This window comes from Vibrio sp. 1731, assembly GCF_033339955.1.
Taxonomy (GTDB): Bacteria; Pseudomonadota; Gammaproteobacteria; order Enterobacterales; family Vibrionaceae; genus Vibrio; species Vibrio alginolyticus.
In genome coordinates this window covers 57,672-173,014 of record NZ_JAWOVO010000006.1, presented here as the reverse complement: position 1 = coordinate 173,014, position 115,343 = coordinate 57,672, and the positions used below count along the sequence as shown (strand labels likewise).

Sequence of the window (115,343 nt, the reverse complement as noted above, 5' to 3'; positions counted from 1 at the left end):
AAATTGTGTCGTTAAACTTTCCGAGCTCTGGGCGAATGTCTGTATATTTTGAATCCAATAGGCAACCGTTCCGCCATCGACTGCAACTGGCCCATAAAAAACGGGACCATATACGAAATGATGCAACCCCGTTGGTATCATGATTCGCTCTAAAAACGTAAATAGCCATACCCCTAACGATCCAGCAGAAACCAAAAATGATTGCAGATTGTTAATACCATGCTGAATACTTGGCCAAGTCAAACAAGTTAGAATTGCCATCACGACCATAATGGGGAAACTAATGATCACAACCAATGGCGTTCCGCCAAATACAGCCGCCCAATCCGGTAGCTTTTTATCAAAGAATCGGTTGTGAACCCAAACAGAGAGACTTGCAATTAAAATGGCACCTAGTAAGTTGGTATCAAGCGTTAGAATGCCACCAACTTCAGTCAAACCTCGCTCACCTTCCGTATAGTTCACGCCCAGTTCTGGTCCCCAAAATTGAAGGATTCCACCAATAACGTAGTTAAACGTAATGTAGGAAACGAGTGTTGCAAGTACAGCGCGACCAGATGCTTTTTTAGCTAAAGCGATAGGTAACCCAACGGCAAAAATAAGTGCCATATTTTTAAATACAGCGAGAGATGCCTGTAAAATGATCGTCGAGACTTTAACCCAAGCACTCCCCTCTAGTGCCCAAGGAAACACTTCTTGATTTAACAGCACAACAGAGAAACCCAATAACATGCCCGCTGCTGGAAATAATAGAACGGGAACAAACATCGCGGCTCCGAACCTTTGAATAATGTCTTTCATATAAACCTCTTGTTTCATTCACGGAGCCTACAAGTAGGCCCCGAACGTCCAGTTGTTATTGAAAAAATTGAGGAAGGTAGGCTTTATTTTCTTCTAGTAATTGTTTTGTTATTTCTTTAGCTTTTGGCACATTAACCACGGTACGGTTAAGTGTGAGTGCATTAATCAGCTTTTGCTGACTTCCTTCGTACCAAGCATCCACAACTAATTTCTCGTAACCAAGTTGGCTCTCAATCATGGCTTTTTGGAAGGTTGGGATTTTTCCTACAGTAAAAGCTTTCGGTCCATCACTAGTTAGCGCAGCTGGAACTTCTACCATGGCGTCATTTTGTAAATTTGTAATAGCACCATTATTCGGTACGATGACGAGATATACATCGCTCAAATTGTAGGCTAGCGAAGCCGCGACTCTCACCATGTATCGACCATGGATATCGGCATGCAGTGTTTCGTGCTTCGTGGTGCCCGCTTCAATTATTCTTGCGTTCAATTCGAACACTCGTTTCTCACGGCCGTTAATTACCTGCCTTGCGCGAGTATTATTGATATCCTCTTTCGCCACCATTTTTTCAGGGTACAAATAGTATTGAAGATACGTATTCGGCAAAAACTCTGGATTATCAGCAAGCATTGTTCTCATGTTTTTGAATGTGGCTTGCCACGATGGGTCATCCGCTATTTCCGCATCAACCGCACTGATCCCTTCTTTTAGGATGATATTTTTAATTTTGTCCGTTAAGTTTTCACCCTGTTTGTTACGAATTTTGGTAAACCAGCCATAGTGATTAAGCCCAAAATATTCAGGAACGAAGTCCCAAATTTCACATCCTAACAATTGCGCATAGCTGACCATAATCGCTGCTGGCATATCACAGATATTTAGAATTCGCTTATCATGCGGAAATTCACGATTTAAAGCTTCAGCGACAATTGCCGCCGGGTTGGTGTAATTAAGAATCCACGCATCTGGACACGTTTGTCGGATCTCATTCACTAGCTGGATCATGTCGCCGATAGAGCGAAGTCCATATGCCATTCCTCCCGCGCCACATGTCTCTTGCCCAACACAAGAGTTGGATAGCGGGATTTGTTCATCGCGCTCGCGCATGGCCAACCCACCAGTGCGGATCTGGATAAAGAAAAAGTCCGAATCTGCGAATGCGACAGATTTATCCGTTGTATAAACAAACTCTTCAACTTCTGGATAGTGTTCTCGCAATAGAATTTCAGTAGCTAATGCATTCGATTCTTGGCGTTTCTCATCTATGTCGTAAAACACGACTTTTGCGAGTGGAAAGTTATCTTTTTCGGCAATAAGGCTGTTCATCATACCAAGTGTGTATGTACTGCCAGCACCAACAATCGTTAATTTTTGACGTTTCATTTCGCTACCTCAAATGTTTATCCTGAAAATGTACAAAATAAGTATTAATACTTTTATGATACATTTAAAGTGTAAGCACAAAGATACGAGATAAAAATCACACAAAGATCCTAAGGAAAAGTATTAACTACATCTCAGATCACATTCTTGCTATCATGATCCAAGACTTAGCGAGGTATTATGAAACCCAAATACATAGACATTGCGGAACGATTAGAAAAAAAGATCAAAGATGGGGAACTACAACCTAAATCGATGCTTCCAAAAGAGAGTGATTTGCAAGAAGAGTTTTCCGTAAGCCGCGTAACCATCAGAAAAAGCTTACAAATTCTGGTCGACAATAATTTAATTAGTCGGACAAGAGGTAGTGGAACTTATGTAAACGATCTAAAAGCCCAACATGATGCCTTACATTTGCTGGGTTTTATCGAGGAAGTCAGTAAACAGGGGAAAACGCCTAGCTCTCAAGTCATAAAGTTCGAACTTAAAAAGCCGAATGAGCAGGTTGCTAAGCAGTTAAATCTCTCGCCCAATGATGATACATATGAAATACATAGACTCAGATGTATTAATGATGAGCCTGAAATTTACGAAGTCACTCATATGCCAGCAATGTTATTTCCAGACTTGAGCATAGCCATAATGAATGGTTCTAAATATGAGTACATTGAAAATAGCAAAAGATTGAAAATTGCGAAAAGCTGTCAGTCTGTCAAACCGTATTTGTTAGATGCAGAGACGGCCTCATACCTGAATGAAACAGAAGCTTCCCCTATTCTAAAAGTTGAGTCCACTGGTTACCTAGAAGATGGTCGTGCATTTGAATATACCGTCAATTACTTCCGACTTCATCAATACAGCTTCGAGTTTATTTCAACTAGGGCGTAGTACTATTCGACGCTAATGGTTAATCATTACGCCAAATCTTATATCCGACCTCTCGCATTGCTCTGCCGAGCAGGTGGGAGGCGACTGGCGCAGTGAGAACGATAAACAACATCGTACCGATAACCCGAGAGATCACGGTAACTTCAGGGAGTGAGAAAGCGACCGCTAATAACAAGCAGCTCACTCCGACAGTTCCAGCTTTGGTCGCTGCATGCATTCGGGTATACAAATCAGGAAGCCTCAGGACACCTAGACTTGCAACCAAGGTCAACAATGTTCCTAAGCATAAAAATAGTCCAATCAACACGTCCATTATTCTTTCTCCTTTCTTTTAACGATCAAACGTGCAAATGCGATCGTGCCGAGAAATGCGACCAAACCTAATGTAATGGCGATGTCTAACAGAGCGTCCTCACCGCTGTCTAAGGTGTAAACCGTAATAAATCCGATAGTGATAAATGAAATCAGATCTAACGCCACAACTCGATCAGCTAGCGTTGGTCCTAGAATTAAACGAGCAAAAGCCATAACAAAGCTGAGTAGTAGCCCAGAATAGGCAAAAGTGACCGTTATTTGCAGCCAACTATCCACGCGTCACCTCCAAAATTCGATGCTCTAACCCATCTTTAATTCCGCGAATAACCTCTTCATGTTCAGGTGCAAACATGGCATGAACGATAAGATACTTTTTATCAGCCGTAACATCCAAACTAAGCGTGCCCGGTGTTAAAGAAACCATGTTCGCCAGTAATGTGATTTCTAGATCAGAATCGACCTCCAGAGGGACATAAACGATATCAGGCTGACTCAAATGAGTAGGTGTCACAACGTCCCACACCACTTTCGCAACCGATATAACCATTTCATAAGCGAAGTACATCAATAACTTCAATGCAGATGCAAAACGTTGAAAATAGCTCGTTTTCAATCCAAATGGTTGACTCAACCTTAAAGCAAAAAAACCGACCGTAAATCCGACAACAAAATTCAGACTCGAATAGCTGCCGTTAAGCATCATCCACGCTAACGCTAAGAAAAAATTGAGGAATAGATAGATCATGCATTTCCTCCTAACACCACTCTGATGTATTCAGTCGGATTTAACAGTTGTTCTGCAGCTTGAACGGAAAATTGATAAAAAGGCTCCGTCACTAAGCCAATGATTAGCGTCAACGTTGTCAATACAATAATTGGAACGCAGTACAACCAATGTACTTTGGCCTGCAGAGTCTGTTCTGGCTTCTCTCTAAATGGCTTTTTCCAAAATGCCTCACTCCAAATTTTCGTCATCGAGTAGACGGTAAGCAACCCCACCAATAACGCGGTACCTGCTAACCAGTAATATTCAGCCTGTATGCTCGACTTGATGACCAATAGCTTTCCCCAGAAACCCGATAGCGGTGGAAAACCGGCCAGAGAAAACGCAGGGACAAGAAACAAGAACGCCAACCAAGGCATAGCTTTGTATACCCCACCCAAATGTTCAAGTTGACTAGAGCCATATTTGCGCTCGATGAATCCACCTATTAAGAACAAATTCGCTTTTACAATGATGTGATGAACAATGTAGAAAATGGCACCGGCTAAAGCTAAGGGAGTGTAAATAGCCAACCCCATGAGCATATAGCCTATTTGGCTAATAATATGAAAAGAAAGAATTTTCTTAATGTCGAATTGGCTAGCCGCTCCTAAAACGCCCGTTAACATGGTTAGCCCTGCGACCCAAATTAACGTCGGTTGCCAACCACTCTCGGCGAGCGGAAATACCAAGGTAAAGACTCTTATCAACGCGTATACACCGACTTTAGTAAGCAACGCGGCAAACAGTGCCACCACACCGCTTGGTAACGTGTGATAAGAAGCTGGCAACCAAGCAAATAAAGGAAAGAGTGCCGCTTTAATAGAAAAGGCAAACAAAAATAGCGCGGACAGCATCATGTTGATGCTCAATTCATTTTCCCCTACTTTGGTGTAGAGATCGGCCAAGTTCAAGGTGCCCGTTGCGCCATACAATAAACCGATAGCAAGCAAAAATACCAGCGTCGAAATCAGGTTCAACATCACGTACTTTACTGCACCATCAACTTGAGTTTTCGTTGCATCTAACACCATTAAACCAAATGATGAAATGAGCATGACCTCAAACCAAACATACAGATTAAAAATATCTCCAGTCAGGAAAGCGCCATAAACGCCAGCAAGCAACACGTGCATTAGCGCATGGTAATTGCTATAGGAGGGCTTTCGGTGAAGGTCCGCCATCGCGTAGAAAACACATATCGCACCAATCACCGCCGTTATCATCACCATAGCAACGCTGAGGTAATCTGCGACAAACACGATACCAAATGGCGCACTCCACTGACCAAAAGCAACGGCTTGAATACCATTACTTATGATGTTTTCTGTGAGAAAGCCCGCAACGAAAAGGTTCGAAATCGCACTTACACCGCTCAACCACTCAACACTTTTTGTTGAGCGACGGACGAAGAAGATAGTCAACGCCGTACTCAGCGAGAGAACAACCGGTAACGTAAGCAAAATCGAACTCATTGACCCTCCTCAGAACGTTGCATTTCATCGACGTTTGCAGTTCCAGTGTCTTTATAAGCTCGATAGAACAGCATTAAAGCAAAAATAAGTAGTCCAAAACCGATGACTATCGCAGTTAAGATAAGCGCTTGAGGTAAAGGATTTGCCGCGCTATCTGGTGGTAAAAGAGCATTATCGCCAATCAATGGCGGCTCTCCGGGCGTCAGCCTTCCAGCGGTAAAAATAGCAAGGTTAACCGCACTACTGAGTAACATGATGCCGAACAAAAGGCGCAAGATATGCTTTTCAAGCATTAAATAAACACCTGCTGCGACAAATACTCCAACGACAACACTCCAGACTATTTCCATCACTCTAGCTCCTCATTAATACGAAGCAGCATACCCATCACGCCACCTATAACGGCAAGGTAAACACCAACATCAAAAACCAATGGCGTCCCTAGTGGTATCACGTCTTTCCACCACAGTCCGGTCAAAAACGGTTTATCAAACGCAAAGCTCAAAGCACCAGAAACTAAGCTCAATGCGATGCCAGATAACGCAATGAGAAACGGTTTGAAATACAACCTAGAACGAACGTATTTCGGTGATTCCGCGAACATGAGAAGTGATAAACCAATAACGGCAATCAACGCACCAATAAAGCCACCACCCGGTTCGTTATGACCACGTAACAACAGATACACTGAAAATACGAGCATGAGTGCCGAAACAATGTGTGCCGTGGTTGCAAAAATTAATGATTGGATACGATTTTGCTTTTTCGCTCTTGTCTTAAGCAAACTCACTGCAGCAATCCCTGCAATAACAACGACAACAACTTCTCCCAATGTATCAAATGCGCGAAAGTCGACCAGAATAACGTTAACAATGTTTCGCCCATGTCCACCCGGGACACTGTTTTCTGCAAAGAAATCTGACACCGAAGAGTCCATCGGCTGAGACGTGATTCCTAACAAAAGTAAAGTAACCGAAACACCTATCACACCTGCTATGCAAATATTCGCTACTTTACGTTTTATTGAATGCTTAGGCACGGTGGTTAGACGTGGCATATGACGCATTAACAATGCAAGAAAGACCACCATTAATGTTTCCACTAACAGTAAAGTCTTCGCAACGTCCGGGGCGCTATAAATCATAAAAACAAGCGTGGTCATGAAGCCAATCATACCAAGCGCAGAAATCGCAAGAAGTCTTGCGTGGGACAACGTACATACGAGCGCAGCACCAATCAACAATAAGGCAATACCAATCTCATAGAAAGTGACACTTGAAAGTTCGCCAACCAAAGGCAGAGGAATAAGCGCTACCTGACTCAGTAACGCAACGGCAAGTACCGTGAAAAATAATAGGACATAGCGACTCAATTTCTTTTGCTGTAACCGCGCCGTTTGCCACTTCGCCACTGTCATCATGCCATCTAATAGTCGTTCAAAAATATTCTCCGCTTTGGGGACGAATAGATGTAGCCGCTGAAAAAATGCAGACACAGTAGGATAAACACGGTACACCACATACCCCAACGCTAGCGTAATAACGCTTAACACTAACGGTACATTCACGCCATGCCATAGTGATGTCTCTTTAAGAGTTGCTGTGGGCAGAATGTCAGTAGAGCCCGGAAAAATAATATTGCGATCTAACCAATTCAAACCGAATAACGGAACTAGGAGGCTGCCAACTGCCAAGAGCAAAGGCGAGATCCACATGGCTTTTTTTGTCTCAACTGGCTTAGTTTCAATCGGCACGAGATCACGGCGAGCAAAGAATGGTCTCGCAATAAGCATAATGGTTAGCGCGACCATCAGTATATTCACGATTAAAAGTACAAAGGCGATCCAGTTATTGAGCTCTACTGCGGACTTGTACATGTATTCTTTGCTCAAAAAGCCTAACAACGGCGGGAACCCCGCTTTAGACAATGCAGCCAAACTCCCCGCAACCATGCTGATGACGAGAACTGACTTCAGGCCGTACAATTGATCAATATCTCGTGTTCCTGTCGCTTTGTCGATATTACCCACCACCATAAACAGCGCAGCTTTATAGAAAGAGTGAGCGAGAATAAACATCAATACTGCACTAACGGCCAAATCTGTGCCCATACCTAGTAATAATGTTAATTTACCCAAAGCAACATTCGTGCTGTAGGCTAGCATCAGCTTCAAGTCAGTTTGTTTTAATGCGACAAATGTGCACCAAATGGCCGTGATACTCCCAGTGATGACTAAAGCATAAAACCAGATCTCGCTGTGGGCATAAACTGGCGATAAACGTGCTAATAGGTAAATGCCTGCCTTTACCATTGTTGCCGAGTGTAAATACGCACTGACCGGAGTGGGAGCTGCCATCGCGTTAGGTAGCCAAAAATGAAACGGGAATTGCGCAGATTTAGTAAATGCACCGAGTAGTATGAGCACTAGAGATGGGATAAACCATTCATGCTGCGCAATAGTGTCTGCCTGCTCGATAATGGTATTTAGCTCATAACTCCCTGCCATTGCTCCCAGCAAGATAAGACCAGCTAGCAACGCTAGTCCACCAGCACCGGTAACAATCAGCGACTGCAAGGCGTTTTTCCGAGACGTTTTATTTTCGTGATTAAACCCGATCAGTAAATAAGAAGTGATGGTGGTGAGTTCCCAGAAAACAAATAACAACAGAATGTTATCGCTCATCACAATCCCTAGCATGGCAAGCATGAATAGGGTTAGATACAAATGAAAGGAAAACCGGCTATCACTTTCTCGTAAATAAGCCAAAGCGTAGATTTGAATCAGTGCGCCAATCCCACTGATCAGTCCCGCAAAAAGAAATGAAAGACCATCTAATCTAAAGCTAAGGTTGATATCGAGGCTTGGTATCCATTCCGCATTCCAGCTCACGCCTGCAGGAGTATAGATATAGAAGAGAAAAGAGAAGATTAAAACTGGCAGCGCAGGGAAAATCAGTAAGACCAACTGATTATCTAGGTTTTTCGGCAGGTTTTCTTTACCCGTTATGTTATTCAACATCGCAGCCCATTCGTTATTATAAGAAGGTACGCCCTATTCGGCGCAAATGACAAACTCCACTGTATTGTTTTAACCCAAGCGCTTCAAAAACGATCATGAAACCAAGGGAAAAGTAGCAAACAGTAATCACTGAGTGCTACTTAGAGGAACGCCGATACAAACCGCTATTTGCTGTCTGCTACGGCATAAGAACGTAGGTCACTACTTACGTGTTCTTGGCTGAATGTATATGGATTATCGTCATCAGCTAACTCGAATGCATCGTAGGTGCAGTCACCGATATCATTTCTCGGACAAACATAAACATTCGAACGTTCTATCATTTCTGTGTGGCATTTCGGGCATAGGTTTTTCATGTCACTCTCCTCTGATAACTTATTGATACATTGATAATTCCATGTTCTAGAGATCCATCTCCCTCCTTTACCTAAAACATCACTTAAACCCAACTTTGTTACACCCCAATTACTGAATCGGTGAGACAAAGCCATCGGGCTTAAGAGCGACCAAACTACAGTTAATCGATTGCAAAATATTTTCAGCCGTATTACCAATGACATAGCCAGATATACCAGTTCTCGCTAAGGTTCCCATTACCAGCACGTCTACCTCAATACTCTCTACGTAATCTGGAATCTTTTCGTCGGGTTTTCCATGCAGGTGGTGAATCACAATTTCACCTGTAATCCCAGACTCCTCCAACAGCTGTTGCAGAGCTTGTTTATGATCGGCTTTTGCTTTGTCGAGTTCATGTTTCAACTCAGCATCATCGACTTGAATCCAAGCGTTACCATTAAGGTAGTTTTCTAAGTAATACTCCCAGCAAGAAATCACGTGTAAACGACTATCGCAGGTGTCGGCTATCGAACGCGATAATTCGAGTAAACGCACGGCTAATGAGTGCTGTTCATCGCTTGCCGTTAATGGGTCGATAGCCACAGCAACACGGCGCTTATCTCTTGGCTTATCAATTGGTCGGTGCAACCAAAGCGGACAAGGGCATTTTCGTAACAGAGTCATATCAATAGCTTTGAAACCCTCAGCACCTTCACCGAGCGGTTCAGCTTCTTTGATGATGAGATCTTTGTTATCAGCTAATGCTTCTTGAATAATACAGACAGCGGGCTTTTCACTGCTTTTCACAGTAAGAGGAAATGCGAGATCCTCTTCAGAGAGTCCCAGCTTCTGTCTGTATTCGTGAATACTTTGTTTGAGGGAGTCTTGCAGCGATTGCTCATAACTTTGCTGATACTGGATCATGTCTGTTGGGAAATCAGGACACGCTATTAGCCCTGAGACAGGCACTTTGTTGCTAGATGCAATCCTCATCGCTTGTTCGAGGGCGTCACTATGGCCTGGCAATCCTTGTGTTGCAAAAAGTATGTTTGCGAATCGTTTCATACACACCTCCTTGTTTGGTTAAATATTAACCATCCACAAAGTATAATACCTAACGGATAATTGTAACGGCTTGTGACGTTGATGAAATCAATTCTCATTAAGAGACGGATATTGCTTCATTTTGTTTTACGTCACACTCTCCTTTCTTCACAACTATCGCCTTCGACCTAAATAAATTCCGCTACCTAAAATTGAGACCAAATAAAAACCCAAATTACTCAAAGTTTTTTCTCACCTTGAGTAACTTGGGTATAAGCAATAACACACTTAGTGTCCGGATTTAAATGGATGACCTAAATTTTCACGCAACTTAGTTTAAAGATGCCATCTCAATCACGAATCGATATGCAAAGTTTTACGGCTTTAGTGACCTAAAATCGCCGTAACTCAATGTTAAGGTTGTTGTTTTGTCGGTGCCAAAGCAATTTCACGAACACATACACCTTGCGGTTGCTGATAAGCAAACAGCACTGCTCGTGCAATGTCGTCTGCTGCCAACACGCCGCCCATATCCACCTTCCAAGCGTCATAGCCATCTTTAATATCTTGAGACGTTGTATGTGAAAGTAATTCCGTTTCCACTGCACCAGGTGCAATCGTCGTAACGCGAACATTCGATGACGCAACTTCTTCACGTACGTTTTCAGAAATAGCATGAACCGCAAATTTGGTACCGCAATAAGCAGCATGATCAGGGAATGTTTTCTTGCCCGCGATAGAGCTGATGTTAATGATCGTACCACTGTTACGTGCTTTCATCGGTGCTAGGACGGACTGCATGCCATTGAGTAAGCCAATTACGTTCACATCAAACATGCGCTTCCACTCCGATGCTTCCTGAGTATCTATCTGACCTAGAAGCATAACGCCTGCGTTATTTACAAGTGCATCTACCGGACCATACAACGCTTCAGCTTTCTCAATTGCAGCCTCAAAAGAAGCTTTGTCGGTCACATCTACCTTTTCACAAAGCGTATTTGGTAAGTTTAATGCTTCCAAACGTTCTACACGTCTTGCTAACAAAAGAAGAGCATGGCCCTGTTCACTGAAGTGACGTGCAATCGCTTCACCAATGCCTGAACTGGCGCCTGTAATAACAATTAACTTTTTCATTTTGAATCCTTAATCGAACGGTTTACATCAGTGGCGGTAAGTTTAAGAAAACTTTGTTTGTTGATATATACCGACCTAGTTGAAACACTGTTGTTATACTGCAACAATACTTTTTTAATTATGAAGAAGTCATCATGCAAACACACATCAACCTTGCGGATATTCGCTCTTTCGTCCTAATCGCTCAACTAGGAAACTTCACGAAAGCAGCAGAGCAACTTGGCGTTTCTCGCTCACACGTTTCACGTCAAATAACAAATCTGGAGCAACAGATTGGTGTCACTTTGCTACAAAGGACCACTCGAACACTGAACCTCACCGAAGCAGGCAAGGTTCTGTATAAACAGTGTGAAACTGCCCTTCACAATATTGATCAAGCTGTTATGGCAGTGGTTGATGATGTAGAAGACTTAAGAGGTGACATTCGTATCAACTGTGTGGGGGGCTATTTAGGAGAAGACGTTGTCGCAGATATCGTTGCTCAGTTTCTAATCCAACACCCACAAGTGAGCATTAACTTAGATTTTAGCAGCCATCGTGTCGATTTAATCGCAGATGAATTCGATATCGCTTTTCGAATGGGAAAGTTAGACGACTCCAACTTTATCGCTCGCAAACTGATCGATGTGGAAATGGGGACATACGCAAGCCCAAACTATTTAGAAACATATGGCTATCCTTCGCATCCAAAGGACTTAGAAAAACACGTTTGTTTGACAGGTAGTGTGACACGGTGGGCATTTGAGAACACGAATACAAAGCAGTCAACGGAACACCAGATACGTGGACAGTTACGATGTAAGAGTGGCAGAGTAATGATAAAAGCAGCCTTGGCGGGAAATGGCATCATCCGTGTGCCAGCACTTTATTGTCAACAAGAACTCCAGACAGGCAAGCTAAAAGAAGTGTTTACCAATTGGAGCATTCCGAGTGTGGAATTTTCACTCCTTTATCATCACGACCGACATCAACCAAAACGCATCCGAGCCTTTGTTGATTTTACTACGCAATACTTTCGCAAACTGCAGAGTAAAGACAAGTAACCTGCACGTTGGTACCTGTCTATGTATGTTTTATAGGCTGAGCCTGCGAACCTGGGGTTTGTTCTAGAAAGAGTGTGAGCATTTTGACGCTTAAGGCTTGGTTTTCATAAACGTCAGAGGTGTTTGTCCAGTTTGCTTTTTGAAAAATGCAATAAAAGCACTGTCTGACGAAAACTCCAGCCAATCGGCAGCTGCGCTGACTGGCATGCCCGTTGATAACAATTCAACTGCCTTTAAAAGCCTCCACTGTTGCCGCCAATCTTGATAATTCATTCCCGTTTCCGACTTAAATAATCGTGTTACCGTCTTGGTGCTTGCCCCAACTTTGCTTGCAAGAGCAGTAAGCGAAGGAGCTAGAAATGAAGGTTCAACCAACTCTCGACGAAACGTTGTTAAGCGCCGATGCGATGGCAAAGGCAACTGAAACGAATAACGTTTCGCAGCATAAAACTCCTCCCAAAAAAGCGCCGTCGTATTTACCATCTCGCTGCTAGGCTTATCCCACTCCCAAAATGACATTTTATCAATAAGAGCTTGGAGTAAATTATTCACTTCTATCATCGTGATCTTACTCGGACAGGCAAACTCCTCACAATCAAAATACAAAGATCGGTACGCCACCACATTCGTCATTAGTGCGCGATGCGGCGTATCAGGTGGGATCCAAACCGCCTTTGTCGGTGGCAAAATACAAATCGAGTCTTCCAGAGCAAAACTCATACAACCTTGAGGTGCGTACAATAACTGCCCTTTCTTGTGCATATGCATACCTGAGTCGTGCTTGCCAATATCCGCAGCAATTCCCACTACACAATTAGAAATTTTGTCTGCATCAAATTGTGTTTTTTCGTTAATAAGCGCCATTTTGTCCGAATGTTGATGTATTTGGTTTTTATGTTGTTATTAGATCAATCATAGCCTCATTTATACTGCCCGCCAACTTCATTAACGATGGGTAACAATATGAATACTAAGCCCTCTTTATGGCTCATGCTGGTTATGTTGATGTTTCCGCAAATTGTAGAAACTATTTATAGCCCAGCGCTGAGCTCAATCGCTCTTTCATTTGATGTAAACCACGCACAAGCAGCCCAAACATTGTCGATTTACTTCCTAGCTTTTGCCATTGGCGTTGTAGTTTGGGGAGTTCTCGCAGATAAACTGGGAAGAAGGCCCACCATGCTTATTGGGCTCTTTATCTATGGCTGCGCATCTTTACTCGCAACTCAAACCGAAAGCTTTGCTGTTGTCATGACCGCGCGAGCCCTAAGCGCATTTGGTATCGCGGTAGGATCCGTTGTCACACAGACCATGCTTCGTGACGCGTTTGACGGCCAAGAACTGAGTAAAGTCTTCAGCTTAGTGGGGATGGGCATATCAATCAGCCCGGTAGTTGGCATGCTATTAGGTGGGCAGCTTACAGCGTTCGGTGGATACCGTTATGTGTTTTTTGCCTTGTTTTTAATCGCGTTAGTATTACTCGCTTATAACGTTATTAAGCTTCCTGAAACACAGAAGGAACAGACACCAGTGCGGTTGCATCAACTTAGCTTGAAAATGCTAAGAGACACTCGAATTTGGTGCTCAGGATTACTGGTTGCTTTGTATAACATTGCTCTATTTTCTTATTACCAGCTTGGCGCATTTACTTTCTCAGCACTTGGGTATAACTCCGAACAATTTGGATACAGTGGCATGGTACTGGGGTTAGGCACTCTGCTTGGAAGTTATTTAAACAAATCCCTAGTGTCCAAAAATGTTCGAAAAAGCCAGCTACTTTGGTTCTCAGCAATATTGATTAGCGTTGGATCAGTCGGTGTGTTGATTCTGAACCAATCAATCTGGTTTGTTGCTCCAATGGTGTTAGTCGTCATGTCTTATGGGATTGCGATACCCAACATACTCAGTGATGCACTCGTTAATTATAAACAACAGGTTGGCAGCGCAGGCGCTTTATTTGGGCTCATGTACTACATCATGATCGGGACGGGATTAGCGATGGCTGGAACAGTACAAAACTTAGGTGTCGTTCTATTATCATGTAGCTGTTTAGCGATTTTATTAGCGTTTTCTAAAAGGCAAGTTCATACCAACTTGTGACCAGATACTACGCATTGCTTGCCTAATCTTCCGAAGATTGGTCTACATCTTTTCTAACGGTTAACTAAAACGTAAATAAAAAGCGCCTGTCGGCGCTTTAATTATCCATAGATCTTATTGCCATGTTGGCTCGCCAAACTCTTCACAACGTTGCTTGTCGTAATTTTCAATGCGCCCGCGTTTACCTACAAACTGAACCTGAACAACCATTCCAGCTTCAACATATTCACTGAAATAATCGCAAGAAACACGAAAACTAGTATCGCGTATCACAATTGGTACCCATTCATAGCCGCCGCTGCGTGGTAAGTAAGACTTGAAGGTAATGACCCCGTCATCTGAAACGTTGATTTCTTCATCATATTCATTCAACTTATAAAAACGTTGTCCATCAAACTCTGCCTTTGCTTTTTCAATTATTTCCTTCGTTGCTGTCGATTGCATCGGCGTATTTGACACCAGTTGACACCCAACAATAGATGTCAATACGGACAAAGCCAAAGCGAGTTTAGTTATTTTATTCATTTACCTAACCACTGTTGAATTATTCAACACTTACCACTTTAAAAGGAGGGAGACCATACTTTATTTTAAAGAAAATAAAAAGCGCCTTTCGGCGCTATTAATTATACATCCCTTACCCAAACGTCTTTGACGTCTTTCTTAAGAAGGTCAATCACACTCTGGTGAATAAAAACTAATCCAAAGTCTTCTTCTAGTTTAAATATTAATCGTTCTTCTAAGGGAATATTTTCTAATTTAGAGAAATCAAACTCCGTTGACTCGATGTCTAACCAGTTTAACTTGCCGTATTGTTTTTCTTTGTCCGTCAATTTATAAGTTTGATGGATGTAAGGCATTCGATAATCTTCGTAAACTTTAATTTGATCATCTGTTGGTTGGCTTGGAGAACAATCGACACGAGCGTCTAACCACTCTACTCCGTGTACGACCAGTTTCTCCACTTTTGACGCAATATCGCTGATGATAAATAACTTTGGAGAAAAGGTCATTTCAAGCAGTAAATCAGGCTCAATTGGCACTATTGGCTTAGGGCTTTGCTGGAATGGGAAGTCAGTCAAAGATTGTTTAGATAAAACTATGTAGTTAGTCATTATTATATTTACCTACTTACACTAGACTCGGGGCGTCTCTTCGGATGTATCAAATGAAAAGGCAACGATACTAGTGTTTATTTTACCCTCCTCATCTAAACGGACAAGCGCTTCAAACAACTCGATTGAGAAGAACGTTTTTGTCATTCCGACAGGTTTAAAAACATGCCTCTTGCTATCCGGAAGTTCCTTGATCTTTTCATCAGATAAGTAAAAACGAGTAGTTACGTCAGTCACTTTTATGCTTTTATCATAATCAACGACATCTACTAAGTTATCTACTGCTATTATGTAGCGCTCAGTTAACACTCCGTCTCCGGAACAGGTTAATTTTGCGGGATAAACTTCAACACCGTATGGGTCGAAACTCATAATTAGTTCAGCAATAGGCTTAGTGACATTAAAAGCACCGCCTCTGATTAAATCTAACGCTTCCATTTCATAGATATCATCATCTTTCCACACAATCTCACTTATACAAGAAGTGGGAGTGAAATCATTATCATCATAGAAAGACGACCGACTATCAACGGCTGTAAATAATGATTCACCCTCGTTAAAGTCTTCATTTATGTATGCTATTTCCATCTCAAACCTATAATTTACTAGCAACCTTTAGATAATTGAACTTAAGGGCTTTCTTATAAAAAAGTCCACTCCATATTTCTTCTATCTCCGGCCAAGTTGTATTTTTGTGTGTTCTTTGCTGACAATCTGAGCTTCTACAACCATTTCCTTTTGGAGAAAAGTCACCTCCTGTATTGTGAAGCAATATCGTAAATTCACTTATCATGTCACAAATTCTTTCCGAAAGATCATTCAGTTCTTTTCGATATACAGGAGGTGGCATTTCACAGTGTAGCTTTTCCAACGTCTCTAGCAATTCTTGCTTTACAAACTTATGATAGGCTTTAGAAGGATATGCTTTAATCTTATTTTTGTCTTTGTTCAGCATACTAGCCCTCTTCATTGGATTCCCTCCATTTAACATCGAGGTAGGCTCTGCATTAGAGTACACTTGTTCATCACTCTTAAGATTAAGTTTACTTACTGTATTTCTACCCGTATGACCGCTAGAATGCCAAGGCAATCGATACTTGCACGCAACCTTTTTAGCCGTACCTTTGTCACTGCTGGGAAGTATTACTATATTGTCTAAACTGTTCCAACTGTATTCTTTGTTTCGCATCTGTTCTGTTCGCTGAGTTGATAGCTTTTCGAACAAATTAAAGCTAATCAGATGATGTCCAGTAAGAGGACAATCACATTTTTCAGCTAATATATGATTGGCCTTTAGTAATGCTTCACCAGAAACATGTCGAGAAAAACCGTTATTGCTCATACTCATTTTTTCCTTCCTGGAAGGACACATTTTTTCTTATGTCGTTTATCGGCGATTGCCCGCTTACACACTCTACAACGAACTGTTTTAGTCCCTTTATCCTCATTTGCCTTCGCAGAACTCTTTCCTGACTGTGCAGACTCGCCAGTATTATGTTTTACTTTTGCTGGGTAAGTTTTCTCACTCTTACCTAAAATTCGAGCAAAAAGGTCATCAAACTCGCCCATCGCTTCTTTAAGCTTATCCGGTACCATCTTATCGATGATTTTTACCTCATCCGCTAACTTCAAGAAATACGTACCGAGCTCATCTGCACCCATTCTGTTTGCGTGTGAAGCCAACTCAGTTGCCACTTCAATGCAAGGTTTTAGAACATCGCTAACAATCTGGCTGGTCTGTTTTGCATAATCCATCCAATCTAACGTGCGTAGGAATTTTTCTGGATCGCCTTTACCCATGCCTCTTAAAACAGCAAGCAAAGTATCTTTTGATGTTCCTTTACCGCCTTTTAACGCAACTTTACAAGTGCCTTTGACTGCACTACCAAATGTCGGGACACAACCGATAAGCGTTAATGAAAGAGCTAGCCAGTTTTCCGACTTTTCACGTTCTTCCTCATTCAACAACGTCATAATGTTCGCTGATAAATCGCGGACATCTGCTGCTTGATCGACAACAGGGATCATGGTCAGGGCCGTATTGGCAATAATCTGTTCTACGGAGGCATCATCGTTAAAGTCACCAAGAATGACGCCCCAAACCCAGCTTGCAGCACCAGACATTCTCTTCCACGCATTCTCCCAGAAACCGACTTCTCCACGCTTAGCTTCTTCAATAATTAGCTGCGCGTTTGCACTTGGATCAAAGTTCGGGTTGGTCTTGGTTGGGACATTTGGCATAAAATCACGGCTGTCCTCGCCGTACTCTATAGCAAACTCCCCCGGAGCAACGCCACCAACAGATGCTTTACCGTTGTCGTCGAGAGTTCCTTCAAACACCGCGCCAGATTGATCTGTGAGAGTGTATGTTGCGCCTTGAACGGGTTCACCGTCTGAGTATGAGAGATACAAATCAACCGTATACGTCCCTTCCTGCTCTTCACTCACAGAAACCGATGGGTTTTGTGCGCCGCCAAGACACACAGTGTTGGCTTTGTTCATGGTCATTTGATCGGACAGGCGACATACGCCCTTACCTTCAAACTTAACCGTTGGTGAAGCTGAAATGAATTTTGCTTCGGCTTCTATCGTGCCTGAGGCAACGCCTTTTCTGTCACCGCCCGCATCGCCAGTACTTTTTGAGAACGTACTGCCCTTGATAGCGACACTGTTACCGCCATCCATAGAGACCGTCGTAGTCCCACCTGCAAGGTCTGCTGATTTAGCATTGTTGCCATAAGGGATAGGAACGACTGGCTTGCCGACCTTAGTTAAACAAACATCTGGGAGCGTTGCATTCGCTTCACCACCTGAGCCTTTATGAACTATCGAAAGTCCATTCGCACCAACTGTTACGCCCATAACCAATCCATTTGAATTTTATTGATTGAATGATAAAAGAGATCGCAAGCTGCAATCTCTCTAAATAACTAGTGAATTTCACTAAAAGACCAGTGATATTCACAATAAGCCCTAAAACTGGCAGAAGATCTCATTTTAGACCTCTGTTTATCTATACATTTCAAGCAGTTGCTGAAATTTTAAGTCTATGACGATGTAGGTTGCCGCATACATAAGCGCAAACGTCATCGCACTAAGACTCAAGGTCAGCTTGGGTGAAATTACCCTTTTTAACGGCTTCTTTAGGTATTTAGCTTTAAGGTTGATTAAAGAAACTTTTTCTTGTTCTGCTAGGCGGTCATCTCGCACTAATCGATAAATGGTGCTGCCAATTTCCGCTAACTTTTCGTTACCACGCTCTTCACGGCCATACTTGCCTTGGAAACCAAGTTGAAGCAGTAAATAGAGAAACTCTATAACGTGACGGTATTTACGAGGGTCGGCTTTTAAGCGATCGAGAATAACGAAAAACTTGTCACCACCAGATGTTTCGTTATGGAATTCAGACAGTAAGCTGTTCTGGCTCCAGTGACTATTTGCTCCCCATTCTTGCCGACAAACAGATTCATCAATCGCCGCACACAAGCAGTAACGAATAACAAGAACCGAAGCACGATCGAGCTCCATTTCATTAAGTTTTCGTTCACCTTTTCGAATCTCACGTGCCACTTGTTCACGAAATGGCATCGGGTCATCAAGCCAAGGGATCGAAGACATACAAGACAGACTGGCGATCAACCATGAGAACTGGTCCACTAGCGGGTTAATACCCATGTTATCGATAGATAGATCTTGTACTGCTATGTTTCTCGACAAGTCAGGCGCTGGCATTACCTCCATTGGTTTGCCAGGCTCTGGTTGGAATAAGACTACGGTGACGTCGGTTTCTGCGTAACTCATAGACGAACGGCCCAAAGTTGCAATGATAAGTTAGCGAAATCGCCCGCAACGTGAATCGCAATCGCAGCAGTGTTCTTCAATGCCATCCACTCTTCGCCCGTTTTATCGAGCTCGAAATAGGTGTAGCCAGCGTGATACGGCAGCGCGCGTGGCACAACTGGCATTGGTTTGATCTCAATCCCAGGCAGTTGAAGGTTAATCAAGTCACGTATGTTATCGATAGAACCGATCTTCGTTTGGCTGACAAACTGGGTATGCAGAACATCCAAGGTCACGTCGGCTTTAACTGCGAGGATAAAGGTTGTCGTATCAATGATCTTATTGTCAGGGATTGCTGCCGTTCTGATGCCATAGTTCTGATCTTTTAAGGTCAGTGGAATTGCTCTTTGCTCAGACATCACGCTCAATGTCATTTTCGCACTGTCTAGGACGCGAGAAAGACAGCTAGTAAGATCACCATGATTGTACTTCGTAAACTCAATAGGTCGGCGTGTCGTTGAGCACAGCGTCGAAAGCTCACCCTCTGCCTGAAGAAGAATTCGATACAAAGACTCAGGATGCACAGCTTCTGTGCTGGCGAAATGCCAAAATAAGGGTTCGTATCGGTTGAGCGCTTGCAATAGCATAAAGTCAGAAACCGATGATACGCCTTGTTGATCCACCCCCCCTAATCGCTGGACTATCGATTCCGCGCGATGCTTCAACATAGAAGCAAACTCGGTCGCAAATTTACTCAGTACTGTCGACGCATGAATATCGATACAGGTAGGAATGAAACTATCATCTAAGATCACGCTGCCATCAGGCTTCACTTCTGAGATCTTTAAGATCGGAATAGACGTGTAAGCACTCTTATCTTCATGATCGTACATTAAGCAAAAGTTAAGCTTACCGACGACGATATTTGCCATGTCTTCCGAATCATAACAAGCGTCAACCGCTTCTTGAGATTCCATCGTATAGCGCGCACCGTCTTTTTTGGTACCAAATAACTCAGAACGTTCCGATGGTAACGGACAGCACAAATAAACGACTTTATCGGCAATCGAAGGATCTACATCTTTCACTTCAGGCAGCTCAGCAAGCAACGGAAGCTCAAATGGTGTCCGGTCTTGTAAAATACCTTCAGCACGAGTAATACCGATTTTACCCAGTGCTAGTAACTGAGAGTTGATTTCTAAACGTTTAACTCCCCAATGCAAAGGCGATGCATTGGCACTCAGTAGGCTCGATAGTTTACTTTGCGAACGATCGAGTTGTTGAAAATGCTGCGGCTTCATGAACATTCCATCTTGCCAAACAACTGGATTGTATAAAGACATGTTTCTATCCCTTAAAAGTAAACCTGTTCAATGCCGCGAGTGTTATCAGAAATTAACTCACTGCCCTCTAACTTGAGCTTGATGTAGTACTCGCTCTTCTCTTCAATAACTTCCACTTTTCGCCATGACGAACCATCAATATCACGAAAAGCCACTGAAAAACCGACGGCACGAGTGTCAGGGTCTAGAGTTAGCATTTCATGAACTTTTCCACCTGGCTGTATTTGATATTCGTAACGTTTGATGTACTCATCACCCAACGACGCTTTATCGCTCTCAAACAAGGCAAAGAAATCTAAGCTTCGGAACAATACTGGCGAACTTAATTCGTGAAGACGAAGAATAACTGGAGATGACTGGCCCCCATTTCTCACATTGAGTACAGGTGATGCCTCAATAACCAATTCAATCGACGAAGTTTCTGGTGTGATACCCGTGGACTCTTTAAATTGATCCCACATGGAACAACCGGACAACATGGCAAATCCGAGTAATACAGCGATACTACGCATGGTTTCCCTTAATCACTTTGTTATAGTTTTTCTTAATCAGCCCTTTTAAGGATGTTTCATTAAGCAGGCGACGATTATTAGTGTAGAAATCTAGGTATTCGGCCCACAGCTTTGACTTAGTTGAGAACAAAGACTGGCTAGCGACCCTGTTAGCAAATGCTACGGGATCGTTCGTTTCAGACTGTTCTAAAACGAGCTCATTCAGTGCTTTGTTAAGCATCACTTGGTGGTCGTTCAGCTCATCGAGCATTTGTTCAACCAGTTCATTTGGAGCCAGTAATTGCTGACTATTCAAAGTGAGCATTAGCTCTGCAATGTTCGAGTTAGCCTCACTCGCACTCTGCTCATCTTTTAACGATTCCACTTCGTGCAACTCTTTCTGTAGGTTATCAATACATAAACGCAAGCAAGTGCCCATTTGCTTGAATAACTGCGCCTCGTTTGTCATCAACTCTGGATTTCGAATACCCAAACCATCAAAAAACGCTTGCGCTATATCTTGAGAGCAAACGGCCGCATCAGTATCGACTTGTGCTTTCGTCGTGGTGTTTATCGCATGATGCTCCGTAAGTATTTGAAGTTGCTGATTAGTGTTAGGAGAAGGCGTAAAAGATTGGGTCATCTCTTCCCATTTTGACCCTGTATTAGCCTGCTCTACGACCATCTCAGTTACATTAGGCGTACGATGTTGTCTTTGAATCGCGCTATCTGGGGCTACTGTGCCAGGTTGCATCACCTCAGCTGAGGCAATATCGGCTCTATGTGGCTTACCGCTTTCTGGCGCTAATGCGTCATTGACTGATGCGTTACTCTTGGTTTCCGCAGCCATCCAGTCTTCAGGGATTAGGCTTGGTTGATCAAATTCGGAATATATACTGAAACTGTCATCGACCACCTGACGCGTGCTTTCCACGGTTCTAGGTTGTTCAGATTCTGTACGCTCATTATCACGAATTAAGTAATCGTCATCTCGCTGCATCGAAAAGTTAAGGTGAGCAACAGGATCATGACAATCAATGTCATCCTGTTTAGTCTCCATAAACAAATCTTCTAAGGCACCGACTTTTTCTTCCTCTTCGACAACCGCATCTCCTAGACTAACCAGAGGATCGCTAGATACTCGCTCAGGAGCAATATCAGCGGCGATGTCTAGTGTTGAGGTAACGTGCTCAAGAGAAACACCAATCTCATATTGCCCTAAAGAAATGATGTCGCCATCAACTATCGCAACGGGTTGATTTTTTAGTATTTTATTCCCATTTACCATTGTGCCATTAGTTGATACGTCACTTATATAGTAGGTATCTCCATACACGCTGAGCAAACAATGAGTGCCCGATATAAAGCGGTTGTGATCGGCTAAAGACACGCTACAGCTTGGGGAACGACCTATCGAACCACCACTTTCAGGCATTTCAATATGCTTTGCACCGGTGTATTCCTCTGGACACTTTGAGATAAATAAAACTAGCTGATTTGAGTACATTTACGAACCTCAAAAGAGCAAAGAAACTGATAGTTCAAGCCCACCAATTCCATCATTTACAACCGGAAGGATATAAGAGGCCTGCGGGATAATTTGTATATGGGCGTCAGGATTACTGCCTAACTTTATAGCAGTACCAAGGGTCACAACCGCACCTAACTCAAACTGGTCGATGTCTTCAACACTCTCATAACGATAGCCCTCTTGGTCTACTTGCCAGCGATTAGAATATTGCGAGTAACCGACAGACAAGCCCGCACCAACATATGGCGTGAAAACCCTCCAAGAAGTCAACGCATATTGAGGAACAACACGAAGTTCATAGTTCGTCGCTTCTTGATATAAGCCGTTTGCTGGCGCTTCAATATCTTCTGCTAGATAGTTTAGCCCTAACCACCAACGCCAACGGTTATTGTTTTCATCAATAGGACGAGTATGAACCAAGCCGAACCTAAGCGTATCCTGCTCACCACTTTTACCTTCATCGTATTTAATGCTATCGATAGTCAAGATACTGGTAGAGAGTCCATATCGCTCCCCTTTTGCCATTGCAACAGAAGAAAATAGACACATGGCTGAAATCAGCCCAATTTGACTTGGTTTTAGCATTTCGTCCCTCTAGGAAAACCGATATTCTACTTAGAGGCGAAAGATATCAATTATATTCTCTTTTTCAATAAGCCTAAAAAAACACCTATAATTTAATACATTTCAACTATCAGGTTGGTTGTTTTACCTACAAACAAAAACTAAAGAACCGACTACAGATTAAGTGACGAGACAGTAAATCTTTCTATTTAAATAGAAGTCACAGAATTTGATTGCTAATTGAACAAACCGTAATCTCCGATAACAATTTAGTTACTTTTTAATCAACGTTCTCATCTTCATATATAAGTTTCTTCTTATAAATATACTTAACTATTGATATTAATATTATGAACAAAGATCACACTAAAAGTAATTTAATTTCTTTTAATGAATTTTTATTATCTAATCCGCTTATTTTGTCTATAGAATTGCGGCAGATGTGCACTGCTTATAATTTAATATAACAGTAGTGAAATCCTATATAACTTAATACTTCTATATGATCAGTTGGAACTTTCTTTATGTTTTTTACCGACTTCGCTCGAAGACCAATCGATGAAAATAACCCAAGCGGCTCTAATCCTAATGGTTCTGAGGATTTTGACGAAATTAAACGTCAAATAAACAACCTGAATAAAGTCACAGGGAGAGTCTCGTGGAAAACGGTTCAAACACTCTCAAAAAAGATCTTGAGTACCCAAGCGAAAGACCTACGTTGTTGCTGTTACTTTACCGTTGCGTCAACCTATAACGACGGCTTAAGAGGCCTTGTTGAAGGGTTAAACTCAATACTTGATGTGTGTGTCGTATATTGGTTCAACGCGTATCCAGAGCATTCAAAGTCAAAGGCACGAATGAGCGCTATTGAATGGATGGTAGAGCATACTGAAAAACGAATTAATAAGCATCGGGCGTTACCAGAAGAGCTTCCATTGATAGAGGCAGCACATCAATTATGCTTGAGGATTGAGGAAGAGCTTCGTCTTCATTACGGTATTGAAGCGCCGTCATTAGGTCGCATTCGCCGTATTTTGAATCAATGGATTGAGCAGATAAAAGAACAACAGATTGCGGCTGAGTTACGCGAGAAAAAACAAGCCAACACTAGCGCTCCTGCAGCAACGCAGAAGGCACCTGAAATTAAAGTGAATGTGTCTCCCTCTCCGGCACCGGTGTCATTACCCAACCTAAATAGCCAAGAGAAAGCATCACCGGCAAAGTCTGGTCGATTTATGATCTACTTCGTTATTGGTTTGATTGTTACTGCGATATGTTCACATTTCATGTACGAGCAACAACGTTATCGAACATTGGAACAAAAAATTAATCAAGCTTCACTTAATGAACTTGTAAATTTGGTCGCCTCGTTAGATTACGAAAATAAAAAATATGCTCAGTCATTGAAAACGCAGGCCATTAATCGTGTCGATATTATGATGAATAACTGGTTTTTAGACTCGGCAAAAGTAAGTAACGTCAGCGAGCTCGATAGCTTGACCAATGAATTAATCGCAATCTATCCGGATTCGTCTTCTGCACAGCAACTACGTCAGAACTTTTTGACACAGAGCGCCCATTTAGAAGACCAGTTTATGGATGTTTATAAGCGATTCTCAGACGCAAGAACGGTGTTTGCCAACGTAGCTAGACAGAATGTAGATAAGAACTCTGAAAAGGCGTACGAATACAGTAACTCGTTATTCCCGCTTTTAGGTCGTATTGAATACGCTGAAAAGTATTCACAGCAAAAGGAAATTGACCGCGCAACCCTTTTACTGAACATCTACCTATATAAATTGAGTCAGCTACAAGCTGAAAAAACTGACAATAAATAACAATACAATTAAAGAAGTTTTAGGCTTATGTTCAAACAAAAACTGTTTAGAAATCCAGTGGTGATTTCTACCATATTGATGTTTTTAGTGGCTGCAATTATCACCACTATTTATCTGCTTTTTCTTGACGAAATCGATCAAATTTATCTTTGGCTGACCCTTGGTGCTATCGCCATTGTTTACGTCATTTTTCAATTCACATTATGGTTGAAGAAAAAGAACAACGCTAAAGCTCAACATTTGGAAACCGAGGAAGAAGCACTTTCTATGGTTATCCAGCCTCTTCTTGCTAACTCAGGCAAGAAACCAATTTACCTGATGCTTGGTAATAAAGGGTCAGGGCGACGTCAATTTTTATTTAATTCTAGTGCAATTAAACCGATGGATCGCACTAGAACCGCTAAGAATGACTTTTTTGAATGGTACGAATCTGACAGCGCTGTATACATCAAACCAGACCAACGCTTAGTGTTCCAGGAAGTATCAAGCAGTGATGCTTCTTTATGGAATACGTTCATTGAAGAAGTTATTCATCATCGACCTAGAAAGCCATTTTCTGGGTGTCTATTCTTCATCGATTTCGAGTTCATGATCGTCTCTGAGCCAGAACAAAAAGAGTACACCATTTCGTCGTTATTGGCGCGCTTGAGTACCATCAACTCTAAAACGTCTTCAGCATTGCCAATCTATTTGATTATGTCAAAGCTAGACAAGTTAGATGGCTTTAAAGAATACATGCACTTTAGCTCTCTCAAGACACGTGTTGAGTTCCTCTCTATCCCACTAAAAGAAGCCAAGGGTGTATTTGCAGAGTACTACCGCGATAGCTATCGAAATCTAGTGAGAGTGCTTGAAAGTAATGCGCTAGATGCATCCGCTAATTCAACGGACATTGATGAGAAACAAGCAATACTCGCTTTCCCTAAGCAGTTTGAGCTATGTCAGTCTGAAGTCAGCTATGTGCTTGAGCGTCTATGTGATGTTAACAACGGTGTCTATTCACTAGACATCCGTGAGATTTTCTTTAGTTCGAGTCTGCAAGGCGGTCGCAAGTACAATTTGCTTGCAAAAAGTTGTAGTAATTACTTCAACTTACCTATTATCGCGTCAGAGCATACACAGTTAACAGAAACGCCTTATTTCTCTCGCTTTCTGATTGATTCACAAATATTGCCGGAAAGCGACTTTGCGGGCGAAAACAAGACGTATCTTCGTCTAATTCAGAGACAAAGCCGTTTGGCAATACTCGGCTCTATTATCCTGCTTACTGGGGGCAGTTACTTCTTTTTCACGACATTAGACAGTAACTTACACGTGATGAATCAACTCTTGAGTATCGATGACAAATCGCAAGTGGAGCAAGATGCAAGATTCAATGAGCTTTTAGCGAAGGCGACGAAAGCAATAGAGCCTTCTTATGGGGCGTGGCTTAAAGGTTCTAAGGCTTTGGATGAAGAGATATTACCACTCAACATTAGCCGTTTGGATCAAAGCACTCGCATCGCTTACGAAGCATTACTTAAGGACGTTGCTCAACAGTTGATACCTCTCATTGAGAAAGGTTACCGTCTACAACTGACACAAAATCAAAACACTTTTACACGCGCTTTACCTCTATTGAAGGGGTATCTAATGCTAAACGATCCAACAAAGCGTGATATCCGTTTTTTGCGTCATCAAACTCTCCAAATGATGAACGATTTGAGCAACCAAAGTGACGTCGTCAATCAGGCGATGCGCTATTTGGACGCTTACTTTCGCACACAGTTTGATCCAATTGATATCAATATGGATCTTGTTCGCGCAACACGTCGCTCACTGCTAGCAAATTCGAATGTTGATCTCGTTTATGCAGGCATTTTAAACGAAGCAAATTCGATTGATTTAGGAACCCTAGATCTGCAACGAGCTGTGGGTTTTGAGTTTAGCAATGTATTCAACACACCAATCGATAGTGAACGCTTGATCGTAGATAAGATCTATACCTCCACTGGTTTTAGTACTTTTTATCGACCACGCGTGGACCTAATGTCACAACAAGTCATCAGTGACAACTGGGTTTTAGGTCTGTCACAACACGTTATTCCTACTAGTGAAGAACAAGAAGCCTTCAAAGAGGAAGTACGTAAAAAATATACTGACGACTACATCAGTAATTGGCGCAATGCGCTGAGTGAACTAAAAGTCCAAAACTATGACAATGTCGGCGATCTAACGAACGCGATAGACTTAATCTCGGGCCCTTCTTCACCAATGACAACCGTACTGAAGCAGGTCTATGCCAACACACAATTTTCACCCGTTGGTGAAAAAAATGCTCTGATTTCAAAACTAGACCCGAAACTCGTGGCAGCGGCAGACTCCGCATCAGACGCAGTAGAGGAAGTAGTTAAGCCTGATTACTTGTTGATGAAACGTGTTGAACAAGCTTTTCACTTATTAAACCAACTTCAGGTCAGTGAAACACCAAACTCCCCTACTCCTTGGGATGAGACCGTAACAGCGTTAAGCCGTGTTCGCACTTATATGAAAGACATCGCTGATGCACCTGACCCGCAAATGGCGGCGCTAGCGGCAGCTCAGCATCGAATGAACAGCAGTGAAGCTGACCCATTAATCAAACTTAAACAGATTGCCCAAAAATCACCGGAACCCGTTCGTAGCTGGTTGTTAGATGTGGTTCAACAAAGCTGGTCAGTCATGATTAAAGAGTCCGCTAAAGGCATTCAAACCCAATGGTACAGCGAGATTTACACCAAGTTTAAAGAGATAGGGCTAGGACGATACCCATTTGATCTAACAGCGACTGAGGAAATCTCAATTGAAGATTTTGAATTACTGTTTGCTTCAGGTGGCTTGTTAGACACATTTATTCAGAAAAATTTTGCACCGTTCTACGATACCAATTTGTGGACGCCAAAACAGGTGGATGGCGAGACGATGCCAATCTCTCCGGCTCTGTTAGTGCAACTGCGTAACTATAACGTTATTCGAGACACATTAATTAATAAAAGCACTAACCGCGTTCATATTCCGTTTAGTGCAAGAGTACTCGATCTTGATTCTAGTGCGATTAGAGCGAGCTTAAAAATTGCAGATACCAATATAAGTTACTACCACGGTCCAAGCCGCATTCGTGAAATGGCATGGCCACCGCAAAATGGTGACTTCAATATTAGTATCACACTCCAGGATGTAACCGATGAAGGCAGACAGCACGTTTTAAATAAGAGTGGTCAATGGGCGATATACAGATTGCTAGGTGACTCGACCTTGACAAACACTCATAACGGCAGCTTTGTCAGTGACATAAAAGTGTCAGGGAGGGACTTGAGCTTACGCATCACTCCGTTGACACAGAAAAACCCATTCACTCTTGCTGAGCTGTATAACTTTACGCTCCCAGAGTCGATTTAATAACAATATAAAAACAAAATAGGCAGAACACATGATTTCAAACATGACTTTACAAGGTTTAGATAAATTAGATCGAAAAATACTTTCAAGTCTATTGTCGAATGGGCGAGAGTCGATTGCGAATCTATCCCGAAACATTGGTTTGTCTCGAACAGCAGTAGCAGAAAGAATTAATCGTTTAGAAAAGACCGGTATTATCAAAGGCTATACCGCACAGATTCGCGTAGAAAATGAAGGGCGAAAAGCCGCTAGTTATCTACTGATCTCTTGTGAAAAGGGTAAGAAGAATGATGTAACGAATGCACTTAAAGAAATCCCTGAGGTTCGCTTAACGAGCGTTGTTGGTGGCAACTTTGATATTATTGCCCTAATTGAAGCGCCCGACCTGCAGTCTATTCATCATCTTTGTAATGAAATTGAATCATTTAACGGCATTCAAAGGCTTGATACTACCGTTGTACTGCATCAGCCGATCAGTCGTTAAGCTTTTCTGACCTCTTCGAGGAAAACATAAAGGGCCGCTCGTTGAGCGGCTTTCTTATATGCTTCCGATAAGTCGAATTTTGGCGTCTTTATCACCTGGGTTGCCAAGCCAGAACGTTTGACCTAGTTGGTTCCCTTCTCCATTACCCAGTTTGTTTTCTGGAATACTGTCTAGGTTAACTGTCAACTTTAGGTCCCACGACATTGGGTCACGCAGAATAAAGCGCATCAAGCCCACCAGCGTCTTATGTAACTCACCATCGTAGGAAAACTGCTTAAACGTTTCAAAATCAATGTTGTCGATACACAAGTTAAACTTGCCGTTCAAATCCGCAATGCTTTGTCCCAAGTGTAAGCTTTGCCCCAATACACAATTGGAACGATTGAGTTTGTTACGCTGGCTTTCAGCGATTTCTACGCGTCTATAAACCCATTCTTCGATTCGCACATTCGGCAGTGAAAAGTAGTGCGAAACAATACCGGAAATAAGCTTAGGTGAACGTGTACGCGTAGATAACTGGTTCACGTAAGACAGAACTTTCGCTCGATCTAACTCCGCGACTTCACAATCTTGCATAACACTAGAGAGACCAGCCAAATGCAGTATGCGCCCAGAAAACGCATCGCTTGCCCCGCTTTTGTACTGCACGTGATATCGGTATTTCTTCCAAACACGATACAGTAAGCTTGTATAGCGGTTGTGGAAAAAGTCGAAGAAATCCTTCACTGGGTTATCATCGGGATCACGACCGACGAGTTTCTCAGTGTAAGACGCTGGCAGGGGCGAGCTTGAACCATGCAAGCCAAGAAAGTTCGTCTCAATACGTGAATATTGCTGTCCGTTTCTTTCCATATGAGTAATAAAGTCCATATCACTCTTTGGAAAGCACAGGTTTGGCGACACGCTGAACTCAATTCGCTCTTGGTGAAAGTATTTGTTCTCGCCCACGGCAACAAAATTTGAGTTTGGCTCCAGCTGGTAGTGTTTCTCTAACAGCAACACCGCTTGGTAGAAACTAAACTCATTCGACTTATCAGAAAGTGTGTTAATCATAGTATCGTCTGCTGCCCGATTAGGCTTGCCCAGTTGTAAACCTCGCCCGTCGCTTCATCGAACACCTCTAGTTCGGTAAAGGAGTTCACACTCGAATATAAACGGATAAATTCATTCAATACCGTGGCCATAAGGAACATATCGCCTTCATTTACGAAGAACTTAGAGTCCGTCACGAGCTTGAATTGGTTACCACGCACAGATACACCACGAAATACGCGATCGATTGGTTTCATCTCTGAAGAAATAATGCCATCAAGTCGATGAATCGACGCGCGGTGGGCTTGTCTATCGACTCGAGAGTGGAAGTCGTAAGTCGAGAGCAACACTTTCAACACATCGATATTGGCCAAAGACAAGTAGTTGAGCGACATGTTGGCAATCAACTGCCATTGAAGTTCACCATTAACCTGAGGACTTACTGACTGTGTTGGCTTAGTAATGTTTTTAAACGTCGCATACGTTGGCGATTTGTGCGTCGCGTACGTGATGTCCCCTACTGACAGGCGCTCCGCTAAGTCCGCGTTACTGCATTGCAGTTTCATCAATACTGTTTCAGTCCCTAAATCCGCGATGTCGCCATTGTGAGTATGGAATGAGATATAGCGCTCTAACCCTCTTCCGCTTACTCGCTCGCCCACTTTGGATTTGTAGAACTCTCGCTTATCACGCTGGTTGATTTGGTGCTCAAACGATTCAAATTCAATCAGTGGTTTTCGGCGACGCTCGTCTTTACTCCAACTCTCCACTTGCTCAATGGAATAAACCTCGTAATGCTCCTGAGTGTTACTTTGTGGACGCACCTTGTACTCGTTTCGTCGATGCTCTAAACGGATTGGATCGCCGTCTTTTTCAAACAAGTTAACCGCAGGTGTGCAGTGCAACCTTAAGTGTTTATCTTTAAGCACCACCTCTGAAGGCAAAGCACGCTTAAAGTGGAATTTGATTTTGACCGTACTGCGCTGTGGAATGCCTTTTAGCCACTCTAAGCCTTTAATGTCGAAGAACATGAACTTATCTGGCAAAGAGAAGAATTCTTGCAGCAAACGGTAGCCTGCAAAGGAGTTTTTGCTGTAAGGCAGCAGCGCTTCGTCTTCTTCATGCCCCACTGGCTTAACGTATTCTGGCCCTAGGCGGTGTTTGTAGCCACCACCAACATCCAACTCGAAGTAATCTAGATAACGGAACAGCCATAAGAAGACAGTGCGAGTAATATGAATCTCACCATGCAGGTGCAATCGCAGCGTGTCTAAACCTATCCGAGACAGCTCAAGGCCATGCTCCGTCGATAACGTTACATCAATCATCGAACTGGTGCGGCTGTTAGTTTGTTCAATGTTAGTAATCGTAATTGGGTATAGATTGACGTCATAACAAGTACGGAACAAACACTGCGTGCCTTCTACCTGCTCGCTAGCCATTTCCGCACCACGTTTCACCACGGTTTTCTCAGTAACACTTCCGGTATGCGGTTTTAGTTCGCTAATGCACAAAGACGGGATCGAACGCATGTAATGTGGCCACAGCAAAGTCATCAGAGATTGCGTTAGCTCAGGAAGTTCATCGTCAATCTTTTCGCGGATGCGTCCGGTCAAAAAAGCAAAACCTTCCAGCAATCGTTCGACATCTGGATCAAAAGTTCCTTCAGAGAGAAAGTGAGTTAACTTCGGATGATATTTGGCAAACTCACTACCCGACTCGCGTAAATACGTGAGTTCATCTTGAAAGTATTTACTGTTACTCAAGTGGCACCTACTAAACGTTAAATTGGCCGTCGGTTCCCATGTAGACATCGATCGACATTGGGACTTTACCGCCGTTATGGGAAACTTCGCCGCGAATACCAAAGCCGAGTTGTAATGGATTATGGTGGTCTTCACGGTAATGAACCTCGACATTAAACAGTCGGGGCTCAAAGCGTTCTATGGTTGACGTGATGTTTTTTTGAATATGGCGAACGAGGTTTGTGTTGTTAGAAAGTACGTCGTTAAAATCTGGCAGACCATACTCATTGTCGATCATTGCGTTGCCGGAGTGCGTATTCAACAAGTCAGCGAGATGCGAGTGAATGGATTCAATCAAATGCTTATGAGACACCACTTTCTCGTAGCAGTTTTTTGGTTCTCCTAGCTCGATCCGCTCTAAAAGACGGTAACCTTTTTCCATATGCGATCCTACGAAAAAAGCAGCCAGTCTTCACTGGCTGCTTGATGGTTTCAGTAATGGGTTATTGGTCTAGCTTACCAACTAGAGACAAGTCGAAGCTTGCGCCCATGTACTTGAAGTGAGGACGTACAGACATCGATACTTTGTACCAGCCTGGATCGCCTTCTACGTCTGATACTTCAACCTTCGCAGCACGAAGCGGACGGCGACCACGAACTTCCGCTGGCGGGTTCTCTTGGTCAGAAACGTATTGACGAATCCACTTGTTCAATTCGATTTCTAGGTCAGAACGCTCTTTCCAAGAACCAATTTGCTCACGCTGTAGCACTTTGATGTAGTGCGCTAAACGGTTGATAATGAACATGTAAGGAAGCTGAGTACCTAGCTTGTAGTTCATCTCGGCTTGTTTGCCTTCCGGCGTATTCGCAAACACTTTCGGCTTTTGAACAGAGTTTGCAGAGAAGAACGCCGCGTTGTCAGAACCTTTACGCATGGTTAGCGCAATGAAGCCTTCTTCTGCTAGCTCATACTCACGACGGTCAGAAACCAGGATCTCGGTTGGGATCTTAGTCTCGATTTGACCCATAGCTTCAAAGTTGTAAACCGGTAGATCTTGTACAGTACCACCGCTTTGAGGACCAATAATGTTCGGACACCAACGGTACTTAGCAAATGATTCACTGATCTTAGACGCCATCGCGTACGCTGAGTTGCCCCATAGGTAGTTATCATGGCTGTCTGTCACTTGCTCATCGTAGTCAAACGCCTTAATTGGGTTATCTTCTACAGAGTAAGGCGTACGTAACATAAAGCGAGACGTACATAGACCTAGGTAACGTGCATCTTCGTGCTCACGCAGACCACGCCATTTCGCGTACTGTGGACCTTCGAATACAGACTTCAGATCTTTTAGGTTTGGCAGCTCTTCATAGCTGTCTAGGCCAAAGAATTTAGCCGATGCCGACGTGATGAATGGTGCGTGAGACATTGCGCCTACGTTCGCCATGTATTCCATCAGTTTGATGTCAGGCGAAGAGGCAGACATAGCGTAATCACAAATGACGGCGCCAACAGGTTTACCACCGAACTGGCCGTATTCACGTGTGTAGATTTGCTTGTACAGGCCAGACTTCACCACCTCTGGAGCGTCTTCGAAGTCATCAAGAACTTCGTCTTTCTTCGCAGAGATCAGTTCGATTTGAATGTTCTCGCGGAAGTCAGTGTGATCAACCAGGTACTTAAGGCCACGCCACGTTGATTCAATCGCTTGAACTTCTTCGTTGTGAAGAATTGCATCAACTTGCTTAGACAATTTTTGGTCGATTTCAGAGATCATCAGATCAACCAGAGATTGGTCGACTTTCTCTGTGTTCGAACTGCTTAGTAGCTCACTGATGAATGCTTCTACGCCGCGTTTTGCAACGTCAAAACCTTCATCACTTGGCTTTAAACGTGTTTCGTTAAGAATGCTATCCAGAAGTGAGCCTGATTCAACTAAGGCTGCTTCTTGTTCTGGCGCTTGTGCTTCTGCAGACATGATATCCCTTACTCTTCTTTCGCGTCTTGGTCGTTGCCAATGCTTAGTTCATCCAACAGTTTCTTTCTCGCTTCTTCATCTTGAAGAACCGATGCGATCTTCTTACGGAACGCAGGCACGTTTCCTAGAGGACCTTTAAGTGCAACCAAGGCTTCGCGAAGCTCAAGTAGGCTGTTTAGTTCAGGTACACTTTTCGCGATCGCTTCAGGTGAGAAGTCCTTCATGTTTTGGAACGTCAGATCAACACCAATCTGGCCGCCTTCTTCATCAGAAAGACGGTTTTCAACGTTGACTTTAACGTTTGGAGACATGCCCTCTAGCACTTCGTTAAAGTTGTCTTTGTCGATGTTAATTGGAGTACGTTCTTCAATTGGTGTCTCATCTGCACGCGCAGTAAAGTCGCCAACTACCATCATGCTTAGCGGCAGCTCTACGTCTTCTTGCGTATCGCCAGTTGCTGGAACATAACGGATATTAATTCGCTCTTTAGGAGCCACCGAGCCGTCACGTGACATAATTCGTTCCTTATCTAACTCTTTAATTAGTCGTAAATTGCTTTCCACTCTTCATACTTCTCAGGTAGAAGATCCTTGCTTCCAAATAACCGATGGAGTGTTTTTCGAATTAGGTCTTCTAACTGTGACGATAAGTGGGGTTCCCAGCTCGCGAGATTAAACGCTTTTTGTACTTCCCACCCCTTCTCAAGATACGGCAAACACAACGGGTATAATCCAACAGACTGGTAAGCTGCTATCAATTGTAAATACAGCATGAACTGCCCTCGTCCCGAGCTATCCAGCTCAAGTTTGTGGGCAAGCTCTGCGGCACATTCCCCTAGATTTTCTAGAGTGATATCCTCCATTGGCAGCGAGTCTTCCTGCGAAATCACAACCGTTTGAACAACGGGTTGAGAAGTCGAAGAAGTAGTATCTTGAGTCGATAACCAGCTCAAGGTCGCTTCATCTGCAAATGGTATAGAATTCTTAAATGAGAGGTGCTCGATGCCCTCTAGCGATTCAACAAAACGCGTCACTTCTTGTTTCACAGCAAGCGCTGCATCATCAAAGCCCAAGTTATTAAGCATCGAATACACGAAGTAATGGCCCGTCAGCCAAAACGGCGCATCCGTTAATGTGCGCTCCAAACGCTTAATGGTGTCGATGTCGCTTTCTTGTTCAGCTTTATCTCGGTATTCCGCTTGTTGATCGGACGACACTGCCAAGCTCAAAGGCGTTTGATTATTTTGGTGGTCGGGTAGACCATCAATGTCATCCCAAGTCAGATGACGATAAATCCGGTAAGCCAGCGGATCACTTGGGTTCGCATGAAGCATGACTTCCGCAACCTTCTTCAAGGTGCGCTTAGAAGCCGTAGGCGAAGAGAAGTCCGTATCGACATCGACTTCTTTTGCTACCGCTTTCTTAACTGGCGCAGGTTTAGGGGCCGGCGGAACCGCCTTCACCGGTGCGGTTTGCACTTCATTCTGCGCTGGCGTTTCTTCGGCAGCAGACTGCGTAGCTGGTGCAGGCGCCGCTTGTTCAACGTTAACGACTGAATCATCGCTCTGCTCATCAGCCGCCGCTTGTTGAGATAAAACATTGAGTTGAGTGCGAATCTCAAAGAAATCCGCTTCTGAGTCTTGGTAAACCTCGTCGTACTGGCGCTGCACTTCTTCAATAGTCGAAATGCAGTTTGATACCAAATCCCATGACTGAGCGCTTTCCGCTAACTTGCTGCTGACCAGTTTAAACTGATGGTTCAACCATTCGACCGCGCCATCTCGACCCCGCTTTCGCGAAGGATACAATTCAACGCCAAAGCGACTTAACGCCTCACTAAGCAGCTTTAGACCTTGTTCAAAGCCTTGCAGACCAAACTCTTCTGTTAGCGCGCGAACGAGGTAACAAATGGCTTTTAAGTCTTTACTGTGGTGCTCTAGAACTTCAGTCGCGTGCGTTTTTACCACGCTCCAATCTACTGTTTCGCCAAACAAGGAACCGAATTTCTTCACTTCGGACTCCATCATTTCGTAGCAAAACTCGTAACGGGCATCGTTTCCCACTGGAGATTCATCAGAAATAGGATTAAGCAGACGATCGATATCAATGTTGGACAAAATTCACGTCTCCTTCAGTCAAGTAATCTCTCAACGCACGCGCTACCGCAATTGCGCCATTTGCTGGCTTAGATAATCGATGGCTCTGCTCAATCGCATCTGACGCCATGCTATCTAGAATTTTCGTGATTTCTGTAAATTTACTTGGTGCATTCCGTTCTAAATCGGCAAGGGATTCATGTAGCTTTTGTTTGTCGTAAACGGATTGCTCCATCACGGTGCTAAACAAAATAAATTCGCTTCTTGCGACGATTAAATCCTTTATTTTTTTGTCTAGTTCTGGCGTATTACCGAAGTAGGCTTTGGCTAATTCGGCTTCTTCAATTGCTTTGGTGTAAAAGTGCGCCTCTGCATGTTTATCGATGGAGTCATTAATATTTTCCATCACAGCCTTTGGTAAGATTTGGTTGTAGAAATAGGCTTGTGACTGGTTTAACAACCATGTCTCTTTCATTTCATTTTCTGCGAGCTTAGCTTCACCATCTAAAATTAAGCGAGCAATCTGCTTATCTCGACTGCCAGCTATGGCAGATACTTTCATGGAATCGATAGACGCGACATTTAACCCAGACATCACTTTAGTCAACGCCTCATCCGCATATGGAAACAGAGCACCGTCACTAACAAGGGTTTCTCGCAAGGTGACAAGCTCCTTACGTAATTCGACTAATGCCATTGGTAAGCCATCCGCTAACGATTGATACGACGTTAACTGAGCCTGTTTTTCTTCATATAAATTCGAGAGGCTTAACTGCTGAGCTTGATATGCTGTTCGATAAGCTACTGTCATATCAATACTCTGAGTAGCTTGAGACAATTCTTCTTTGATTTTCCATGGAGGCTGAGCCAAAAAAGAAGCCGTTTCAGAGGGCGTAATAACGTGAGTTACAGTAGTGACACCTCGGGAAAAAATGGCATCCAATTGATCTTTATTCTGTTGATACAAATAACTTCCTGCTGTTGCCAGCACACTCAACACTAAGCTCGCCTCTAATATCTTAAAGCGACCATACGCCGTTTTATCATTTGGCTTACAGTGTGTAAGCAGCAAGTCCGCGTTACGCAAGCTACTGAAAATTGGTGCGTTAGAATTTGAGCTAATTGATTGCGTATCGATTCGCGCTAACTGTTGAGCAAAAGAAATAGCGGTATAGCCATGCCCTCTTGGTTTGTTGATGACTTCTTTCAGCAATTTCCAAATATGAGCCGGGATCAAAGCCGGACGCTTTCGATCTTTTAACTGCTTATTCCAAGCATCACCAAATATTGATCCTAAAAATAGGTGTCCAGCGAGCAAAGCGAGAGAGTAAACATCATCTTGCGGTTCCGCGATGCCAGTTTCTATATAAAGAGGGGAAGCGTAGCTCAAGCTTGCTTCTGCGTAAGGTTCTGTCTCTCCAATGTAACGAGCAGCGCCGAAATCAATGAGCTTAACGTAATCGCCTTCACTCACTAATACGTTAGATGGTTTAATATCAAGATGGCAGATACCTCTTGTATGCATAAACTCTAGAGCGCCAGCGAGTTGATACACCAACCAAGCGATGTGGTCGTGGCGGAAGCCTTTAGAAGAATGACGCTCCATTTTTTCTGCCAGTGATTCACCTTGGATCCACTCGTACATCAAATATGGGCGTTCGAATTCGTTGCCGATTTTTACAAAGTTAGCCACGCTAGGGTGTTGAGAAAGCTCCAGCCTGCTCGCTTCGTTAATCAACATTTTGCTCGCAAATTCTGGCGAGTCATCATTGATAACTTTGCAACAGATTTGCTTCTCTGGCTGCCCTTTTTTTGCAAGATGGTAAACCGTTGTCTTACCATTTTTAGAAGGAAGCTTGTCTAATACATCAAACTGTGAAAAAAGCACGTACTCAAGCTTCGGCTTATTTTTTTCTGCTAGCCTTTGCTCATTCAGTTTCTTTTTCTCAATAGCTTTAACAACCAACTGATCGATATATCCTTTGGCTGTACTCTGATTATTAGACACTTAGTACTCTTTCATAGAATAAATATTATTAGAGTTGAATAATATTTTCTTGAACGTACTTGTATCAAGGTTGGTATTTAAAACAAACAGTAAGCCTATTATTTTAGTTATTATTACTAACTTATTAGACCTTTTTACTTACGCTTTCACTGCATGAGTTATACGCTTTTTCGTGTTACAAACTTCAACCTAATAATATGAGTATATTTTCATTGCCATTTGATCGATGAGTGCCCACTAACATTGCAGTAATTGGAGAACTCCTTTGTCACCATGAAAGTCGAACATTAACAATGTAGTTGGTTGCTTAAAGTGGTGCTCTCTGACCGCAAAGGCAATTAAAGCGAGAGAAGAACAACTACCCATTGTGCCCCACAACTCATTGATAAGCTGCGGTTGTTCTGGGTTCGTGAATCGTTCTGCTTTCGCCCCCAGAGCAAAGCCGTAATCTTCCGAATGCATGCGCAGGTTCGTCATATCGGAATACACTTCACCAAATGAATCGAGCTTTTTACTCGCACGTTGAACAAGTCGAAACATGCCTCTTCGGTCTGAAGTGTTTAATTCCGTATCAATGTAGCCAAGCTGCGCTTGAGGCTTAAGTTTCAATGTTTCTACGGTGTTTTTTCGACAAAGAATTAAACCCGCCCCACCCTCGCTCGGAATAACGCCCCATGGATTATTGGTACTCATTACCATCGCATCGTCGATGAGTGTTTGCATCGAACTCACCAAGGAATCGACACTGATACACATCATAGCATCATATTTATCCAATGATTTCATGGCCTGGAGAACGAAACTGGGCCCACTGGCATGAACAGCATTCACCACAGAGAGAAATTCAGCATAGTTACTTTCACCAAGCCATTCTTGCACCTTTACTAGTGAAACAGACGCAGGCACAGCTATAAGCAAAGGTATTGGTCTCAATGAACGTGGTAACTGTGCTAACAATGAATCAAGCAAGTGGGTGATTAACTCACACGTTTTCTCAAACTGCTCACTTTCTTTGGTGTATTCGATTTTGGCGTAAGTAAAACGCTCGATACCATCATCCCCTACACATTGGTCGAATCTTCCTAAATCAGCATACGAAACTGCACTAGCAATATCTAAATTCATACCGGTTGGCGTCATCACTTCCATCCCTAGCACGTAACGGCCTGTTGAATTATGCATGCTCGCTTACCTCTTCCAACTTAGTGATCGATGTCGACACCAACAAATGCTCCTTGCCCTGACAAGGAAACGCAGCCGTGTAACTGATTGATATAGTTTTCTTTTCCGCATCAACGAATAAGGTGTACATCGCCATATCAGCTTGATAACTTTGACCTTTAAACGTCGCGATCGCACGGTATTTTTCTTTAGGAATTCGAAATGAAAGCGTGTCATCATGACAAAAACCACTCATCATCAAACGCTCCCCCCCACGAAGAAAGCCTTTGCACTGTTGATCAATAGGCGCGCTTTGGAAGAACCGCTTATCAAAATCGAGTGGCAACATTGGCTTGCGATTCTCAATCCAATCGTCATCGAACGTGCCGGCCAGCTTCTGGCGCGCCTCAAAGAACGGAGGCACTGGCCCGAACCCCGCAACGCGTAGTTTTTTCGCGGCGGCACTCCAGTCCTCTCGGGGATAAAAAATCGAGGGTACTTTCTGTTCAAGCAATTCTTTGTTGGAATCGGCAACACCACCGCCTATTCGGTTACGTAAATCACCGCCTACCGCGCAAGTGTAATCAATGTCTTTTTCAATAAATGGGACTGGGTTGCTCAGCGTTATACTACCAGCATGCTCAACCCATACTCGCTCCCCGTGAATAGCGAGAGTCTTATCGATATGACCATCAATCAGCACACGACACTCTTGGTATGTCACTGGCTTTTTCGCGTAGCTGCGCGCTTTGCCGTAAACAAGTACATCTGTGTTTTCTTTGGTATACGCGAACTCGTGGTCAACTTTCATCGCAGAGAAGCCTTCTTCGCCCAAATATTGGGGATCATCGAAGATTTCACTTTCACCTAATTCGTGCCAAACCACACCATCGAATTGCCATGTGCGTTTGGCGACTACAACCCAGACTTCATCGCCGTTTTCGTCACGTTGAAAACGACCTTTAAGTGATAGCTCAGGGTGCGCCTCAATATCCCATAACTGCATTGCTATTCCTTAAGTTGAATCGTTCGCTCGCAGAAGGTGCGGCCTTTAAATTGTTGAAGTTCCAGTCTTGTTGATGAATCGGCATTGCCATATCCCAAGGCACGTAGGCTCTGGATTGAATACAGAGTTGACGCCATAGCCAATCTCGGAACAGCACATCAACGTTAGCATCTTGCATCGCAGCTAACGTAGACTCGAAGCTCAATGCGTAACCCAAGCGGCTTGGTAGATTTTGGATGTATTTTTCATCTTCCACCCACTCATTGAGCAGATCGACGATCTCTTCCCATTCATACTCGACACCAACATCTTGCGGAGTCAGAGGAAGAAGCTTTCCGTAGACGACATACAAGGCTTGAAGCCAAATTTCACCTTCAGCTTCCTCCAGACTTTCCAAGTGCTCGATGATTTGGGGCACCAGTTTCCAATTACCACCCAGCGCAAAATCAACAGGTGCTAATGAAGAAGAGATATCAAACGCCTCAAACTCTTTTAACTCAAGTAACTTGGCATAAGTGAGCACTTGCGCTGATGGTAATCCATTTGGTTCGATGCCAAAGCACTGACGGAACCAAGTGCCTCTGTCACGTTTGGTAATCAAACGTTCAAATAGATATTGTTCGCTGCCTGCATTGTCATTGAGCCAATCAATCCCCTCTTTCACGTCTTGTAAAGCGAGCAGTGGCAAAGCAACATGAGAGCTAATGATGCTGGCTTTGTGCCAGCGCTTGATGAGAGAAACACTTAATGTTTGACGTACACGTAAGCATTCAAAGTAAAACGCACTGGATGTCGCATTACCCTCAATAAGCTCCGAAAGCGTGCTATCCATAGATTCAACCGGAGATTGTACGGCAATGACCATTGCGGTTTTAGCGTCAATATCTTCGAGTAAACTCAATCCGCACAAAAGGTTATCCAACTCTGAGCCCAACTCGCCCTGTAGCATCAGCCAGCTGTAGATTTCTGGCTCCTGGCCTCTTAACTGATGAATCAACCCCGGTGCTAGCCGATAAAACGACAAGTACACCTGCTTCAGTTCTTCAATTTGGCGTTCGATCAGCTTGAGATACGCCAACTCACTACTTGGATAACCCCTTTTGTGAATTTGAACTCGCTGCCTGATTAAAAAACCGATACTTTCAGAAGCAATGGACAGCTTTTCATTACAGAAATCCAGCCATGTTACTGGCAACTGGGAAAGGTCATTCACAGCGCGATCAGCTTTTGCTAACGCGCCTTCGACTTCTTGATTGGTTATGGGTGCCTTTAGGTGCTCGACACCGATTCTTTGTCGCATCTAGTTATCCGTTATTAGCGTGCCATAACGCGATTGCAATTAGTTAATACAAAGTAATTAGCTAACTCGACGTAAATTAGCTAATGCTAGGTAATTAGTTAATTGCGATCGTTCCGCCTTGAATTTTTTGTGCTTTTTCTGCTTGAGAAGTGACGTACTTCGCTTTAGTGGTAATTCGTCCATCGCGCCCGCTATAGCGAGTTTCTGTCTCACCACTTTTGACTACCAACTCTTGTTCTGTCTCGATAACCATCTTCTTCGCTCGCAATACAAACTCGTCAGAGTCATCCAGAATGGAGAAGAAAATGTCCGTCACAAGAGGCAAGCTTAAGTCGTCGTTCAAAAACTCAACTCGACAACTTAATCGATTATCGATAGCCATTTGCAGTTCAGAACGACGAAAGCCACGTCCCAGTCTCGCAGTGAGTGGCTGCTTAAATGGGTTACCATCAAAATCAACTCGCACACTGCCCGTAGACTCATTGATAGCCACTATTATTCCAAAACGCGAAAAGCAAGCCGTTGATTCGGCTTGCTGCTCTGATATTACTTCTGTTGTAAGAGGTTGTTTTTCCATTGTTAGTTAACCACTACGTTGCCACCTTTCACGACGACTTTGTCACTGCCTTCGATCGTAATAGCCGAGCCTGATAACTTTATTGAACCATCACTGTTCATCACTAAAGAGGAACCACCCGTTTTCAATACAATCTTGTCGCCACTGATAATTTGCGTTGCACCATCAGCTTTATAAGCGGTGTTCCCTTTCACTGATACCGTTAAGTTGCCACCAACCGTCTGGTTATCATCCGCACCAATATCTGAACTCTTAGACGCACCGATAGTAAGGTTACTGTTTTCGCCAATATCTAAGTCATCATTTTTACCGATCTTAGTCGTACGGTTATCACCAATTTCTAAGTCAGAATTGTTTTTCACATACTGGGCTTCGTTCGCGTTGTATGTAACGGTAACGTCTTGCTCGACTGTCTCCGTAAACGTACTGTTTACCTGTGTCGTTTTATGCCCATGAATGGTTTCTTTATGGTCACCATGAACTTCATTCGTTTGGTGACGTGCAACCTTCAAGAATTCATCTTGACCGATATCACGGTAACGGTTGTTGAGCACCTTGGTCGACATGTCTTTTTGAGCGTGAATATAGACTTCTTCTTGGTTCGCTTCGTCTTCAAAACTCAACTCGTTGTAACCTGTTCCTTTGTGCGTTTGCGTGCGGAACGTGGTACGAGTTTTGTTTTCTGGCAAAGAGTACGGTGGGAAATGCAAACCGTTGTAAACTGCGCCCGTAACTAACGGACGATCTGGGTCCCCCTCAAGGAAAGTTACTACGACTTCGTGGCCAATACGCGGCAAATAAACTGCGCCCCATGTTGGCGCCGCCATGGATTGGCTTACACGAATCCAACAGCTTGAATGCTCGTTGTTATCACCGTAGCGATCCCAATGGAACTGTACTTTCACTCGACCAAGCTTGTCGGTGTAAATCTCTTCACCTTCTGGTCCTACAACGACCGCCGTTTGAGGGCCATCCACTACTGGTGCCGCTAGTTTAGGCGCTTTAAACACCACATCACGTGGAATACACGAGAACTGGTTGTAGTAAGTGGTTGGCATACCACTCGCTTCATCTTCATGCACTTGCGGATCTTGACCTGTGTGCATTACGGACAACATGAGGTAATCGCGGTTAATCTCAGAACGCGGGTGGTCACTGACGTTAAAGCTGTAACCAGATGCTAAGCGCATTACGTCACTCGTTGCTTCCACTTGTTGATTATCGACTATGTGTTCCGACATCCACTCCGTGGTTCTCACCTGCCCCATCAGCGGGTCGACGTATCGTCCAGGATAATCAAACTGCTTGAGATCTTGGTCTAGCTCGCCAGCCTGTGTCATCTCTTGTGGAATTTTAGGGTGTTCGTAGTTGTAATCTGTGTACGTAACCTGTCCCGTTCTAACGCGGTTAACTAACTCGAGATCAGAGATATGTTCGCGATCGGCAACACCGCCACCATCGGCATGATAAACAATCGGCCCAATGTAAGAAGCATTTAGTGGCGAGCTTATCAAAGGTGCAATCGCGTCATTACTGTCGACAATGACCATCGTATGATTTGAATCGCTATGGTCAAAGTAATACCACATACCGTGTTCAGCCATCATACGCTGCACGAAGTGCAAGTCAGACTCACGGTATTGCAGAACGTATTCTTTTGGAGGATAAGTACCCGACACTTCAAATCGGTAATCGGTGACTGCTCCATCATCGAGTACTTCTGTGATGATGTCTTGCGCTGACTTTTGCTGGAAAATACGACAATCTTGGCGCTGAGATAAGAACCAAGCTTGAGGAACCAAGACTAATTGATAACGAGAAAAACGACGTCCAGTCCCTAAGTAACGAACTTCATTCACCACGCCGTTGAACACACGCGCAGCCCCAACACCTTGTCCGTAAAGTGTCAATGTTCCTGCTTTACGTATTAACTCATCGAACGAGATATCTGGATCAAGTGAAAGTAATGAGAGATTGATGTGGAAAGGCTTAGATAACTCTTCATGAACATGAAAGCTCTCAACCCGAAATTCATGCCCACATCCAGGCACTTCAAATTTAAATTCTACGTCATTCACCATATCTTTTACCTGATACAAATAATCGAATTAGGGCCAACAATCGTTGGCCCTGAATCTTTACGCGACGAGCAATTAAGCTTCGCGTGGAGCACGCCAGTCGTCGTTACCCGCAGTACCACAGTTTTCGTGAGTTACTTCGATCGCACGGTAAGTGAACTTAAGCACTTCTTCTGTCACGCGGTCAGCTGTTGCTGCGTCTTGACAGTGGTTCATACGAGTTTGGATATCGACAAGTAGCGCATCAATCAATTTGATTGAGTAGTAGTGCTCTTGTTTACCTTGAACTGAAGTACGGTAGAAGCGGATCACACACTCAGGAAGTTTTTCGCCAGATACTAGTGCGTTGAATAGTAGTGGAGATGAGCGATCTTGAACTTTAGTTACAACAAGTGGACGGTGTACACGTTGACCAGTTGGCTGACCACTTTGTGGATCACGTGGAACAGTTAGCACGTGATCAAGTTCTTGTACTAGGAACTCATCAACGTGAGCTTCTTGCCATGTGTTACCTACTGAATCTGCAGAGTAAGTATCTTTAGTAATATGGCCTTGAGTCTCACCTTGGATAGACATATATGCTGGAGTTGGCATCGCTATTTCCTTTTCTAAAATCTGTTTTGTTTAAATCACCAAATCGCTTATCACCGCGACTAGTTGGTATAATCAAAGTCCGTGCCAACCTTAAAAATCAAACAAAAACAACAACTTAAATAATACCAGGCATTGTTCACTAATATATTGAGTACAATTTATTGGATAAAAAACCAAAAAGTTGGATTAAGATAATAATAAATTGTTCTAACTTTAAAAAGTGAAAATAACCATATAAAACCGTGTAAATAAAGTCATTAAAACTAATAAATCCGACACTTTTACTATCAATTAATTTAGAATAACAACGCCATTAAAATAACCACAAACATTAATGTCACAATAATCATTAAAAATAACCAACAAACGATAGTCAAAATATCTTGATAAAAAAAGAACGCAATTACTTTTAGTATAATAGCCGCTACCTCTTTTCCTCTAAAGAATAAAATGGCTATGATAAATATAAACCTTTCTTCATTAATTCAGCGTCTACACCCGATTGCAAAAGTAGCATTAGAAGACGCCGCTGCACTTGCAGTCTCTGAAAAAGCAAACGAAGTTCAAATTGAGCATTATTTACTGAGTCTATTAGAAAGGCCAAATAGTGATTTTGACGTCTTATTAAGTCATTTTGATTGTTCTGAGAACTTATTAAGACAATCGGTTCGATCCACACTCGACACCAACGCCAAAGGAAATGGCAGCAAACCTGTTTTTTCTGCTTTATTAATCGAATGGTTGCAAGAAAGCTGGCTGGTTTCTTCTTTAGATCTATCCGAAACACAAATCCGCTCTGGCGCCCTACTCCTTACTCTTGTTAGCAACCCTCTCCGTTACGGCCAACATGGTTACGCCTCTATCCTTGAGGCGGTAAATCCTGACAGCCTTAAGCGTAACTTTGCAGAACTAACAAGCCACTCTATTGAGGCGCAAGTTGCTAATTCAGAGAAAACACAAGCTCGTGAGGATGGTTCAGCACTGAGTAAGTTCACGACAGACTTCACTGGTAAAGCACGCAAAGGCGAAATCGATCCTGTTTTCTGCCGTGACCAAGAAATCCGCCAAATCGTGGACATTCTTGCTCGTCGCCGTAAAAACAACCCTATTGCTGTTGGTGAACCGGGCGTTGGTAAAACCGCAGTAGTAGAAGGCTTGGCACTTAAGATTGTACAAGGTGACGTACCAGACAACCTCAAAGGTGTTGAGCTTTACGGCCTGGACATGGGTCTTCTGCAAGCTGGTGCAAGCGTAAAAGGCGAATTCGAAAAACGCCTAAACGCAGTATTGGATGAAGTGAAAAACTCGCCAACCCCTATCATTCTTTTCATCGATGAAGCACACACCCTTGTTGGCGGTGGTAACCAAGCGGGCGGCAGCGACGCGGCAAACTTGCTAAAACCAGCCCTAGCGCGTGGTGAAGTGAAAACCATCGCTGCGACAACATGGTCGGAATACAAGAAGTACTTCGAGAAAGATCCTGCTCTTGCGCGTCGTTTCCAATTGGTGAAACTCGACGAACCGTCTCCTGAGCAAGCAGCATTGATCATTCGTGGTCTGCGCCCAGCATACGAGAAGTCACATAACGTTTACGTGCGTGACGATGCTATCACTGCTGCGGCAGCACTTTCTGCTCGTTACATCTCTGGCCGTCAACTGCCAGACAAAGCGATCGATGTACTAGATACGGCGTGTGCACGAGTGAACATCAGCCTTAATGCCATTCCTGCTTCTGTTGAGACTCTGCAGCAAGAACTTGCAGCTCAACAGCGCGAGCTTGAAGCACTTGAGCGTGATGCTCTGCAGCAAACTGGCGACAAGCACAGCCTTGCTAACATTCCAGACCTAAAACTGGCAATGGAAACAACGAAAGAAGAGCTAGCAGAACAAGAAGCGCAATGGCACAAAGAAAAAGAGCAGATCCAAGAGATGATTGCTCTACGCTCTCGCTTACATGAACTGGTCTTTGGCGAAACAAACGAAGAAGAGCTTGTTGCAGACGAAGATTCAGAACAAGAGCAAGACGTTTCTCCATATGCAGAAATGGATGAAGAAGCCGTTCGCATTGCCATTTCGGGCTGCCAAGAACAGCTAGATGTAATCCGCAATGGCAACCCACTGGTTCACTTTGAAGTGGGCCCAGATGAAGTCAGCCATGTGATCTCGGACTGGACTGGTATTCCAATGGGTAAGATGCTTCAAGACGAAGCAGAAACCACGCTAAAACTGAAAGAAAGCCTAACACAAAGCATCAAAGGCCAAGAATACGCTATCGATGCACTGTCTGAAGGCATTCAAACCGCAAAAGCAGGCTTAGGCAACCCAGACGCACCAACAGGCGTATTCCTGCTGGTTGGCCCAAGTGGCGTGGGTAAAACCGAAACTGCTCGTGCAATTGCTGATCAAATGTTTGGTGGTGAGCGCTTTATGACGACCATTAACATGTCTGAGTTCCAAGAGAAGCACACGGTATCTCGCCTAATCGGTTCACCTCCGGGTTACGTAGGTTACGGTGAAGGCGGCATGCTGACAGAAGCGGTTCGTCAACGTCCATATTCTGTTGTTCTTCTTGATGAAGTGGAAAAAGCCGACCCTGAAGTGTTGAACCTGTTCTACCAAGTGTTCGACAAAGGCACGCTGAACGACGGCGAAGGCCGCACAATCGACTTCAAGAACACGCTGATCATCATGACCAGTAACCTTGCGACGCATGAGATCGAATCTTTGGTTCATCAATCCAAAGACATCGATGCAAACATCATCGCAGAAGCTATTCGCCCTACTTTGAACCAACACTTCAAGCCGGCGCTGTTGGCACGTATGTCAGTACTACCATTTGTTCCGCTGTCTGATGAAGCAATGACAGAAATTATTCACCACAAGCTGAACAAAGTTTCTCAGCGTCTACAGAGCCATCACAAGTTGTCTCTGAGCTACGAAGAAAGCTTGGTTGAGTTCGTACTAGGTAACTGTCGCCTTGCTGAAACGGGCGCGCGTAACATCGACGCGGTCATCAACCGTCAGTTACTGCCGCAACTATCGACTCAGCTATTAGTGCATGACAAGGATGATTCACATACGCAAATCGAAGTGTCTGTCGATGAGCAAGGAACACTAACCTATGCGTTCAGCTAACCATAGCGAACTTAGTAACGCCCTACTTGCGATCAGTCAGTCTTTGGCTGATCGCAGCCAGCTTACCCAAACCTTGGATGCCGTGTTGACCGCTGCGAGACAAATGACCCTCGCAAAGCACGGCATCATTTACGTTTTGGACCAGACTGGGCAGGCGTTGATTCCAAGTACCGCTCACCATAACGATAAAACTATCGTTTCCCACCCTTGGGAAGCATTACAGTTAGACTCAGCCAGTGAGAACGATCCATTCAACTTTGCCATTCGTAATGGTGAAGTGGTGTTGATTAACGAGTTGTATAAGTACAACGGCTATGACTGCGAAAGCATCTATCAAACAGAACAGACACTGGGATTAAAAAGCGAGAACTTACTGGCTTGGCCTTTGATTGATAGCGAAAGCAAAACCATTGGGCTGTTAGTCTTACTCGATTTAAGTGTTATCGACAATGAAACTGCATTGACTGAGTTTTGTCGTATGGCCGCGAGTAATATTCGCCAAGCTGTGTGGTTAGAGCAATACGGGCAAGTGATTAAAAATCTCAATGCAGACAATCACGCCCTAATGCGTGAGAACACTCAACTCAAAAAGCGTACCCAAAAAACCTATCAGGGTCCTATTGCAGAGAGCGAAGAAATGCTCAATGTTTTGAATCGTCTTGATAAGGTGTTATCTCTCCCTGTCGACGTTCTATTGCGTGGTGAAACGGGAGCCGGTAAAGAAGTGATCGCGAAATACATTCACGAAAACTCTAACCGTTCAGAAAAGCCTTTGATCGTACAGAACTGTGCCGCAATCCCAGAGCAGTTATTAGAGTCAGAACTCTTTGGCCATAAGAAAGGCTCGTTCACTGGCGCGGACAAAGACAAAGTCGGTTTGTTTGAAGCAGCCAACGGTGGCACGCTTTTCCTAGATGAAATTGGCGATATGCCAATGCTACTACAAGCCAAGTTACTGCGTGTACTGCAAGAGCGTAAAGTTCGCCCAATCGGCACTAGCAAAGAGATTGAAGTGGACGTTCGCGTTATCGCCGCAACCCACTGTAATCTTATGCAGCAAATCAAAGATGGCGGATTCCGTGCCGATTTGTTCTATCGTTTGAATGTGTTCCCTATTACATTACCACCATTGAGAGCTCGCAAGTCAGACATTATTCCCCTTGCTGAGCATTTCGTGCAACACACAACCAACACGCTAGGTTTGCCGCAAGCGCCAGGGTTAAGTGCCAATGTACGTAAACAGCTGCTTGCCTACCAATACCCAGGGAACGTGCGTGAGCTTAAGAACATCATTGAGCGCTCGGTGCTACTGTCCGATTTTGAAACCATTACTCACATTGAGTTTGGCGAACAAATCCCAGAAGATGTACCAAGTATTGACATGAAAGCAGCTTCACCTACCCCAGAGCAACCTGCTTACGAGCAGCAAGCACAAGCGGATTTAGAAGACGTTTCAAAGAGCCTTAAGGACGTTGTCAGCCAATACGAGCGTACAATAATCATCGATTGCTTAAATGCCTGCAATTGGCACACCAAGAAGGCCGCCGAGCAATTGGCACTTCCAATGAGCACTCTCAACCATAAGATGAAGAAATACGACATTTCTGCAGCGGGTTGATGGGGCTTAAAAAGAAAATTCTAAATTCAGTATGAAGTCATAAGAAAAGAAAAACCGCCCGAAGGCGGTTTTTTTGCATCTAGGAAGGGTTATCAAGTGACTTTTCCAAGGGCTTGGGTGCTTGAGTTACCGCAGGTTGTTTCTCAATCCAATCTTTCAACCATTTCTTGCGTTGAGATTCGTTATACTGCTTCCAAGTTTCAGCCGCAGACTTGTCTACGCCTTCCTCTGTCGACTCTTTCTCAATTAACCAAGGCATATCACTAAAGAAATTACCAGCCAAAGCACTATCCGCATTTAAAGAAGGAATAGAAATTACAGCATCACGACCAATATCATAGTCATCAGCTCCATTTAATCCGACTTGTTTTAGATGAGCAACCGAAAGCTCCAAGTTCGCTTTACCACCAATTACACCACCAAACGGTCTTAGACCTTTTAACCTAACTCCCGTTGGTGCAACATATTCCAAGTTAAACCTCATGCAGTACATCGTATAGTTTTTGCTCTTAGATAGTTCATTCTCTTCAGTGAGACTACCTACAGCTTCACCTATAAACTCACTCATGGCATCAACTTGTTCTCGATGGTTTTCTGAAATAGATTCAGTAAACATCCATTCTTCGTTTTTATAGGCAAACTCACCAATATGATACATATCGGTGAAGTAAAGAGGACCTTTAACTGGCTTGCCATCATTTCCGTCGAGCGCCAGTTGAATACACATATTCACTGCTTCCCACGGCATACCCAAACGTTCATAAAGTGCTTTTTCATGACTCTCACCCAAAATCAGTACATAAATACTGGCAGGATCGTCTTTCTTTTTGTTTCCCCATGAGAAACCATCACGCCAGATATTATCAGCCGATTGGTACCACTTTCTTTCACTGAAAAAGTTCAAACCAGACGCTTTGGTGTCTATAGCCACCAATTGCTGTTTAATGCCATGAAGTATAGGGATGGTATTTTTGTCTCCCTCACCTGCCATTAAGGTAAAGCTCTCTACCATAAGGTCCTGTTCACGTAGACGCAGTTGCTGCTCTCCCAAGTAGGTATCAAGCAAAACCAGTCTAGTTTCTGTACTTAAAGCGCCAATTTGCAACTCATCTTCAGCATCATCAAACTTCTGCCCCAGACTGTACTCTTGTGGTAAATAAAAACTATGTTGCCCTTGATTTGTTCTAATTCCCAAGCAGTAACGCATATTTTGGAAGCCTCCGCCTTTTACATAGCGCTTAAAGGAATCCGCTTCTGCAAAATAGTCGCTTGGCTGACCCGATATCGCTGCTCCGGAAACTGCCATACTGAACATTGCATCAGAGAACATTAGCTTTGCTTTAGAGGTCATTGGTTTCATACCGTCGATCATCACATCACCGAAGCGGAATGAGGGAATATGCTCAATAGCAATCAACGTAGCGCCGTCATCAATCCCCTGTTGCTTGTAAAAAGCACTTATTCGCCCATCAGGATCAGTTTTGAAGTCACTAACCTTCATTGGCAGCATCCAGTCACTGAAAGCTGGGCCTTTAATATTTTCGAGCCCGTCAACGCGATCGTAGCCAATCGTAACTGGCTTCGCATACTTGTGTTCTTTTTTAAGTATCAACTGCACTTTCACTTTATCGTATGGACCTAGGCGACTGTTGCTAGATTGCTGAATCCAACTATCATATGACATCCATTCTGGTTCATCACTTTCAGTATAACGAGCTGACTGAACAAGTATTCGACAATAACCGATTTCATCTTTCTTTAACTCACTTCCCTGCGGGTTAAATGACTCGGTAAAGTTATCAAACATCGTTTCATTTGGGTGTTCAAACAACATGGTTTGTATCGGGAAGATTTGATTAAATGCACCTGACGCTTTAAAGCTATCCCTGTTTTCGGTTATAGAGAGATGAGAAACTTTGCTATTAGTTGTTATTGGAGCAGGCCAATGCTGCGCACCTTGTGGCATCTTTGTCGATAATTCGGTGTAGTACTCGTTATCACAACGGTTCTTCCAGTTAGCCGCTAAGGTGTTTCCTTTGATCGTATGTACAGACCAATCATCGCTCAAAATGTAGTTCTCAATGTATTCCTTCACCTTGTAACGCTCAACCAAAAACCTAAACGAGATATTAGAATTCCGTTTGGTTTGAGATCCTAGGTCAGCGAGTAATAACACTAAGCCATTAATAGCAAGCGCTCGTAGTTGGTAGCGTTTTAACACCTCCTTACGAACTTCTTCGCTCTCAAGGTGAGTAATGAGTTCCTGATAAGACCTACATTCAATACCTACATCTACCTTACTGCGTCGCAAATCGTTAAGTAACTCGATATGTATTTTTGCCAGCCTTTCAAGCTCACTGACAACCTCATGGCTTTGCTTTAACTCTTCTAGGAAGGAGTCCAACATTAAACTATCAATCACTTTCACCGCAGATATTGCTGTCTTTGAACCCTCTATGGCAAGCATAAACCCTCTTGCCGCAGGAGCTATAGCAGGAATATAGGAAGCGACGTCAACGACACTGTCAAAAATCGCCATTCGCAGTGCGACTTCTGCTTTATCTTGCGCAACCATCTCAGCTTCTAGAGCAAGCCTAGAGCGTTCCATTGCATGCGAGCCATAGCGACTGGGGTGAAAGAATATGTTCAGGGATTGCAGGTAAATACGGATTACAACCCGACGGTTTTGTCTTAGATTAGGGTTGTTGCGGTCGACTTTTTCACCTTGTTTGGGAACATAGACAGGTTTACTTTCACCAAAAGCGGCTACCGAAACACGACCTTCAAAAACAGGGAACTCCTTCATGAGCAGCTTTTTCGCATATTCTGCGCGCTCTGCCGAGACCTGCATATTTGCTTTCTCGGTACCGACTTGGCAAGCATGCCCTTCTATCTCTACTCTAAGGTTTGGCTCATTCTCTAAAACGTTGGCAAGAGAAGCAGCAAGCTGTTTAAATATAGGTGCATGATCCTTTAACTCTTTTTCACGCGAGTTAAAGGCAAATTCTATTTTTATTCCTGCGCCTCTAGAGCTATTTACGAGAATGGCGTCAATCTGATTGCCAGATTGATCACGCGCATCTTTTAAAGCCTGTTCTAGTTTTTCTTCCTGGATATGGTTAGCTGTCTTCCAAACTGGAATTTGAGCAAGGTAGTCTTTTGTAACTTCTTCTGTTCCTTGCTCTGCTTTATCAACCTTTTTATTTTGATTAACCAGCTGTTTAGCTTTTTTATACAAACTAAGTGCTGTCAATCCCGTTCCGAAGCCATTAAAACCAACGGTTTTACCACCAGAAAGCCAAGCTTCCGCAACTCGCCCGGCAACCACACGTCGGTTACCCAGACGTGATTCTAAAGAAAGTGCTAGTGCGCTTGACCGAGCTTCATTGGTGTTAAAAACCTTATCGTGAAATAGCGCCTTCCAACCAACACCCGCGATAGCTGGAGTGTGGAGTTCCTGCAACTTATCAAGCGCTTCTTTCGTACTGTAAATACCGTAATACAATTCGCCCGCCGCTTTCATCGCAGGCGGCATCTCGGACTTAACTGCATCCCAATACAGTTTCGAGACGTTATTAAACACCGCTTGGCGGCCATCACGGTCTAAAGTGTCTTGCAAGCTACCGCTCAGCAGCCCTGCTCCTAGCTGAGCAGACACATCTCGGATATTCTTGAGTAACGCAATACTTCTTGAAGCGGGCGTATTGGCAGTTACACCTTGTACATTACCGTGAAGATAATGTTTCATATTTCCAAAGTACTGAGGGTATTGATAAATCAAGGATTCCTCAAGGGAGATCATATCGCCACTGACAATAGCAAATTTCCCTAACGGAGTGCTTGAAGAAAAGGTAATCTGTTCACGTAGCTCGTAAGTGTAGACTGTATCTAAGCCTTCAGAAAATTGCTGAATATGAGCGTCTTTAATGAACTGTGGAACGCCATTTTTCATCTGGCTTGGAATAAATTCGACACGGATACTGTATAAGCCTTCTTTAAAATCAGCAGGATCAACATGAAACATCGCGCATGGATATTGCTTAGCATTTTCTTCTGAATGCTCATCTTCAGGTAATGCCGCTTGTACTGAAGAACCTATCGTTTTGTATGCCCCACCTTCTTTGGTTGAGTCAAATTTTTGCAAAGTAACCGTCGCACTTTCATAACCTTGATCAGAAAAAACCACAGCGCAACTCGCCACAACAGGTAAAACGAAGCCTTTTAGTGTCTCTCCCGATTCAGTTACATCTTCATACCACTTGTTATATTCTGCCTGTTCTTCGCTGAGCCCCCCGTTCGCAGCTGGTTCGTAAGGCTTAGCCAGTTGTTCAATGCTGATCTCTGTCAAGGTGAGTTTTGCTTCGCTGTTTTCCAACTGGCTACTCAAATCTGCAACTTTTGTAGCTAACTCTTTGGGGTTTAACTCAGAAAGTGAAGCTATTAAAGGCAAGGGTGGAAAGCGGAAAGTGAAGGTCTGCTCACCCTCTTTGGGTAGATCCCTACCTAAAGCATGAATTGTGTGCTCTGGTGTCAGGACCTCAAAAGCCCCATATTGATCTGGCTTTCCATTACCCAGTGAACATAACTTAAATTTATGGTCGGTAGCCCAAAGCTTAGGGCTATCGCTATCGGTGACGTTAAGCATCGGCACTTTCGCTAACGGGCGAAGATTAGTCACGTCTTTATTTTTAAGCAAGCTAGGCTCTTCGTGCCAAGTTGGATAGACGTTTTTTCTACCCTCCTGAGTTGCAGGAAAATAAGCACCAAACAAATAGTAATTGGCACGCAAAGGTATCGCGTTACAGGTATCATGAGTGCTCACAGTTCATCCCCTTTAACAAAATCACCATTGTTGGCAAAGGCATTGTAAAGAGAAGAATTACTGGCACTGTGGCCCGTCCCTATTTGCTCCCATTTTAAATAAGAACCAAATTCTTTATTTTCTTTTAGTTTACTGAGGATGGCCCGTGCCGCTCCATCCCGAGCATAATTCGCATCTTTACTCAAAATCTCAAAATAGCGCAGTTTACCTACCGCTCGCGGTACGATTTCTTCTGATTGGAAGGTTCTACTTTGGGTATCAATAAGATAACGGTGCGTTCTAGTTTCGGCCCAAGAATAGCGCCCCGTTGGGCTAATTGATTTCTTACGAAAACGGGCTTCATCTGCAGAACGTGAACTATCCGGCACTATCGAGTAAAGCTCCTTTCCCGTGCGCTCATCAAAGACACCAACCCCATATTCATCGACCATATAACGCTTGCCATCATAAATCACGGAGTACTCATTAAACTCTGTGTCTACTTGCTGTTTGTCGCCTGTCGCTAAGGTGTACTTCCAGTCTTTAAACTTGTCTACGTAGTAAAGATAGCTGCTGTCTTCAGCCCATAGAAACTCTGGGTAGCCACGTGAACGACCTAGTTCAATATACTCACCCGTCTTAAGATCTTTAATTACTTTAAACATCCCTTCTGAGGCCGAATAGGCCAAAGCCAAGTAGCGATTATTTGGAGAGACACGCATTAGACGAACTTTGCCAACAAACTCATCTGCGACCAGACGCAAGTCCGTCCCATCCGTTTTGATACTCCACACTTTATCCCTTTGATCATAGTGGTCTTTCGCTTCATTTCGGGCGTTATCCCAACGAAACACTACACGTGGTAAATCATAAGAGCCTTCATTGGTGAGATCTTCACGTGGCCATTCTTTAGCTTTAAAAATAAAGTGTTTAGGTTTACCCGTCTCTTTGTCATAAATAACGTAATTGTTTTCTGTGATATAAACACGACCATCTTCCCACTGTTGAGCATTTTTTTCTGCGATTCGGTCTTGAACCGTCTGAGGTTTTGGCGCGTGTTGTTCAGGTTCCTTGGCCGATTCTTGATTACAGCCAGATAAGACCGCTAAAGTAATCAAGCATAATGTATGACGTAGATTCATCTTATATTCTCTTCGTTATCTTTCTCGATCGCGTTTAATGGTGTGACAACGCAACCCGAATAAGTTGTTTTGTTAACTTGTCTGATCTTTTTTCTTATAAGCCAGTAAATCCGCAATGGGTGTTTGAGCAAAAATGATCGTTTTATTATCTCTTCCGTGATGACTATTGCCCTGATAACCACGGAGAAGATCCACTTCTTTAACCTCTGCAGGCCAACCAGTAAAACGAATCAACCTAGAACCATTCTCTTTTTTTATACATTGGCGCAAGCACACTCGCTGCGACCAATCACCATCGCTTTGCCTTAACTCAAAGTAATCATCTGACTCGTCCAGCGTCGTATAACCCGGATATTCGAAAACTATCTCGACAGATTTAAGTAAATACACGATCGCTACATTTTTATTTAGCTGGCTTCGTAACATTGCGTATTTTTCAGGTTTTGAGGTCGCAGCACTTGGTAATACTGAGAGCAGACGAACAGAACCGTCTCCAATTTTAAAGCTTTTCTCGCTGCTATAATGGTCAAGATCAGTGACTTTTATGGCTTTAGTTCCGGGATCACTTTCTAGTTCAGATAGTTCACTCTCGCTCAATCGTTTACTGTTATAAGCCAAATATACTTCTTGAGGCTCACCTTTAATCTTGTAAGGAAGCCATATATGCGGGAGAGGGTAACCTTGCGCGCTCCGCTCCACTGGGCTAGAAGCATTAATAGGGCTCAAATTTGTTTCAATCTTTTCTTTGATTTGTGGCTCATAGCCAGTCATGACTATCTCAACTTCTTCCTCAACTAAGTTGAACACTCGAGCCTCTCCAGAGCCATTCAAAGAGCCTTCACTTACCACCTTGCCGTTCTGCACGATTTGGAAAGGCTCATAAGCGAAAACACCGCCTGTTTCAGGATTGGTCATATAGATATCGGCGTGCCTTTTGGGTCTAGAGCCTTCACGAACACTATTAATGTCCGTATCTGAAAAGTAACCATTTTCCGTAATTGCCACTTCGCGCCAAATTTTATTGTTCCAAACAACATACACGTAGCCTGATTTAAACACTTCTGCAGCTTCATCTGATTTATCGCTACCAGGGAAGTGCAGCGGAACCACAGGCACCAACACGTTGTCCCACTCATCCATTTGAGTTTCTTTATCAACGGGTTGCAGGTCTTCGGCGAGTTTAAGCAAAATTGGCTGAGGCTGGTCAGTGCAAGGGATTTTGATATAGAGCGTTTTGCCCTCAGCTTCGAGATCTTTAAATATCGCGAGGCTGCGGTGTTTGTTTTCTGTATCAGCCTTGCCTACAGTCACTTTTTCTTTTTGTGCTTCGGTTTTTCCCAACATCAAACATGCCGCGTTGCTAGACCACTGCCCTGCAAACTCGACAACGATTTTTTGATCTGGGCTTGGCTCAGAGGGGACATGCGTGTAACTACGAACTAAAGCAACATCGTCGGTAACCTGCTTGTACCCTGCTTTAAAAGCTTTGCTTTCATTCGAAGCTGATACAAAGTCAACGAGTGATTTAAGTCTAGGGAAGCTTTGCAGCTGAGAGTCCGTCAATGGCGAACGACGAGCAACGGTAGATAATGACACCCAATTGCCTTTCCCCAATTCGATTCTTATCGCAGCTAGCAATGCGCTGGTCGTTTTTTTGGCAGAGATGGAAATCTTTTGCGCCAATTCTTTAGGGAGGTTTCTAAGGATGTCATCTGAATTTCGCAAACGCGAAAGCTGTCCTATACACTCGTCCGGTGTAAGAACATAAGATAGCTCGTTGGAGGATAGCTTCGAGCTAGGTATAAATTTGCAAACTAAATGCATTTGAATTCTCCACAACCAACATCGTAAATATGGCTGCGGTGACAATTAAGCTGATAAGGCTTACAAGTACGATTTGGTCCGCGTATCCTACTTACTTAGCCATTTATTTTCAACGAGATAGAAAAATCGCCCGAAATCAAAAACACCAAAAAAAATGGTGATTTTTACTATTAAAACATGCGATTTGGCCACAATAAAAGCCAGTAACATCACCCACTCTGTCAAAATGGTAAAATCTTACTATCTAAAAAAAATTTAATTTATGGACTGAAGTTAACAAAAATCGTAGTAACGTGCGCTTCAGGTAAGCACGAGGAAATTCAGAAGTTTATGAGGTGCCCTCCTCAGCAACAAACAACAAATTGACTGTTACTGAGGAAGTTTAAATAAAAAGGTGAGCGCATTACGCACTCACAAAAGTAACTGCTCTGAAGCTTGCTAGGATTAAATTTGCTTCATCGCGAGTTAAAGAGGTGAGGTATTACCCATCGACCTCATGCAGAACACTATACTCAGAGTATAGAAACGATCGTAAATATATAATATTTAAAAAGATTTTCAACGCGACACATTCACCACAGCACCTGCCGAGCGACCATCACAATCACTTCATACACACCTAAAAGCAACATTGGCCTAGTTATTATAGTTATTCAGCCTTGTATTAAGACGATTCATTAATTCGAGTAACTTATCAATAAAGGCAATTATTTTGATAAATATCACAAAAAGTCCCAAAGAAATAAAGCGAGCTAAACGCTCGCTTTATTTATGCCGCATTTTTTAAAGTTTTGTTCTCACTAAAATATCGGTTGTAAACAGCACCTAAGGAGGCTGTACTTGCGAAACGATCATAGTTAAATGTTGCTTGAGCCTCTTCGGCAGAGGCGGAAAGCTTGTTGGTACCATTTACATAAATCGTCACTACCCCCTCCTTCAGTCCTGAAAGATCTAAATCAGTTGTCCATGAGTCTGAAAGCACGGTAGCCATACCTGTGGCTTCTGTACCATCAGCGTCGACTGCTTTAATATCTATGAACTCACCATCTTCAAACCGTTCACTGCTACCACTTACTGTCATGCTTTCCACTCCAGTAACATCGTTGATAACGTCTAGGTGTATTGTCGGTGTAATTGGCATGGAGTAAGCCGTGTTCTGACTACCGGTATTCCCTGATAAGTCTTGGTAGTCACGAACAACCAACCCCACATTGAGCTCCGACGTGCTTGGTACCACCACATCACCAGTCCAAACACTTGGGTCCGCGGTTGCCATTAATGAGGAGATCGTCGTGCCACCTAACTCCGCCGCTGCGGATTGCAGATCTTTATCGAATTCCAGCGTTACCGTCACGCTTTGGCCGATGGCTTGGTGCTCAGGCGTAAACGTCACGTTAGTCAGTGTTGGCAGAGATTGCGCGAGTGTAAAGCTCTGGCTTTCACTCACTTCAATGCCCGCTGAGTTCGTCCCCGTCACCATCACGGTATAAGTACCATTGGTTTGATGACTCATATCAATCGCGTCACTGGTCCAAATGCCACCGGCTTGTACCGTTGCGCTGCTGCTTTTCAATACCATCGCGCTGCCTTGGGCTTTCACTTCAAGACGCAGGGACTGACCGTCAAAACGTGTCGACGTGCCTTCGAATTGTAGCGTGGCGGCATGCGTTTCATCCACATTGCCCACTGGCGTAATAGCTAAAGTTGGCGTGATCGGCATGGAGTAAACCGTGTTCTGGCTACCGGTATTTCCTGATAAGTCTTGGTAGTCACGAACAAGCAACGCCACATTCAGCTCTGACGTGATTGGTACCACCACATCACCAGTCCAAACACTTGGGTCCGCGGTTGCCACTAATGAAGTGATCGTCGTGCCACCTAACTCCGCCGCAGCGGATTGCAGATCTTTATCGAATTCCAGCGTTACCGTCACGCTTTGGCCGATGGCTTGGTGCTCAGGCGTAAACGTCACGTTAGTCAGCATTGGCAGAGACTGCGCCAGTGTAAAGCTCTGGCTTTCACTCACTTCAATGCCGGCTGAGTTCGTCCCCGTCACCATCACGGTATAAGTGCCGTTGGTTTGGTGACTCATGTCCATTGCGTCACTGATCCAAGTGCCACCAGCTTGTACTGTCGCACTGCCGCTTTTTAGTACCGTCGCGCTGCCTTGGGCTTTCACTTCAAGACGCAGGGACTGACCGTCAAAGCGTGTCGACGTACCTTCAAATTGTAGCGTGGCGGCATGCGTTTCATCCACACTGCCCACTGGCTTAATAGCTAAGGTTGGCGTGATCGGCATGGAGTAAGCCGTGTTCTGGCTACCGGTATTCCCTGATAAGTCTTGGTAGTCACGAACAAGCAACCCCACATTGAGCTCCGACGTGCTTGGTACCACCACATCACCAGTCCAAACACTTGGGTCCGCGGTTGCCACTAATGAAGTGATCGTCGTGCCACCTAACTCCGCCGCAGCGGATTGCAGATCTTTATCGAATTCCAGCGTTACCGTCACGCTTTGGCCGATGGCTTGGTGCTCAGGCGTAAACGTCACGTTAGTCAGCATTGGCAGAGACTGCGCCAGTGTAAAGCTCTGGCTTTCACTCACTTCAATGCCGGCTGAGTTCGTCCCCGTCACCATCACGGTATAAGTGCCGTTGGTTTGGTGACTCATATCAATCGCGTCACTGGTCCAATTGCCACCGGCTTGTACCGTCGCACTGCTGCTTTTCAATACCGTCGCGCTGCCTTGGGCCTTTACTTCAAGACGCAGGGACTGACCGTCAAAACGTGTCGACGTACCTTCAAATTGTAGCGTGGCGGCATGCGTTTCATCCACATTTCCCACTGGCGTGATGGCTAAGGTCGGCGTGATCGGCATGGAGTAAACCGTGTTCTGGCTACCGGTGTTTCCTGATAAGTCTTGGTAGTCACGAACTAGTAACGCCACATTCAGCTCTGACGAGTCTGGTACCACTACATCACCAGTCCAAACACTTGGGTCCGCGGTTGCCACTAACGAGGTGATCGTCGTGCCACCTAACTCCGCCGCGGCGGATTGCAGATCTTTATCGAATTCCAGCGTTACCGTCACGCTTTGGCCGATGGCTTGGTGCTCAGGCGTAAACGTCACGTTAGTCAGCATTGGCAGAGACTGCGCCAGTGTAAAGCTCTGGCTTTCACTCACTTCAATGCCCGCTGAGTTCGTCCCCGTCACCATCACGATGTAAGTGCCATTGGTTTGGTGACTCATATCCATTGCGTCACTGGTCCAAGTGCCACCGGCTTGTACTGTCGCGCTGCTGCTTTTTAGTACCGTCGCGCTGCCTTGGGCTTTCACTTCAAGACGCAGGGACTGGCCGTCAAAACGTGTCGACGTACCTTCGAATTGTAGCGTGGCGGCTTGCGTTTCATCCACATTACCCACTGGCGTAATAGCTAAGGTTGGCGTGATTGGCAATTCGTGAGCGGTGTTATCCTCACCTATGTTGCCAGTCAAATCTTTAAACTGACTAACAACCAAGTCGACACTTAACAGCGCGGTGCTCGGAACTTGTACATCACCAACCCAGACCTTTTTATCTGCCGTTACTGACAGAGAACTAATGCGATTGCCGCCAAGCGTAGCGGTCGCCTCTTGGAGCTCTTTATCAAACTTAAGCGAGACACTCACGCTTTGCCCCACGCTCTGATGCTCGGGGTTAAATGTCACATTGGTCAGTTTTGGTAAGGTTCCTTCAACCGCGATACTTAAACTGCTTCCTTTTCCAGGAATGGTGTTGATACTTTGGTAGCTATCATCCTCTACCTGTATTGTTATGTTTTTATCTTGCTTTTCTGGACTGATGTAATTAACCGTCCACGTAACGTTGTCTGAAGTGGACCAAGTATCTTGTTTTAACGTTCCTGTTGCACCGCTATCACTAGCGACAAGATGGACATCTGAGACATCAAAGTTCGTAACTTCTTCTGTAAAGTTAAACGCAAGCGTAATCTCTTGGCCTCCAAAAAGAGGGGCGCTTGAGGCGGTAGAGATACTTAGCCCGGGAACGGTTGCCGCTTCCACATGCGCGTCAATAGAACTTTCACTCTTGTTATCCACCTTGTCTGTTGCTGCCACCGTGATCGTATGATCGCCTTTCGGTAACAAATAGCTTATGACATAAGGCCCCGCTTCAGTTGTCGGTTCAGTAATCGCTTGAGGAGCCACTGTGCTACTACCACTCACCGCTTTTGACGTGACGAGATTTAAATTTTTATCTGTAATGTATGCACTAATTTCTAGTTGATACTTATCGTTTGTCGGCACCTTAGAGGTTTGATTAGCACTTAAGCCCGAAATACTTGGAGCGTCATAATCAACAATAGACTCGATAACCTTTCCATCATAACTTTTTCCTAGTAATTCAAAGCTTGTATTCTCTCTTCCAACTGAGTCCGTCACCGTCACCTTAAGGGTATATGACCCTTGGTTATCGACGGCAAAGTTCATCATTCCATTACCACTAGATGAGATAACATCACCTGAGTAACGCAAGGAATCACCGAGGCTTGGAATAAGCTCCACAGAATATTGTGAAGCTTTCACTCTTTCTCCTTCCACCGTAGATACCGTAAACGGCTGGCTTGCCTTGGTTAAAAACAGTTTCCCACCCTGCAAACTCGTAATTCCATCGAAATCAACTGTGACTTTAGGAACACTAATATCAATGACTTTTCTGATATCAGAATACAGTCCGACGCTATCTGTCGCTTTGATGTCTACTGTGATTGAACCACGCCCCTCTAACTGAGATTTCGGTAGTTCAAAGTACGTAGATGAACCATTCCCATCCTCTACTCTTTCTTCTTGATAACTCGGGTTTAAAACCGAGTAGTTTACTTTTTCGAGGCTGCTACCAGTGTCCGTTATGTCAAAACGAAAACGAACATTATCAGGATTTGTTGGCGATTCGGTTACGATAATCTCATCGCCAACACTTGGAGGTGTGTTGTCAACTTTAATATCAACGGTCGCTTCACCGACTCTCGACCACACATCCGTTGCTGTAATCGTTGTCCTGATCGTTTTTCCATCCGCATCGCTAGGAAGTTCACTCGTAAATGTTGAACACTTGTAAGTTGGATCATCTGCACACACCTCTAATTGCGCAAACTTCTCCGGATTATCTTTATAGTTGTAGGATTCCGTTCCAAACCTGGCCGTCACATTGTCTAGTCTAGAGTTTTCATACAGCTTAATTCTGAATTTGGCGACAAGCTGCTGACCATTAATGGTTGTGTTTCCAACCGGATCAGTAATTTCAACGACTACCGAACCTTTAGGTAATTCAAGCAGTAGATCGTGCTCTGGCGTCAAGTTTCCTGCTAAATCAGATAAGTTCTTGATTTTGTATTCTTGAGTTGTACTCAGGCCATCAATAATATCGGCATAGGATTCAGAATACGTACACTTGATATTTCCAACACCTTTGGCACAAGTCGTTGGTGTATAAGCTTTGTTGCCAAGATTACGAACCAACTTTGGATATTCATCTGAACTTTCGGTATTCACGCCTGATAAAGCATCATTGAAAGAGAGCTCAAATGTGAGCATCTTCTTCTTCAAAGCTTCATCAAACCAAACATCACTTCCTTTAAAACTGTATGAGTTACCATCTACGACTGTCGGTGCATCAATATCCACCATCGAGAAATTGAACTTGTTGATCGTTTCACGCCCATTTGTACCCAAGGTTTTAGTGATCAAAGTAACAGGTGCTTTGGTCATGTTTTGCCCAACATTGACACTACAACTGTAAGGTTCTTGCGATACGTTGATAACACCAGAAGTTGGTTGCTCATTAGTTGGTGGCGCATCTAGAGAGTTGTATTCTTCACGAACCCAACACTCTAACGTTTTGGCTTTGACCGCACTCAATGTAGTAAAGGTGACATCAAGAACACCATCAGATAAGTAATTTTGGAAGTCCAGCGGGCTTTCAACTGTTAGAACCACGCCTTCACGCTGTACGCTAAAGGTTTGGTTTACTTTTCCAACCTTTCGGTCTTTTTCATCAAGGTAACGAACTTTGTTATAAACTTTGATATCAAGTTCATAATTACCATCTTTGGCAATTTGTGTAGAAAGCAACGTTGCAGTCCAAGTGCCATCTGCGGTTTCTGAGAACGTAAAGTTAGTCCCGTTTTGCTCTCCAGAGAATCTATAAGTTGAGTCAATTCGATCAACGCCACTATCATCAACAATATCAAGCGTCAGTACGATATTTCCATCTTGATAGATGGTGTTGTTTGTAATTGGCGTTCCATCCGTGTAACTCATCGCCAGCGTCACCTGCGGGATTGAGTTGTACACTTTGACGGTAAAATCTTGCTCATCACTGGTTAAGGTTGTGTTGCCACGAACATCAGACCCTTTTAAACGAACCTTGTGTGTACCCGTACCTAAATCACCAAGGCTCACTTTGAGATCCTCATTGATTTTTGTACCGGGAGAGCCAGGTAATGGTTCCAGATCGCTAAACGTCCAATACTCTAGGCTTTCTCGATTTACGCCATTAATTGAAACATCACCGTTTGCATTTAGGTCTAGCGCCGTTAGGTCAAAGACATAGTTACCTAAGTAGTAGTCATTCGCATTGAAACCACTTAAGCCTAATGTTGGCCCATCACGATCAAGAATAACCTTGTGCGTGTTAGAACTAGACTCAAAACCATAAATATCGGTTGCTTTTACATACAATGACGTTGTTTTTTCATCTTCAGAAATGTCTATTTTATCTGTGTCACTCTTGATAAGAGACATGACAAACTCTTTAGATGAATCCGTTGGCACAATTGTCTTAATTGGCGAATCTTTACCACTTTGATACAGCGAGACTTGCTCAAGGTCTGAGTCGTCTATTACGGATTTAAATCGCACGTTGAACTCACGCCCTATGACATAGTTCTCTTTGGACAATGTGTCTTCAACCCAAGGTGTATTTAGGATGATTTCAGGGCCTTTGTTATCGACTTGGAATGTGAATTTCCCTGTTGTACTAACATTGGCAGGATAAGCGTTGTCCGTCGCAGTGACGTAAAACTCATTCCATTCATCGTAATCAAATGCTTTTGAAACCAGTTGGACTTTGACGTCAGGCTGTTCACCAACTAGGTATGGTACGTCACACACCTCTGTTAGAGGGTCACAGCTTTCTAATGTCAGAGCCTGACCAGATCCGCGGCGCAAATCTATTTTTACGTTATTGCCAGAGCTTAACGTCCCCCAATCAATGACAGGTGTCCATTGGTTATTACCACCTAAACGGCTTTGAACCTGCTCACTTTTTACAATAGGAGCTTCAGAGTCGATACGAATATTGAATCTCGGAGCGGTGCTAGTTAACTCTGAAACGGAGTTACCTAAGTTGTCCTCTGCTGCTGCAACAACTAACCAATCTCCATCACCAGGATAAATCGTAGAGCCTTGATTTGAACAAATCTCGCCCGTACATAGTTTGACTTTAAACTCGTCTTTCGAGTTACTTGCAAAGTTTTCTGGTGTGTATGTTACTTTTTCACCGGTTTGCTGGTAGAAAACAAGGCCCCTCGAGGCAAGCTTATCACCAACAATATCCTCAACGTTGAAGGTTAATTCATGAGTATTGTTCGCATTTAAATAAATACCGTTTTCTACAGGTTTACCATCGACATCATTGGGTGGAAGGTAACTGGCCTTAGGGAAGTCGTTATCAATAAACACCGATTCTATAAACGGAGATTTACCATTGTAACCATACGCATTGCCATGTGGGTCCATAGCACTGGTCTCCACGGCAAACTCTATAATATCTTTTAGTTCACTAGACTGGGAGTTAAGGGTGAAGAAGTACTCTTTTCGATAAGCATTGCTGCTGTCTGAGTTTTCTACGATGTTGATGTCCAGTGGTATTTCAATATTTGGCTCATTGGCTTGATACCACATCGTGCTAAACTTCGGGCCGTGAGCGTCGGTTCCTACAATACCAGAAGGATCGTCTAGGACAATTTTAGAAACAACCTCGCCAGCGATATAAAGCCTATTACCAACCATCGTCTCTCTACCGCTTTCAATGGTTAATTTTGGCTGCGGAGGCAAGGTATCGATACTGCTACCCTCTGTATCAAAAATGTTCTTACCATTTAAGTCAGGATTAGCCATCGAAATATCATCAGCATAGAGCTGCGCGATATTGGTCTCAATACCGTATTTGCTCGCCATGATTTCATAATAGGATTGCGCCAGATCTTTTCGGTAAGTTTCGGCGCCAAACGTGTAAGAATCGAGCGTAACTTGACTTCCTCCTGCCCCTACACCATTTGCTTTTCCATCGTAGCTAAAATCATCGTAAATAGCAGATGCAAAATCTAATGAGTTATTTCTTGGCATTCTCTCGGCAATACTATCAATTGCTTCAACAAGGAATCGGTGTAGATAGTCATTTGATGGCTTGTCTGGAATCGCTTTAGTCGTAAGCATTTCATTGGTTGCATAAGACACAACCGTTGGGTCAAACCCAAAGAATGAGTTGTTATTCGTACCTGATAACGCGTAGCGCACCTCATCGAGAATTTGAATCGCACGTTCTGAAGTTTTCTCTCCCGCTGTCACTTGATCCCACTGGAAATCAAACAAACCAGTCTGATATGTCGATAGTTCAGTAATATAGTAAGTTTGAGAACCTTTGAGCTTAAAATACACACCAATATTGGCCTTGTTTAAGTCAACCGTTACTTTCTTGGTCCCTGGAGCTCTTTTCCATTGGTAATAGTATGGCTCACTGCCTTCGATACCAATTAAACGAACACGCATGAAATCATAATTCACTACGTCAGTTGTGGTTTCACAGCTCGCTACGTCAAGAGCCATGGACTGGTCACTTTCCAGTTGCTGGATAGTGGTACAACTTGCAAGTGAAGTGAATTCACCACTTGGGCTCAACCCTTCAAGTTGAGCTCGCGCACCAATAAATGGTGTCACCACTTTTATCGTTGGTAGGTCAAAGCTACTTCTAAAATATACTTCTCTTGGAGTGCTTTCGTTATCAGACTCATCGACGGTTTGAATGACTAACTTTTGACTACTGTTTTCTGATACCGATTTAAAGCTGTCACCCAAAATATCTCTTACAAACGGAATGTAATAAATGACATCCTCAACTCGCCCATTGCTATCTAACACCGTTTCGTGCGGAATTTTCGCGATGTAATCGTCATCTGATGCGGTTGTGTCAATAACTTGCTGAAGTGAGTAGTTGTTATCGTTGTTTTGGCTTACGTAGTACTTGACGACGAGCTTTAGCTTATTAGCGTTGGAGCCTAAAACCGTATCGGTATTTACGTCTGAAACTTTCACACGAACATAAGGGATTTTATTCTCTTTCAATAAATTAGCGTTGAAGTTACTAAAATCTATCCCTTTTAATGAGTTCTGAATCCCTAAACTTGCGTACGCATAGTCAATCTTCAGGAAATCGCGGCTTGCTTGAACATTGTCTGGGGTGTACGTATCTTGAGAGTAGATACCATCGTAAGTGGTTCGTTCACCATCTAAACCCACATTTACGTACGTCATTGACGTACCTTCAGGATAGGTTATCGTCTGTGCTGGCGCTTGATCGTCACGACTTACTGCATGCTGCGCAGAGCCCGTATTGCCTTTGCTATCCTTCGCTCGAACCTCAAAGACCGTCGTAGATAGGAATTCATCAGTTGGGTAAGCCTTACTAAACTCACAAGCATTTCCAGACTCTACAGTGACAGGAGAACATGTGACGCCCTCATGTAAGCCATCTTTAAATGAAATACTGACCGAACTAATCTCTTGCGAGCTTTCTTTTACAACTCCTTTCAGAACGTATTCTTTAAGTTGGTTATTAATTGCACTCGCCGATGTAATATCGATAACAGGCGCATCGTTATCCCATTCAAAGTTGATATGAAGACCCGAATGGCTGCCTGGAATTAACTCATTACCCAGTACATCCGCTGTATACAAGACTAACCGTGCTGCTGTTACGTTTGAGAGCCCTGTGGCAGGGTTCATATCTACACTATCGATCTCTTTGGTATTAATGTTAACTTTAACGTTGGTCTCTCGAAGGCCAACTTCAAAATCATCAAATTCAACCGAACAGAATGTGCTTCCAAAATCTTGTATGTCGTTACATTGAAATTCACCAGACCAAGAGCCATTAATCTGATACTGAATAAAGGCGGATACGTCTTCTACACCAATATCATCAACAATTTTTAGATCAACTTTATCGGTGCCAGCAAGTACATCACGGTCAATGCGTGTCACGATAGGCGCTGTGGTATCAATCTCCGTCCCATCTCGCGGTGGAATGACGCCATCTGTACTGCCATATGTACCTAAGTCATTAAGCTTCTTACTAAAGTCGACATAGTCGGCAGCATCAGTACCTGAAATATTGATACTTGGGTCGTTTACCACGATCAAAACGTGCTGAGATAAGTCACGTGTGTAAACGTCGCTGTTTATCTTTTTCTGTCCAAAGCTGAGGGGAGTCACTGCTCCTGAAGTCTTGCTCACTTCAAGACCATCAAGAACACCATCTGCAATAACATCCCGATATTGGATGTCAGCGAAGTGCATCGAAGTGTAGACGTTATCGCTGTTGCCGTATTTTTTTATAAGATCGTAAGAGTAAGACGAGTATGCTGTTAATAAAGCGCCGTATTGATGCCCAGTACTAGCAAAACTGCTTTGCCCACCTTTGGTAATATCAATAGGTTTGGTCTCGTTTACGTCAAAACCATACATGCTATTGATACTATCCAAAGCAGTTGAAAAGGCACTCTCATCTGTGGCCCCCTGGGAAATTTTGTACTTTGCCAAGCCTGCTGCCAAGTTCGACAGCGGAGTAAGCATTAACTTTTGCTCACTCCCCTCTTTAAAGTTCACAACACCTTCAAATTTAAGTGTCTTCGCATTACTCACAGATACCGTTTCATTTGTAAACGGATCGGTATAACTCCCCTCTTTTGCAACAACAAAAAGAGGCATTGACGAAGATTCAAACTCTAGCAGATAGTTTCCGAAGGCATCAGACGTTGTGTTAGCCAACTTCCGACCTAAGTTTCCATTTTTGAACTCGAAAACCTCAATCTTGGCGCCATTGACTGGGGCGTCAAACACCATACCGGAAATGCTTCCTTTGCTTCTAGCTGGCGGTGTGTTGTCTCCTCCATCACCACCACCACATGCACTCAATAAAAGAGATGTAAGCGTAAGACCTAATGTTAATTTCAGCGTATTTTTAGCGAACATAGTAATTTGGCAAAATATATTTTCCCGAGATTATATTATTGAAAAATATTTTCTCAACGTGACATTAACACCAACAAAATAGGCATAAACACCAAGCCAACCATCACTTTGACTGAATTATTAAAATTATTTTTACATCCTATAATTATTAACTTAGTGAAAACAGAGGAATTACTCATGCTTTAATGCTAGTTTTTATTTAAAATATTATACTCTACGCACAACTGTCAGTATTGATAAACCAACAAAACTAATGACTATTTTAATAATAAAAAGGAGTGTGCAAGCTCCTACCGTAGCCCTTATCACTACTGCGTTAATCATATTGATTAGCGTATCGCTTTCTCACTACTTCCTCACTCCTGTGGATAGGCTACCTACCATCAAGCCTTTAGAATTCGAAAGTGAGAATGTGCAGCCACCAATTAATAAGAATACTCGTAGGCAAAAAATCACTATCGGTGTTGTTGAATACTCTTTTGTCGCTTCATTATTAAAATCAGGAGTGAGTCAAAAAGAGATCAACTTGCTATTAGCACATATCAAAAGCAAGTTTAATATTATTGACTCTATTAAAAGAGGTGATAACTTTATCTTAAGAACTAAATTAAATAGTAAAAACGAAACTTACATTAGTTCTTTTTACTATTTAGGCAGTAAAACTGATTTATTTATTATCAATGATGGTCACGGTAACGTATTTGATGAGCATGGTGTGTCGATAAATAATCAGTTCATGTTTTCTTCACCCTTTGATAAAAACTACAGAGTGAGCTCTGACTATGACTTAAAGCGAACACATCCAGTGACCAATATAACGACTCCGCACTTAGGCACTGATTATGCCACACCTGTAGGTACACCGATTCGTAGTATTGCTGATGGCATCGTTTTAAAGTCCCGCTACAACCGTTTTGCCGGCAACTACATTAATATCCGCCACACAAATGGCTCTGTATCACGCTACCTACACTTATCTCAGCGCAACGTCCATGTTGGTGAGAAGATCAGCCGAGGACAAGTGATAGGGAAAACGGGTAACACAGGAAGAACAACAGGGCCGCATTTACACCTTGAACTGCACATCAATGGTATTCCAATTGATTACGAGCGATACATTCAAAGGCACCCAAACGCTGACGTAAATATAGAAATGCTGATTGCAGCGAGAAAAGAAAAAGCAGAGTTAACAGCGGAATGGCAACGGTATGAGCAGTCAAATAGGTAACAACAGTCACTTCGATTCGTGTATTCTTCCTACTGCCATTTATCCGCAACTACAGTAGACCATAACTTTGCTCTAAATCACATAAAACCTTTTCAAATAAGCGACTTTTACTGAAATTACATGTGGTCAATAAAAAATGATAATTTATCGATTTTACTGAAATAACCCAAGCATGTTCATACGCATGATGTTTTCTTGGATTTCTGAATCGTGCAAGTTACAGGTTGAGCACTTCTCTTTGCCTTCAATTTTGTATTTCAGACAGCACGTTTCTCGTCTCACGTAGAGCTTTTGAAAGCCATTAAAGGTCACCTTTTTTACCGTGTTTAACTCACCGCCTTTTGGTGTTACCGCGTTAAATAGGTTTTGCTGCCACTTTGATGCCGCTTGCACGTCTAGATCTAACCTGTCATTGGCTAATGGTTGATGCGCAAGTTTAGAAAACGCCAAATCACACGCGTACAAGGCATTCCCCCAAAACACTTTCGGGCTAACTTTCTGCTTTTTGTACAACGGCACCAATGGCTCCGAGAGCGTCGTAATGACTTGCGCAAGTTTCTCATCTAAAGCCAGTTCTGACTCCACTTGCATCGCGTTTTCGTTGCCAGCCTCAAGAGCAAAGAAAGGCGTTGCACTCAACACTTCAATGCTTGCGATACGATGGTCTTCACCAATGGTCAGATACAGATCATCGAGTGTTAACTGCAACACGCGATCAAACACCACACGGTGACCGACCAGCGACGTCAACAAAATCGCGTTGAACACTTTCTGCCAGATAGGCACGGCAAAAGGCAGCTTTGCCTCAATAGAGTTTGCGTAATCTTGCACAACAGCAGGAAAATCACGCTCAAACCATTCACTGGCTTTAATGCCTTTCGGCTGTTCAACAAAACGTAAGCGGAAGAAAGGTTCGTGTCGATTCAAGATGGCTTGCTGCTCGGTGATGCTCAGCGTTTTAACATTCTCAGGCAAAGCCACCAAAGTACGAAACTGATTAAACAGGTTTTCCATTAACGCGCTTCCTCACGAACATAAGCTTTTGGTAAACAGTAAACGTAGCCATCAATGACTTCCATTTTTCCTTCCACTTTAAACACCGATTCAAGGGTCGATTCAGTGAGCACATCCAAAGGCGATCCCTGTTTTAAAATCTGACCTTTTTTCATTAGTACCAGTTCATCGCAGAACTGCGCAGCTTGGCTCAGTTCATGCAGAACATAAACAATGGTTAAGTTGCGTTCCTTGTTCAACTTATCGAGTACTTCGAGTAACTCGAGTTGGTGACCTAAATCGAGATAACTGGTTGGTTCATCTAGCAATAACCACTGTGCTTCTTGCGCCAAACACATCGCCAGCCAAACGCGCTGACGCTCACCACCCGACAACGTACTCACTACACGCTTTTCGTAACCAGACAACCCGACAGAAGCAAGCGACTCAGTCATCACTTCTTGGTCACGCTCACTATTGCCCTGATACCACTTGCGATGAGCAACACGACCAAGCGCAACAAGCTGCTCAACCAATACACCTTCTGGTGCCGTAGGATGTTGAGGCAGAATCGCAATGTGTTTAGCGAGATCTTTAAGCTTCCATTGGTTAAGCGCTTTGCCTTTAAAAGTCACGTCGCCTTTTTTCGCTTTTATCGCACCGGTTAAGGTCTTCATCAGCGTACTTTTACCGCACCCATTTGGACCAATGAACGCCGTTACCTTACCTTCTTGAAGACGGATGTTCACATCGTTCAAGATCATCGTATCGTTGTAGCCTGAGGTGAGCGATTGCCCTTCAAGCCCTTTTGAAGATAGGGTCATTATGAGTGTTTCCTTAACAAGAAGAGGAAAAATGGCACACCAAGCAGTGCGGTAATCACGCCCGCTGGAATTTCGGTTGGGAACAGTAAGTGTTTGGCTAAAACATCTGAAAGTGCGAGGAAGCCAGCGCCGAAAGTCAAAGTCATAAACATGGTTCGCAAAGGATCATTCGCACTGAGCAAACGTGCAATGTGCGGAATCACCAATCCCACAAAACCAATTGGCCCAACGGCTGAGACGGCGGGCGCGGTAATAAATACTGTGCCTAACAAAATCCCCAAACGCAGCAAAGCACCGTTGATACCAATGCCACGCAAAATCGCGTCATCGTAGCGTACCCATTTCAATGGCAAATACACCAAAATAATGAACGCTAAACAGGCCAAGAACCAAGGCAAAAGATAACTCACTTGTTCCCAACCTCGGCCGTACATACCACCCGCCATCCATTGCAATGCGATATCGGTTTTACCCTGACCAATAGTGAAGATTAGCGCCGAACTCAACGCGCCAAGAATCGCCGTGATCGCTACACCTGTGAGTAGAGTGAGACTGGTATTTCCGATTCGGCTAACGATCAAAACAGGAATCGCACTGAGCAAACCACCCGCCATTGAAAGCAGCAGCAACGCGCTTTCTGTGGTGATATTCCAATTAAACCAAGCGGGCAACAAAATCGCACAAACAGCACCAAGAGAAGCACCAGCGTTCACCCCTAAAATACCGCTGTCTGCCAACGGGTTTTTGAGGGTGGTTTGCAGCAATAAGCCTGATACTGCCAGCATCATACCCGCCATAATCGCCAGCAAAAATCTTGGTAACGTTAGCGACCAAAATGGGTGGTAAGTACCGCGAGTAATAAACAGTTCACCTGCTTGTCTAAGCTCTGGGTTAGAAGCGATAAACAGTGCAGGAGCGAACACCAGCAAAGCCAAGCAAGGGAATAAGAAACGCGTTTTCATTATTTCCCTCTCAGCTCACGAACAATCAACATAAGAAACCAAGGCGCACCTAAAGTCGCGGTAATGACGCCAATCGGAATTTCCAACGGCATAAGCAGGGTTCGAGAAAGGAGATCTGCTGCGGTAACGAGTGCCGCACCAATCAAAGCTGCACCGCCAAGTCCCAACCCCATCATGCGAGCGAGATGAGGGGCAACAAGGCCAACAAAACCGACAGGACCAAATGCACCAACCGCAACCGCAGTAAGCACGACAGAGACAAAACCAAACGCCAATCTATAACGGTTAATCGCGATACCTAAACCACGAGCAACCGTGTCATCCAGCAGTAAGTAACCACGCTGTCGATGTGTCACCGCAAGCAATATAAACGCAGGAATGACGGTATAAACAAGCGGCGTAAACACCGACCAATTCGCGCCTGCGTTACTGCCCGTTAACCAGAAAAACAGTGACTCACTGTCTACGCGATCCGACAGAAGAATGTAGGTCACCGCTGCTTGGCAAAACGCACTCACGGAAATGCCAGCTAACGCCAAACGCGCTGGTGTGACGCCCTGTTTCCAACTAATGGATAAGGTAATGGCACCGCCAAGCAAACCACCTACAATCCCCCAAAACAACGTTGGCAATGGCAGCAAAAACATGGTCGCCGTCAACACGCTAAGCGCTGCGCCAGACATCACACCGGTCAGGTTTGGAGACGCTAACGGGTTGCGAACGATGTCTTGCATGAGCGAGCCGGATACCGCCAACGCCGCCCCACCAAAGAGTGCGATCAAGGTACGAGGTAAACGTAGTTCCCAAAACACTAAAGATGCTTGGCTGCTTGAATCAGGAATCAAAAACGCCATGATCTGCTGGGCATCAAAATGGTAAATGCCACTCGACAAAGACACATAAACCACAGCTAGTAACAAAGCCGTCGCCAAACTGCGAACCATCACCGCACTTGGTTTGGTTATCCTAAGAACATGAGCCATTGATCACCTCATAAACTCGTTCAACAGAAGGCGCAGGGAAAAGATCGGGATACACTTTGTGGGCGATATCCATCGCGACCCAAATTCGTGAAAGTGGCCCTTCTGGCTCTCGCCATGTCATATCAACCAAGTAAACTCGATTGTTCTTCACCGCTTTTAGGCTTTGCCAAATTTTCGATTCGGTAAATTGTGGCTCGGCGTTCTGGTACATAAAAATCACATCGGGATCGAGTTTTACCAACCACTCAAGACCCACTTGCCCAGAAAAAGGCGTTTTCGTCGCGTACGGCGAGTCACCATTCGCACTTCGGATATTCAATTTTTCCATAAGAGCAACGGACATAAAGTGTGAGTAGTATGCTCGCGGAGTGACGCCTGCACTTGTCAGAAATAAACCAGAAAACTGTCTATTACCGAGCTTTGATTGCATTTCATCAAGAAAAGTCTGAAAACACATATTTAGTGATTTCCCTTGCTCTTCTCGCCCCATTGCCATGCTTGCACGCTCTACCGCAGAAAAACTGTCTTCTAAAGTAATCAAATCAAAACCGAGAGGCGGTGCGATTTCGACGAAGCGCTGATAGTAAGGCTCTAACATTCGCCCCAAACCAACAACCAAATCTGGCTTCGCATCGTACAAAGCTTCAAAGCTGGTTCTTGAACGATTACCAAGACTTGGCACGTCATTTAAAGCAGAAAGATAAGGAGGAAATCCACCAGGATAATCGGATACACCAACAGGCTTCTCACCCATTGCTATTACTAGCTCTGCACCAAAAGTAGACACGCTTGCAACACGCGGGAAATGGGTCACATTCGACGTCGAAATAGTATGGTCTAGATCATCGACAACTGATGCGTTTAATCCACTTGCATAAGCAAGCTGAATAGACAGCATTTGGCTAATTATTGAAATGATAACGACTGCTGTAAAACTGCCCATTAAATTACAAATGATAATTATTGATATTTACATTACTTCTTTGCGTGCTAGACTACCACGTAATTACAAAGTGCTCAATAATCGCTAGCTAAATCAATTTATTAACAAGTTTATAAAAGACAACTTTTAGTTGCAGGAAGCTATGAAACTCAAACTATCTAAGCTAAATATTGCAGTGGTAAGTGCAATTACTCTTTCACCTTTCGGCGTTTCAGCGGAAAGTAACGACCAAGTCCAAGCAATGGAAACAATGGTTGTTACCGCAAGCCGTTCTCAACAGCTGCTTAACGACGTTCCTCGCTCTGTGACCGTTATCGACCAAGCACAACTTCAATCTCAATTGAACCAAAGCCGCAGCATCAACGATGTGCTTTCAACCTTGGTTCCAGGTATGGGGACTTCTGTTCACGGTAACCTGAGCAGCAAAGGTCAAAACCAAATCCGTGGTCGTCGCGTTCTGCTATTGATTGACGGTGTTGCACAAAACAACAGCTTCCTAGATTTTGGCCAAGAGTTGTCGGCGATTGATCCGCAAAACGTTGAGCGTATCGAAGTTATCCGCGGTGGTTCTGCGGTATACGGCCTTGGCGCACAGGGCGGTATCATCAACGTGATCACCAAAATGCCAGAAGAAGGCGCAGTAGAATATCGCACTAAAGTTGGCACAAGCTTCCAAGAGTTTGGTAGCGATGCGTTCACTTGGAACGTTTACCAAGAAGCGACTGGCGGTGATAAGAAAGATCAATGGCGTTTAGGTCTGGGTTACGAGCAACGTGGCGGCAGCTACGATGCTAACGGTGACCGCCTACCTTCGGTAAACAACGAAGATGACATGGACAACCTAAACGTAAACGGCGTTTGGAACCGTAACATCGACGAAGATCGTTCACTGACTTTGACTGTTGGCGTTCGTAACATTACTGACAACGACGGCTGGTGTGCAGCGAATGGCGATGCAGCTAACGGCAAACCTGCCGAAGCGGTTCACTGTGGCCCAGGTTACAACAACGGCGTTGCAGGCAAAGATGGCGCGAAACCAAACGATGTGACACGTACGTTCGCTAACTACCAAGCGCGTTACCAAGATCTGGGCTTTAGCTTAGGTATGCTCGATGTAACGGGTTACTGGATGGCTCAAGATACTGAGACGTTCACGCTTGCGATGAAAGATAAGAACCCAAATTCTCCAACCTTTGGTCAAACGCTATATGGCCACAACGAGACAGATTTTGATCGTTTCGGCGTGAAAGCCAACATCTCTAGCCAAATTGATTGGGCATTCGTGACTTGGGGTATGGACGTTGAACAACAGTCGTTCAAACAGCCAAACAGCGTCGGTTTCTACAACAACACACCGGATGTAGAGCAATTTGCTATCGCACCATTCGCACAGTTCATTACTGATGTAAGCGATAACACAGTTCTTTCTTACGGTATCCGTTACGAGTACGTTCGCCTAAGCGTGGATGATTTCACGGTAGGTAACACGCACAACAATGCAGGTGATCAAGTTCAAGGCGGTGATCCGTACTTTGACGAGTTCCTATTCAACATTGGTGTGACACACGATCTGACCGACAACCACCAGCTGTTTGCATCTTTCGCGCAAGGTATGTCAACGAACGAAGCACTACGTGACATTCGTTCTGGCAACAGCTCAACAGTTGAAGGTGCTATCAAGCCAATTACTACTGACAACTACGAAGTGGGTGTGCGCGGTTTCCTTGGTGAAGCGGACTACTCTCTTGCAGCGTTCTACAGCGAATCTGACCTAGGTTCGACACTGAACGTAAACGAAGCCGGCGATGCGCTAGAAAGTACTCGTGCACCAGAAAAAGTTTGGGGTGCGGAAGCAACGCTTGGTTACAGCATTCTTGCTAACCTTCGTACAGACAGCACGATCTCTTGGCAAGAAGGTGAGCGTAAACTTAACGAAGACAGCGGCTGGGAACCACTAGACGGCACGCGTATCGCACCATTGAAAGTAACGTCTGTTATCAGTTACGACGCTTACGAATTCGGTCGCTACAACATGACGCTGGTTTACTCAGGCAACCGTGATAAAGAAGATGAAATCACTTCTGGCGCGAAATACGCAGTAGACAGCTACTTCGTTGCAAACGCTGGTGTGGACTACGATCTTCCGTTCGGTACGTTAAGCTTCGCTGTTGAAAACCTATTCAACGAAGACTACATGACGGCGTACGCGCAATCAGAGCGTAACAACTCACGTTACTACAACGCACCGGGTCGTCGCTTCCACTTGAACTACGAAGTGAAATACTAAACTTAAAACACAGAAAATGCGCTTAATCAGATTAAGCGCATGTCTTTCACTTCTACTGTTATATTCGTGATTTATTACCTTAAAATTCAAATTAGTGCCGGGTACTAGCTTTGTTTCCTAAATCAGGCAACTAAATCTTCAACCCATGAGCTGAGCAGCTAAGTTCACTCATATACTTAGGCTAATAGCCAGCCTCGCTACAGAACAACCAATTGGAAACACAACAACCAAGCTTTAATCACCCGCTGTTAACGGACATTTTTAATTAAGAGACGGTTCAGCTATGGAAGCAAATCAAGCAAGGGAACCAACCTGGAAGACCTCGCCTATTTAATGACTTAGCGATTACGATGGCTCCTATGGTTAAGCATGTATTTTCATTGCCGCTTAGTTAAGTTTGAGAAATTACAATGCTCAAGTTGGAAAAACCTACGCCATGATAGAAGTGTTAAACAAACTCACTTAGCTAGGTATTTCATCCTAAAGCAGATATAAAATAGCCCCTTCAAAAATGTCATAAACATAAAAAGCAATAGACTTATGAAGAGGCAATATCAAATTATGGTTGCACCAAATATCAATATATGGTTGCTTTTACACTTTTTACATTCAGTCGATTTACTCTTTACCGAACACGTTGTTCTCTTGTTCTTGAACGCGGATGAATGTAGTACGCTTGGTTAGCTCTTTAAGCTTTGCTGCACCTACGTATGTACATGTTGAGCGAACGCCGCCAAGGATGTCTTGAATAGTGCCGTGAACGCTACCACGGTATGGCAATAATACGGTTTTACCTTCAGCCGCACGGTAGCCAGCGACACCACCTGAGTGCTTATCCATCGCGCTCTTCGACGACATGCCATAGAATTTCATGAACTTCTCGCCGTCTTTCTCGATCACTTCGCCGCCTGACTCTTCGTGACCCGCTAGCATCCCGCCTAGCATTACGAAATCCGCGCCACCACCGAATGCTTTCGCTACGTCACCCGCACAAGAACAACCACCGTCACCGACGATCATGCCACCAAGGCCGTGCGCTGCATCACCACACTCGATGATTGCAGAAAGCTGCGGGTAACCAACACCCGTTTTTACACGAGTTGTACATACAGAGCCTGGGCCGATACCCACTTTAACGATGTCTGCACCAGCTAGGATTAGCTCTTCACACATATCACCAGTAACCACGTTGCCTGCAGAAATGACCTTGTCTGGGAACTCAGCTCGCACGCGTTCAACATACTCGACCAAATGCTCTGAGTAACCATTAGCAATGTCGATACAAATGAAAATAAATTCATCTGAAAGCGCCATGATGTCTTTGGTTTTTTGGAAGTCTGCGTCAGATGTTCCCGTAGACACCATAACGTTATTCATGGTTACTTTATCTGCTGATTTAGCAAACTCAGCCCAATCTTCTACCGTGTAATGTTTGTGAACAGCGGTCATTACACCATGCTCAGCCAGCGCTTTAGCCATTGCAAAGCTACCAACCGAATCCATGTTTGCTGCGATTACTGGCACACCAGACCATTGACGACCACTATGCTTGAATGTAAAATCGCGGGTTAAATTTACTTGAGAACGGCTCTTAAGGGTAGAACGTTTCGGGCGAAACAGTACATCTTTAAAACCTAACTTAAGTTCTTGTTCGATACGCATTGTGTAATTCCTTGATTCATATGTATATGTGTCATTCCAGAGTGCGTAGTGATTTCGTTGGCAGACGAGTTCACTGTTCTTCGGACACAAAAAAACCGGAGCGTTGGCAGACGCTCCGGTTTTCAGCATTATAGGCTGTGATTTATTTCCTACAAGTCTGATATTTGAATTTTTTTTGTGATACCATCTTGAAAATCGCATATCAAAAACGCTCCCCAAGTCACCAAAACCTCTTATTATTTATAACTATCAACAACTTGAGAAAGCACTTGAGTTAACCTATTGCGCAAACCTTTGCGTCATATCTTAAAAATTAAAACGCATCACCTCTCAAACCTGCCTAAAACTCAATCACCTAATACTAAGATGCCCTGCTAATTCGTAAAACAGTACTCAAAAAAATCGACCAATTTTCTCAGCAATGCATGAAATCTAATTAATTTCGATAGAGCTCTTGGGTGATAGCGGTACGAAGAGTGCTAACGACATCACTTGCCAAAAGACCAATTTGACCATTCTGACTCACGTTTATATCAGCAGCATGACTGTGAAGTACCACACCTAAACGTGCGGCAACAGAAATTGGTAAACCTTTGGCTAGTAATGCACCAATGACTCCAGATAACACATCTCCCATTCCCCCCGTCGCCATTCCGGCGTTACCCGCTAGACAGACGTACATTCTCGTTCCATCGTAAATAAGTGTCCCCGCGCCTTTTAAAACCACTACACCGCCATAACGCTCTTGCAGTTGTCTTGCAGCAGAGTATCGGTCACTTTCTATTTGTTGAATGGTTACATTTAGTAGTCGAGCAGCCTCTCCAGGATGCGGCGTGATCACTCGATGGTTGTCGTACACCAGAGTGCCATCGCATCGCTGGCTCAGCATCGCTAGAATATTGAGGCCATCAGCATCAACAACTTTAGGTTTCTGCTCTTGAGCCAGATATTGATAGGCTTGATAAGCCCACTCATCATCTCCAAAGCCAGGACCAAACACTAATACGTCAGCCCAGCGAATGCGTTTAGTTAAGTCGTTCTCAGTATCCCTGAGTAAGTCAGCGGTGATGCTCTGGCTCATTACTTCTGGGCAACCAACCTGCAGTGGAATAAGGCTACTCGTGTGAGTAATTGCGGCAGTTAAACCCGCTCCGGCTCTAATCGCAGCGGAGGAACATAAACGAATCGCTCCAGACATCCCTTGGTTGCCACCAACACAAAGCAACTTCCCGTTGTCACCTTTATGGACCGTTGGATTTGGCTTGGGCATTAATCTTGAAACAACCTGATGATCAATACCTAATGCACTTTCTACTTCGATAGTATCAAACTTAGTATTGACGCCTAAACCACAAAAGTAGAGCTCGCCAACGCGATCTCTCGCTTGTCCAGTGCATAAGCCTTGCTTAACCCCAATGAAGGTTACAGTATGCTCGGCACGAATAGCATCACCTAAAACTGCACCTGTATTAGCACACAGACCAGAAGGAATGTCGACTGCAATCACAGGGGCATGAATTTGATTAATTTGGTCAATATAGCGACGATACTCCGAACGAACCTCACCGCTTAAACCAGTACCTAACATGGCATCAATGATCACATCTGCTTCTAGCAATGCGGTATTCCATTCATCCCAATCATTGTTAACACCGTCGATTGACTGCCAATCTTGGTATGCGCGCAAAGCATCACCTTTTAGCGCAGATACATCACCAATTTGGAAAACATGTACATTGAGTTGAGCTTGTTTCGCAAGAGATGCAAATACGTAACCATCGCCACCGTTATTCCCTTTACCGCAAATCACTAGGATATTTTTTGATTTAGGATACAAATGTAAAAAGCGCTCATACACGGCCATACCAGCGCGTTGCATTAAGCTATACATAGAAACACCAGCCATTTGCGCAGCCAGCGTTTCACCGTTTTTTACTTGCTCTGCGGTGTAGAGTTTTAGGGCGAGATTAAAGTCCATATTCACGTTCTACGCATTGGGAAACACAATTATAAGTATACAAAAAAGCCAAGGCGGACCTTGGCTTTTGAGAAAGTTTTTTATCGCTATTGATTCTGAGACATCAGAGCTTCAGCCGTCGCGTCTTGTATAGACAAAAACAACGAGTTGATTTTTCCAGTCGGTGTGCGCATTGGGTTCAACGTAACATTCTGGTACATAAACTCCGCTTGCTGCGTAACTGGTCGAACATTACGACAGCAGAATAAGTAAGGTCGTTGTCGCCATGTGATGAAGCTGCGACAGCCTAGGTCATACACTGGTTTTGTTTTTAATTTAAACCACTCCTGTGGGATTTCAGGGAAGATATCAAATATAGAACGACCAATCGCATCATGAGACTGCAAACCACTGTGATGAGTCATAAACCCATTCCAGACCTGTACATTGTAATCTCGATCAATGACCACTAAGCCCATGTCGACGTTTTGTACCATATCCACCATCCAATGGAATTGTTCAAACTCTGCTGGCATATTCAACATTAGAACTCCTCCATTAGATAAGACAGTTTGTTATCAAGCAGCGGCAAGGATTCATCCACAAACATAAACAACAAGTCACAACGAATCGACGTTCCTTCAATGTTGTAGCTCACTTCGAATGTCATCGTGCGGCTGAATGCTCCAGTTGTAGATTCAATGATCGAGTCAATTGAGATATGCTGACCAAGGAGTACTGGTGGACTTTGGAAGAATCGGACTTCAGACTGCTCGCCTAAACCATTTAAGAACGACCCCACCAAAATATTAGAAATATCCATTAGCAGCTCAAGCTCTTCTAGCTCTTCGCTGTCTGCTGGTACTTTCATCAACTTTTTGAGATCAGATACGCTTGAATCACTCAAAATCACTAGCGCTTCGCCAGCAATACCTTCGCCACAAAATCCCTGACAAACACCCGATACGTTGTCATGCGACGCCAAGTCGCGTAGGGCCATGTGAAGTTCGCTCACTTCAAAGATATTGACGTTCGGCAGAGGTAGTTGCACAAACACATCAAAGTGACGCGCCAACGCATCGGCTGCTCGACCAATTGAAACGTTAGCCACTTCCATGTAAATATCGCGACGACGTAAAATCGGTAACTCAATAGAGACAGGCGTGATAATTTGAGGACGAGGTTCTGGCTCGACCAACTCTTTAAGCGCCTTCTTGAGTTCATCTTTGGCGATCGGTTTTTGAATAAACGCTTTTGCACCCAGTGCGAACACGCGCTCTTTCGCTTTAGGTTGGATATCCCCCGACACCACAACCACCGGAGTTTTATCCCCCAACCGTTGCATGTGCTCTAGTGTTTCAAAGCCATCCATTTCTGGCATGGTCAAATCAAGAAACATCAATTTAAACTCGTTTTTTTCGAGTTCTTCTAGCGCGTTTTTTCCGTGGATAGCAAACGTAATATCGGCATTCAATGTGGCTGGTAGTGATCTCGCCATCTGTTTGCGTGCTAACGCTGAATCATCACAGATGAGTACGGGAAAAGACATTCAATCACCTTTTTATATTCCACAATCTGCGCCGGAGTCTAACAGATTGTTACAGCATGTAATACGAGAAAACTGACGAGTTTTTTATTTCTTTATTATTCAATAAGCATACGCAATATGAATGAATGAGTGAACAAAATGACTAAAAAGCAAGCATCACATTCGCTGTTTAGTGACATAAAACAAACATGGGTAAAACTCCTCCACCAAAAGTAAGCAAAAAGTTGCAGCTAACATCCAAAGCCCATTTTTGCTCGAATTTCATTCTTTCCATTTCCATAATGGGTAAACAGTAACGCGCTAAAACTAAAAAGGCACCCTGCTAGAGGATGCCTTTAATAATAATTTCATCGATAAGATATCAATTCTATGGCACACCATGGCCTTTAGAAGCCACCCATACGCGATACCATTGCTCTCGAGTAAGTTCGATGTTCAATGCATTAACTGCAGTTTGCACACGCTCGATTTTACCAGAGCCAATGATTGGAATAGGGTTAGATGGCAAACGACGTACCCAGGCATAAATTACTTGATCAATACTCGCTGCGCCCACTTCTTCACGAATTGCTTCTAATTCGTTACGGACACGAACAGCTTGCTCACTGTCACCACTAAAAATTGAACCACCACCGAGGCAAGACCAAGCCATTGGTCGCGTGCGCAACATTTGCATTTGCTCAAGCGTTCCATCGTGTGCAACCTCAAAGTTAAGTGGGTTGATTTCCACTTGGTTAGTAGCCAACGGCTTACCTAAGCGAGATTGCAGCAGTTCAAACTGGCGTGGAGTGAAGTTAGACACGCCAAAGTGCTTCACTTTGCCGACTTTATGAAGCTCAGAAAATGCTTCTGCAACCTCGTCTGCATCCATTAATACGTCAGGACGATGAATTAAAAGTACGTCGATTTCATCCACATTCAAACGTTCTAACGAGTTATTCACCGATTGGTAGATATGTGCTGAGCTCGTGTCGTAGTGATTGATCTTACGCTCTGGCGTTTTATCGCCACACAAATTGATGTCGCATTTCGTCACGATCTGAATTTGCTCACGAACACTCTTGTCTAAAGCTAACGCTTCACCAAACAACGCCTCACACTCGTAATTACCGTAGATGTCGGCGTGATCGACTGTCGTAATGCCTAACTCAATGTGTTGCTTAAGAAATGACAAACGCTCTTGAGCCGTCATTCCCCACTCAACTGCACGCCAATATCCTTGAACCAGCTCTGAGAACTCTGGGCCTTTTGGTGCAGTTACTACTTTTGCAACCATGGGTTTTCTCCTTCAATTGATCTGCATTCATCGTAGTCTTGTTTTCGTACCGGCTCAACGGGTAAACTTTCGCAATTCGAACTGGAGTACGAAATATGTCTTTTGCCCAACGCCTAGCCACCCTGATCGGAGAAGAAAGCATCAGCGGGTTCGCTCGACGCGTCGATGTGTCTGAAGCTTTAATACGCAAATACCTTAAAGGCAGTGAACCTAGCCTAACCAAAGCAAATCAAATTGCAATGCGCGCCAATTGCTCTCTCGAATGGTTAGCAACGGGATGTGGTTATTTATATCGCCGTGCTGAAGTCGTGGATATGGATGCGTACAAACTTGCCTTTCAACACGTTATGAATCAGCCGTTGTCAGACGATGCAGAAGAGATACACCGCAAGCTAATTGCAGGCTATCAATACCTGCGCGCTCACAAAAAATCGGATGGTTTTTTGGATGAGTCTGCAATGGCGACCTTCCTATCTCTCCATAAAGAATCTAAAAACGAGTCACTTTGACCTCGATAATTTCGCCATCACTGCGCAATTGCACATTTAAGGACGGTGATGGCGTCAGAAACTCGTCCGGTTTTACCCAAAGCAAACTTCGAATCGTTTCTTGTGGATAGCGGTTCATCAACAAAACAACTTCTTTATCGACAAGTTCGGAAGATTTCTTTTCCAGAGCTTCAACGACATCATAGTGTTCTTGTCCGATAGTAACTCTGCGTAAAACTAACCCATCCTTTCTTAAGTTGAGAAGTAAGTCATTCAGACGCTGCCACTCGTATTCAGTGAGAAACGAGAACTGAGCACTTTCTCTTCTCAAAATCACTTCACCATACAAGTGCTGCTGGTAGTACGAAAAATCATCCAAACAAAATGCGCTGATAAACGTTGAGTTGTCTCGCAACTGCACTTCGCAACCATACCAGCTTCCACTTTTTTCTATACGTTCTTTTAAATTGGAATATGGCATTGCTGACAACGTGTCTTGCCACCAGCTCGGCGTTGAAAGTGCCGGAAACGTTACCGAACAACAACATAAAGAAAGTAAGAGTCGAAGATAAAAGCGCATGCACTGCTCTAGTTGGTTGACATCGAACCAAGACATTACTAACTGCAAGAAAATGTTCAAGAGAAAAATAGTGGCAGGTGGCGATGAAAGTTATGGTGATGAAAGTTATAACGCAGAAATTAAGAAGGCGCACATGTTCGTGCGCCTCTACCTCGTTACTCAATCGTGAGTGTGCGAATCGGCGATGTCTATTGATGCATCCCGAACATAAAACGAGGACTTACCGTAGGGTTTGAATCCATCCAAATTGTGTGTAAAACCTCACATCCCTCCTTCTGAAGCAGTCATGTTGCTTTACAATTAAAGCATGGTTCATTTTTCTCAAAAAACAAGTTTTTTATCCTAAATTATGAGAGCAATAGAACAATCTGAGTGAATGAATAATATCGCGACACTTCGAACACTCAATAGTGAAAAGCTAAATTGCATCTTTATTGATTAGGTCTAGACTCTGCGAAGCGTATACTTTCTTTCGTCCCTTCCCCCAGCAACAGGAGAGCTTTTTAATGACCAAACGCGAGAGAATTGTGAAATCTGTGTTGGCGCACGTACCGAAAGATGCGATTAACCAGTTTGTCTCTCGAGGGTCAACACCATTTTCTGTTCTCATTATGGCCGCCATTGTGGGTACGTTGGCTGGTTTTGTCGGTACGTATTTCGAGCTTGCCGTTCATTTCGTTTCTGAAACACGAACAGAATGGTTAAGAAGCGAAATTGGTAATGTTCTACCGTTGTGGCTGGCAGCGGTTCTCATTAGCGCACTTTTAGCTTTTATTGGCTATTTTCTTGTGCACCGCTTTGCGCCAGAAGCGGCAGGTTCTGGTATTCCTGAAATCGAAGGGGCAATGGATAATATTCGTCCAGTGCGCTGGTGGCGAGTTCTACCAGTAAAATTCTTCGGCGGCATGGGCGCACTTGGCTCAGGTATGGTGCTGGGTCGTGAAGGCCCAACCGTTCAAATGGGGGGCGCTGTTGGTCGAATGGTGACCGATATATTCCGCGTAAAGGATGACGATACCCGCCACTCCCTGCTCGCTTCTGGTGCTGCTGGCGGTTTGGCTGCGGCTTTTAATGCCCCACTCGCAGGCATTATGTTCGTTGTGGAGGAAATGCGACCTCAGTTTCGCTACTCTTTGATCTCAATTCGCGCAGTGATCATTTCTGCCATTATGGCGAACATAGTGTTTCGCGCCATCAACGGGCAAGACGCCGTTATCACTATGCCGCAATACCAGTCGCCAGAGCTTCAAACCCTATGGCTGTTTTTATTGCTTGGCGCATTGTTTGGCGTGTTTGGCGTGATCTTCAATAAACTGATTACCGTGGCACAAGACCGTTTTGTCGCAATTCACAAAAACGATCGTAAGCGCTACTTGATTGTGGGTTCGTTACTGGGAGGCGTGTTTGGTTTGCTTCTTTTGTACGTACCCCAACTAACTGGTGGTGGTATCGGCCTTATTCCTGACATTACTAACGGTAACTACTCGGTATCCATTTTAGTTTTGCTTTTCTTTGGTCGTGTAATTACAACCCTGCTCTGTTTTGGTTCTGGTGCGCCGGGAGGCATCTTTGCACCTATGCTTGCTCTGGGAACCTTATTTGGCTATGCGTTCGGATCAAGTGCTGATGTCTTGCTCCCTGCGCTTGATATCGAGCCTGGTGTATTTGCGATTGCGGGCATGGGGGCCCTGTTTGCTGCAACGGTACGTGCACCGATTACTGGTATTCTGTTAGTGATTGAAATGACGAATAACTACTACTTAATCCTGCCATTGATCATTACTTGTTTGGGCGCTGTGATTATTGCTCAATTGTTGGGTGGACAACCTATTTACAGCCAGCTGCTGCATCGCACAATCAAAAACGAAAAGTTACGCCAACAGGATCTACCGGAGAATCAATCAACATAACATTCTCTTTGTTATCACTTCGCTCCAGACTATCGAAGGGTTTGGAGCGATAAACTCTGCATTTTTGCATCTTTTCCCAAATATTCGATACCAAACTCACAAAATTATCATTCTCTGATATTTGCTCACCACCTTTCATGAGAAACCCCTCTCCATACTTGTTAGTATTCGCTACCTAAATAGAGCATTTCATCCAAATCGTCATGTTTTGTTTCATTCAGGCAAAAATCAAATGGAGTAGATTTGAACTGGAGAAGACTTGTGCAGTTTTATAGTGTCCCGCCGTCTCAAGCCGCGTTGGCACTAGGTATGATAGGTTTAGGGCAAGCTTGGGCACTCTATGTTCCTGAGATTGGTGAACCGATACGCCCATTTTTAGCGTCACTCGGCGCACTTTTACTCGCCCCTGTACTCATAAAATATGCCGCGAATCCACGATTATTCATGGTCGACATTCGTCACCCACTGAGTGGTAGTTTAATGGCACCAATGAGTATGGCGTTACTGATCCTTGCAGATTATCTTGCCGCTGTAGCACCTATCATCGCTTATCCACTTTGGTTTATGGCGCTTTTGCTGCATTTTACTATGATGGTGCTGTTTTTTAGCTTTCAGCTAATGAACTTCAAAATGTCCAATATCGTACCGAGTTGGTTTCTTTATCCGGTGGGGCTAATCAGTAGTTCACTAGCCGGTTCTCAACTAGGTCACAACTTATTCTCCGAAACGTTAGCGATGATGTGCATCGGCATTTATTTCTTCATGCTGCCACTCGTGTTGTATCGTTTAGTGTTTTTCGGCTCTCTACCAAGGCGAGCAAGACCAACCCTCGCGATTATGGCCGCGCCGGTAAACTTGTCATTAGCAGCATACTTGGTGAACTTTCCCTTACCTGATCCGATACTGACAGGCGCATTGGCAGGGATCGCCATCACTATGACGTTATTGATCTACTTATGTTACTTCCGCTTACTTCGCTTGAAGTTTCAACCTTCTATCGCGGCAGTAACCTTTCCTTCCGTGATCAGCGCTATCGCAATGCATCGCTTAACCTCTTTTTTTGCCGAATCGCACCCTCACTGGCACTGGCTGCACGACTTTGGTTTTCTAGAGCTCAGTATCGCGACTGTATTGGTTGTTTGGGTATCGGCAGGTTACGTCAAAATGTATTGGCCAGAAATCATGAAGTCATTTTCTAAACAAGCATAAAAAAGGATGGCGTTTGCCATCCTCTTAGAATAGTGCTTGGTTACCTAACGTAAACCATGCAGAAACTCGGCACGCGTTGCTGGGTTGCTTTTGAAGATACCGCCCAATGCTGTTGTCGTGGTTTCGCTGGTTGCATCCATCACACCGCGAGATTTCACGCAGTAGTGTGTTGCGTCAATCGTCACTGCCACATCATCGGACTCAAGCAACGTTTGAAGTGCAACAAGAATTTGCTGAGTCATACGCTCTTGAACTTGTGGACGCTGGGCAAAGAAGCGAACGATACGGTTGATCTTTGACAGGCCAATGATCTTGCCACGTGGAATGTAAGCCACAGCAGCCTTGCCATCGATGGTCACAAGGTGGTGTTCACAAGTACTGGTCACTGTGATGTCCTTCACGCGAACCATCTCGCTCACGTTCATCTTGTTCTCAATCACCGTGATTTTAGGAAAGTTGGAGTAATCCAGACCAGAGAAGATTTCGTCAACGTACATCTTAGCAATGCGGTGAGGGGTTTCTTCTAGGCTATCGTCAGTGAGGTCAAGTTGAAGTAGACCTAAGATCTCACGCATGTGGTGTTCGATCTTCTCTTTCTTCTCTTCACGACTTACGTTGTTTGGACGCATTGGCGTTTCCAAACCGCGTTGCTCTAGCGCTTCTTTTACTAACTTCGCTGACTCGCTAAGACCTGACATTCCACTTCCTCTTTTGTTTTACTTCAGCCTTCGTACAAACCCAATCAAAATTGCATTCATACTTTTCGCTTTGAGTTGCTCAGTTCGTGTCTTTACACCAAGTCACATCAGATGAAGGTACTGAGCTGATTTTCTTGAGCTCCGCAGGTTTTTTACCCCTTTTGGATGGCTGACAAGGATACTCGGATTTTTGAATAATTACACCCATATTTTATAGGTGGACATTCTTACTCAGTCCCCTTTTATGGTAAAGTTGCCACAAAACAAAAGAACACAGGATTTTCTCAATGGGCTGCTGCGACGCACCTGGCTTGATGCCAATTGAAGAAGCGATGGACAAAATGTTATCGCGAATCAAACCTATCCAAACAACGCTTTCCCTTCCACTTGCTGAAGCACTCGGTTTTGTACTGGCAGAAGATATCTTGTCTCCTATCCACGTACCGCCATTCGACAACTCAGCAATGGATGGCTACGCTATTCGCATTCAAGATCTTGAGTCATCTTCTGTATTGCCTCTGGCAGGTAAATCATTTGCAGGACAACCTTTTGAAGGTGAATGGCCTCAAGGTACCTGTGTTCGCATCATGACTGGCGCAAAAATCCCACAGGGTTGTGATGCCGTTATCATGCAAGAAAACACTGAAGTAACAGATGCTGGCATTCAGTTCAACCAAACCGACGTGAAGCCACAAAACAACATCCGCCCAACAGGTGACGACATCAAACAAGGCGACATCGTACTGGCAAAAGGTGCACGTTTGACACCTCGCGATATTCCGATGATTGCGTCGCTTGGTGTTAGCCATGTGACAGTAGTACGTAAGCCAAAAGTTGCTTTCTTCTCTACTGGTGATGAACTTAAACCACTGGGCGAACCGCTAGACGAAGGTCAGATCTACGACAGCAACCGTTACGGTATTAAACCACTTATCGAGAACTTCGGTTGTGAAGCCGTTGATCTTGGCATCATTCCAGATTGCCCAGAGACTCTGAAAGCAACCTTTGAACAAGCGCAAACATTGGCAGATGTGGTTGTGACCTCAGGCGGTGTTAGTGTGGGCGAAGCGGATTACACCAAAGACATTCTTGAAGAGCTTGGTGAAATCGGTTTCTGGAAGTTAGCAATCAAGCCGGGTAAACCTTTCGCATTTGGTAAGCTAAGTACAGCTTGGTTCTGTGGGCTGCCGGGTAACCCTGTTTCTGCAGTTCTTACTATGTACGTGCTTGTTCAACCAATGCTGGCAAAACTTGCAGGCCATACAGAATGGAAAGCACCCGAATCTATTCCAGCAACAACCAAAACCGCCTTTAAGAAAGCGCCAGGTCGTACCGATTACCAACGTGGTATCTATACATTGGAAGATGGCAAGTTTGTCGTTGAAACAACCGGTAACCAAAGCTCTGGTGCATTCCGCTCAATGAGCCTAGCGAACTGTTTTGTTGTATTGGAACGTGAACGCGGCCGAGTTGAAGTGGGCGAAACGGTTCAGATTCAACTATTCAACTCAACCCTTTACTAGGAAGACGTTGTGGATATTCTTTCCGATCAGGAAATGTTGCGTTACAACCGCCAAATCATTCTTCGTCAGTTTGACTTTGAAGGACAAGAAGCACTCAAACAAGCATCGGTATTGATGCTTGGTGCTGGCGGTTTAGGCTGCGCATCAAGCCAATATTTGGCGACTGCTGGTGTCGGTAAAATCACGCTGATTGATGATGATATCGTCGAGTTGTCTAACCTTCAGCGCCAAGTGCTGCACCACGATGCGGATATTGGTCGTAAGAAGGTAGACTCGGCGGCCAATGCGCTACGCGAACTTAACCCGCACATCATTGTAGATACCATCGCAAAGCGTCTTGATGATACAGAGCTAAAAAGCTTGATCGAACAGCACACTATTGTTGTCGATGCATCAGATAACGTCGATACGCGCAATCAACTTAACCGCCTATGTTTTGCGACCAAAACACCGCTGATTTCAGGCGCGGCCATTCGCATGGAAGGCCAAGTGAGTGTGTTTACTTACGACGACCCAGCGCAACCATGTTACCAGTGCTTAAGTGCTCTCTTCGGCAGCGATGCGCTAAGTTGTGTCGAAGCTGGAGTAATGGCGCCTGTTGTGGGTATTGTTGGCGCAGTGCAAGCGATGGAAGCGATTAAAGTGATTGCTGATTACGGCCAACCAAAGAAAGGAAAAATTCTGATTTTGGATGCGCTCAGCATGTCTTGGCGAGAAATGAATCTGATGAAAATGCCCTCCTGTCCGGTTTGTAGTTAGTTCTATACCTCTAATCATTCCCAAAAAGCCCAACTCGATGTTGGGCTTTTTCTCATTTTGACAATCAGATTTACAACCCTTCTTCTTACAAATCTTAGCTCTATAAAATTCAACAACTTAAAAGTTGGCACATTCCTTTCATTGCATATATCACGAACCAATGAGAGGGCGAATTATGAAAAGGACATCACTACTACTTGGGTCTCTAATAGCGAGCGCTTACGCACAAGCGGCGCCATTTGATACGTGCCCAAGCCAAGCATACCTGTTCCAATCAACCCCGGTTCAAATCTATGGCGTCAATTTGGTTACAGGCTCTACGACTCTTTTAGAGGACGACACAGGTTTGGCTTCGGGCATCAACGGTGTAGGCTTTAACTTCACTGACCGTTATATCTACGGCTACGACACCACAAACAAAAAGATTGTTCGTCTTGGTCAAGACTTCCAAGCAGAGACACTTGATGTTTCGGGTCTTCCTACCGACCACACGTTTTACGTAGGTGACGTTTACAACCACGTCTACTACTTGTACCGCAAAGGCAAAGGACTTTTCTCCATTGACCTTTCTCCGCTCGATTCTGATCCAAATGCGACATTGAGCATCGTGAAAATCAGCTCAACAACGACTGTGAACCTAACCGACTTTGCATTTCATCCAGGTGATGGCTCCCTTTACGGCATCGACAACAACTCTGGTGTGCTATATCAGTTCAACCCATCAAATGGTAGCGCAACTGCGATAGGTGACACAGGTGAGAAAGGCACATTTGGTGCTGGCTACTTCGATGTAAACGGCAACTACTACGTGTCACGTAACCAAGATGGCAAAATCTATCGCGTTGACCTTTCGGAAGGTAACGCAGCCAATATCGCAGCAGGTATCGTTCCTGCGGTTGAGTTTGTATCCAACGGTCCAAGCTCAAGCCAAAATGATGGCGCACGTTGTGCAAATGCTCCGGTGATTAACGAAGACGAGCCAATTGATTTCGGTGATGCTCCAGACAGCTACCACACAACACTTGCGTCAAACGGTCCTCGCCACGAAGTCGACGGTGTAACTTGGCTTGGTTCAGTCGCTCCTGATGGTGATGCCGACGGTCAAGCAAACGACAACTCTGTGGGCACAGCCGATGAAGATGGTGTTGGTTTTGTATCCGCACTTGACCCAGGCTTAAGCTCAATTGTGAATGTGACTGCTTCTACTTCTGGTTACCTATCAGCATGGTTTGACTGGAACCGCGATGGTGACTTTAATGATGAAGGCGAACAAGTCTTTACTGACCAACTACTGTCTGCGGGTAATAATCCCCTACCGTTTGTCGTTTCAACCGCTGCAACGCAAGGGTCTAGCTGGAGCCGATTCCGCTTTAGCCAACAAACCGGATTAAACTACGATGGTGGTTCGACATCTGGTGAGGTGGAAGATTACCCAATTACCATTACTGGTAATGGCTACTCAGTGGAATATTTCCCGAGTGCAGAAGATTACGCCACCGTCGCTTACGAAGATAACTGGCCATACACCGCAGACTACGATATGAACGATGTGGTCGTGAAATTCCGCATCACTGAAACCAGTCTTGCTGGTCATGTTGAGAATATTCAAATTACTGGTGACCTAGCGGCTTACGGCGCAAGTTACAAAAATGGCTTCGCAATCCGACTACCGGGTGTTTTGAGAAGCTCGATTGAAAATGGATTAACGACGCTATCCTTCAATGGTGTAGAACAAGCATCTAATGGCTTGGAAAGTATTTCTGATGAAGCCATTTTCATCATCAGTGAAGACTTAAGCACACACGCGGCGAGCAGCTGTAGCTACTTCCGTACCGAGTCTGGCTGTGATGATAACGTTTCACTCACCTTTACCTTGAATGTGTACTTCACTGAAGGCTCTGACCGTTCAGCAATTCAAGCCATGCCATACGACCCGTTCATCTTTGCAACACCGGGCACTTACCATGGCGATGGTATTACTTTCCAACCAGGGCGTAAGTGGGAAGTTCACTTAGCAGACCAAGCACCAACAGAACAGTTTGATGACCAAAACCTCTTCGGTGTCGGCGTCGATGCAAGTGACCCTGCGCAAGGTGTGTACTTCAAAACAGCAAACAACTTACCTTGGGCACTGTTGATAGTAGAGGATTGGGATTGGCCGCTAGAGCGTGTAGACATGGTCGATGCATACCCTCAATTCCAAACTTGGGCTGAGTCTGGTGGCGAACTAAGCACAGATTGGCACACCTCTCCAACACCTAACAAATGCTACATTCCATAGGGAGATAACATTATGAAAGCACTTATCACAATCATCATGGGATTAGCACTAATGGCTTGTGGCGGAGGCGGCGGTGGTGGTAACAGTACACCACCTCCACCAACCCAAACCACGGTGCCAGAGGAAGATACTACCCAGCAGGAAGAAACTACTGAAGAAGAGACAACGGTAACAGTGGAAGATGCAACCATGCATGATCTAGTAGTACCAGATGGCTTTAGCTACAACCCAGTGACGGAAGGTACGCTCAATGTAGACATCAGTGGTTTCTCTTCACAACGAGCACACCTAAGCGTGTACAAAGAGTTTGTCGAGAACAGTTCAGGTAACTACGATGCAAAATACCCAAGCAAAGTCGCATCGGTTCCACTCAACAATGGTACAGCAAATGTCGACTTTAATGTTTCTGATAGCCAAGGTAGCCTACTTGTTGAAATTTGGTTCTATGACGGTAGTGACCCAATTCAGAAAGTGATTACTTCTGGAGACAACACTTGGACCATGTAACTAGATAGATTGAAGGCATAGCGAAAGCGCCCCTTCATCATAAATCTTCAATCTCAAGCTTAAAAATCGCATCGTTCTTTTGAACATGCGATTTTTTTGTTGTAAAACAGTAAGATTATCCACCTAACAAACTAAAGACAATGCAAGCACTGATTAGTACTGATGAACTCAATAGCCTTCTCGGCCAACCTAACGTCAAGCTCCTCGACGCTAGTATTGCGTTTCAAATCCCTTCTGAAGGCAAAAAGATTCAAGATAAGTGGATTCCAAATACTTTACGCTTTGATTACGACAATGACTTTTGCTTACCCGGTTCTTCTCTGCCGCATATGATGCCAACAGAAGAAGGCTTCAACCAAAGTGCGAAACAACTCGGTTTGAACAACGAAGATTTGATTGTGGTTTACGACAACTCTGGCACTTTAGCCGCGCCAAGAGCTTGGTGGATGTTCAAAGCTATGGGACATGATAATGTTCGAGTCTTAAACGGCGGTCTTCCTGCTTGGATTGAAGCCGGATTTCCTGTCGAAAGTGCCCTATCGCAACCAAGCGAAAAAGGTAACTTTGCGGGTAAGCTCAATCAAAATGCCTTTTTGAGTGCACAAGATGTTCTTGCTCATTCCACCAATAAAAGTGCAAATATCATCGATGCCAGAGCCAAAGCACGCTTCCTTGGTGAAGTGCCTGAGCCACGAGAAGGTCTACGTAGTGGGCACATTCCAAATTCGGTTTGCTTACCGTTTCAAGAACTCTTAACCAACGGTCACATTAAACCAAATTCAGAGTTGCAACAGATATTTAGCGCACTAACGATAGATAGTGACACTTCAATTATTTTTAGTTGCGGCTCCGGTGTGACCGCATGCATTTTATTACTCGCGGCGTATCAAATTGGTCTGGACAATCTGTCGGTGTACGACGGTTCTTGGACCGAATGGGGTGCAGACCACTCTCTACCTATCGAGCGTTAAGACAAGTGTCTGTTTAACAAAGTATCTTACGTTTATCTAAAGATGATGTGTTCCAATATACTAAACGCAGCTTCTAAACCAAACTTGTCATTTCGAAATAGAAACTGGCTATGAGTGATTTGTCACCCCTCATAGCCTGACTACATCAAAAGCCGACTATTTCCGTTAGCGTTCAGATGTCGCGTTGCCATGCATTTGCTCATCTAAGTTGAGCACGGTTAATGCGTTGCTAACGCTCGTGGCGATCACGTCTATCGCTCCAGTTCTTAATGCTCCGAGTAGAGCGAGTGGCTTGCTGTTCTCAGCTGCGATCGCAATGACTTCCGAGATCGGCCGAAACTCTTCAATACCAAGTCCAATTACTCGGTCACTCATTACCGTGTTCGCTACATTACCGTGAATATCAAAGAAGTCATAACCTGCAAAATCCCCTACCACACCTTGTTGAAGTCTCGACTGAACCACTTCATCAGGCGTAAACCAACCTAAGTCGACCATGTAACTGTTTTCGCTCATGTCACCAATACCAACCAAAGCGACATCGGCTTTACGTGCTAGGTCGAGCGTTTGTTTCACGGTTGCATTTTGCATAAAGGCCAACTTCTGTTCTCTGTTTTCTGCGTAAGCCGGCGCATAAAGTGTTTCAGAGGTCCCCCCATATTTCTTCGCCAACTGACGACAAATATGGTCGGCGTTATACATACCGCCACGCGGATGAATACCACCAATGCCACACACAAATTTACAATCACGCGGCGTAATAACACCAATATGGTGAGCGACAGACGACACGTTGCGCCCTTGTCCGACCGTCACCACCATGCCGTTTTTGAGCGTGCTAGTGAGATAATTGGACACCAATCCCGATACCTGTAGTCGTTGCGCTTCTTCATTCGGTTGATCAAGAGCAACAAGCGCGCGCTTAACGCCGAATCGCTCGATCAAACGTTGTTCAATCTTGGCGCTGAACACCGGATGGTATTTAACGGTAATTTCAACAATGCCTTCATCACGCGCCTGCTTGAGCATTCGCCCGACCTTTGCGCGTGATATGGCAAATTTTCTCGATATCTCTTCCTGAGTCGCACCGTCTTGATAATACGCGACGGAAATCTCTGTCAACAAATCCGTGTTTTCAATGGAAATATCTTGATTAGAACTGCTCATGGTTTCTCTCGCCCTTTAAGAGGATCGATATTGTATGCAATAAGTGAACATATGCTCATTGACTTAGCATATGTTCTTTATCAATTTAAACGCTACATTTGCTCATCGCAATAACATTTTCTCACTACAATTTTTTACCCTCTTGGACAACGCTCAAGCTTTGAACAATAAGGGCAAACGTTTATTTGGGTTAACCACTAAACACACAGTAAAAAAACGTTGATGAAGTTCACTATAAGTCCATTTCAGCGATTGACTTTCAGCATAGATAGGATAAATATGGACACATCATTTACTCAGCTATCGATCAAATGTTCATAGCATTTGTTCGGTAACGAAATTTTCCGTAGTTGGCTGAGCAGATGTCTCATTAAATGCGATGAGACGGTTAGCTAACTCGCTTGCAAATGCACAAGCTGTGATAACAAAAATCACGCTTAAGCCCATTTAAATAGGATGATCGATTATGAGCAACAAGTTAGAGCAACTTCGTAAACTAACGACTGTAGTAGCAGACACTGGCGAAATTGATGCAATTAAAAAGTATCAGCCAGAAGACGCAACAACTAACCCTTCTCTTATCCTTAAAGCCGCTCAAATCGCAGAGTACGCACCTCTAATCGATGCTTCAATCGAATACGCTAAAGCACAGAGCAACGACAAAGCTCAACAAGTTCAAGATACTTGTGACATGCTTGCAGTAAACATCGGTAAAGAAATCCTAAAAACTATCCCAGGTCGTATCTCTACAGAAGTAGACGCTCGTCTATCTTACGATATGGAAGGCAGCGTAGCGAAAGCTCGTCAACTAGTGAAAATGTACAACGATGCTGGCATCACTAACGACCGTATCCTTATCAAACTGGCTTCAACTTGGGAAGGCATTCGCGCAGCTGAGATCCTAGAAAAAGAAGGCATCAACTGTAACCTAACGCTTCTATTCTCGTTCGCTCAAGCACGTGCTTGTGCAGAAGCGGGTGTATTCCTAATCTCGCCATTCGTTGGTCGTATCATGGACTGGTACAAAGCGAAAGAAGGCCGTGACTTCGAAGCTCAAGAAGATCCAGGCGTACTATCTGTAACTAAGATCTACAACTACTACAAAGAATACGGCTACAAAACTGTAGTTATGGGCGCAAGCTTCCGTAACATCGGTGAGATCTTAGAACTAGCTGGTTGTGACCGTCTAACTATCGCTCCTGCTCTACTTGCAGAACTAGAAGCAGCTGAAGGTGAAGTAGTTGAGAAACTAGTTGATTCTAAAGGCGCAGCTGAGCGTCCAGCACCAATGACTCACGCTGAGTTCCTATGGGAACATAACCAAGACCCAATGGCTGTTGAGAAGCTGGCTGAAGGTATCCGCAACTTCGCCGTTGACCAAGGCAAACTAGAAGCGATGATCGAAGCTAAGCTTTAATTGCTTACCAAAAGCGAGTAGCCCGTCTACTCGCTTTTACCATCAACACTATTTTCAAAAAATTCTATTTGAACTTGTTTCGGCGAGTTCCCTCTATTTAAATCAAATATCGAGAAGTAATCACTATGGATCGTAAACATCTAGCAAATGCAATCCGTGCGCTAAGCATGGATGGTGTTCAACAAGCTAACTCTGGTCACCCAGGTGCACCTATGGGTATGGCTGACATCGCTGAAGTTCTTTGGCGCTCTCATCTAAACCACAACCCATCAAACCCTGAGTGGGCAGACCGCGACCGTTTCGTACTGTCTAACGGCCACGGCTCAATGCTGATTTACTCTCTACTGCACCTTGCAGGTTACGAGTTGTCTATCGACGATCTGAAAAACTTCCGTCAGCTTCACTCTAAAACTCCTGGTCACCCAGAGTACGGTTACGCGCCAGGAATCGAGACCACAACGGGTCCGCTAGGTCAAGGCATCACTAACGCGGTTGGTATGGCTCTAGCTGAAAAAGCGCTAGCAGCACAGTTCAACAAAGAAGGCCACGACATCGTTGACCACTTCACTTACGTGTTCATGGGCGACGGCTGTCTGATGGAAGGTATTTCGCACGAGGCATGTTCTCTTGCAGGTACTCTTGGTCTAGGCAAGCTGATCGCATTCTGGGATGACAACGGCATCTCTATCGACGGTCACGTTGAAGGTTGGTTCTCTGACGACACACCTAAGCGTTTCGAAGCTTACGGTTGGCACGTAATCCCAGCAGTAGATGGCCATGATTCTGAAGCAATCAACGCAGCGATTGAAGCTGCAAAAGCGGATCCTCGCCCTACTCTAATCTGTACTAAGACTATCATCGGTTTTGGTTCACCAAACAAATCTGGTTCACACGACTGTCACGGTGCACCACTAGGCGCTGAAGAAATTGCAGCAACACGCAAAGAACTAGGTTGGGAGCACGGTCCTTTTGAAATTCCGCAAGAAGTCTACGCAGAATGGTCAGCGAAAGAAACAGGCGCAGCTAAGGAAGCAGCGTGGAACGAGAAATTTGCAGCTTATGAAGCAGCGTACCCTGAGCTGGCAGCTGAATTTAAACGCCGCGTAAACGGTGAGCTTCCTGCACAGTGGGAAGAAAAAGCAAGCCAAATCATTGCTGATCTTCAAGCTAACCCAGCAAACATCGCATCACGTAAAGCGTCTCAAAATGCTCTAGAAGCATTTGGCGCTCTACTACCAGAGTTCATGGGTGGCTCTGCTGACCTAGCACCTTCTAACCTAACCATGTGGTCTGGTTCTAAGTCTCTAGAAGCAAGCGACTTCTCTGGTAACTACATCCACTACGGCGTACGTGAATTCGGTATGACAGCGATCATGAACGGTATCGCGCTACACGGTGGTTTCGTTCCTTACGGCGCAACATTCCTAATGTTCATGGAGTACGCACGTAACGCAATGCGTATGGCTGCGCTGATGAAAATTCAGAACATCCAAGTGTACACGCATGACTCTATCGGTCTTGGCGAAGATGGTCCAACTCACCAACCAGTTGAGCAAATGGCATCGCTACGCCTAACACCAAACATGAGCACATGGCGTCCATGTGACCAAGTTGAGTCCGCTGTAGCTTGGAAACTAGCGATTGAACGTAAAGATGCACCGACAGCACTGATCTTCTCTCGTCAAAACCTTGCGCAACAAGAGCGCGCAGCAGAACAAGTAGCAGACATCGCGAAAGGTGCTTACATTCTGAAAGATTGCGAAGGCAAGCCAGAGCTAATCCTTATCGCAACAGGTTCTGAAGTTGAACTAGCAGTAGAAGCAGCAGCACAGCTAACTGCTGAAGGTAAGAAAGTACGCGTTGTTTCAATGCCATCAACAGATGCATTTGACAAACAAGACGCCGCTTACCGTGAAGCTGTACTGCCATCAGACGTAACAGCACGTATCGCAATTGAAGCAGGTATTGCTGACTTCTGGTACAAGTACGTAGGCTTTGACGGTCGCATCATTGGTATGACTTCATTCGGTGAATCTGCACCAGCTGGCGAACTATTCAAAATGTTTGGTTTCACGACTGAAAACGTAGTGAACACAGCAAAAGAGCTACTCGCGTAATTGCAGTAAAAAGATAGTCAGTTTTCTCTATTGCGAATGTGAAAACTGAAAAGCCCCACCAGCAATGGCGGGGCTTTCTTTTATCTGGCTCCTATTCGTGTAAACGCAGCCAGGACATAAACATTACAACTTTCGTTACGACTATTTGTCTTCAAATCGAAGTGCGAGCTGATAGAAATCTTGTACTTGGTCTTTTAACTGCCGGCTGTTTTGTTCCACTGAATGTGTTGCTGCCAAGTTTTGTTCTGCGGTCGAAGCGATAGAATGAATGTGCTGGTTTACATCACTAGATAGCTTTAACTGGTTATTCGCCGCTTCTGCTACATCAACCATCAGCCCACTCATGGTTTGCATCATCTGTTCAACTTCAGACAAACGCAACGCGCTTTGTTCTGCTACTTGAGAACAGGCATCGGTTTGCTCTTTGTTTGCCAGAATATCTTTCTGCCAACTTTGAATCGTTGCCAACATAGTGGAGATAGAAGCTTGGATTTGTTCAGTTGCATTGGATGTACGCCCAGAAAGCGCGCGGACCTCATCAGCTACAACAGCAAAACCACGACCTTGCTCCCCTGCCCTTGCTGCTTCAATCGCCGCGTTAAGTGCCAGTAAATTGGTTTGCTCTGCGATTCCACCAATCTCTTCCATCAAATGGTTCACCTTCTGCGCCTGATCACTCAGTTGATACGTCGTTTCCGTCGCTTTTTCAGCTTGAAGGCTTAATTGCGCTAGATTGGTGTGCGTTTGATCAATGGTCTCCTTCGCCATCAAGCATGACTTCAATGTATCATCAATCAACATATGGGCATCATTGGTACTCGAAGAAACCGAATTTGCCGACAACTCCACCTCTTGGGTAGCATCTCGCACACGATGAATATCGGTATTTTGCTGATTTAATGCAGCTGAGACTTCTGCCGTTGTTTGACTAAGCTCTTCGGCGCAATGCTGCAAAGGCAATGCGGAGTCAGTCATTCTTCCTAACACGGTTCGAATTCTTGCGGATAGCATTTTGATATGGAAATCGGCAATCGAAAATGCCGTGTTACCGGAATAGATCAAGCGACTTACGCTGTCATATTGCTTTTGTAACTTTTTAAGTTGCTGAGGTGTATCAATTAACTCTTGGCGGAATAACAGAGCCAGAACACTTGCAGGTAACGCACTTGCAAGCCAAGCCAACGGCCCTTCAACAGACAACGCATATGCGGTTGCAGGTGCGGTTAGTGCACCAAGTAGAATCGCATAGCGAATGGTTTCATTGATTTTCAACGACCAAGTTCGACCAGACTTCTCTGCAGCACGCATGCTTTTGTAGGCTTTTGTCGCAATATCAACCCACTCTCGCTTTGGTTTCACGCGCACTGATTGATACCCAACAACATGGTTGTCTTCGTAGATAGGGGTGACATAAGCATCAACCCAATAGTAACCGCCAGACTTAGTGGCATTCTTAACCATTCCACGCCAGGCTTTACCTTGTTTAAGGCGTGCCCACATATCACCGAAAGCGGCTTTAGGCATATCATTATGACGAACTATATTATGGTTCTGACCGACAAGTTCTTCGTGAGTGTATTCAGCAACGCGGCAAAAGGCTTCATTACAATATGTAATAACACCTTGTAAGTTCGTTGTTGAGACGAGTTCCTCAGACTCCCTCACGAGAGTTTCTTGAGCTTTATGAGAAATATTGGCTGACATAGACGAAACTTCTTTAGTTTTTATTGATTTTCGGCAAGATATATACAGGATTTTTATTTTTATTACAAAAAGTTAGATAAAAAGTCTTATCAAATCGACATTTTTATTGTGGGAATTCACATTATCGATAAAAACATAAAGAAGAGATTGTTGATTTGAGCTAATAAACAAACCCGACACGATCGGCCGGGTTATATATTAAGCCTCAATTAAGCGGTTTGTGATTCTGGCTTTTTATTCGTTTTTAACGCAAACATCGCGATAACGAGTAACACAAATGGAAGAGCATACAAATTAAGATTCTGCCAACCTACGGTAGACTCAAGCCAACCAGATAGTAATGCGGTGATGGTGACACAACTGAACACGAAGAATTCATTAAACGCTTGAGCCTTGCTTCTGTTTTTCGCTTCATAACTTTGACTAAACAGCCCGGTTGCTGCGATAAACATAAAGTTCCACCCTATTCCTAACAGGATTAAAGCAAGACTAAAATGCCAGATAGACACTCCATGTATATTAATTCCAATACAAGCAACAAATAGCAATCCACCCGCCAAAATCATATTCTTAGCGCCAAACCGCTCTATCAGACGGCCCGTGACAAACGCAGGTGCAAACATACCCAACACGTGCCATTCGATCACTCCCGCCGCTTTATCAAAATCAAAGCCACAACCAATCATCGCTAAAGGAGTTGCTGTCATTAAAATGTTCATCACCGCGTACGCAACCATTGCCGCGATAACGGCCAGAATGAAATTAGGTCGACGAATAATCAGTCTCAGCTTATCCGCCTTAGCGTGTAGCGCCTGCGTGTGTGCAGGTGGAAAACGAATGGTTTGTAGCACAACCAACGCGGTTATATAAAGCACGACAAGCACAGCAAATGCACTAATGTATAAGCCATCACCTGACCACTGCTGTGAGTACACCGCCAAATTAGGTCCAAGGATCGCCGCTAACACCCCACCCGCCATAGATATCGAAATCGCCCTATGCCTTGCCGACTCTTCACACACTTCAATGGCAGCAAACCTGTATAGAGTACCGAAACCTATACCAACACCAAGCAAAAACGTAGACATGCAGAACAGGTAGAAGTTTTGTTGACTTAATGCATACGTCGCTAGACTAGCACCCAAAATGCCAATGACATTACCAAGGCTAAAACCAAGGCGACGCCCTAACTTGCCCATAATTAGCGACGCGGGAATTGTCGCGGCCATCAGTCCCAAAAACTGCAGTGCAACTGGTAATGTGATAAAACTTGATGACGGCGCAAGTGTTTTGCCAATAAGGGCAATAACAGATATGAGTAAAATATTCCCTGTCATTAATAAGGCTTGGCAGAGGGATAGAAGCCATACATTACGATTCAATTCCAAATTCCTTTTGGTTACAACGTATACAGATAACATATAGGAAAGCAGAAGCAATAGAAAGATATGAGAGTAATTCTCAACAAAAAGAGCCAGAGGCATAGTACCTCTGGCTCTTCACTATTCACTTTTAAAAAAAGTTTTTCTGTTGAGTTTACTTGTTGCGGCGCGCTTTTACTGCATCAGAAAGCTGACGAAGTACCGTTTCCGTATCTTCCCAACCAATACATGCATCAGTAATCGACTGACCATAAGTGGCTGCTTTACCATCCACTAAGTCTTGGCGACCTTCAACTAAATGAGACTCGATCATCACTCCAAAAATGGCTTCTTCGCCAGCAGAGATTTGCTCGGATACATCATCAGACACCAGCATTTGACGCTTGAACTGCTTCGAGCTGTTAGCATGGCTAAAATCAATCATCACTTTTTTCGGTAGACCTGCAGTGTCCAGCTCATCTTTAATTTGAGCTACATGTGCTGCACTGTAGTTTGGTTCTTTACCGCCACGTAGAATAATATGGCAGTCTGGATTACCAGCGGTTTCTACGATCGCGGAATGACCGTATTTTGTTACTGAAAGGAAGTGATGGGAAGCGCTTGCAGAACGAATCGCGTCGCTCGCTATTTTAATATTCCCGTCTGTACCGTTTTTGAAACCTACAGGACAAGAAAGACCAGAAGCTAGCTCGCGGTGAACCTGAGATTCTGTCGTACGAGCACCGATAGCGCCCCAACTGATCAAATCCGCCACGTACTGAGGTGTGATCATATCTAAGAATTCACTTGCCGTTGGCAAGCCCATATCGGTTAGATCAAGAAGAAGTTTACGTCCGATACGTAGACCATCATTTAGCTTATAGGTGTCATTTAAGTAAGGGTCATTGATAAGGCCTTTCCAACCAACGGTCGTACGCGGCTTTTCAAAATAAACTCGCATAACAACCTCAAGCTGCTCGCCCAGTTCATCACGTAGTACTTTTAGCTTTTTACCGTACTCAACCGCGGCAGCCGGATCGTGAATAGAACACGGGCCAACGATCACGAGTAATCGATCGTCTTTTCCTTCAAGAATATTGTGAATGGCGTTACGGCAATCAAAAGTGGTCGAAGAAGCGGTTTCAGTCGCTGGGAACTTCTCTAATACTGCAACAGGTGGCAATAACTCTTTTACTCTATTTATTCTTACATCATCAGTTTGAAACATTACTTCTACTTCCTGGTTTTATTTCCGACCCCATTTTTACCAACTGAACTCATTGCAACATTGTTCACAAAGTGAGCAGCATCAAGGGCTGTGGTCATTTTCTGTCTAGCGTTTAAGTAACTTATCGGCTTAGGCGTAGACTTGCAATCAGTTTTTGCAAATAAATGCAAATAAAAACCACCTGTTAACCACCGCGCACAATGTAAAGTAAAGTTTACGAAAAAAAGTTCAAAATAATCATCAATTTTCTTATGCACCAAAAAATCTTTACTACAATGTAAGAAATATCAGAAGTTTGTGAGGTATTTTTGGGTAGTAAATGTTGATCAAGTTCAAATATATTGTTGCTTGATATGAAATGATTAGAATATTAAACTAATTTCTTATAAACGCTGGTTTTTTCTAATTTTTTGATAAAACGAAGTAGAAGTTAATATGCAATCAATACAAGGAAACATTATGAACAAAGTAGCAATTGCAGTAGCAGCAGTGGTAGCTGGTAGTAGCGCGCTTTTAAACTCTGCTCAAGCTGAAATGTACATCGGGGGCAAAGTGGGCATGACTACACTTGACGACGCTTGCTATCTAAATAGCCCTTGTGATGATGAAGCGTTCGGTGCAGGACTACATATCGGTTATGACTTTACCGATATCATCGGGCTAGAGTACGGCGTAGACTTCTTAGGCGACTATGAAGGAAACTCTAGGTCAGGGGCTAATACGATTAATACGATTGACGGCAATCTAACGGCTTTAACACTTGCACCTAAATTCAACTGGCACTTAAACGACTCTTGGAATCTGTTTGCTAAGATCGGTGGTGCTTACATGATGTCTGATGACGAAACAGACTTTGTCCCAACAGGTTCTTTGGGGGCTGAATACTCGATCGATAGAAACTGGAGTGTTCGCGCTGAATACCAACGCTACCAAGACATGTCTGACGACGTGTGGGACGACATGGATGCTAACTTCTTTGGTATCGGTGTTAACTACAAATTCGCAGCAGCTCCAGTTGTTGCAGCAGTTGTAACGGAAGAAGTGATCGAGCCAGATCCAGAACCAGTGATGATGAGCAAGGTGCACAAAGAAGAGTACGGTACAGGTACGTTTGAATTCGATAGTGCTAAGTTAACAGATTCCGTTTCTGAACGTCTGGACAACTTTGTTTCATTCTTGAACGAATATCCTCAAGCTCAAGTAGAGATTACTGGTTACACGGATAGCTCAGGCCCTGCGGCATACAACCAAAAACTGTCTGAGCGTCGTGCTCAATCTGTTGCTGATTACCTAACCGCAGCTGGCATTGGTTCAGATCGTTTGACAGTTAAAGGTATGGGTGAAGAAAACCCAGTTGCTGACAACAGCACTCGCGAAGGTCGTGAGAAAAACCGTCGCGTAGAAGTTGTGGTACCTTCATTTGAATACCAAGAGCTAGTTCAGCCTGAATAAGCATCTATGATTCATGATCGATGATGTGGTAAAAATTAATGGGGTGCATTTGCACCCCGTTTTGATCTCATATTAAGGGATATTGCCACTATGGTTTTGGGAAAAAGATCAACTCATTATCTTGCACCATAACGCAATCCATACCAGCTGCATGCGCCGCTCGCTTCCCCAGCTCAGTATCCTCGAACACAAGACACTGTGACGCCTCCAAGTCGAGTTGTTCCGCGGCCACCAAAAAGGTATCTGGAAAGGGTTTATGGTTCTCTACATCACTCGCGGTTACTACAACATCCAACTTGTCTAATAAACCTGCATGACTTAATAAGCGCATGGCACTTTCTCGTTGGCTGCCAGTCCCGACTGCAATTTTCTTATGGCCTAAATATTCCTCTAACACGATGTTCGTGCAAGGAATAACGTCACCATGAAGCTCCATAGCAGCGAATGTTTCCATTTTAAATGTCGCGACAGTTTTAGGATCTAACGAAAGCTCATGCACACGATTTAGTTCCTCAACAATTTTAAAGCTCGGCATCCCTCCCAAACTGTGAAACCATTCCTGGCAAAACGGAAAATCAAAACGCTCAGCAGTTGCTTGCCAAGCTGCCAAGTGGGCTGGCATGGTATCGATTAGAGTACCATCCATATCAAATATGAATCCCTCATAGGGTCTAAAATCAATCGTGCTCATGTCTTTTCTTCTATTTGTGCATCTGTAATGTTAATTTATCAGCTCTTTCAATCGTCCTTACCGGCATTTACTTATCATGCTCAAAATTTCGAACTCCGTCACAATTCAAGAGTGGGAAATTCAATTATCCCCAATTAGAGCTCAAGGAAATGGTGGCCAGAACGTTAACAAGGTAGCGTCCGCTATACACCTGCGCTTTGATATCCGGCATTCAAGCTTACCTGACTTTTACAAAGAGCGATTACTTGCACTTTCTGATAGTCGTATAAGTAAAGATGGCGTGATCATCATCAAAGCGCAACAATTTCGGACACAAGAACAAAATAAGGAAGACGCCCTAAATCGGCTTCAAGCATTGATAAAAGCTGCCGCTTTACAGGAGAAGAAGCGTATTAAAACGAAACCAACCCGCGCTTCTCAACGCCGACGACTTGATACAAAAAACAAGCACGGAGCGAAAAAACAGCAACGTAAAAAAGTGCTGTATTAGTGCATGTCGTTTTCTCGACATGTTAGTTGAACAACGTTTGCTAGCCCTTGGAAATCTCATTGGATTTCTCTTTTTAGTTACTTATTCAGGAAACAACAATATGACTATTAGGCAAAAACTCTACTTCCTCGGAGTTATCGCCATTTTAGGCATCGTGGCCCTTTTGGGTACGTCATCCCATTTTGAAAATAAGAGCAATGACCTTAATCACGCCATCAAACTCGTTGGTGATCTAGAAATACGCTTACTCAACTTACGCAGAAATGAAAAAGATTTCCTACTACGTAGTAATGACAAATATCTAAATAAGTTTGACGCCAATGTTGACAAGTTTATAGACACAGAAAAAGAGCTTGCGAACATACTCAAGAGTAATGAATTACCTTCCAGTCAACAATTTAAGCAAGACTTGCTCGCATACCAAAGGGGCTTTCAGAATCTGGTCAGCGCTTACCAACGATACGGGCTTGATTCAAAGAGTGGGCTTCTCGCTGGTTACGAACAAGCACTATTAGAAGCAAAACAACGTTCAGACCACCAGCAGTTATTGGCATTAGTCCGTTTTGACTCTGCGGTAAAAGCAGGACTATTCAATAGTGATTTGCTTGAGGGGCAATATGCTCCGGAGCTTATCAAAACAGGTAAGCAATTGGCGGCCCAAAAGCAAGTTGTTGGGGTTGCTTATGACAAAGGCCTACTCGGTGAAACTCGCGCATTATCCCATGCCGTAGAAGAGCAATTTGAAACCTTTTCCACAGCCCTTAGCTCTGCTGCCGCACAACGTGATGAACAAATGTCGACCATCAAGCAGGTCATTACAGCTCTGATCTTAGTCGTTATTTTCGCATTGATTTGGCAAATTTCACGTTCAATCAATACGCGAGTGAATAGCTTACTTGGCACCATTCGAAGTATCAGCGAAACGAACAACATGGGACTTCGATCTGATTTGAAAGGTCAAGACGAGCTATTTGATATCAGTCATCACCTCAATGACCTATTGGATAAGCTTGAGCATCTAATTAGTAGTACCCAAGAAAAATCGGCGCAACTCACTGCAAGTACCGATAATATGCATCGTGAGTTAGAAGGCGTTATGGAGCAATTCCACACTCAAACTGACCACACTGCATCAATGGCGACGGCAGTTCAGCAAATGGTTGCCACAATAGGTGAAATCTCTGAAAGCACATCAGTTGCGGTAGAAGGCGTACATCAGGCAGCGAATAATGCCGAACAAGGTCGAGGAGTTGTTGAGGCGACGGTAACCAACATCGGTCAACTAACCACGATTTTATCAAACAGCCAGCAGTCGATTGGCTCGCTGAATCAGCATGTAGATAAAATTGGTGGTGCCGTGAACATCATCCAAGAAATTGCAGAGCAAACCAACCTACTAGCTCTCAACGCAGCAATTGAAGCCGCGCGAGCAGGCGAACAAGGCCGCGGGTTTGCAGTTGTCGCCGATGAAGTACGCGCCCTAGCTAGCCGAACTCATCAATCCACTGAGGAAATCACGCGGGTCGTTGCAGATATTCAAACTCAAATGTCTACAGTTGTTGCTGATATTGATCAATGTAACGATCAAGGGCAACAAACACTTAATGCTTCTGAAAAACTGGATTCTAGCCTACAGCAGATCATCACTGACATGCATTCAATTCAAGGTAATTCGGAGCGCATAGCTTCAGCAATTGAAGAACAAGGTATCGTTATGAACCAAGTTAGCGGTTCAATCACCGAGCTAAACGCAATATCTGAGAATAACATGCAATCCGCTCAGGAATGCTTGCATGAAGTGAACTCTGTCTCTGCTCAAGCTCATGATATGGATGAAGCCGTTGCACAATTCAAAACTGCGCTAAAATAACCCTTTTTCAAAATAGAAAGCCCGAGGCAATCATTGCTTCGGGCTTTTTTCAATTGTCACTTCGTGCTTACTGCGCACTTCGGATGTGATTATTCATCATCAAGAGGAACCAGCTTGGTGTTGCCACCATGAACTTTCTCACGCTGTCTTTGCACCAGAGCGTAGAAGCCTGGGATCAAGAATGTACCTGCTAGAAGCACACACAATAGACCACCAATCAGCGACACGCCGAGTGAGTTTTGACTCACGTGCCCCGCGCCAGCGGCAAAGATAAGCGGGAAGATACCCAGAATAAATGACCAAGATGTCATATTCACAGCGCGGAAACGTAAAGTGCCTCCTTTAACCGCTGCACTATCGATATCAGCATCTTTTTCTTCTCGCTCTTGCTTGGCGAACTCCACAATCAAAATTGCGTTTTTCGCCGCCAAGGCTATGAGCAAGACAAGACCAATTTGGGCATACAAGTTAAGCGGCGTGCCAGTTAGATTCAACGCAAGGAAGGAACCTAACGTTGCTACTGGGACCACCAAAATAATAGCCAGTGGAATACTCCAACTCTCATACTGAGCCACCATAAACAAGTAAATGAAGATCAAAGCCAGCGCAAACGCATAAATGGCTTGGTTACCCGCGAGCACTTCCTGATAAGCCATACCTGTCCATTCATACGTGTACCCTTGCGGAAGAACTTCAGCAGCAACGCGTTCCATTGCTGCAATCGCATCACCACTAGAGTAACCCGGAGCTGGTTGGCCTTGAATGATAGCACTGCGGTACATGTTGTAACGCCACGCCACATCAGGCTCAAACACTTGCTCGTAGCTCACTAGCGTACTTAACGGGACCATATCACCGTTCGAAGAACGAACATGGAAACGCTCTAGATCTTCCATGCTGCTACGGTGCTGGCTATCAGCTTGCATGGTTACGCGGAAGTTCTTACCAAACATGGTGAAGTCATTCACATAAAGCGAACCTAAGTTGCCTTGCAAGGTTTGGAAAATAGACGACAGCGAAATACCTAATTGCTGCGCTTTCTCACGATCGATATCAACGTAGTAGTGCGGAACATTCGCGCGGAACGTGCTAAACGTGTAGGCAATTTCAGGCGCTTGGTTAGCCGCTTGGATCATTTCTCCCATGACCATCGACAAGTCGGTACGACTTCGCCCTAGCGTGTCTTCAAGCACAAACTCAAAACCAGACGCAGCGCCCATACCTGGAACCGCCGGTGGTCCCATCGCAAAAACAACCGCTTGAGGTAACTCTGTCGCCGCTCGCCCGTTAATACGTGCCGCGATAGCATTAGCAGAGTGCTCTCCTTGCAGCGAGTTACGAGTATCCCAGTCATGCAATTTGATAAATACAGAAGCACCGTTTGATGCTGCTGCGCCTGTCATAAACGAGTAACCGTTCGCAACCGTCACACCATCCACACCAGGTTCTTCACCGATCATTTTCATTAAATCATTGGTGACTTCTTCAGTGCGTGATAAAGAGGCTGAATCTGGTAGCTGTACGTTAACCAGCAAAATGCCTTTATCTTCTTGAGGAACAAACGCTGTAGAGGTGGTTTTCGCAAAGAAAGTGACCGCTGCGATAGCAACTATAAAGAACGTCACGAGCAGTAAAGACTTCTTCACCAAGAAACCAGCGATCTGGCCATAACGCGTAGTGATGCGCTCTAAGCCTCTGTTGAAAGCCTGGAACCAGTTAGCAGTATTGCCCCCACCCTGCTTCAATACCAGAGAACAAAGTGCTGGAGACAGCGTCAATGCATTGATGGATGAAATCACAACCGAAATACAGATGGTCAAAGCGAACTGGCGATACATGATACCGGTGATACCTGGCAGCATGGCGACGGGTATGAATACCGCAAGTAGAACCAAGGTCGACGTGATGATTGGTCCCGTTACTTCTTTCATCGCTAGCAACGTCGCTTTACGCGGTGAAATGGTTGGGTCTTTCGCCATGGTAGTATCGACGTTTTCGATAACCAGAATCGCATCGTCCACCACGATACCAATCGCAAGGATCAAGCCAAACAAAGTAACCGTATTAATGGTGAAGCCCGTTGCCTGCATGATGGCAAACGTACCAATCAGAGAAACGGGGATCGCGACAACAGGAATCAACGTTGCACGCGCACTACCCAAGAACAAGTAAGTTACAGCAATCACCAATAGAATCGCTTCAATCAGTGTTTTTACTACCCCTTTGATCGATTCAGATACGAACACGGTTGTATCGTAGCTGGTCTCGTATTCCATTCCCTCTGGGAAGTTTTTGCTCAAGCCTTCAAGGAGCTCCATGACGGCCTGACCACTTTCTAACGCATTCGCATCCGATTGAAGAGACAACGCAACGATTGACGCGTCCTGGCCACGGAACTTACCGTTACCATCGTAGAACTTTTTGCCTAGTTCAACGCGAGCAACATCTTTCAGATAAACCGTAGAGCCATTGGGATTAGCTCGAAGGACTACGTTCTCAAACTCACTCACGCTTTCCAAGCGACCTTTGGTCACAAGGTTAAACTGAACTTCTTGCGGATTGTTGTATGGTGCTGCACCTACACGCCCTGCCGCAACTTGAACGTTCTGTTCAGCCAAAGCGGCGTATACGTCTGACGTGGTTAGCTTAAGGTTGGCCATTTTTTCAGGATCTAACCAAACACGCATTGCGTATTCGCCACCACCAATCACGTTAACTTCACTGATACCTTTCGCACGAGCCAACTGATCTTTTACATTCAAGTTAATGTAGTTAATCAAGAACTGATCATCGTATTTGCCATCAGGTGAATAGAAGTTAAGTACCATCAGCAAGTCAGGTGAACGCTTTTTCACCGTCACACCAACCATGCGAACTTCTTGAGGCAGTTTTGACTCAATCTGTGACACGCGGTTTTGCACGTTAACTTGCGCCATATCTGGATCGGTGCCAACATCGAACGTGACGTTTAGGCTGTAAGAGCCATCGTTCGCGCTCTTTGAAGACATGTATATCATATCCTCAACGCCGTTGACTGAGGTCTCTATGGGGTCCGCAATGGCCTGCTCGACAACTTCCGCACTCGCGCCAGTGTAGTAAGCCGAAACGCTTACTGATGGCGGGCTTATCTGTGGATACTCAGCCACTGGCAAAATCGCCAGTGAGATCGCGCCGGCTAGCGTTAATATGATCGAAATAACCAGCGCGAATTTAGGTCTCTGAATAAAGAAACGACTTAACATAGTGCCCCCTACTGCTTATCTTCAGCAGGTGCTTGAAGGCGCACTTCTACACCATTACGCACACGTTGTAGGCCTTGTGTAATAACCGTATCTTCCTGATCGAGCCCTTCTCGAATGATAATGCCTTGTTCAACCTGAGGGCCAAGCTCGACGTTACGACGCTCTGCCACACTTCCCTCAGCCATCACCATCACAAAGTCACCTTCTAAGTCAGTCTGTACGGCACGTCGTGGGATAACAATAACGTCTTTCGTGTTCTTATCTCTCAAGTTCACTTTGATGTGTTGACCCGGAAGTAACTTCTGCTCTGGGTTTGGCACTAGCGCGCGCATAGCAATCGTACCCGTTTTGGTGTCAATACGATTACCTAAGAAATCAAGCTTACCAAGATGCTCAAAAAACTGTCCATTTTCCAGTTCAAGCTGAACTTCAACGCGGTTTGATTCAGCCGAGCCATCACCTTTTACTTGATCCATACCCATAGCTAAACGCTCACGCTCACTCACACTAAATGAGGTATGAACTGGATCTAAACTCACCAGAGTTGTCAGCACGCCAGATGACGGAGAAACCAGATCACCCGTACTAACTTTGGTATCACTAATACGTCCGCTAAAAGGTGCTCGGATTTGAGTATAGGAAAGGTTAACTTCAGCAAGTTTAAGTTGAGCATTTGCCGCTTCTAGCTCTGCTCTCGCACCAAGAAGTGCCGCAGTTAAAGCATCAAACTCAGATTGAGAGATACTACCGCGAGGCAACAAGTTTTTACCTCGAGTATGATCTAATTCGGCTTTTTTTAGCGCCGCTTTAGCTTGTGCAAGTGCGGCTTTAGCACTCGCGACTTGGGCTTCAAAAGAAGATGGCTCGATAGAGTAAAGGAGCTGCCCTTTTTCTACCATTTGCCCCTCTTCAAAGTGACGAGCTTTTAAGTAGCCAGAAATCTGCGCGGTAATATTGGTATCTTCTACTGCTTCAATGCGACCGATATAAGACTTGCTCGGTTGGTAGTCGATAACCGTGACATCCTGAGTCACTACGAGAGGCGCTTGACCTTTCGTTTGGGCATTATTAGCTTCCCCGCATCCAGCGAGGATTGCTGTAGCCGCCATTAGTGCGACAAGTGGTTTCTTTTGCATGTATTTACCGTCTTTATAGAACAGGATATTGTTGAATTCCTATCAACCTTACTCCTTGCTGCCACTGAAAACTTCACTGAAAAGCGCCCAAGGTGTTTCTAAATGTAAACATGAGAAACAAAAGGAAAATAAAGTAATTTAGTTAACAGTGGTATTCAATGAGCAATATACATACAACTCAATCATAACTATTTAATATACGCCTTAGGAGATCGCGAATTTTAGCGTGTGCTTGGAAACACTAACGGGAGTATTGTATTCGGGCGTAAAGTGAGATTCAGTGCTCAAGATAAGAACGTTTTGTGGCTAAAAAGGTAAAAAGTGACGCCTTCATACTCAAGACCCCGATTTTGACTATTTTTTTAATATAAATGGGTTATCATTCAATTAATTCAACGCCTTCGACAGAGAGGATGACTATGATTTCTAAATGGGCGAAACGCTTTTACCAGATGGCAGAACTAGTGGCGTCTTGGAGTAAGGACCCATCAACACAAGTCGGTGCCGTTATTACTAAACAGAATCGCATTGTATCTGTTGGATTTAATGGCTATCCGCATGGTGTTTCTGACAGTGTCGACACCGATGAGCGCGAGTTGAAATACCTTAAAACACTGCACGCGGAAGAGAACGCAATTTTGTTCTCAAAACGTGACTTAGACGGATGTGATATTTGGGTAACGCATTTTCCTTGCCCTAACTGCGCGGCAAAGATCATTCAAACAGGGATCTCACACGTACACTGCCCTGAGCAGTCTGAAGACTTTTTATCTCGCTGGGGAGATAAAATCCAAGTCAGTCAAGATATGTTCGACCAAGCGGGTGTGAAAGTCGACTGGTTACCGCTAGAAGACATTGAAATTGAAGACAAAGACGTGCGCTAGTATTCCATCTTAATATTTAAATAGCCCAGAGAGATCTGGGCTATTTTGTTATTAAATCTGCAAGAGGTCTCGACGTAGTCTTTTAACTGTGTTTTTTCGCAGTGAGCTCAGCAATTTTGACAATAACGAGTACTGATTTTTCCATCATTTCAACAGAAATAAACTCATGAATTCCGTGGAAGTTAAAACCACCGGTGAAGATATTCGGGCACGGCAAACCCATAAAAGATAAACGAGCACCATCTGTACCACCACGAATAGGTTTTATAATCGGTTCCACATCACACGCTTCCATCGCTTGCTTTGCCAGCTCAATGATATGAGGGTAAGGCTCAACCATTTCTCTCATATTGTAATAGCTGTCTTTTATTTTTAGCTCTACAGAACCATGGCGTAAACCCGTGTTCATTTCATCGACGAGTTTCTGCATAAAAGCTTTTCGATCCTCAAGTCTTTGACGGTCAAAGTCTCTAATAATGTAACCTAGCTCGCTTCGTGCAACGCCCATTTCTGCCGATTTTAGATGGAAGAACCCTTCGTAACCTTCGGTTGTTTCCGGAGTTTGATCTTGGGGCATTTGAACTTGAAATTTCGCAGCCAAGTTCATCGCATTGACCATTTTGCCTTTTGCGGTACCTGGATGAACGCTAACTCCATGAAAAATTACATCAGCGTTTGCTGCATTAAAGTTTTCGTATTCCAATTCACCTTGCGGGCCACCATCTATAGTGTATGCCCATTTCGCGCCAAATTTTTTAACATCAAACAAATCTGCACCACGACCGATTTCTTCATCCGGAGTAAAGCCGATACAAATGTCGCCGTGTGGAATGTCTGGGTTTTCCAGTAGCAGAGCTACCGCGGAAAGAATCTCTGCGATACCAGCTTTGTTATCCGCGCCAAGTAATGTAGTGCCATCGGTAGTAATAAGATTGTGGCCATGTAGGTGATGTAAATCTGGGTATTGCACGGGAGATAACACTTCATCCCCCAACCCTAATGCAATATCGCCACCCTGGTAATCTTCGATGAATTGCGGCTTTACGTTTTTGCCAGATGCATCCGGCGCGGTATCCATATGGGCAATGAAGCCGATAGGAGGAACCTCATAATCAACATTGGCTGGCAGTTTAGCCATCAAGTAGCCATTTTTATCCAAAGTCACGTCACTTAAGCCAAGTTCGAGCATCTCTTTTTTAAGTAACTCAGCAAACACAAACTGGCCAGGTGAACTTGGGCAAAGCGTCACATGTGGATTGGATTGGGTATCAAACGTGACGTATCGAAGAAATCTTTCAACTAAATGTTTCATATTTATTCTCATTGTTTTGTACGATGAGGCCATATCACGCATTGATAAGCTGACGTTGCCTCATCAAACCTCACGCTATGTTACGCTCTTAGTTCAATAAGAATTTGCTTTGAATCATTTTTTGATAAGAAAGGCTTTTGCGCTTTGCTTCCGCTCATTGAAGCATGAATTTAATCTAAAAGTTCCTCTGCCAGTACTCGCCACTCTTTAACCTTTTCACGAAAATGACGCCATTGCTTATCGGTCATCGAACGAGAAACATCTAATGTCAGTTGATCAACCAATGCAAAGTTAGAGTCAATATTCAGAGAAAGCTGCTCACTATAATAACTCTCTGGCTCGAACAAGAGTCGCATAAATATATCTTGATAAGTCACAACATTAGATTTGTTGTCGAACAAGTATTCGAGCTCTTGATATACCGTGGCTCGATAATCTCTCCATAAAGGGCTGTTTAAAATAACTTGCTGAGAAAATCTTTGAGCTAATTGACGCTGATTTCCTGATAGATTCCCCAGCCATTCTTCCATCCACTCTTCAGTGTTATCCAGAATAATTTCACGCACTTCGTCTTCTGTCTTATCGGCATATTTTGCGTTTCGCTCTTGATAATGTTCTTGTACATTACTCAAAAACTCGCGTTCTTGCTCTTTCGTTAATTGCAAACTTAACGCAAAAAGATCTGGTGCTGCTTTGCTGACCACTCTATCGTAATGCGCTCGCATTCTATCTCGATTTTTTTGTAAGTAATTTAAGGTGATATCGCTCGCTTTTAATCTCTCAAGGTCTTTTAAATGTTCGATATATATTGGTAACTCCTCTTTCTTGTGCCAGTCTGCCAACAATAATAAACGCTCTTCCACTAGGACTTCTTGTTCCCCTTGCAACGAGACATAGTCCTCTAAGTAATCGAGCACGAACCAATCGATATTGCTGTATAAAAACTTTTTCGCACAACCGGCAAGCAGAAATACGAAACAAAATAGAAGGCCATAACGAAGCGCCTTATTAGATACATCCTTTAATTTAGTCACTTATTCGTATTCCCTTTTCTGTTGATTAAGTTCTATACTCAACCTGTATCACTTAGTATTGCGGCAAACTTACACCAGTGTGACAAATATTGATTGCCACCTTAATAATATATAGAGTTTGAAATTAACTTTTTGATCACAGCTATCCGCAAAAAAGTGAGTTAGAGCGCAATTATCGGCTAAAAAACGTACCGAACGACGCTCCCTATAACGGCATATAATTTGCATGGATGTTTTTTGGATGGTTTATGGAGGCGAAGTATGGCAGCCGCTGAGCAACTTGATACCAGTGTAGAATATGAGATTCGATATTTTGAACAGGGGAAAATGCACTGCATGAGAGTCATTGCTGAAAGCAAAAAAGTGGCTTATCAGTA

General features: G+C 44.1%; 85 protein-coding genes (2 of these 85 cut by a window edge). 25 read left to right on the top strand and 60 right to left on the bottom strand.

Annotated features, from left to right (window positions below; genetic code table 11):
* Positions 1-801, bottom strand: the 5' portion of a protein-coding gene (locus R7035_RS09350; protein WP_262651176.1) for an alpha-glucoside-specific PTS transporter subunit IIBC. Its footprint begins 750 nt before the window's first position; 801 of the gene's 1,551 nt are visible here — the first part of the coding sequence; the start codon lies at positions 799-801; its stop codon lies off the left edge, out of view.
* Between the two features lie 55 nt (positions 802-856).
* Positions 857-2,185, bottom strand: a complete 1,329-nt coding sequence (locus R7035_RS09345) for a 6-phospho-alpha-glucosidase (protein WP_262651174.1) — start codon at positions 2,183-2,185, stop codon at positions 857-859.
* Positions 2,186-2,365: 180 nt separating this feature from the next.
* On the opposite strand from R7035_RS09345, the gene R7035_RS09340 reads away from it, so the two are divergent.
* Positions 2,366-3,073, top strand: a complete 708-nt coding sequence (locus tag R7035_RS09340; protein WP_182015876.1) for a GntR family transcriptional regulator — start codon at positions 2,366-2,368, stop codon at positions 3,071-3,073.
* Between the two features lie 19 nt (positions 3,074-3,092).
* Here R7035_RS09340 and mnhG read toward each other — a convergent pair whose 3' ends face one another.
* The 9 genes from mnhG to R7035_RS09295 all read right to left on the bottom strand — a co-directional run bounded on the left by mnhG (position 3,093) and on the right by R7035_RS09295 (position 11,159).
* Positions 3,093-3,386: a monovalent cation/H(+) antiporter subunit G gene (gene mnhG / locus R7035_RS09335; protein WP_005373314.1), complete on the bottom strand. Its 294-nt coding sequence runs from the start codon at positions 3,384-3,386 to the stop codon at positions 3,093-3,095.
* Entirely contained in the window at positions 3,386-3,664 is a 279-nt protein-coding gene (locus tag R7035_RS09330) for a cation:proton antiporter (protein ID WP_005373317.1), read from the bottom strand. The genes mnhG and R7035_RS09330 overlap by 1 nt, the downstream gene beginning before the upstream one ends.
* Positions 3,657-4,133, bottom strand: a complete 477-nt coding sequence (locus R7035_RS09325; RefSeq protein WP_104976188.1) for a Na+/H+ antiporter subunit E — start codon at positions 4,131-4,133, stop codon at positions 3,657-3,659. Before R7035_RS09325 ends, R7035_RS09330 begins: the two co-directional genes overlap by 8 nt.
* The gene (locus R7035_RS09320) at positions 4,130-5,626 is read right to left on the bottom strand and encodes a proton-conducting transporter membrane subunit (RefSeq protein ID WP_318146104.1); all 1,497 of its coding nucleotides are present in this window, start codon (positions 5,624-5,626) and stop codon (positions 4,130-4,132) included. The genes R7035_RS09325 and R7035_RS09320 overlap by 4 nt, the downstream gene beginning before the upstream one ends.
* Positions 5,623-5,976: a Na+/H+ antiporter subunit C gene (locus R7035_RS09315; RefSeq protein WP_017633704.1), complete on the bottom strand. Its 354-nt coding sequence runs from the start codon at positions 5,974-5,976 to the stop codon at positions 5,623-5,625. Before R7035_RS09315 ends, R7035_RS09320 begins: the two co-directional genes overlap by 4 nt.
* A complete protein-coding gene (mbhE, locus tag R7035_RS09310) occupies positions 5,976-8,645 on the bottom strand; it encodes a hydrogen gas-evolving membrane-bound hydrogenase subunit E (protein ID WP_172563748.1) in 2,670 nt (889 codons plus the stop codon). The genes R7035_RS09315 and mbhE overlap by 1 nt, the downstream gene beginning before the upstream one ends.
* Before the next feature lie 164 nt (positions 8,646-8,809).
* The gene (locus tag R7035_RS09305) at positions 8,810-9,001 is read right to left on the bottom strand and encodes a hypothetical protein (protein WP_005373328.1); all 192 of its coding nucleotides are present in this window, start codon (positions 8,999-9,001) and stop codon (positions 8,810-8,812) included.
* Between the two features lie 109 nt (positions 9,002-9,110).
* Positions 9,111-10,046 carry a universal stress protein gene (locus tag R7035_RS09300; RefSeq protein WP_005373330.1) on the bottom strand — a complete coding sequence of 312 codons (936 nt, stop codon included), beginning with the start codon at positions 10,044-10,046 and terminating at the stop codon, positions 9,111-9,113.
* Between the two features lie 393 nt (positions 10,047-10,439).
* Positions 10,440-11,159: an SDR family oxidoreductase gene (locus tag R7035_RS09295; protein ID WP_005373333.1), complete on the bottom strand. Its 720-nt coding sequence runs from the start codon at positions 11,157-11,159 to the stop codon at positions 10,440-10,442.
* A 134-nt stretch (positions 11,160-11,293) separates the two neighbouring features.
* Between R7035_RS09295 and R7035_RS09290 the strand changes: the two genes are divergently transcribed.
* Positions 11,294-12,202: a LysR family transcriptional regulator gene (locus R7035_RS09290; protein ID WP_005373334.1), complete on the top strand. Its 909-nt coding sequence runs from the start codon at positions 11,294-11,296 to the stop codon at positions 12,200-12,202.
* Between the two features lie 90 nt (positions 12,203-12,292).
* Here R7035_RS09290 and R7035_RS09285 read toward each other — a convergent pair whose 3' ends face one another.
* Entirely contained in the window at positions 12,293-13,066 is a 774-nt protein-coding gene (locus R7035_RS09285) for an AraC family transcriptional regulator (protein ID WP_213895354.1), read from the bottom strand.
* Between the two features lie 99 nt (positions 13,067-13,165).
* On the opposite strand from R7035_RS09285, the gene R7035_RS09280 reads away from it, so the two are divergent.
* Positions 13,166-14,302 (top strand): multidrug effflux MFS transporter, encoded by a 1,137-nt coding sequence (locus R7035_RS09280; RefSeq protein ID WP_213895355.1) that lies wholly within the window; start codon positions 13,166-13,168, stop codon positions 14,300-14,302.
* A gap of 114 nt (positions 14,303-14,416) precedes the next feature.
* Here R7035_RS09280 and R7035_RS09275 read toward each other — a convergent pair whose 3' ends face one another.
* The 10 genes from R7035_RS09275 to R7035_RS09230 all read right to left on the bottom strand — a co-directional run bounded on the left by R7035_RS09275 (position 14,417) and on the right by R7035_RS09230 (position 23,147).
* On the bottom strand, positions 14,417-14,827 hold the full coding sequence (locus tag R7035_RS09275) for a hypothetical protein (RefSeq protein ID WP_033906420.1): 411 nt from the start codon (positions 14,825-14,827) through the stop codon (positions 14,417-14,419).
* A gap of 101 nt (positions 14,828-14,928) precedes the next feature.
* Entirely contained in the window at positions 14,929-15,417 is a 489-nt protein-coding gene (locus R7035_RS09270) for a hypothetical protein (protein WP_033906419.1), read from the bottom strand.
* A 21-nt stretch (positions 15,418-15,438) separates the two neighbouring features.
* Positions 15,439-16,005 carry an imm11 family protein gene (locus R7035_RS09265; RefSeq protein ID WP_047008198.1) on the bottom strand — a complete coding sequence of 189 codons (567 nt, stop codon included), beginning with the start codon at positions 16,003-16,005 and terminating at the stop codon, positions 15,439-15,441.
* Between the two features lie 7 nt (positions 16,006-16,012).
* Entirely contained in the window at positions 16,013-16,759 is a 747-nt protein-coding gene (locus R7035_RS09260) for an AHH domain-containing protein (RefSeq protein WP_226083226.1), read from the bottom strand.
* Between the two features lie 2 nt (positions 16,760-16,761).
* On the bottom strand, positions 16,762-18,279 hold the full coding sequence (locus R7035_RS09255) for a PAAR-like domain-containing protein (RefSeq protein WP_136976744.1): 1,518 nt from the start codon (positions 18,277-18,279) through the stop codon (positions 16,762-16,764).
* A gap of 147 nt (positions 18,280-18,426) precedes the next feature.
* Positions 18,427-19,218 (bottom strand): type IVB secretion system protein IcmH/DotU, encoded by a 792-nt coding sequence (gene icmH, locus R7035_RS09250; protein WP_005386120.1) that lies wholly within the window; start codon positions 19,216-19,218, stop codon positions 18,427-18,429.
* Positions 19,215-20,540 (bottom strand): type VI secretion system baseplate subunit TssK, encoded by a 1,326-nt coding sequence (tssK, locus tag R7035_RS09245; protein WP_318146103.1) that lies wholly within the window; start codon positions 20,538-20,540, stop codon positions 19,215-19,217. Before tssK ends, icmH begins: the two co-directional genes overlap by 4 nt.
* Positions 20,541-20,551: 11 nt before the next feature.
* Complete coding sequence (gene tssJ, locus R7035_RS09240) at positions 20,552-21,052, bottom strand: type VI secretion system lipoprotein TssJ (protein WP_005386118.1); 501 nt, start codon at positions 21,050-21,052, stop codon at positions 20,552-20,554.
* Positions 21,045-22,538, bottom strand: a complete 1,494-nt coding sequence (locus R7035_RS09235) for a type VI secretion system-associated FHA domain protein (RefSeq protein WP_033906413.1) — start codon at positions 22,536-22,538, stop codon at positions 21,045-21,047. Before R7035_RS09235 ends, tssJ begins: the two co-directional genes overlap by 8 nt.
* Before the next feature lie 9 nt (positions 22,539-22,547).
* The gene (locus R7035_RS09230; RefSeq protein WP_005386114.1) at positions 22,548-23,147 is read right to left on the bottom strand and encodes a hypothetical protein; all 600 of its coding nucleotides are present in this window, start codon (positions 23,145-23,147) and stop codon (positions 22,548-22,550) included.
* A gap of 503 nt (positions 23,148-23,650) precedes the next feature.
* Between R7035_RS09230 and R7035_RS09225 the strand changes: the two genes are divergently transcribed.
* Genes R7035_RS09225 through R7035_RS09215 form a run of 3 tightly spaced genes read left to right on the top strand, consistent with a single transcriptional unit; the run spans position 23,651 to position 28,865 of the window.
* Positions 23,651-24,964: a type VI secretion system ImpA family N-terminal domain-containing protein gene (locus R7035_RS09225; protein ID WP_186585412.1), complete on the top strand. Its 1,314-nt coding sequence runs from the start codon at positions 23,651-23,653 to the stop codon at positions 24,962-24,964.
* Between the two features lie 27 nt (positions 24,965-24,991).
* On the top strand, positions 24,992-28,381 hold the full coding sequence (tssM, locus tag R7035_RS09220; protein ID WP_033906411.1) for a type VI secretion system membrane subunit TssM: 3,390 nt from the start codon (positions 24,992-24,994) through the stop codon (positions 28,379-28,381).
* Between the two features lie 31 nt (positions 28,382-28,412).
* Positions 28,413-28,865 carry an Lrp/AsnC family transcriptional regulator gene (locus R7035_RS09215; protein WP_005373369.1) on the top strand — a complete coding sequence of 151 codons (453 nt, stop codon included), beginning with the start codon at positions 28,413-28,415 and terminating at the stop codon, positions 28,863-28,865.
* A 54-nt stretch (positions 28,866-28,919) separates the two neighbouring features.
* On the opposite strand, the gene tssG is transcribed toward R7035_RS09215, so the two are convergent.
* The 13 genes from tssG to R7035_RS09150 all read right to left on the bottom strand — a co-directional run bounded on the left by tssG (position 28,920) and on the right by R7035_RS09150 (position 44,440).
* Positions 28,920-29,918: a type VI secretion system baseplate subunit TssG gene (gene tssG, locus R7035_RS09210; protein WP_005373373.1), complete on the bottom strand. Its 999-nt coding sequence runs from the start codon at positions 29,916-29,918 to the stop codon at positions 28,920-28,922.
* Positions 29,915-31,663: a type VI secretion system baseplate subunit TssF gene (gene tssF / locus R7035_RS09205; protein WP_033906410.1), complete on the bottom strand. Its 1,749-nt coding sequence runs from the start codon at positions 31,661-31,663 to the stop codon at positions 29,915-29,917. The genes tssG and tssF overlap by 4 nt, the downstream gene beginning before the upstream one ends.
* Positions 31,664-31,673: 10 nt before the next feature.
* Positions 31,674-32,084 (bottom strand): type VI secretion system baseplate subunit TssE, encoded by a 411-nt coding sequence (gene tssE / locus R7035_RS09200; RefSeq protein WP_033906409.1) that lies wholly within the window; start codon positions 32,082-32,084, stop codon positions 31,674-31,676.
* 61 nt (positions 32,085-32,145) lie between these two features.
* On the bottom strand, positions 32,146-33,621 hold the full coding sequence (tssC, locus tag R7035_RS09195) for a type VI secretion system contractile sheath large subunit (protein ID WP_005373378.1): 1,476 nt from the start codon (positions 33,619-33,621) through the stop codon (positions 32,146-32,148).
* A gap of 8 nt (positions 33,622-33,629) precedes the next feature.
* The gene (gene tssB, locus R7035_RS09190) at positions 33,630-34,136 is read right to left on the bottom strand and encodes a type VI secretion system contractile sheath small subunit (protein ID WP_005373381.1); all 507 of its coding nucleotides are present in this window, start codon (positions 34,134-34,136) and stop codon (positions 33,630-33,632) included.
* Between the two features lie 26 nt (positions 34,137-34,162).
* Positions 34,163-35,737, bottom strand: a complete 1,575-nt coding sequence (gene tssA / locus R7035_RS09185; RefSeq protein WP_262651167.1) for a type VI secretion system protein TssA — start codon at positions 35,735-35,737, stop codon at positions 34,163-34,165.
* Positions 35,724-37,724, bottom strand: coding sequence for a serine/threonine protein kinase (locus tag R7035_RS09180; RefSeq protein WP_033906407.1), 2,001 nt, complete (start codon positions 37,722-37,724; stop codon positions 35,724-35,726). The genes tssA and R7035_RS09180 overlap by 14 nt, the downstream gene beginning before the upstream one ends.
* Positions 37,725-37,961: 237 nt before the next feature.
* Positions 37,962-38,906 carry a hypothetical protein gene (locus R7035_RS09175; protein ID WP_033906406.1) on the bottom strand — a complete coding sequence of 315 codons (945 nt, stop codon included), beginning with the start codon at positions 38,904-38,906 and terminating at the stop codon, positions 37,962-37,964.
* Complete coding sequence (locus tag R7035_RS09170) at positions 38,899-39,891, bottom strand: DUF2169 domain-containing protein (RefSeq protein WP_053307562.1); 993 nt, start codon at positions 39,889-39,891, stop codon at positions 38,899-38,901. The genes R7035_RS09175 and R7035_RS09170 overlap by 8 nt, the downstream gene beginning before the upstream one ends.
* Positions 39,872-41,191, bottom strand: a complete 1,320-nt coding sequence (locus R7035_RS09165) for a hypothetical protein (RefSeq protein WP_064376246.1) — start codon at positions 41,189-41,191, stop codon at positions 39,872-39,874. The genes R7035_RS09170 and R7035_RS09165 overlap by 20 nt, the downstream gene beginning before the upstream one ends.
* A 94-nt stretch (positions 41,192-41,285) precedes the next feature.
* Positions 41,286-41,768: a hypothetical protein gene (locus R7035_RS09160; RefSeq protein WP_064376245.1), complete on the bottom strand. Its 483-nt coding sequence runs from the start codon at positions 41,766-41,768 to the stop codon at positions 41,286-41,288.
* Between the two features lie 2 nt (positions 41,769-41,770).
* On the bottom strand, positions 41,771-43,849 hold the full coding sequence (tssI, locus tag R7035_RS09155; RefSeq protein WP_005373412.1) for a type VI secretion system tip protein VgrG: 2,079 nt from the start codon (positions 43,847-43,849) through the stop codon (positions 41,771-41,773).
* Between the two features lie 72 nt (positions 43,850-43,921).
* Positions 43,922-44,440, bottom strand: coding sequence for an Hcp family type VI secretion system effector (locus tag R7035_RS09150; protein WP_005373415.1), 519 nt, complete (start codon positions 44,438-44,440; stop codon positions 43,922-43,924).
* Between the two features lie 456 nt (positions 44,441-44,896).
* Here R7035_RS09150 and tssH point away from each other — a divergent pair, with 456 nt between their 5' ends.
* Together tssH and R7035_RS09140 are read left to right on the top strand one after the other, a co-directional pair.
* The gene (tssH, locus tag R7035_RS09145; RefSeq protein ID WP_213972695.1) at positions 44,897-47,575 is read left to right on the top strand and encodes a type VI secretion system ATPase TssH; all 2,679 of its coding nucleotides are present in this window, start codon (positions 44,897-44,899) and stop codon (positions 47,573-47,575) included.
* Positions 47,562-49,193 carry a sigma-54-dependent Fis family transcriptional regulator gene (locus tag R7035_RS09140; RefSeq protein WP_186585420.1) on the top strand — a complete coding sequence of 544 codons (1,632 nt, stop codon included), beginning with the start codon at positions 47,562-47,564 and terminating at the stop codon, positions 49,191-49,193. The genes tssH and R7035_RS09140 overlap by 14 nt, the downstream gene beginning before the upstream one ends.
* Positions 49,194-49,272: 79 nt before the next feature.
* On the opposite strand, the gene R7035_RS09135 is transcribed toward R7035_RS09140, so the two are convergent.
* The 4 genes from R7035_RS09135 to R7035_RS09120 form a co-directional block, all read right to left on the bottom strand.
* A complete protein-coding gene (locus tag R7035_RS09135; protein ID WP_318146102.1) occupies positions 49,273-54,015 on the bottom strand; it encodes an OmpA family protein in 4,743 nt (1,580 codons plus the stop codon).
* Positions 54,012-55,136 (bottom strand): Tricorn protease domain-containing protein, encoded by a 1,125-nt coding sequence (locus tag R7035_RS09130; RefSeq protein WP_151515697.1) that lies wholly within the window; start codon positions 55,134-55,136, stop codon positions 54,012-54,014. Before R7035_RS09130 ends, R7035_RS09135 begins: the two co-directional genes overlap by 4 nt.
* Positions 55,137-55,208: 72 nt before the next feature.
* Positions 55,209-56,960, bottom strand: coding sequence for a hypothetical protein (locus tag R7035_RS09125; protein WP_198556872.1), 1,752 nt, complete (start codon positions 56,958-56,960; stop codon positions 55,209-55,211).
* 769 nt (positions 56,961-57,729) lie between these two features.
* Positions 57,730-68,271, bottom strand: coding sequence for a tandem large repeat (locus tag R7035_RS09120; RefSeq protein ID WP_318146101.1), 10,542 nt, complete (start codon positions 68,269-68,271; stop codon positions 57,730-57,732).
* Between the two features lie 253 nt (positions 68,272-68,524).
* Here R7035_RS09120 and R7035_RS09115 point away from each other — a divergent pair, with 253 nt between their 5' ends.
* Entirely contained in the window at positions 68,525-69,499 is a 975-nt protein-coding gene (locus R7035_RS09115; RefSeq protein ID WP_065275203.1) for a peptidoglycan DD-metalloendopeptidase family protein, read from the top strand.
* Positions 69,500-69,652: 153 nt separating this feature from the next.
* On the opposite strand, the gene R7035_RS09110 is transcribed toward R7035_RS09115, so the two are convergent.
* Genes R7035_RS09110 through R7035_RS09090 form a run of 5 tightly spaced genes read right to left on the bottom strand, consistent with a single transcriptional unit; the run spans position 69,653 to position 74,204 of the window.
* On the bottom strand, positions 69,653-70,513 hold the full coding sequence (locus R7035_RS09110) for a (2Fe-2S)-binding protein (RefSeq protein WP_318146100.1): 861 nt from the start codon (positions 70,511-70,513) through the stop codon (positions 69,653-69,655).
* Positions 70,513-71,316 carry an ABC transporter ATP-binding protein gene (locus tag R7035_RS09105; protein ID WP_186585428.1) on the bottom strand — a complete coding sequence of 268 codons (804 nt, stop codon included), beginning with the start codon at positions 71,314-71,316 and terminating at the stop codon, positions 70,513-70,515. The genes R7035_RS09110 and R7035_RS09105 overlap by 1 nt, the downstream gene beginning before the upstream one ends.
* Entirely contained in the window at positions 71,316-72,278 is a 963-nt protein-coding gene (locus R7035_RS09100) for an iron ABC transporter permease (protein WP_318146099.1), read from the bottom strand. Before R7035_RS09100 ends, R7035_RS09105 begins: the two co-directional genes overlap by 1 nt.
* The gene (locus R7035_RS09095) at positions 72,278-73,261 is read right to left on the bottom strand and encodes a FecCD family ABC transporter permease (protein ID WP_186585432.1); all 984 of its coding nucleotides are present in this window, start codon (positions 73,259-73,261) and stop codon (positions 72,278-72,280) included. The genes R7035_RS09100 and R7035_RS09095 overlap by 1 nt, the downstream gene beginning before the upstream one ends.
* Complete coding sequence (locus R7035_RS09090) at positions 73,245-74,204, bottom strand: ABC transporter substrate-binding protein (RefSeq protein WP_047101249.1); 960 nt, start codon at positions 74,202-74,204, stop codon at positions 73,245-73,247. The genes R7035_RS09095 and R7035_RS09090 overlap by 17 nt, the downstream gene beginning before the upstream one ends.
* 142 nt (positions 74,205-74,346) lie before the next feature.
* Here R7035_RS09090 and R7035_RS09085 point away from each other — a divergent pair, with 142 nt between their 5' ends.
* Positions 74,347-76,491 (top strand): TonB-dependent receptor, encoded by a 2,145-nt coding sequence (locus R7035_RS09085; RefSeq protein WP_186585434.1) that lies wholly within the window; start codon positions 74,347-74,349, stop codon positions 76,489-76,491.
* A gap of 618 nt (positions 76,492-77,109) precedes the next feature.
* Here the strand turns inward: R7035_RS09085 and R7035_RS09080 are convergent.
* From R7035_RS09080 to R7035_RS09060, 5 genes are all read right to left on the bottom strand, one after another.
* A complete protein-coding gene (locus tag R7035_RS09080; RefSeq protein WP_005373458.1) occupies positions 77,110-78,153 on the bottom strand; it encodes a GMP reductase in 1,044 nt (347 codons plus the stop codon).
* A 436-nt stretch (positions 78,154-78,589) separates the two neighbouring features.
* The gene (locus R7035_RS09075) at positions 78,590-80,131 is read right to left on the bottom strand and encodes a bifunctional ADP-dependent NAD(P)H-hydrate dehydratase/NAD(P)H-hydrate epimerase (protein WP_064376236.1); all 1,542 of its coding nucleotides are present in this window, start codon (positions 80,129-80,131) and stop codon (positions 78,590-78,592) included.
* 86 nt (positions 80,132-80,217) lie between these two features.
* Complete coding sequence (locus tag R7035_RS09070) at positions 80,218-80,655, bottom strand: PAS domain-containing protein (RefSeq protein ID WP_005373463.1); 438 nt, start codon at positions 80,653-80,655, stop codon at positions 80,218-80,220.
* Complete coding sequence (locus R7035_RS09065; protein WP_005373466.1) at positions 80,655-81,659, bottom strand: response regulator; 1,005 nt, start codon at positions 81,657-81,659, stop codon at positions 80,655-80,657. The genes R7035_RS09070 and R7035_RS09065 overlap by 1 nt, the downstream gene beginning before the upstream one ends.
* 367 nt (positions 81,660-82,026) lie before the next feature.
* Positions 82,027-82,935, bottom strand: coding sequence for an aldo/keto reductase family oxidoreductase (locus R7035_RS09060; RefSeq protein WP_285400224.1), 909 nt, complete (start codon positions 82,933-82,935; stop codon positions 82,027-82,029).
* A gap of 95 nt (positions 82,936-83,030) precedes the next feature.
* Between R7035_RS09060 and R7035_RS09055 the strand changes: the two genes are divergently transcribed.
* A complete protein-coding gene (locus R7035_RS09055) occupies positions 83,031-83,444 on the top strand; it encodes a helix-turn-helix domain-containing protein (RefSeq protein ID WP_005373470.1) in 414 nt (137 codons plus the stop codon).
* On the opposite strand, the gene R7035_RS09050 is transcribed toward R7035_RS09055, so the two are convergent.
* Positions 83,425-84,039: a hypothetical protein gene (locus R7035_RS09050; RefSeq protein ID WP_080773711.1), complete on the bottom strand. Its 615-nt coding sequence runs from the start codon at positions 84,037-84,039 to the stop codon at positions 83,425-83,427. The genes R7035_RS09055 and R7035_RS09050 overlap by 20 nt on opposite strands.
* Before the next feature lie 470 nt (positions 84,040-84,509).
* On the opposite strand from R7035_RS09050, the gene clcA reads away from it, so the two are divergent.
* Both clcA and R7035_RS09040 read left to right on the top strand, forming a co-directional pair.
* A complete protein-coding gene (gene clcA / locus R7035_RS09045) occupies positions 84,510-85,913 on the top strand; it encodes a H(+)/Cl(-) exchange transporter ClcA (protein ID WP_042522660.1) in 1,404 nt (467 codons plus the stop codon).
* A 261-nt stretch (positions 85,914-86,174) separates the two neighbouring features.
* Entirely contained in the window at positions 86,175-87,122 is a 948-nt protein-coding gene (locus R7035_RS09040; protein WP_005373475.1) for a TDT family transporter, read from the top strand.
* 44 nt (positions 87,123-87,166) lie between these two features.
* Here the strand turns inward: R7035_RS09040 and folE are convergent, their stop codons facing one another.
* Positions 87,167-87,820, bottom strand: coding sequence for a GTP cyclohydrolase I FolE (folE, locus tag R7035_RS09035; RefSeq protein WP_005373478.1), 654 nt, complete (start codon positions 87,818-87,820; stop codon positions 87,167-87,169).
* Positions 87,821-88,107: 287 nt separating this feature from the next.
* On the opposite strand from folE, the gene moeA reads away from it, so the two are divergent.
* The 5 genes from moeA to R7035_RS09010 all read left to right on the top strand — a co-directional run bounded on the left by moeA (position 88,108) and on the right by R7035_RS09010 (position 93,861).
* Positions 88,108-89,343: a molybdopterin molybdotransferase MoeA gene (gene moeA / locus R7035_RS09030; protein ID WP_017635208.1), complete on the top strand. Its 1,236-nt coding sequence runs from the start codon at positions 88,108-88,110 to the stop codon at positions 89,341-89,343.
* 9 nt (positions 89,344-89,352) lie between these two features.
* Positions 89,353-90,102 (top strand): molybdopterin-synthase adenylyltransferase MoeB, encoded by a 750-nt coding sequence (gene moeB, locus R7035_RS09025; protein ID WP_206953447.1) that lies wholly within the window; start codon positions 89,353-89,355, stop codon positions 90,100-90,102.
* Between the two features lie 175 nt (positions 90,103-90,277).
* Complete coding sequence (locus tag R7035_RS09020; RefSeq protein WP_206953446.1) at positions 90,278-92,383, top strand: LruC domain-containing protein; 2,106 nt, start codon at positions 90,278-90,280, stop codon at positions 92,381-92,383.
* Between the two features lie 12 nt (positions 92,384-92,395).
* A complete protein-coding gene (locus tag R7035_RS09015) occupies positions 92,396-92,890 on the top strand; it encodes a hypothetical protein (protein WP_169629067.1) in 495 nt (164 codons plus the stop codon).
* A gap of 140 nt (positions 92,891-93,030) precedes the next feature.
* On the top strand, positions 93,031-93,861 hold the full coding sequence (locus R7035_RS09010) for a sulfurtransferase (RefSeq protein WP_042522665.1): 831 nt from the start codon (positions 93,031-93,033) through the stop codon (positions 93,859-93,861).
* A 165-nt stretch (positions 93,862-94,026) separates the two neighbouring features.
* Here the strand turns inward: R7035_RS09010 and R7035_RS09005 are convergent, their stop codons facing one another.
* On the bottom strand, positions 94,027-95,028 hold the full coding sequence (locus R7035_RS09005) for a sugar-binding transcriptional regulator (RefSeq protein ID WP_005387670.1): 1,002 nt from the start codon (positions 95,026-95,028) through the stop codon (positions 94,027-94,029).
* Positions 95,029-95,494: 466 nt separating this feature from the next.
* Here R7035_RS09005 and tal point away from each other — a divergent pair, with 466 nt between their 5' ends.
* A complete protein-coding gene (gene tal, locus R7035_RS09000) occupies positions 95,495-96,445 on the top strand; it encodes a transaldolase (protein WP_005373488.1) in 951 nt (316 codons plus the stop codon).
* A gap of 125 nt (positions 96,446-96,570) precedes the next feature.
* Positions 96,571-98,562, top strand: coding sequence for a transketolase (gene tkt / locus R7035_RS08995; protein ID WP_206953443.1), 1,992 nt, complete (start codon positions 96,571-96,573; stop codon positions 98,560-98,562).
* Between the two features lie 141 nt (positions 98,563-98,703).
* Here tkt and R7035_RS08990 read toward each other — a convergent pair whose 3' ends face one another.
* From R7035_RS08990 to aroG, 3 genes are all read right to left on the bottom strand, one after another.
* The gene (locus R7035_RS08990; RefSeq protein ID WP_065275191.1) at positions 98,704-100,266 is read right to left on the bottom strand and encodes a methyl-accepting chemotaxis protein; all 1,563 of its coding nucleotides are present in this window, start codon (positions 100,264-100,266) and stop codon (positions 98,704-98,706) included.
* A gap of 209 nt (positions 100,267-100,475) precedes the next feature.
* A complete protein-coding gene (locus R7035_RS08985) occupies positions 100,476-101,648 on the bottom strand; it encodes an MFS transporter (RefSeq protein WP_285400210.1) in 1,173 nt (390 codons plus the stop codon).
* A gap of 154 nt (positions 101,649-101,802) precedes the next feature.
* The gene (gene aroG / locus R7035_RS08980) at positions 101,803-102,855 is read right to left on the bottom strand and encodes a 3-deoxy-7-phosphoheptulonate synthase AroG (RefSeq protein WP_017635200.1); all 1,053 of its coding nucleotides are present in this window, start codon (positions 102,853-102,855) and stop codon (positions 101,803-101,805) included.
* A 459-nt stretch (positions 102,856-103,314) separates the two neighbouring features.
* Between aroG and R7035_RS08975 the strand changes: the two genes are divergently transcribed.
* Positions 103,315-104,307: an OmpA family protein gene (locus R7035_RS08975; RefSeq protein ID WP_042522668.1), complete on the top strand. Its 993-nt coding sequence runs from the start codon at positions 103,315-103,317 to the stop codon at positions 104,305-104,307.
* Positions 104,308-104,395: 88 nt separating this feature from the next.
* On the opposite strand, the gene R7035_RS08970 is transcribed toward R7035_RS08975, so the two are convergent.
* The gene (locus R7035_RS08970) at positions 104,396-104,998 is read right to left on the bottom strand and encodes a beta-phosphoglucomutase family hydrolase (protein ID WP_017819896.1); all 603 of its coding nucleotides are present in this window, start codon (positions 104,996-104,998) and stop codon (positions 104,396-104,398) included.
* A gap of 76 nt (positions 104,999-105,074) precedes the next feature.
* On the opposite strand from R7035_RS08970, the gene arfB reads away from it, so the two are divergent.
* Entirely contained in the window at positions 105,075-105,488 is a 414-nt protein-coding gene (gene arfB / locus R7035_RS08965) for an alternative ribosome rescue aminoacyl-tRNA hydrolase ArfB (RefSeq protein WP_017635196.1), read from the top strand.
* A 100-nt stretch (positions 105,489-105,588) separates the two neighbouring features.
* Positions 105,589-107,358 (top strand): methyl-accepting chemotaxis protein, encoded by a 1,770-nt coding sequence (locus R7035_RS08960; RefSeq protein ID WP_025767924.1) that lies wholly within the window; start codon positions 105,589-105,591, stop codon positions 107,356-107,358.
* A gap of 89 nt (positions 107,359-107,447) precedes the next feature.
* Here R7035_RS08960 and vmeZ read toward each other — a convergent pair whose 3' ends face one another.
* Positions 107,448-110,600, bottom strand: coding sequence for a multidrug efflux RND transporter permease subunit VmeZ (gene vmeZ, locus R7035_RS08955; RefSeq protein WP_017635194.1), 3,153 nt, complete (start codon positions 110,598-110,600; stop codon positions 107,448-107,450).
* 8 nt (positions 110,601-110,608) lie between these two features.
* Entirely contained in the window at positions 110,609-111,736 is a 1,128-nt protein-coding gene (gene vmeY, locus R7035_RS08950) for a multidrug efflux RND transporter periplasmic adaptor subunit VmeY (RefSeq protein WP_017635193.1), read from the bottom strand.
* 419 nt (positions 111,737-112,155) lie between these two features.
* On the opposite strand from vmeY, the gene R7035_RS08945 reads away from it, so the two are divergent.
* Entirely contained in the window at positions 112,156-112,620 is a 465-nt protein-coding gene (locus R7035_RS08945) for a dCMP deaminase family protein (RefSeq protein ID WP_005373515.1), read from the top strand.
* Between the two features lie 82 nt (positions 112,621-112,702).
* Here the strand turns inward: R7035_RS08945 and pepT are convergent, their stop codons facing one another.
* Both pepT and R7035_RS08935 read right to left on the bottom strand, forming a co-directional pair.
* Positions 112,703-113,932: a peptidase T gene (gene pepT, locus R7035_RS08940; protein ID WP_151515725.1), complete on the bottom strand. Its 1,230-nt coding sequence runs from the start codon at positions 113,930-113,932 to the stop codon at positions 112,703-112,705.
* 170 nt (positions 113,933-114,102) lie between these two features.
* The gene (locus R7035_RS08935; protein ID WP_171342612.1) at positions 114,103-114,966 is read right to left on the bottom strand and encodes a DUF6279 family lipoprotein; all 864 of its coding nucleotides are present in this window, start codon (positions 114,964-114,966) and stop codon (positions 114,103-114,105) included.
* Between the two features lie 261 nt (positions 114,967-115,227).
* Here R7035_RS08935 and R7035_RS08930 point away from each other — a divergent pair, with 261 nt between their 5' ends.
* On the top strand, positions 115,228-115,343 hold the 5' portion of the coding sequence (locus R7035_RS08930) for a hypothetical protein (RefSeq protein ID WP_005373524.1). 58 nt of this gene lie beyond the right edge of the window; the window shows 116 of its 174 coding nt (coding positions 1-116); the start codon lies at positions 115,228-115,230; the stop codon falls past the right edge of the window.

Coding starts and splice junctions, on each gene's coding strand:
- R7035_RS09345 (WP_262651174.1), bottom strand. CDS start 2,185: ATGAAACGTCAAAAATTAACGATTGTTGGTGCTGGCAGTACATACACA.
- R7035_RS09340 (WP_182015876.1), top strand. CDS start 2,366: ATGAAACCCAAATACATAGACATTGCGGAACGATTAGAAAAAAAGATC.
- mnhG (WP_005373314.1), bottom strand. CDS start 3,386: ATGGACGTGTTGATTGGACTATTTTTATGCTTAGGAACATTGTTGACC.
- R7035_RS09325 (WP_104976188.1), bottom strand. CDS start 4,133: ATGATCTATCTATTCCTCAATTTTTTCTTAGCGTTAGCGTGGATGATG.
- R7035_RS09320 (WP_318146104.1), bottom strand. CDS start 5,626: ATGAGTTCGATTTTGCTTACGTTACCGGTTGTTCTCTCGCTGAGTACG.
- R7035_RS09315 (WP_017633704.1), bottom strand. CDS start 5,976: ATGGAAATAGTCTGGAGTGTTGTCGTTGGAGTATTTGTCGCAGCAGGT.
- mbhE (WP_172563748.1), bottom strand. CDS start 8,645: ATGTTGAATAACATAACGGGTAAAGAAAACCTGCCGAAAAACCTAGAT.
- R7035_RS09305 (WP_005373328.1), bottom strand. CDS start 9,001: ATGAAAAACCTATGCCCGAAATGCCACACAGAAATGATAGAACGTTCG.
- R7035_RS09300 (WP_005373330.1), bottom strand. CDS start 10,046: ATGAAACGATTCGCAAACATACTTTTTGCAACACAAGGATTGCCAGGC.
- R7035_RS09295 (WP_005373333.1), bottom strand. CDS start 11,159: ATGAAAAAGTTAATTGTTATTACAGGCGCCAGTTCAGGCATTGGTGAA.
- R7035_RS09290 (WP_005373334.1), top strand. CDS start 11,294: ATGCAAACACACATCAACCTTGCGGATATTCGCTCTTTCGTCCTAATC.
- R7035_RS09285 (WP_213895354.1), bottom strand. CDS start 13,066: ATGGCGCTTATTAACGAAAAAACACAATTTGATGCAGACAAAATTTCT.
- R7035_RS09280 (WP_213895355.1), top strand. CDS start 13,166: ATGAATACTAAGCCCTCTTTATGGCTCATGCTGGTTATGTTGATGTTT.
- R7035_RS09275 (WP_033906420.1), bottom strand. CDS start 14,827: ATGAATAAAATAACTAAACTCGCTTTGGCTTTGTCCGTATTGACATCT.
- R7035_RS09270 (WP_033906419.1), bottom strand. CDS start 15,417: ATGACTAACTACATAGTTTTATCTAAACAATCTTTGACTGACTTCCCA.
- R7035_RS09265 (WP_047008198.1), bottom strand. CDS start 16,005: ATGGAAATAGCATACATAAATGAAGACTTTAACGAGGGTGAATCATTA.
- R7035_RS09260 (WP_226083226.1), bottom strand. CDS start 16,759: ATGAGCAATAACGGTTTTTCTCGACATGTTTCTGGTGAAGCATTACTA.
- R7035_RS09255 (WP_136976744.1), bottom strand. CDS start 18,279: ATGGGCGTAACAGTTGGTGCGAATGGACTTTCGATAGTTCATAAAGGC.
- icmH (WP_005386120.1), bottom strand. CDS start 19,218: ATGAGTTACGCAGAAACCGACGTCACCGTAGTCTTATTCCAACCAGAG.
- tssK (WP_318146103.1), bottom strand. CDS start 20,540: ATGTCTTTATACAATCCAGTTGTTTGGCAAGATGGAATGTTCATGAAG.
- tssJ (WP_005386118.1), bottom strand. CDS start 21,052: ATGCGTAGTATCGCTGTATTACTCGGATTTGCCATGTTGTCCGGTTGT.
- R7035_RS09235 (WP_033906413.1), bottom strand. CDS start 22,538: ATGTACTCAAATCAGCTAGTTTTATTTATCTCAAAGTGTCCAGAGGAA.
- R7035_RS09230 (WP_005386114.1), bottom strand. CDS start 23,147: ATGCTAAAACCAAGTCAAATTGGGCTGATTTCAGCCATGTGTCTATTT.
- R7035_RS09225 (WP_186585412.1), top strand. CDS start 23,651: ATGTTTTTTACCGACTTCGCTCGAAGACCAATCGATGAAAATAACCCA.
- tssM (WP_033906411.1), top strand. CDS start 24,992: ATGTTCAAACAAAAACTGTTTAGAAATCCAGTGGTGATTTCTACCATA.
- R7035_RS09215 (WP_005373369.1), top strand. CDS start 28,413: ATGATTTCAAACATGACTTTACAAGGTTTAGATAAATTAGATCGAAAA.
- tssG (WP_005373373.1), bottom strand. CDS start 29,918: ATGATTAACACACTTTCTGATAAGTCGAATGAGTTTAGTTTCTACCAA.
- tssE (WP_033906409.1), bottom strand. CDS start 32,084: ATGGAAAAAGGTTACCGTCTTTTAGAGCGGATCGAGCTAGGAGAACCA.
- tssC (WP_005373378.1), bottom strand. CDS start 33,621: ATGTCTGCAGAAGCACAAGCGCCAGAACAAGAAGCAGCCTTAGTTGAA.
- tssB (WP_005373381.1), bottom strand. CDS start 34,136: ATGTCACGTGACGGCTCGGTGGCTCCTAAAGAGCGAATTAATATCCGT.
- R7035_RS09175 (WP_033906406.1), bottom strand. CDS start 38,906: ATGCATAATTCAACAGGCCGTTACGTGCTAGGGATGGAAGTGATGACG.
- R7035_RS09170 (WP_053307562.1), bottom strand. CDS start 39,891: ATGCAGTTATGGGATATTGAGGCGCACCCTGAGCTATCACTTAAAGGT.
- R7035_RS09165 (WP_064376246.1), bottom strand. CDS start 41,191: ATGCGACAAAGAATCGGTGTCGAGCACCTAAAGGCACCCATAACCAAT.
- R7035_RS09160 (WP_064376245.1), bottom strand. CDS start 41,768: ATGGAAAAACAACCTCTTACAACAGAAGTAATATCAGAGCAGCAAGCC.
- tssI (WP_005373412.1), bottom strand. CDS start 43,849: ATGGTGAATGACGTAGAATTTAAATTTGAAGTGCCTGGATGTGGGCAT.
- R7035_RS09150 (WP_005373415.1), bottom strand. CDS start 44,440: ATGCCAACTCCAGCATATATGTCTATCCAAGGTGAGACTCAAGGCCAT.
- tssH (WP_213972695.1), top strand. CDS start 44,897: ATGATAAATATAAACCTTTCTTCATTAATTCAGCGTCTACACCCGATT.
- R7035_RS09140 (WP_186585420.1), top strand. CDS start 47,562: ATGCGTTCAGCTAACCATAGCGAACTTAGTAACGCCCTACTTGCGATC.
- R7035_RS09130 (WP_151515697.1), bottom strand. CDS start 55,136: ATGAATCTACGTCATACATTATGCTTGATTACTTTAGCGGTCTTATCT.
- R7035_RS09125 (WP_198556872.1), bottom strand. CDS start 56,960: ATGCATTTAGTTTGCAAATTTATACCTAGCTCGAAGCTATCCTCCAAC.
- R7035_RS09120 (WP_318146101.1), bottom strand. CDS start 68,271: ATGTTCGCTAAAAATACGCTGAAATTAACATTAGGTCTTACGCTTACA.
- R7035_RS09115 (WP_065275203.1), top strand. CDS start 68,525: ATGACTATTTTAATAATAAAAAGGAGTGTGCAAGCTCCTACCGTAGCC.
- R7035_RS09110 (WP_318146100.1), bottom strand. CDS start 70,513: ATGGAAAACCTGTTTAATCAGTTTCGTACTTTGGTGGCTTTGCCTGAG.
- R7035_RS09105 (WP_186585428.1), bottom strand. CDS start 71,316: ATGACCCTATCTTCAAAAGGGCTTGAAGGGCAATCGCTCACCTCAGGC.
- R7035_RS09100 (WP_318146099.1), bottom strand. CDS start 72,278: ATGAAAACGCGTTTCTTATTCCCTTGCTTGGCTTTGCTGGTGTTCGCT.
- R7035_RS09095 (WP_186585432.1), bottom strand. CDS start 73,261: ATGGCTCATGTTCTTAGGATAACCAAACCAAGTGCGGTGATGGTTCGC.
- R7035_RS09090 (WP_047101249.1), bottom strand. CDS start 74,204: ATGGGCAGTTTTACAGCAGTCGTTATCATTTCAATAATTAGCCAAATG.
- R7035_RS09085 (WP_186585434.1), top strand. CDS start 74,347: ATGAAACTCAAACTATCTAAGCTAAATATTGCAGTGGTAAGTGCAATT.
- R7035_RS09080 (WP_005373458.1), bottom strand. CDS start 78,153: ATGCGTATCGAACAAGAACTTAAGTTAGGTTTTAAAGATGTACTGTTT.
- R7035_RS09075 (WP_064376236.1), bottom strand. CDS start 80,131: ATGGACTTTAATCTCGCCCTAAAACTCTACACCGCAGAGCAAGTAAAA.
- R7035_RS09070 (WP_005373463.1), bottom strand. CDS start 80,655: ATGTTGAATATGCCAGCAGAGTTTGAACAATTCCATTGGATGGTGGAT.
- R7035_RS09065 (WP_005373466.1), bottom strand. CDS start 81,659: ATGTCTTTTCCCGTACTCATCTGTGATGATTCAGCGTTAGCACGCAAA.
- R7035_RS09060 (WP_285400224.1), bottom strand. CDS start 82,935: ATGGTTGCAAAAGTAGTAACTGCACCAAAAGGCCCAGAGTTCTCAGAG.
- R7035_RS09055 (WP_005373470.1), top strand. CDS start 83,031: ATGTCTTTTGCCCAACGCCTAGCCACCCTGATCGGAGAAGAAAGCATC.
- R7035_RS09050 (WP_080773711.1), bottom strand. CDS start 84,039: ATGTCTTGGTTCGATGTCAACCAACTAGAGCAGTGCATGCGCTTTTAT.
- clcA (WP_042522660.1), top strand. CDS start 84,510: ATGACCAAACGCGAGAGAATTGTGAAATCTGTGTTGGCGCACGTACCG.
- folE (WP_005373478.1), bottom strand. CDS start 87,820: ATGTCAGGTCTTAGCGAGTCAGCGAAGTTAGTAAAAGAAGCGCTAGAG.
- moeA (WP_017635208.1), top strand. CDS start 88,108: ATGGGCTGCTGCGACGCACCTGGCTTGATGCCAATTGAAGAAGCGATG.
- R7035_RS09020 (WP_206953446.1), top strand. CDS start 90,278: ATGAAAAGGACATCACTACTACTTGGGTCTCTAATAGCGAGCGCTTAC.
- R7035_RS09015 (WP_169629067.1), top strand. CDS start 92,396: ATGAAAGCACTTATCACAATCATCATGGGATTAGCACTAATGGCTTGT.
- R7035_RS09010 (WP_042522665.1), top strand. CDS start 93,031: ATGCAAGCACTGATTAGTACTGATGAACTCAATAGCCTTCTCGGCCAA.
- R7035_RS09005 (WP_005387670.1), bottom strand. CDS start 95,028: ATGAGCAGTTCTAATCAAGATATTTCCATTGAAAACACGGATTTGTTG.
- tal (WP_005373488.1), top strand. CDS start 95,495: ATGAGCAACAAGTTAGAGCAACTTCGTAAACTAACGACTGTAGTAGCA.
- tkt (WP_206953443.1), top strand. CDS start 96,571: ATGGATCGTAAACATCTAGCAAATGCAATCCGTGCGCTAAGCATGGAT.
- R7035_RS08990 (WP_065275191.1), bottom strand. CDS start 100,266: ATGTCAGCCAATATTTCTCATAAAGCTCAAGAAACTCTCGTGAGGGAG.
- aroG (WP_017635200.1), bottom strand. CDS start 102,855: ATGTTTCAAACTGATGATGTAAGAATAAATAGAGTAAAAGAGTTATTG.
- R7035_RS08975 (WP_042522668.1), top strand. CDS start 103,315: ATGAACAAAGTAGCAATTGCAGTAGCAGCAGTGGTAGCTGGTAGTAGC.
- R7035_RS08970 (WP_017819896.1), bottom strand. CDS start 104,998: ATGAGCACGATTGATTTTAGACCCTATGAGGGATTCATATTTGATATG.
- arfB (WP_017635196.1), top strand. CDS start 105,075: ATGCTCAAAATTTCGAACTCCGTCACAATTCAAGAGTGGGAAATTCAA.
- R7035_RS08960 (WP_025767924.1), top strand. CDS start 105,589: ATGACTATTAGGCAAAAACTCTACTTCCTCGGAGTTATCGCCATTTTA.
- vmeZ (WP_017635194.1), bottom strand. CDS start 110,600: ATGTTAAGTCGTTTCTTTATTCAGAGACCTAAATTCGCGCTGGTTATT.
- vmeY (WP_017635193.1), bottom strand. CDS start 111,736: ATGCAAAAGAAACCACTTGTCGCACTAATGGCGGCTACAGCAATCCTC.
- R7035_RS08945 (WP_005373515.1), top strand. CDS start 112,156: ATGATTTCTAAATGGGCGAAACGCTTTTACCAGATGGCAGAACTAGTG.
- pepT (WP_151515725.1), bottom strand. CDS start 113,932: ATGAAACATTTAGTTGAAAGATTTCTTCGATACGTCACGTTTGATACC.